We start from the raw sequence: 109,559 nt of genomic DNA, 5'->3' as shown, positions 1-109,559 counted from the left end.
GCAGGTCAACGTCAGCGGCGAGTCCAGCAAGTCCGGCTGCAGCCCGGACGAGCTCCCGGCCCTGGCACAGGCGGTTACACAACTGGCCAACCTGCGCCTGCGCGGATTGATGACAATCCCCGAGCCGACCGACGACATCGCCGCCCAACACCAAGCCTTCGCCCGCCTGCGCCAGTTGCGCGATGATCTGGCACTGAACCTCGACTGCCTGTCCATGGGCATGAGCCATGACCTGGAGGCCGCCATCGCCGAGGGCGCCACCTGGGTGCGCATCGGCACCGCGCTGTTCGGCGCCCGCGATTACGGCCAGTCCGCCGCCCACTGATATAAAGGAAGCCACCGCATGAGCAACCCGATCATCGCCTTCGTCGGCGCCGGCAACATGGCCGCCAGCCTGATCGGCGGCCTGCGCGCCCAGGGCACCCCGGCCAGCGCGCTCCGCGCCAGCGAACCTAACGCCGAGCAGCGCCAGCGCCTGCAGGACGAGCACGGCATCGCCCTGTTCGAAAGCAATGCCGCGGCCATCGCCGGCGCCGAGCTGATCGTCCTGGCGGTCAAGCCGCAGGTGATGAAGGCGGTGTGCCTGGACCTGGCGCCGCACCTGCAACCCGGCCAGCTGATCGTCTCCATCGCCGCCGGCATCGGCTGCGCCAGCCTGGAGCGCTGGCTGGGCCAGCGCCCCGTGGTGCGCTGCATGCCCAATACCCCGGCGCTGCTGCGCCAGGGCGTTTCCGGGCTGTACGCCAACGCCCGGGTCAGCAGCGCACAAAAGGCCCAGGCCGAACAGCTGCTGAGCGCCGTGGGCCTGGCCCTGTGGCTGAACGACGAGGCGCAGCTCGACGCGGTGACCGCGGTGTCCGGCAGCGGCCCGGCCTATTTCTTCCTGCTGATCGAGGCCATGACCGCCGCCGGCGAGCGACTCGGCCTGCCGCGTGAGACCGCCGCCCGCCTGAGCATCCACACCGCGCTGGGCGCTGCGCGCATGGCCAGCGAGAGCGATGTCGACGCCGCCGAGCTGCGCCGCCGGGTCACCTCGCCGAACGGCACCACCGAGGCGGCGATAAAGACGTTCCAGGCCGGCGGCTTCGAAGCGCTGGTGCAACAGGCGCTGAATGCCGCCGCCAACCGTTCGGCCGAACTGGCCGAGCAACTGGGTCAATAAGGAGTTTGCATGTCCGGATTCATCGAAGCCCTCATCTACATCATCCAGACCCTCGGCAGCCTGTACCTGCTGATCGTGCTGCTGCGCTTCATCCTGCAACTGGTGCGCGCCGACTTCTACAACCCGCTCAGCCAGTTCATCGTCAAGGCCACCCAGCCGCTGCTGACCCCGCTGCGCCGGGTGATCCCCGGCATCGCCGGACTGGACCTGGCCTCGCTGGTGCTGGCCATCCTGGTGCAGCTGCTGCTGATGCTGGTGACCCTGACGCTGATGGGCTACAACGCCGGCGGCTTCCTCCTGCAACTGCTGGTGTGGTCGGTGATCGGCGTCACCTCGCTGTTCCTCAAGGTGTTCTTCTTCGCCCTGATCGTCAGTGTGATCCTCTCCTGGGTCGCCCCGGGCAGCTACAACCCCGGCGCGCAACTGGTCAACCAGATCTGCGAGCCGGTGCTGGCGCCGTTTCGCAAGCTGCTGCCGAACCTCGGCGGCCTGGACATCTCGCCGATCTTCGCCTTTATCGCGATCAACCTGGTGGACCGCTTCGTCATCGGCAACCTGGCCGCCATGACCGGCCTGCCGCCGATGCTCAGCCCCTTCCTGTGAGATGAGCTGGTACCGCTGGGACGGCGAGGACCTGATCCTCGACTGCCACCTGCAGCCCAAGGCGAGCAGCGATGCGTTCGCCGGGCTGCACGGCGACCGCCTGAAGATCCGCCTCACCGCGCCGCCGGTCGAGGGCCAGGCCAACGCCCAGTTGCAGACCTTCCTGGCCAAGGCCTTCGGCGTGGCGAAAAGCCAGGTGAGCCTGGAGAGCGGCCAGCTGAACCGCCACAAGCGCCTGCGCATCCAGGCCCCGCGCTGCCTGCCGGCGTTGCCGGGACTGGCGCGGCCCGGCAGCGCATGACCGTCCGGCGCCCGCAACGACCGCTCGGCGCTCGCCACCGGCCGTAAGGCGGGACTGGGCAGACGGGCGATTGACGGCCGCCGCGGCCACCGCATAATGCGGGGTATTCAGGCGAACGCCGTGCGTTCTGGCGGCAAACCGACGCGAACCGTCGCCCAAGCGGTGCCGGTCGCCAGCGCCCCGACCACCAGCCGCCGCACGCGTTGCCCAGAGGAGAGCCAGGATGAGCATGGAACGTCTCAGCCAGCAGGTCGATGCCTACGTCGCCTGGAAGCGCGAGTTGATGCGCGAGATCACCCGCTACCGCAGCTGGCTGGAGCACAATCGGCTCAATTCCGAGGCGGTGCAGGCCAAGCTCGAACGCGCGCTCAAGCTGCTGCGCACCGACCACATCACCCTGGCCTTCGTCGGCGAGTTCTCCCGCGGCAAGACCGAACTGATCAACAGCCTGTTCTTCTCCGAGTACGGCCAGCGCATGCTGCCCTCGCATGCCGGGCGCACCACCATGTGCCCCACCGAGCTGTTTTTCGACCCGCGCTCGGAGCGCTCCTACATCCGCCTGCTGCCGATCGAGACGCGCACCGCCTCGGCCAGCGTGGCCCAGTTCAAGCGCATCCCGCGGCACTGGGTGAACATCCCCCTGGACACCAGCGACCCGGCCAACATGGCCCTGGCCTTCAGCCAGGTGGCCAAGACCAAACCGATGCCGGTGGAGCAGGCGATCCAGCTCGGCTTTCACCCGGACATGCTCGAAGGCACCGGCAAGCGCGGCCAGGTTCTGGTGCCGGCCTGGCGCCACGCCATGGTCAACTTCGACCACCCGCTGCTGCGCCAGGGCCTGCGCATCCTCGACACCCCGGGCCTCAACGCGCTCGGCAGCGAGCCGGAACTGACCCTGTCGATGCTGCCCAGCGCCCAAGCGATCATCTTCCTGCTGGCCGCCGACACCGGCGTCACCGCCAGCGACATGAGCATCTGGCAGCAACACATCCGCCAGCTCGACGAAGACACCCAGACCTGCCTGTTCGCCGTGCTGAACAAGATCGACGTGCTGTGGGACGACCTGGCCGGCGAGGCCTTCGTGCAGAACGCCATCGGCCAGATCCAGGCCGCCACCGCGCGCCAGCTGGGCATCGGCAAGGACGAGGTGCTGCCGCTGTCGGCCAAGCAGGCGCTGCTGGCCAAGGTGCGCAAGGACGAGGAGCTGCTGGCCCGCAGCCAGATGGCCAACCTCGAGACCCTGCTCTGCGAACGCATCGTCGCGCAGAAGGAACGCCTGATCGAAGACCGCGTGGTGCGCCAGGTGCTGGCCCTGCTCAACAACAGCCAGCACGTGCTGGGCCTGCGCCTGGAGAAGGTCGGCGAACAGCTCGCCCTGCTCGGCAACCACCAGCAGGACAACGGCCAGCTGCTGTTCGAGCTGACCGCCAAGACCAAGGAAGACCACAGCCTGCACCACAAGCGCCTGCTCGGGCTGAAGACCAATCAGCGCCTGGTCCAGCGCCAGGGCGAGCTGCTGCGCCACGCCGCGCGCGCCGAACGCCTGGAAGAACACCTGGACCAGGTCCGCCGCAACCTCACCGGCAGCTGGACCACGCTGGGCATCAACCAGGCCATCCTGCACTTCTTCCGCGCCGTGGAGCACGACCTGCATGGCCTGGAGCAGGAAGCCGAGATGGCCAACAAGATGGTCGCCGCCCTCTACCGCCGGCACAATGAGGACAACCCGCTGCACGGCGTCGACGCACCGCAGTTCCAGGCCCAGCGCTACCTGCGCGAGCTGAAGAAACTGCAGGCCAAGGGCGACCAGTTCCGCCTGCACGTCAAGACCCTGCTCACCGAGCAGCGCAGCCTGACCCGACGCTTCTTCGCCACCCTCGCCCAGGAGGTGATCGGCCTGCACCAGCGCCTGCGCCAGGACGCCGAACAGTGGGCCGGCGACGCCCTGATGCCGCTGATGCAGCACACCCTGGAACACAAGCAGATGCTGGAAACCCATATGCTGCGGCTCAAATCCCTGGCCCAGGAAACCCAGCAGACGCGCAAGCGCAGCCAGCAACTGGCGCACTACCAGCAGGAGCTGGAACAGCAACTGGCCCAGGCCGCCGACATGCTGCGCATCCTCCGTCGCCCGGCGCCGGTGCAGCGCCAGGGCAAGGTGGTCAGCCTGCCCTCGGCGATAGGCGCGCAGGCCGGCGGCGAATAGCCGCGCACTGTGGCCGGAGCGGGCGCCAGCTCGCTTGCCGCTGCCGGCGGCGCTCTTTAGACTGGCGCCCTCCTCCGATTCGATAGCAGCGCCTCAATGCCCACTGCCTTTCCCGAAGATTCCGTAGGCCTGGTCAGCCCCCAGGTGCAGCGCTTCAGCGAGCCGCTGGCGCTGGCCTGCGGACGCAGCCTGGCCGAGTACGAACTGGTCGTCGAAACCTACGGCGAACTGAATGCCGCACGCAGCAACGCGGTGCTGATCTGCCACGCCCTGTCCGGCCATCATCATGCCGCCGGCTACCACAGCCCGGACGACCGCAAGCCCGGCTGGTGGGACAGCTGCATCGGTCCCGGCAAGCCGATCGACACGCGCAAGTTCTTCGTCGTCAGCCTCAACAACCTCGGCGGCTGCAACGGCTCGACCGGCCCGAGCAGCGCCAACCCGGCCACCGGCAAGCCCTACGGCGCCGACTTCCCGGTGATGACCGTGGAAGACTGGGTGCACAGCCAGGCGCGCCTGGCCGACCGCCTGGGCATCGCGCAGTGGGCCGCGGTGATCGGCGGCAGCCTCGGCGGCATGCAGGCCCTGCAGTGGACCATCAGCTACCCCGAGCGCGTGCGCCACTGCCTGGCGATCGCCTCGGCGCCCAAGCTGTCGGCGCAGAACATCGCCTTCAACGAAGTCGCGCGCCAGGCCATCCTCACCGATCCGGAGTTCCACGGCGGGCATTTCCAGGAGCGCGGGGTGATCCCCAAGCGCGGCCTGATGCTGGCGCGCATGGTCGGCCATATCACCTACCTGTCCGACGACGCCATGGGCGAGAAATTCGGCCGCGGCCTGAAGAGCGAGAAGCTCAACTACGACTTCCACAGCGTCGAGTTCCAGGTCGAGAGCTACCTGCGTTACCAGGGCGAGGAGTTTTCCGGGCGTTTCGACGCCAACACCTACCTGCTGATGACCAAGGCGCTGGACTACTTCGACCCGGCCGCCGCCCACGACGGTGACCTGGCCAAGACCCTGGCCGCGGCCCAGGCGGACTTCTGCGTGATGTCCTTCACCACCGACTGGCGCTTCTCTCCGGCCCGCTCGCGGGAGATAGTCGATGCGCTATTGGCGGCGAAGAAGAACGTCTGCTACCTGGAGATCGACGCGCCGCAGGGCCACGACGCCTTCCTCATGCCGATCCCGCGCTACCTGCAGGCGTTTGGCAGCTACATGAAGCGGATCGAGGTATGAGCATGCGAGCGGATCTGGACATCATCCAGGAATGGATCGCCCCGGGCAGCCGCGTGCTCGACCTGGGCTGCGGCGACGGCGAACTGCTGGCCTGGCTGCGCGAGCACAAGCAGGTGGCCGGCTACGGCCTGGAGATCGACCCGGAGAAGATCGCCACCTGCATCGAGCGCGGGGTCAACGTGATCGAGCAGAACCTCGACGAGGGCCTGGGCAACTTCGCCAGCGACAGCTTCGACGTGGTGGTCATGACCCAGTCGCTGCAGGCGCTGCACTACCCGGACAAGGTGCTGGCGGAGATGCTGCGGGTCGGCAAGACCTGCATCATCACCTTCCCCAACTTCGGCCACTGGCGCTGTCGCTGGTACCTGACCACCAAGGGCCGCATGCCGGTGTCGGACTTTCTGCCCTACACCTGGTACAACACGCCGAACATCCACTTCTGCACCTTCGAGGACTTCGAACGCCTGTGCCACGCCCAGGGCGCACGGGTCGAGGAGCGCCTGGCGGTGGATCGCGACCATCGCCACGGCTGGGCCAGCCGAGTCTGGCCTAATCTATTGGGTGAGATCGGCATCTATCGCATCAGCGGAGCGGATCTCGCCGCCCACCGCGTCGCGGTCTGAACCTGCCCGAGGAGAACCATCATGCGTCGCATCATCCCCTTCCTGATCGCCCTGTGCCTGGCCCTGCCGGCCGTCGCCGAACGCAAGCAGAGCTTCGGCGATCTCGACGTGCACTACAGCGTGTTCAACTCCAGCTTCCTGCAGCCGGACATCGCCGCGGCCGCCGGCCTGACCCGCAGCAAGACCCAGGGCGTGGTCAACGTCGCCGTGCTCAAGGCCGGCAAGGCCAGCACCGCGCAGGTCGGCGGCCAGGTGAAGAACCTGCTCGGGCAGATCACGCCCCTGACCTTCAAGCAGGTCACGGAAAGCGGCGCCATCTACTACCTGGCGCAGTTCCCCTTCTCCAGCCGCGAGGTGCTGAGCTTCACCCTCGAGGTGCAGCAGGGCGGCAACCCGCACAGTTTCAGCTTCAACCAGGAAATGTTCCCCGACGAATGACAGCCTTCAACGAACTGGTGCTGGCCAGCCACAACGCCGGCAAACTCAAGGAACTGCAGGCCATGCTCGGCGACGCCGTGCGCCTGCGCTCGATCGGCGAATTCTCCAGCGTCGAGCCGGAGGAAACCGGCCTGTCGTTCGTCGAGAACGCCATCCTCAAGGCACGCAACGCCGCACGCATCTCCGGCCTGCCGGCGCTGGCCGACGATTCCGGCCTGGCGGTGGATCATCTCGGCGGCGCCCCCGGCATCTACTCGGCGCGCTATGCGGACGGCCGGGGCGATGTGGCGAACAACGCCAAGCTGCTCGATGCCCTGAAAGATGTGCCGGACGCCCAGCGCGGCGCCCAGTTCGTCTGCGCCCTGGCCCTGGTGCGGCACGCCGACGACCCGCTGCCGATTCTCTGCGAGGGCCTGTGGCACGGCCGCATCCTGCACCAGGCGCGCGGCGAGCAAGGTTTCGGCTACGACCCGCTGTTCTGGGTGGAAGACTGTCAGCGCTCGGCCGCCGAACTGCCGGCGGCGGAAAAGAACCGCCTGAGCCACCGCGCCCGCGCCATGGCCCTGCTCAAGCAGCGGCTGGGGCTGGCGTGAGCCAGCACCCTGCGCCCCACTCCCCCGGCGCTGGGGAACGAGGCTTCGAGCTGCCGCCGCTGGCGCTCTATGTCCATATCCCCTGGTGCGTGAAGAAGTGCCCCTACTGCGACTTCAACTCCCACGCGGCCGGGCCGACGCTGCCGGAAGAGGAGTACGTCGACGCCCTGCTGGCCGACCTCGACGCCGACCTGGGCCAGGTGCATGGCCGGCCGCTGAGCTCGATCTTCTTCGGCGGCGGCACCCCCAGCCTGTTCTCCGACCGCGCCCTGGGCCGCCTGCTGGAAGGCGTCGAGCGCCGCGTGGCGTTCGCCGGCGACATCGAGATCACCCTGGAAGCCAACCCCGGCACCTTCGAACAGGCCAAGTTCAAGGGCTACCGGGCGCTGGGCATCAATCGCCTGTCGATCGGCGTGCAGAGTTTCCAGGAGGCCAAGCTCAAGGCGCTGGGGCGCATCCACGACGGCCGTGAAGCGATCCGCGCCGCCGATATGGCGCGCGCCGCCGGCTTCGACAACTTCAACCTCGACCTGATGCACGGCCTGCCCGAACAGAGCCTCGAGGACGCCCTGTTCGACCTGCGCACCGCCATCGCCCAGGCGCCGACGCACCTGTCCTGGTACCAGCTGACCATGGAGCCGAACACGCTGTTCTGGAGCCAGCCACCGGTGCTGCCCGAGGACGATCTGCTGTGGGACATCCAGGAAGCTGGCCAGGCGCTGCTGGCGGCCGAGGGCTACGCCCAGTACGAGGTGTCCGCCTACGCCCAGCCCGGCAAGCAGGCGCGGCACAACCTCAACTACTGGACCTTCGGCGATTTCCTCGGCATCGGCGCCGGCGCCCACGCCAAGCTCAGCGACCCGCACGGGCGCATCCTGCGCACCTGGAAGACCCGCCTGCCCAAGGACTACCTGGACGCGGCCAAGGCCTTCCAGGCCGGCGAGCGTCTGCTCGGCGCCGACGAGCTGCCCTTCGAATTTATCATGAACGTGCTGCGCCTCACCGACGGCGTGCCGGCGAGCCTGTTCACTGAGCGCACCGGCCTGCCCCTGGCCAGCCTGGACGCCGCTCGCGCCGAGGCGCAGGCGCGCAAGCTGCTGCGCACCGAGCCCGAGCGGCTGTGCGCCACCGCCGAGGGCCAGCTGTTTCTCAATGATTTGCTGCAACACTTCTTGCCCTGATGGCTAAGGACACCGGATGGATCTCGTACTGGACCTGATCGTCACCCTCTCGCGCTGGAGCCGCAGCCACCTCGGCGACATTTCCCTGGCCATCATGGCCACCCTGCTGGTGCTGTTCGGCCCGGCCATCAACGCCTGGGTCCAGCGCACCATCGGCAACCTCAACTTCGTCCTGCGCACCCTGCTGTTTGTGGTGTTCTGCGCGGTCGGCTACGGCCTGGCCATCGTCTTCCTCACCCCCTGGCTGGCCAAGGGCCTGGCGCATTTCAACAACTTCACCCTGGCGCCGGTGCTGATCCTGATCTTCGTGGTGATCGGCATACTGGCCGACCGCAACTAAGGCCGGCCGCAGCGCATACCGAGTAACGGCGCCAACCAGGCCCAACACCGCCATAAAAACGCCGCGACCCGGTAAAGGCGTCGCGGCGTTTCGCTCGAACATGCGGCCTGCGGCCGCGCGCCTCAGTTGCCTTCGCGGCGCAGCGCCTGCGGGGTGAAGTCGCGCGGGGTCAGCTTGGCGTCGAAGTCGTACATCTTCTCGTTGTTGTCCAGGCCGTCGGCGAAGTAGCGGCTGCCCTTGAAGTCGTAGATGGTCTCCAGGGTCGAGCCGAACATCGGCACCTCGTAGTAGCTGATCGGGTGGGCCTCCTGCAGGCCGATCAGTTCGCCGTGCCTGTCGTACAGGTCGACGGCGAGGATCTGCCAGCTGTCCTCGTCCAGGTAGAAGCGGCGCTTGGCATAGGGATGGCTGAAACCGGTGCGCAGGTCCGCTTCGACCACCCAGACGCGGTGCAGCTCGTAGCGCAGCAGCTCGGGATTGACGTGCTTGGCCTGGAGGATATCGCCGTAGGCGATGCCCTTCTGGTGCACGGCGTAACTGTTGTAGGGCACCAGCATCTCGCGCTTGCCCAGCAGCTGCCACTCGTAGCGATCCGGCGCGCCGTTGTAGGCGTCGACCTGGTCGGCGGTGGCCATGCCGTTGGTGTCCGGCTGCAGGGTGTCGTAGGCCAGCATCGGCAGGCGCCGCACGCGGCGCTCGCCGCGGTTGAAGCGCCAGGCCTTGCGGATGGCGAGGATCTGGTCGAGGGTCTCCTGCACCACCAGGGCCGAACCGGCCAGCTTGGCCGGCGCCACCACCTTGTACTTGTAGTAGAACAGGGTGTTGTCCAGGTCCTGCGGCGCGACGCCGTCGCGACCGTAGAGGAAATAGATGTCGCGCTCGAGCTTGAGCAGGTTGTAGCTGCCGTTGCTGAGCACCGCGGCCTGGTTGGTGGCCATGCTGATCTGGTCGCCACGGTAGCGCATGATGTGGTTCCAGATCGCTTCCTGGCCGTTCTGCGGCAACGGGAAGGGCACGCCGGAGGCGGCGCCCTGCACGCCGTTGCCGCCGGAGATCAGCTCGGCGTTGAGCGCGTTGAAGCGGGTGGCATCGTAGATGCGCTGCGGCGCCGCGGCGCTGCGCCGGGTGGGGAACACCCGCAGATAGTAGCCGGGGTTCTGTTGCAGCAGGGCCTTGAGCCCCAGCGGCAGCTGTTGTTCATGCTGCGCCAGGTTGCCGGCGTCGACCCGATACTGCACGGCGTCGGCGACATAGGGATCGGGGTGGTGCATGCCCGGCTGGTAATTGGCCGGCGGCGTAGCCAGGCCGCCGCTCCAGGCGGGAATGGTGCCGGCGGCATTGCCGGCGCGTTCGCCGCCCAGCGGTGTCAGCTCCTGGCCCAGGCGCGCGGCCTGGCTGGCATCGACCTTGGCCTGGGCCTGCAGGGCCAGGGCGCTCAGCAGCAGAATGGAAACCGATCTCAACACAATGCTCTCCTCACGGCGCCGCGGCAGCGGCGTCGCTGTTATCCGCGCAGCCCGCGGCCACGCTTATCGTTTTGTTGTGTCTGCGGTGAGGTGCCGTCCTGGCCGTCGGGTTATCCCGATCTGCTTAGGCGTCCTGCCATTTTTGGCGAAGCGGTGGGGATGTGCAGCGGTGATCACTCCTGGCGCTGGAACTTGAGGTCCCATACGCCATGACCGAGGCGTTCGCCGCGGCGCTCGAACTTGGTTACCGGGCGCTCCTCGGGGCGCGGCACGTAGCTGCCGTCGGTGGCCAGGTTGCGGTAGCCCGGCGCGGCGTTCATCACCTCGAGCATATGCTCGGCGTAGTTCTGCCAGTCGGTGGCCATGTGCAGCACGCCGCCGATCTTCAGCTTGCTGCGCACCAGCTCGGCGAAGGCCGGCTGAACGATGCGCCGCTTGTGGTGCCGGGCCTTGTGCCAGGGATCGGGGAAGAACAGCAGCACGCGATCCAGGCTGGCATCGGCCACGCACTGGCGCAGCACTTCCAGGGCATCGCAGCTGTACACCCGGACGTTGCTCAGGTTCTGCGCCATCACCCCGTTGAGCAGGGCGCCGACGCCGGGCTTGTGCACCTCGACGCCGATGAAGTCCTGCTCCGGCGCGGCGGCGGCCATCTCCAGGGTGGAATGGCCCATGCCGAAGCCGATCTCGAAGGTGCGCGGCGCGCGGCGCCCGAACAGCTGGTCGAAATCGCGCAGGCCGTCTTCCAGCTCCAGGCCGAACAGCGGCCAGCCCTTGTCCAGGCCGCGCTGCTGGCCCTCGGTCATGCGCCCGGCGCGCATCACGAAGCTCTTGATGGTGCGGAGCCGGCGACCGTCTTCGGTTGTTTCGGGCTGTTGCGTGTCAGTCATGCGGAACTCGTTATTTGATCAGGCCATCCAGCGGCGACGACGCGCTGGCATAGAGTTTCTTCGGCATGCGCCCGGCCAGATAGGCCAGGCGCCCGGCTTCCACCGCGTACTTCATGGCCTGGGCCATGAGCACGGGGTTGTCGGCATGGGCGATGGCGCTGTTCATCAGCACCGCCTCGCAGCCCAGCTCCATGGCGATGGTGGCGTCGGAGGCGGTGCCCACGCCGGCGTCGACCAGCACCGGCACCTTGGCCTCTTCGAGGATGATGCGCAGGTTGTAGGGGTTGCAGATGCCCAGGCCCGAGCCGATCAGGCCGGCCAGCGGCATCACCGCGACGCAGCCCATGTCCGCCAGCTGACGGGCGATGATCGGGTCGTCGCTGGTGTAGACCATCACGTCGAAACCGTCCTTGACCAGAATCTCGGCGGCCTTGAGGGTCTCGATCACGTTGGGGAACAGGGTCTTCTGGTCGGCCAGCACTTCCAGCTTGACCAGCTTGTGGCCGTCGAGCAGCTCGCGCGCCAGGCGGCAGGTGCGCACGGCGTCGGCGGCATCAAAGCAGCCGGCGGTGTTGGGCAGGATGGTGTACTGGTCGGGGCTGATCACGTCGAGCAGATTCGGCTCGCCCGGATTCTGGCCGATATTGGTGCGGCGCACCGCCACGGTGACGATCTCGGCGCCGGAGGCGGCGATGGCGTCGCGGGTCTCGTCCATATCCTTGTACTTGCCGGTGCCGACCAGCAGACGCGACTGGTAGGTGCGGCCGGCCAGGGTGAAGGGCTTGTCGCTGCGAACTTGGCTCATGGAGAAACTCCTCAAGGGGATCAACCGCCGCCGATGGCGTGCACCACTTCCACCTGGTCGCCCTCGGCGAGCCGGGTGCTGTCGTGCTGGCTGCGTGGAACTATGTCCAGATTGAGCTCGACCGCCACGCGGCGCCCGGCCAGGTCGAGACGGGCCAGCAGGTCCGCGACGCTCTGGTTGTCGGGCAGCTCGAAGGGTTCACCATTCAACTGAATGCGCATGACGGCTCGGTCACAACTAGGAAGAGGGCCGGCATTCTAGCCCGATAGCCAGCCGCGACCAAGGCTAAAAGGCGCCATTCGTCCTCAAATCTGACGCCCGAGTCAGGTCAATTTCCAGGCCGCCAGGCCCAGGCACAGCCAGCCCAGCAGAAAGGCGACACCGCCGAAGGGGGTGACGATGCCCAGCTTACCGATGCCGCTCAGGGTCAGCAGATAGAGGCTGCCGGAGAACAGCAGGATACCCAGGGCAAAGGCGCCGCCGGCCAGGTTGACCAGGCGCCCCGGTGCCTGCAGCGCCAGCAGGCCGACGCCGAACAGGGCCAGGGCATGGATCAGCTGGTAGTGGCTGCCGGTCTGGAATACCGCCAGATGCTCCGGACTCAGGCGCGCCTTGAGGCCGTGGGCGGCGAAGGCGCCGAGGGCGACGCCGGTAAAGCCGGCGAAGGCCGATAGCAACAACCAGAGACGAGCCATATACCCTCCAGGGCGCAGTGGAAAATCAACGCAGTTTAACCGTTGAACCGACCTGCCCAGGGATTGTCAGTGTCGCACCCACCGCCGCCGGGGCTTCAACTGCTGAAGACTCTGCGAGAATCGCGTCGTTCTTGTTGCCTGCCATCCCTGGCCGCAACCCTGCGGGCCGCCGCAGGCAACGTCAAAAATTGCTCCCGGCATTTTTTTGTTTTAATAGCGCCTTTCTCGCTCACCCCGGACTCCGATGCTCCGCACCCTGACCCGCCGCCTGCTGAAACTCGTGCTCTGGCTGATGCTGGCCAGCGCGCTGCTGGTGCTCGCCCTGCGCTGGCTGCCGCCGCCCGGTACGGCGCTGATGCTCGAGCGCAAGCTCGCGTCCTGGGGCACGCAACAACCGCTGGAGCTCAAGCGCCAGTGGCGGCCCTGGAACCAGCTGCCGGATCACCTGAAGATGGCGGTGATCGCCGCCGAAGACCAGAAATTCGCCGAACACTGGGGCTTCGACCTCGGCGCCATCCAGGCCGCGCTGGCGCACAACCAGAGCGGCGGCTCGCTGCGCGGCGCCAGCACCCTCAGCCAGCAGGTGGCCAAGAACCTGTTCCTCTGGTCCGGCCGCAGCTGGCTGCGCAAGGGCCTGGAGGCCTGGTTCACCGCGCTGATCGAGCTGCTCTGGTCGAAGGAGCGCATCCTCGAGGTCTACCTCAACAGCGTCGAATGGGGCGACGGCATCTTCGGCGCCGAGGCGGCCGCGCAGCATCACTTCGGCATCGGCGCGCCCTATCTGGATCGCCAGCAGGCCAGCCAGCTGGCGGCGGTGCTGCCCAACCCGCTGCGCTGGAGCGCCGGCCGCCCGGATCGCTATGTCGCCCGCCGCGCCGCCTGGATTCGCCAGCAGATGACGCAACTGGGTGGCGGGCACTACCTCAACCAGCTCAAGCCGGTCAGGCCCAGCTGGTGGCCGAAATGGCTGTAGCATGCGCCGGGTGACGCCGCTTTAATCGGTGCGCGACAGCCTAGGGGCGAGGCGCGAACGCGCGCTTGGGCACGGCATGCAGCAGTTCGACCTCATCGCCCTGCAGATGCACCGTCAGCCCCCATTGTGGATAGACCCAGGCCTGCCCCGCGGCCAGTTCCAGACTCAGCCGCGGCTGACCCAGCGTCGCCGCCACGCGCTCGGCGGCCAGAGCGGCCGGCGGTTCGAGACTCACCGCGCGTACGGCAAACCCCGCCATCTGCTCGGCCAGCGCCGCGCCCAGCAACTGCTCGGCATCGCCGGCGCGCAAGCCCTGGGCGGCCAGCAGGCTGTCGCCCTGGGCCTCGCTCAGGGCCAGCTCGGCCTCCAGCGCCCAGCCGCCCTCGGCACCCGCCAGCTCCGCCCGGTGCAGTACCCGCGCGCCATCCAGACGCGGCTGCAGCCAGAGCTCGCCAGGCGCCAGCGCCTGCACCTCGCGCAGCGCCAGGCGCTCTTCTGCCAACGGCTGCAGCAGCGCGTCGCGCCACCGCGGCAGATCGGCCACCGGCGTCACCTCGCCGCTGCGCATCAGCCAGGCGCCCCAGGCGAAGAACAGCGCGGCGACGAGGCCGAACAGCAGCCAGTGCTGCGCTTTCAACGGCGGTCTGTTCACAGGCATTTTCTCCGGACAGAAAAAAGCCGCACCCGGGTGCGGCTTGATTCGCGCGCATGACTCAAGCGGCGATGGAGCCCTTGAGCTTGTTCATGGCGTTCTTCTCGAGCTGACGGATACGCTCGGCCGAGACGTTGTACTTGGCGGCCAGGTCGTGCAGGGTCGCCTTCTCCTCGGCCAGCCAGCGCTGGTAGAGGATGTCGCGGCTGCGCTCGTCGAGGCTTTCCAGGGCCTCATGCAGGTTGCTGCTGGAGCTGTCGCTCCAGTCGGCGTCCTCCAGCTGGCGGGCCGGGTCGTAGCGGTGGTCTTCCAGATAATGCGCAGGCGACTGGAAGGCGCTGTCGTCGTCGGCGTCGGCGGCCGGGTCGAAGGCCATGTCCTGGCCGGTCAGGCGACTTTCCATCTCGCGCACTTCGTGCGGCTCGACGCCCAGGCTCTTGGCCACGGCGGTGACTTCGTCGTTGTTCAGCCAGGCCAGACGCTTCTTCTGGCTGCGCAGGTTGAAGAACAGCTTGCGCTGCGCCTTGGTGGTGGCGACCTTGACGATGCGCCAGTTCTTCAGGATGAACTCGTGGATCTCGGCGCGGATCCAGTGCACGGCGAAGGACACCAGGCGCACGCCCATTTCCGGGTTGAAGCGCTTGACCGCCTTCATCAGGCCGACGTTGCCTTCCTGGATCAGGTCGGCCTGGGCCAGGCCGTAGCCGGCGTAGCTGCGGGCGATATGTACGACGAAACGCAGGTGGGCCAGCACCATCTGCCGGGCGGCCTCGAGATCCTGCTGGTAGTAGAGACTCTCGGCCAGCTCGCGCTCCTGCTCCGGCGTCAGCAGCGGGATGCTGTTGACCGCATGCACGTAAGCCTCCAGGTTGGCGCCTGGAACCAGAGCATGAACAGGTTGCAAGGAAGTGGACATTCGAATCCTCCGATTCACGAAACTCGTGCAGTTTAGCACTGCGCCATCTGACGCGGATCCTGTGGATAAGTTCCGTTACAGATAGTCAATATCAATTAAAACAATGACTTATCACCGTGGCGCCAATTCGTTGAGATGACGCGCCACGGCCAGCCAGGCGCCAATATAGCCCAATAGCACGGCGCCGAGCAGCAGGGACAGACCATCGGACGAGGGCACCCCGCCGAGGGCGAAATCGCTGCCGTACAAGCCGGCCAACCGTACCACCGCATCGTTCAGCCAATCCAGGCCGAAAGCCAGCAGCAGCCAGGCGAATACGCCGGCGCCGATGCCGTACAGCGCGCCCATATAAAGGAAGGGCCGGCGCACGTAGCCGTCGGTGCCGCCGACCAGCTTGATCACCTCGATCTCGGCGCGGCGGTTCTCGATATGCAAGCGGATGGTGTTGCCGATCACCAACAGCAGGGCGAGGATCAGCAGCAGGCTGAGGCCGAAGACGAAACGGTCGCCGAGCTTGAGGATGGCCGTCAGGCGCTCGACCCAGACCAGGTCGAGCTGCGCCTGCTGCACCCGCGGCAACTCGGCCAGGCGCAGGCGCAGGGCCTCCAGCTTGGCCTTGTCGACCTCCACCGGGGTCACCAGGATCACTCCCGGCAGCGGGTTCTGCGGCAGCTCCTTGAGCGCCTCGCCCAGCCCGGACAGCTGCTGGAACTCCTCCAGCGCCTGCTCGCGGCTGATCCACTCGACCTCGGCGACGTCGTCCATCGCCGCGATCTGCTCGCGCAGGGCCTGGCCCTCGCGCTCGCCGGCCTCCAGTTCGAGGAACAGGGAAATCTGCGCCGCGCGCTGCCAGGAGCCGCCGAGCTTCTCGACGTTGTCCAGCAGCAGCGCCAGGCCCATGGGCAGGCTCAGCGCCACGGCCATCACCAGGCAGGTGAAGAAGCTGCCGATGGGCTGGCGGGCCAGCCGGCGCAGGCTGTCGACCAGGCTGGCGCGGTGGCTTTCCAGCCAGGCATGCAGCAGGGTGCGAAAATCCGGGCCGTCTTCCGGCAGCTGGTCGCTGACCTTGTTGCGTGGTGCCGCGCCGACCCGTTCGGCCGGCTGCGGTGGCGGCATCTTCGACGCGCTCATCAGGCAGCCTCCCCGTCGCCGATCAGGCGACCGCGTTGCAGGGTGAGCATGCGGTTGCGCATGCGCGCGATCAGCGCCAGGTCGTGACTGGCGATCAATACGGTGGTGCCAAGCCGGTTGATGTCCTCGAACACCCCCATGATCTCCGCGGCCAGGCGCGGGTCGAGGTTGCCGGTGGGTTCGTCCGCCAACAGCAGGGCCGGGCGGTGGACGATGGCGCGGGCGATGCCGACGCGCTGCTGCTGGCCGGTGGACAGATCCCCGGGCGCCTGCGCGGCCTTGTCGCTGAGGCTGACCCGCTCCAGCGCGGCGCCGACCCGTTTGGCGATCTCCGGCTTGGCCAGGCCGAGGATCTGCAGCGGCAGGGCGACGTTGTCGTACACCGTGCGGTCGAACAGCAGCTGGTGATTCTGGAACACCACGCCGATCTGCCGACGCAGGAAGGGAATCTGCGCATTGGTGATGGTGGAGAGGTCATGCCCGGCCAGCATCAGCTTGCCGCTGGTCGGCCGCTCCATCGCCAGCAGCAGGCGCAGCAAGGTGCTCTTGCCGGCGCCGGAGTGGCCGGTGACGAAGAGAAATTCGCCGGGGCGAACGCGAAAACTCAGCTCGTGCAGCCCGACATGGCCATTGGCATAACGCTTGGCGACCTGCTCGAATCGGATCATCCCTGCTCGCGCTCCTCGAAAAGTGCCTGGACGAAGGCCTGCGCCTGGAACGGCCGCAGGTCGTCGATGCCCTCGCCGACGCCGATATAGCGGATCGGCAGGCCGAACTGCTTGGCCAGGGCGAAGATCACCCCGCCCTTGGCGGTGCCGTCCAGCTTGGTCAGCGCCAGGCCGCTGAGGCTCACCGTCTGATCGAACTGCTTGGCCTGGTTGATGGCGTTCTGCCCGGTGCCGGCGTCGAGCACCAGCAGCACTTCGTGCGGCGCCGTGTCGTCCAGCTTGCCGATCACCCGACGGACCTTCTTCAGCTCTTCCATCAGGTTGTCCTTGGTGTGCAGGCGCCCGGCGGTGTCGGCGATCAGCACGTCGATGCCGCGCGACTTGGCCGCCTGCACCGCATCGAAGATCACCGAGGCCGAGTCGGCGCCGGTGTGCTGGGCGATCACCGCGATCTGGTTGCGCTCGCCCCAGACCTGCAGCTGCTCCACCGCGGCGGCGCGGAAGGTGTCGCCGGCGGCGAGCATGACCTTCTTGCCTTCCAGTTGCAGCTTCTTGGCCAGCTTGCCGATGGTGGTGGTCTTGCCCACACCGTTCACCCCGACCACCAGGATCACGTAGGGCTGCTTGCCGGCGTCGATCACCAGCGGCTGTTCGACCGGCTTGAGCAGGCCGACCAGCTCCTCCTGCAGCGCCTTATACAGCGCGCCGCTGTCCGCCAGCTCCTTGCGCGCCACGCGGCGGGTCAGGTTGCCGATGATCGCGGTGGTGGCCTCGACGCCGACGTCGGCGGTGAGCAGGCGGGTTTCCAGCTCGTCGAGCAGCTCGTCGTCGATGGCCTTCTTGCCGAGGAACAGGCTGGCCATGCCCTCGCCGAGGCTGGCGCTGGTCTTGCTCAGGCCCTGCTTGAGGCGGGCGAAGAAGCTGGGTTTGTCCTGAGTCGCCGGCAGCGGGGCGGCGACCGCCGTCTCGCTGGGCGGAACGACGGGCGCGGCCACGGGCTCAGGGGCGACGGGTGCCTCGGCAGCCGGCGGCACGGGGGCGTTGTCGCCGCCGAGCAGGCGCGAGAAGAAGCCGGGCTTGTCGTCGGCGCGCGGCGCAGGGGCTGCGCCGGCCGCCGCTTCGTCGATGGCGGCGGGCTGCGCAGGCAGGCTGGGCGCAGTTTCGACAGGCACCGGTTCGGCCGGCGCTTGCGGCTGCGCTTCGGCGACCGGCAGTGGCGCGGGCTCGGCCGCCGGCTGGGCGGGGGCCTGCGGTTCGATGGCGAGCGACTCGATGCTCGGCGCCGGCACCGCGTCCGGCGCGCTCGAGGGCGCCTCGGCAGCGGGCGCGGCGGACTCGGCCGGCTTCTTGCGCAGCCAGCCGAACAGGGATTTCTTTTCTTCGGTCACAGGCGGGGTCTGCGCGCCGACCGCGGCCGGCGACTTCTTGTCGTCATTGGAACCAAACATGGGTCGCTTGCATCTCAAGGGGGCGGTCGCTTACAGCCTGATACGCCCGGCTGCGCCGCCCCGGAAAAGGATGGGGTATCCTAGCACCTCTTCGCCCGCCGGCGGTACGACCGCCCAGGCCATCCGACAGGTCAGACTCTCGATGAATGCCATTGCCCGCCGCTCCCTCGGCCTGCTGTTCGGCGCCCTCTGCGTGCCCCTGACGGCGCTGGCCGCCGCCCCGCAACCGACCCACGAATTCAGCCTGGACAACGGCCTCAAGGTCATAGTCCGCGAGGATCACCGCGCCCCGGTGGTGGTCAGCCAGCTCTGGTACAAGGTCGGCTCCAGCTACGAGACGGCCGGCTCCACCGGTCTGTCCCACGCCCTCGAGCACATGATGTTCAAGGGCAGCCGCAAGCTCGGCCCCGGCGAAGCCTCGCGCATCCTGCGCGAACTGGGCGCCGAGGAGAACGCCTTCACCAGCGACGACTACACCGCCTACTACCAGGTGCTGGCGCGCGACCGCCTGGGCGTCGCCCTGGAGCTGGAGGCCGACCGCCTGGCCAGCCTGCAGCTTCCGGCCGCGGAGTTCGCCAAGGAGATCGAGGTGATCAAGGAGGAGCGCCGCCTGCGCACCGACGACCGTCCCTCCTCGCTGGCTTTTGAGCGCTTCAAGGCCATGGCCTATCCGGCCAGCGGCTACAGCATCCCCACCATCGGCTGGATGGCCGACCTCGAGCGCATGCACATCGACGAGCTGCGCGCCTGGTATCGACAGTGGTACGCGCCGAACAACGCCACCCTGGTGGTGGTCGGCGACGTCAGCGCCGCCGAGGTGAAGATTCTCGCCGAACGCTATTTCGGCGCCATCGAGCGCCGCGCGGTGCCCAGCGCCAAGCTGCCGCTGGAACTGCCGGCTGCCGGCGAGCGGCGCACCACGCTGCATCTGAAGACTCAGCTGCCGAGCCTGCTGATGGGTTTCAACGTGCCCGGCCTGGCCACCGCCGAGACGCCCCGTCAGGCCTACGCCCTGCGCCTGGCCGCGGCCCTGCTCGACGGCGGCTACAGCGCGCGGCTGTCCAGCCGCCTGGAGCGTGGCGAGGAACTGGTTTCCGGCGCCAGCGCCTGGTACAACGCCTTCGCCCGCGGCGACAGCCTGTTCGTCCTCAGTGCCACGCCCAATGTGCAGAAACAGCGCAGCCTGGCCGAGACCGAGGCCGGGCTGTGGCGCGAGCTGGAGGAGCTGAAGAACAGCCCGCCATCCGCCGAGGAGCTGGCCCGCGTGCGCGCCCAGGTGATCGCCGGGCTGGTCTACGAGCGCGACTCCATCACCAGCCAGGCCACCAGCATCGGCCAGCTGGAGACCGTCGGCCTGTCCTGGCAGCTGATCGACCAGGAGTTGGCCGAGCTGGAAGCCGTCACCCCCGAGGACATCCAGCAGGCCGCCCGCACCTTCTTCGTCCGCGACCGCCTGAGCGTCGCCCATGTATTGCCCGAGGACGCTCGTCATGAGGAGTCTCGCCATGAAGACTGAGCACCTGCGTATCGCCCTGCTCGGCCTGGTCCTGAGCACCACCCTGGCCCTGAGCGGCTGCGACCGCCAACCCGATGAGGCCAAGGCGACCGCCAACAACACCGAGGCGCCGGCCAAGCTGGAATCGCTCGCCGAGCTGAACGGCCAGGCGCCGACCCGACGCAGCCTGGATATCCAGACCTGGCACACCGAACAGGGCGCCAAGGTGCTGTTCGTCGAAGCGCGCGAGCTGCCGATGTTCGACCTGCGCCTGACCTTCGCCGCCGGCAGCAGCCAAGACGACGGCGTGCCCGGCCTGGCCACCCTGACCAACGCCATGCTCAACGAGGGCGTGCCGGGCAAGGACGTCGGCGCCATCGCCGCCGGCTTCGAGGGCCTCGGCGCCGAGTTCGGCAACGGCGCCTACCGCGACATGGCGGTGGCCAGCCTGCGCAGCCTGAGCGCGAAAGAGCAGCGCGAACCGGCGCTGGCGCTGTTCGCCGAGGTGCTCGGCCAGCCGACCTTCCCCGAAGAGGCCCTGGCGCGGATCAAGAACCAGCTGCTGGCCGGCTTCGAGTTCCAGAAGCAGAACCCCGGCAAGCTGGCCAGCCTGGAGCTGTTCCAGCGCCTGTACGGCGACCACCCCTATGCCCACCCGAGCGACGGCAACGCCGAGTCCATCCCGGCGATCGAGCGCGAGCAGCTCGCCGCCTTCCACGCCCGCGCCTATGCCGCCGGCAACGCGGTGATCGCCCTGGTCGGCGACCTGTCGCGCGAGCAGGCCGAGGCCATCGCCGCGCAGGTCTCCGCCGCCCTGCCGCAGGGCCCGGCGCTGCCGCGCATCGCCCAGCCGCAGCCGCCGGCGCCCGGCCCCAGCCATATCGAGTTCCCCTCCAACCAGACCCACCTGATGATCGCCCAGCTCGGCATCGACCGCCGCGATCCGGACTACGCCGCGCTCTACCTGGGCAACCAGATCTTCGGCGGCGGCGGCTTCGGCACCCGCCTGATGAGCGAGGTGCGCGAGAAGCGCGGGCTGACCTACGGCGTCTACTCCGGCTTCAGCGCCATGCAGGCGCGCGGCCCGTTCATGATCAACCTGCAGACTCGCGCCGAGCTGAGCGAGGGCACCCTCAAGCTGGTCAAGCAGCTGCTCGCCGACTACCTGCAGAGCGGCCCGACCCAGGAAGAACTGGATAACGCCAAGCGCGAGCTGGCCGGCAGCTTCCCGCTGTCGACCGCGAGCAACGCCGATATCGTCGGCCAGTTGGCCAGCATGGGCTTCTACGACCTGCCGTTGAGCTACCTGGACGACTTTATGCGCGACGTCCAGGCGCTGAGCGTCGAACAGGTGAAAGCGGCCATGGCCAAGCACCTCGACCCCGAGGCGCTGTTGGTGGTCACAGCCGGCCCGACCGTGACCCAGCAGGAACTGCCGCCGCCCAGCGACAAGCCGGCCGAGCTGCCCAGCGCGGTGCCGCACTGATGCGCGGCCGCACTCCGCCCAAGCCGGCCGCCAAGCCCCACGGCGGCCAGGGCCAGCTGCGCATCATCGGCGGCCAGTGGCGCTCGCGGCGCTTCGCCTTCCCCGACGGCCCGGGCCTGCGCCCGACGCCGGACCGGGTGCGCGAAACCCTGTTCAACTGGCTGGCGCCCTATGTCGAGGGCGCCCATGTGCTCGATCCCTTCGCCGGCAGCGGCGCACTGCTGCTTGAGGCGCTGTCGCGCGGCGCCGCCAGCGGCCTGGCCTGCGACCTCAACCCGGCCTCGGTGGCGGCGTTGCGCGGCCATCTGGCGACGCTGCAGTGCAGGGATGGCGAGATCCAGCAGGGCGACGCCCTGCAACTGCTGGCCCGCCCGGCGCCGCGGCGTTTCGATATCGTCCTGCTCGACCCGCCGTTCCACCAGGACCTGCTGCAGAATGCCTGCAAGCTGCTGGAAACCCAGGGCTGGCTGGCCGACGACGCCTGGGTCTACACCGAAAGCGAAACGGCACCCTCGACCCTCGGCCTGCCCGGCAACTGGCGCCTGCACCGCGAGAAGCACACCGGCCAGGTGCATTACGCGCTGTGGCAGCGCAGCACTGCGCCCGCGTAGGGTAGACATCGATGTGGTGGACAAGCCCTTGGCATGCCTACCCTACAAAGCTGGAACCTGCGTAGCCTGGATGCAGCCCTTGGATGGCCCGCCGAGGCTTCTGTTTTACCGGCAAAGCCTCTAGCCTGAAGCCCTGCTCACCTTTCGTCCTCGCCATGACCAACAGCTTTCAACCCGCCTGGTGGCTCCCCGGCCCGCATCTGCAGACCCTGTGGAACCCGCTGTGCCGCAAGCCGCCACACCTGGAGCGCAGGCGCGAGCGGCTGTGGCTGGACGACGGCGATTTTCTCGATCTCGACTGGCACGGCCCACACGAGGCCCGCACGCCGTTGGTGCTGGTGCTGCACGGGCTGACCGGCAGCTCCAGTTCGCTCTACGTGCTCGGCCTGCAGCAGGCGCTGGCCGCGCGCGGCTGGGCCAGCGTGGCGCTGAACTGGCGCGGCTGCTCCGGCGAGCCCAACCTGCTGCCGCGCGGCTACCATTCCGGCGCCAGCGAGGACCTGGCCGCTGCCGTGGCCCATCTGCGCGCGCAGCGGCCGATGGCGCCGCTCTATGCGGTGGGCTATTCGCTGGGCGGCAACGTGCTGCTCAAGTACCTCGGCGAGAGCGGCGCGCAGAGCCAGGTGCTGGGCGCGGTGGCGGTGTCGGTGCCGTTTCGCCTGGATCAGTGCGCCGACCGCATCGGTCTGGGCTTCTCGCGGGTCTACCAGGCGCACTTCATGCGCGAGATGGTCGCCTACGTCAGCAACAAGCAGCGTCTGTTCGCCGCCCAGGGCCAGGGCGAACGCCTGTCGGTGCTGGAACGCCTCGGGCCGCTGCACGGCATGCGCACCTTCTGGGACTTCGACGGGCGCGTCACCGCCCCGCTGCACGGCTATGCCGACGCCCAGGACTACTACCGGCGCGCCTCCAGCCGTTTCTACCTCGGCGCGATCCGCACGCGGACGCTGATCATCCAGGCCGAGGACGATCCCTTCATCTTCCGCCACAGCCTGCCGGAGGCCGGCGAACTGGCGCCCGGCACCGAGTTCGAACTGCACGCCCGCGGCGGCCATGTCGGCTTCGTCGACGGCAGCCCGCGCCGGCCCGGGTATTACCTGGAACGGCGGATTCCCGAGTGGTTGGCAGCACTGGGCGCCTGACCTGCCGTAGCCCGGATGCAGTCCGGGCTAAGGGGGGCGTCACGGCGCCAGCCGATCACCCCAACACCTGCTCCAGCGGCACATGCAGGCGGCCGTACAGGGCTTCGACCGCCTCGCGCGCGGCGGGAGCGATATAGCCGCCCTCCAGCGCCAGCACCTGGTAGATACCGCGGCGCAGCATGTCCTGGCTGAGGTTGTCCGGGCTGGCGCCGGCGGTGCAGAGAAAGCGCACCCAGGAGGTCATGATGATCCAGCTGTTGAGCGTCAGCGCCTCGATCTGCGCCGGGCTCATCAGCAGGATGCCCGCCTCGACGAAACCCTGGTAGATCGCCTGGGCGCCCACCAGGCAGCGGCGAGCGAAGGCGCGGTAGCGCGCGGCCAGCTCGGCGTCGGCCTCCAGCAGGTGTTCGAGGTCGCGGTGCAGGAAGCGGTAGTGCCACATCGCCGCCAGCAGCGCCTCCAGGTAGAAGGTCTTGTCTTCCACCGTCAGCGCGCGGCCCTCGGGCCGGCGCAGGAAGCCGTCGACCTGCGCCTCGTACTGGGCGAACAGCTCGGCGATGATCGCCTGCTTGTTGCGGAAGTGGTAGTACAGGTTGCCCGGCGAAATCCCCAGGTGCGCGGCGATATGGTTGGTGGTGACGCTGCGTTCGCCCTGGCTGTTGAACAGCTCCAGGCTGGCTTGAACGATGCGCTCGCGGGTCTTGGGTGGCGCCATGGCGCGGCTCGGTCTCGTGGTGGGAAAGCGGCAAAGGTACAGGCAGAAACGCCCTGGGTGTTACCCCCAGCCCTCGATCGGCGCACCGCTGACCTTTGGTTAGGCTGCGGCAACGCCCTTGGCGCGCCATGCTATTTGACACATTAGAGCAATTGCTCTAAAAATCCAGCAAGCCCACGCGCCCCGTCGCGCATCGCCCAGCTGGACCGTCGAGGAGAAACCCCATGGTCGCCGACATCGCCTACCTGCAGCACAGCCAACAGCAGATCAACCAGCTGGAACGCACCTTCGCCCTGCAACGCGCCGCCTTCGCCGCCAACTCCATGCCATCGGCCGAGCAACGCATGCAGTGGCTGAAATCCCTGCGCGAGCTGCTGACCCAGCAGCAGGACGCACTGGTGGCGGCGATCTCCGAGGACTTCAGCAACCGTTCGGCCGACGAAACCCTGCTCGCCGAGCTGATGCCCAGCCTGCATGGCATCCACTACGCGAGCAAACGCATCAAGCAGTGGATGAAGCCGTCGCGGCGCAGCGTCGGCCTGCAGTTCATGCCCGCCGCGGCCAAGGTCGTCTACCAGCCGCTGGGCGTGGTCGGCGTCATAGTGCCGTGGAACTACCCGCTGTTTCTCGCCATCGGCCCGCTGGTTGGCGCGCTGGCGGCCGGCAACCGGGTGATGATCAAGATGAGCGAATCCACCCCGGCCACCTCGCAGCTGGTCAAGGACCTGCTGGCGCGCATCTTCCCCGAGGATCTGGTCAGCGTCGCCCTGGGCGAGGCGGAAGTTGGCATGGCCTTCTCCAAGCTGTCGTTCGACCACCTGCTGTTCACCGGCGCCACCAGCATCGGCCGGCACGTGATGCGCGCCGCCGCCGAGAACCTCACCCCGGTGACCCTGGAGTTGGGCGGCAAGTCGCCGGCCATCGTTTCGGCCGACGTGCCGCTGGCGGACGCCGCCGAGCGCATCGCCTTCGGCAAGACCCTCAACGCCGGGCAGACCTGCGTGGCACCGGACTATGTGCTGGTGCCGAGGGATCGGGTGGAGGGCTTTGTCGCCGCCTACCGCGAGGTGGTGCAGCGTTTCTACCCGGCGCTCAAGGACAACCCCGACTACACCGCGATCATCAACGAGCGCCAGCTGGCCCGCCTCAACGGCTACCTGCAGGACGCCGAGGCCAAGGGCGCGCGCATCGTTGCGCTCTACCACGAAGCGCAGGGCCGGCGCCTGCCGCAGAGCCTGGTGCTGGACGTCAACGACGAGATGAAGTTGATGCAGGACGAGATCTTCGGCCCGCTGCTGCCGGTGGTGCCCTACGACCGCCTGGAAGACGCCTTCGCCTACGTCAACGCAAGGCCACGGCCGCTGGCGCTGTACTACTTCGGCTACGACAGGCGCGAGCAGCAGCGCGTGCTGCACGAGACCCACTCAGGCGGCGTGTGCCTGAACGACACCCTGCTGCACGTGGCCCAGGACGACATGCCGTTCGGCGGCATCGGCCCCTCCGGCATGGGCCATTACCACGGCCACGAGGGTTTCCTGACCTTCAGCAAGGCCAAGGGCGTATTTATCAAGCAGCGCTTCAATGCCGCGCGGCTGATCTACCCGCCCTACGGCAAGGCGATCCAGAAGCTGGTCTACAAGCTGTTCCTACGCTGATCCACGCGGGCAACGCCCGTTCCAAGCCTGGTGACAACAACAATGAACGACACCACCCTGAACGCGCCGCAACTGTCGCGGCGCAGCCTGCTCAAGATCGGCCTGCTGGGCACGGCGCTGCTCGGCACCGTCGGGCTGACCGCCAGCCTGAGCGGCTGCTCGGCCAGCACGCCGGCCAGCGGCTACCTGATCCTGCGCAGCAGCGATATGCCCTTTCTGCGCGCGCTGATCCCGGTGATGCTCGATGGCGCCGTCAATACCGGGCAGATGCCGCAGGCCGTCGACGGCACGCTCAAGAGCCTCGACAACAGCCTGGCGCACCTGTCGCCGGAAATGCTCAAACTCACGGTGCAGCTGTTCGACGTGCTGGCCCTGCCCGTCACCCGCGGCCCGCTGACCGGGGTCTGGGGCAGCTGGGACAACGCCAGTGGCGATGACGTGCGGCAGTTCCTCATCCGCTGGCAGAACAGCAGCCTGAGCCTGCTGCGCATGGGCCACGCCTCGCTGCTGCAGCTGGTGATGATGGCCTGGTACAGCCGGCCGGAGTCCTGGGCCCATTGCGGCTACCCGGGGCCGCCTAAGGTCTAACGACCTGTCGCGGATGTCGTAGGGTGCGCCGCGCGCACCATGAAAGCGACGCGGGTACCTCGGTGCGCACAGCCTAGGCGGCCTCGCGACACGCTACGGCCTGTGTGAATTACAAGAAGAGAGCCTGAAATGCCTGTACCCGATTTGTTCAAGCAAGGCCTGGCCAAGGGCTGGAAGACATACGACGGCTCGCGCCTGGAAAACGACCTGAGCCTGGAAGCCGAAGTCGCCATCGTCGGCAGCGGCGCCGGTGGCGGCACCACCGCGGAGATCCTCAGCGCCGCCGGCTACAAGGTGCTGCTGATCGAGGAAGGCCCGCTGAAGACCAGCGACGACTTCAGGATGCAGGAGGCCGAGGCCTACCCGTCGCTGTACCAGGAAGGCATCGGCCGCATGAGCAAGGACGGCGCCATCACCATCCTCCAGGGTCGCGCCGTCGGCGGCACCACCCTGGTCAACTGGACCAGCAGCTTTCGCACCCCGCCGCAGACCTTGGCCCACTGGGCCGAGGTGCACGGCGTGCAGGGCCACGACGCAGCATCCATGGCGCCCTGGTTCGAGCAGATGGAACGGCGCCTGGGCGTAGCCCCCTGGGCGGTACCGCCGAACGCCAACAACGAGGTGATCCGCGCCGGCTGCGACAAGCTCGGTTACCACTGGGCGGCGATCCCGCGCAACGTGCGCGGCTGCTGGAACCTCGGCTACTGCGGCATGGGCTGTCCGACCAACGCCAAGCAGTCGATGCTGGTCACCACCATCCCCGCCACCCTCGAGGCCGGTGGCGAGTTGCTCTACCTGGCGCGCGCCGACAAGCTGCTGATCGAAGGCGACCAGGTGGTCGGCCTCGACTGCCTGGGCATGGACCCGCGCTGCGTGGCGCCCAACGGCAAGCGCATCCGGGTCAGGGCGCGGCACTACGTGCTGGCCGGCGGCGGCATCAACACACCGGGCATCCTGCTGCGCTCGGCGGCGCCCGACCCGCACCAGCGCGTCGGCCGACGCACCTACCTGCACCTGGTCAATTTCTCCGCCGCGCAGTTCGAGCAGGTCATCAATCCCTTCTACGGCGCGCCGCAGTCGCTCTACTCCGACCACTTCCAGTGGGACGACGGCACCGCCGGACGCCTCTCCTACAAGCTGGAGGTGCCGCCGCTGCAGCCGGCGCTGACCGCCACATTGCTCGGCGACTTCGGCCGCGAGAACGCCCTGCGCATGGAGCAGTTGCCGCACACCAACGTGATGCTCGCCCTGCTGCGCGACGGCTTCCACGAAGACAGCGCCGAGGGCCGGGTGGAGCTGCGCGGCGACGGCAGCCCGGTGCTCGACTACCGGATGACCGACTACAGCTGGGACGGCGTGCGCCGCGCCTTCCTGAGCATGGCCGAAATCCAGTTCGCCGCCGGCGCCCGCGCGGTGATGCCGATGCACGCCGACGCCAGTTACGTGAAGACGTGGAAGCAAGCCAAGGACCTGATCGAGCACCTCGACCTGGCGCTGTACCGCACCCGCCTGGGCAGCGCCCACGTGATGGGAGGCTGCGCCATGGGCGAAGACCCGCGGCAGGCGGTGGTCGACAGCCTGGGCCGGCATCACCAGCTGGCCAACCTGTCGATTCACGACGGCTCGCTGTTCCCCACCAGCATCGGCGCCAACCCGCAGCTGTCGATCTACGGCCTCACCGCCAAGCTCGCCACCCTGCTGGGCGAACGCCTGAAGACCTGAGATGAGCAAGCTGATCGGCTTTCTGCTGCTGGTGGCGGGGGTCATCCACCTGCTGCCGCTGGGCGGCGTGCTGGGCGGCGAACGCCTCAACGCGCTGTACGGCATCGCCCTGGACGAGCCCAACCTGCAGATCCTCATGCGCCACCGCGCCGTGCTGTTCGGTCTGCTCGGCGCCCTGCTGGTCGCCGCGGCGTTCGTCCCGGCGTTACGCGGCTTGGCCCTGATCGGCGGGCTGGTCAGCGTGCTCGCCTTCCTCCTGCTGGCATGGAGCGCTCCCGTCTACAACGAGGCTTTGCGCCGAGTGGTGATCGCCGACTGGATCGCCCTGGCCTGCCTGGTGCCCGCACTCGTCCTGCACCTGCGCAGCAGCTGAGCTGTCGTCACGCTTGGCCCTGAGGGAAGCGCTGCGCTACCATCCGACTCCTTTTCGACCCGCCAGGACGTCCCGATGAATCGAGTGTTATACCCCGGCACCTTCGACCCCATCACCAAGGGCCATGGCGATCTGGTCGAACGCGCCTCTCGGCTGTTCGATCACGTCATCATCGCCGTCGCCGCCAGCCCGAAGAAGAACCCGCTGTTCCCCCTGGAACAACGGGTGGAGCTGGCCCGCGAGGTCACCAAGCACCTGCCCAACGTCGAAGTGGTGGGGTTCTCCACCCTGCTCGCACACTTCGCCAAGGAACAGGGCGCCAACGTGTTCCTGCGCGGCCTGCGCGCGGTGTCGGACTTCGAGTACGAATTCCAGCTGGCCAATATGAACCGCCAGCTGGCGCCGGACGTGGAAAGCCTGTTCCTCACCCCGTCGGAGAAATACTCCTTTATCTCCTCGACCCTGGTGCGCGAGATCGCGGCCCTCGGCGGCGACATCTCCAAGTTCGTCCATCCGGCCGTGGCCGCTGCGCTGAACGAGCGCTTTCGCCAGCGCTGACCAGCCCCTGTGGGAGCGGCTTCAGCCGCGAATGACTCGGCCGCTCGCGGCTGAAGCCGCTCCCACAAAGGCCGCGCCCACCGACTCCGCCTCTCGCTCAGCACATGGCGCGCCACCGCCCAATCCGGCACAATTCGCCTACCGTTGTCCGATAGTGTCGCGGCGTCCCGCCTCGACAGGAGTTGTTCCATGTCCCTGATCATCACCGACGACTGCATCAACTGCGACGTCTGCGAACCCGAGTGCCCCAACGGCGCGATTTCCCAGGGCGAGGAGATCTACGTGATCGACCCCAACCTGTGCACCGAATGCGTCGGCCACTACGACGAGCCGCAGTGCCAGCAGGTGTGCCCGGTGGACTGCATCCCGCTCGACGAGAACAACGTCGAGAGCAAGGACGAGCTGATGCAGAAGTACCGGATCATCACCGGCAAGGCCTGACCGCCCCCGGGGCGAACCGCCGCACGAGCGGTTCGCCGCCTGCCACACCCGCACGACAAACCAAGGCTGCTAAGCTTCGCCCTTTACCCAGCCGCCTTCGGTAGATCGCATGTTGCGCCACCTCCTGCTCTCGACCCTGCTGCTCGCCGCCAGCCTGCTGGCCCAGGCCGCGCCGCAGCAGGCCGCCATCGCCACCGCCCACCCCGCCGCCACGGCCGCCGCGCAGCAGATGCTGGACGCCGGCGGCAACGCTTTCGACGCCGCTGTGGCGGCTAGCGCCGCCCTGGCGGTGGTCGAGCCCTATGGCTCGGGGCTCGGCGGCGGCGGCTTCTTCCTCCTGCGCACGGCCGGCGACCGGCCGAGCTACGACTTTCTCGATGCCCGCGAGCGCGCGCCGCTGCAGGCCAAGGCCGATATGTACCAGCGCCAAGGCAAGGCGCAGCGCGAGCTGTCGCTCAACGGCGCCCTGGCCGCCGCCATCCCGGGGCTGCCGGCGGCGCTGGTGGAGCTGGCCGAACGCCACGGCCGCCTGCCGCTGAAAACCAGCCTGGCCCCGGCCATTGCCCTGGCCAACGAGGGCTTCGCCGTCGACCGCGTCTACCGCGAGCGCGCCGCCTGGCGCCTGGCGGCGCTGCGCGACGATAGCGAAAGCGCGCGGCTGTTCCTCGACCGCGGCGAAGTGCCGGCCGAGGGCTATCGGCTGCGCCAACCGGAGCTGGCCGCCACCCTGCAGACGATCGCCGCCCAGGGCCACGCCGGGTTCTACGCCGGCCACCTGGCCGAGCGCCTGGTCGCCGGCGTGCGCAAGGCCGGCGGCATCTGGAGCCTGGACGACCTGAGGGAGTACCGCAGCGTGCGCCGCGCGCCGCTGCGTTTCCCCCTGGCGGACGGTCGCGAGCTGATCAGCGCGCCGCCGCCCTCGGCCGGCGGCGTGGCCCTGGCGCAGAGCCTGGCGATTCTCGGCCAGCTGCCCTGGCGCGAGGCCGAGCCGCTGCAGCGCGTGCACTATGTGGTCGAGGCGCTGCGCCGCGCCTACCGCGACCGCGGCCTGCTCGGCGACCCGGATTTCGTCGCCAACCCGCTCGAACGACTGCTCTCGCCCGGCCACCTGGCGGTGCTGGCCGGCAGCATCGACCCCGAACGCGCCACCCCCAGCGCCAGCCTGCCACCGGCCGGCACCTGGCACGAAGGCGACCACACCACCCACTTCGCCGTGCTCGACGCCGAGGGCAACGCGGTGGCCGCCACCCTGTCGATCAACCTGCCCTTCGGCGCCGCCTTCACCGTGCCCGGCACCGGCGTGCTGCTCAACGACGAGATGGACGACTTCGCCGCCGATATCCAGGGCGCCAACGCCTACGGCCTGGCCGGCAGCCAGGCCAACGCCATCGCCGCCGGCAAGCGGCCGCTGTCGTCCATGAGCCCGAGCTTTATCGAGAGCGACGCGGCCTTCGCCGCCTTCGGCACGCCGGGCGGCAGCCGCATCCCCAGCATGGTGCTGCTGGCCATGCTCGAATACCTGGACGGCCAGCCCATCGCGCGCTGGCCGGCGGTGGCGCGCTACCACCACCAGTTCCTGCCGGATGTGATCGAGCACGAACCGGATACCTTCAGCACCGCGCAGATCGCCGAGCTGCAGGCCCGCGGCCACCAGCTCAAGGCACTGGAGCGGCAGTACGGCAACCAGCAGGTGCTGCTGTGGGACAAGGTCAGCGGCGAGGTGCAGGCGGCCAGCGACCCGCGCGGTATCGGCGAGGCCATGCCCTAGGGTGCGCCGTGCGCACCGCAAGCCCCCATTCTCGCCGACAGCCGGTGTAGCCCGGACGCCATCCGGGGAGCTGCCGACAGACGCCCCCTGAATTGCCTCCGGGCCAGGGCCTGTCGGTCAAGGCGATAGGATCAGCGGCCCACTGCTTTCATCGCCCAGCCGCCGCAATTCGCGAAACAACGCCTGCTCGTCGCCGAGCATCAGCACGTTGCGCAGGCTCTGGAAGATGCGGCTGACATAACCCAGGTCGTTCATCAGCGAGCTGGTCTGCAGGCCGTCCAGGCGACCGCTGCGCACCTCGGCGAACAGACGCTGGCGAAACTTCGCGTCGAACTCCGCCGCCTGCTCGTCGAGCCAGCGCAAACGCGCCTGCCAGGCCTCCTCGGGCAGCTCCGAGCGGGCCAGCTCGCGCACCTCATGCAGGGTGACGAGCAGGTGGCGGCGCAGTTCCACATAGGCCTCGCGCACCGCCGAGGGCGGCGCGTCGAGGTAGTGGCCGAGGTTCTTCTGCAGGTGCTTGGCGTCCTTGACCGCATCCACCAGTTGCAGCGCGGCCAGCTGGCAGCTGACCCAGAACCGCTGGTGCGCCTCGTCCATCGGCAGCTCCATGCGCCCCATGAAGCTCAGCAGATCGCCGTACACCCCCTTGATATGGAACTGGTAGAGGTGCTCGGCATCGAAACCGCCGTGCGCCGGCCCGGCCTGCAGCAGCTGGTCGTCGACCCGGCTGCGCGCCAGCTGATCCACCGGCAGGTAGAGCGCGTGACAGATCACCTCCAGGCTCAGCCGGCCGAGGTGGCCGAGCTCCTGCACCACCGCGCCGGAGGCGGCGTCCACCGAATCCAGGGCGCGCTCGCTGAGGTAGCGGGCGCGGGTGCGCTCGGGCTCGGCGACCGGCTCGGCCGCCAGTTCGGTGATCAGCACCTGCGGCTCGGCCCGCTCCGGCAGCCAGCGGATCAGCCGCTGCGCCAGGCGTCCCTGCAGCGGCCAGAACAGAGCCACGCCCATGGCGTTGAACAGGGTGTGGAACATCGCCAGCTGGATCAGGCTGTTGTCGCCAAGGCCCAAGGGCTCGGCCAGGGCCCGCACCAGCCAGGTCAGCGGGCCGAGCAGACAGAAGGCCAGCACCCCGGTGGTGATGTTGAACAGCACATGGGCCAGGGCCAGGCGCTGACCGCTGCGGTTGCCGCCCAGCGAACCGACGAAGGCGGTGGTGACGCTGCTGCCGATATTGGAGCCGATGGCGATCGCCAGGCTCTGGCCCAGCTCCAGCTGGCCGCCGGCCAGCGCCGCCAGGGTCAGCATCAGGGCGGCGTGGCTCGATTGCAGCACCACGGTGATCGCCAGGCCGATGGCGGTGAACAGCAGCGCGCCGCGCAGACCGCTCGCCTGATAGCCGCTCATGTCCAGGCCGTCGCCGAAGCTGGCGAAGCCGTCCTTGATCTGGTCGATGCCGATAAAGATGAAGGCGACGCCCAGCACGATGCGCCCGGCCGCCTTGCTCTTCGGCCCGGCGAAACCGGCCAGCACGCCGAATACCAGCAGCGGCAGGGCGAAGGGACTGAGGCTGAGGTTCTGCCCGGCCAGCGCCAGCAACCAGATGCCGCTGGTGGCGCCGAGGTTGGCGCCGAACAGGATGGCGATGCCGCCGGCCAGCTGGATCAGCCCGGTGCTGATAAAGGCGATGGTCAGCAGCGAGACCAGAGTGCTGGATTGCAGCAGCAGGGTGCCGCCGACGCCGAACAGCAGGCTCTTGAAGGGCGTCGCGGTGCTGCGCCCGAGGATCTGCTCCAGCTTGCTGCCGGCCAGCTGACGCAGCCCCTCCTCCAGGCACTGCATGCCGAACAGGAACACTGCCAGCCCGGCGCACAGCTGCAGCCAGCCCTCGCTGAACCAGAACGAGGCGGCCAAGCCCAGCACCACCAGCAGCAGGATCACCCAGCGCAGATAACGCATCGCCCGCCCTCCCTAACGCAAACGGCCCCTCGCCCCGTTAGGGAGCGAGAGGCCGCGGTCATGCAACCGAACGAATCAGTCGTGCTTGTAGCCGCTGCTGGTGCAGCCCAGGCAGCGCACGAAGGCTTCCTTGCCCGGCTCGACCACCAGTGCCTCGGCCGCCTCACCGACGTTGCCGCCCAGGGCGGTGAACGGCAGGCTGACGACGAAGGCCACGACGCCGATGGCGGTGGCGCCGATCAGCAGCGGACGGGCGATCACCAGGTCGCCGATCATGGAGAAGGCCTTGGGCGCCTCGACGGTATACAGGGGGTCGCCACTGACGTTCTGCTGCACCACTTCCGCCTGCGCCGGCAGTGCCAGCAGGCCAGAGGTCAGCGCCAGGACAGCAGCGGTCGTGCGAAACGGTTTCATGGGGCGATCCTTCAGGTTATTCGGGAAAGTGCCAGTAACTATAACAGCGCATTGGTAATTGTCAGCGTGACGGGCGTCAATCGCCATGAAAGGCGTATTGCGGCTTTTTCGGCACGTAGGGGCGGAAAAACGCCAGCATCGCCGCCAGATCGGCCTGCTCGTCGCCGGTGGGCTGGAAGGTCGGACCGATCACCACACGGCGGTTCTGGTAGTCCAGCGCGCCCAGCACTATGGGCACGCCCGCGCCCAGGGCGATATGGTAGAAGCCCATCTTCCAGCGCTCGACCTTCTTGCGCGTGCCCTCGGGCGACAGCACCAGGATGAATTCGCGGTTGTCGCGAAACGCCTGCACCGCTTGCTCCACGGTGTTGCGCTGCCGTTCGCGGCGGATCGGGATGCCGCCCCAGGCGCGCATCAGGCCGCCGAACGGCCAGCGGAAGATGCTGTGCTTGCCGAACCAGCGGGCGTTCAGGCGCAGGACGAACTTCAGCGCGATAAAGATCACGAAGTCCCAGTTGGAGGTGTGGTGGGCGCCGATGGCGACGAACTTGTCGAGCCGGGGCAACTGCCCCTCGATGCGCCACCCCATGAGTTTCAGCACGCTGCGCCCCAGCCATTCGGCGGCCGGATTGCGCGGCAAATAGTTACCGGACATCGATCAACCTCGGTATTTCTTGTTGTTCTCGCGATCTGTCTGTTTCAGCGCTGGCACTTGGGACAGTAGACACTGGCGCGCTGGCCCAGCTTGACCTCGCGCAGGGTGCTGCCACACAGCTTGCAGAATTCGCCGCCGCGACCGTAGACGAACAGCTCCTGCTGGAAGTAGCCGGGCTGGCCATCGCCGCCGACGAAGTCGCGCAAGGTGGTGCCGCCGCGCTCGATGGCATGGGCGAGGATGCGCTTGATCGCCTCCGCCAGTTTCAGGTAGCGCGCCCGCGAGATCGAGCCGGCCGCGCGGCGCGGGTCGATGCCGGCGGCGAACAGCGCCTCGCTGGCGTAGATATTGCCGACCCCGACCACCACGGCGTTGTCCATGATGAACGGCTTGACCGCCATGCTGCGCCCGCGCGACAGCTGGAACAGGCGCTCGCCGTCGAAGTCCGCGCCCAGCGGTTCCGGGCCGAGCTTGCTGAGCAACTCGTGATGCAGCGGGTCCTCGCTCCACAGCAGGGCGCCGAAACGCCGCGGATCGGTGTAGCGCAGGGCCAGGCCGGACTCCAGCTCGATGTCGACGTGCTCGTGCTTGGCCGCCGGCAGGCCGCACTCGACCAGGCGCAAGCTGCCGGACATGCCCAGGTGGCCGATCAGGCTGCCGCTTTCGGCCTTGATCAGCAGGTACTTGGCGCGGCGCTCGACGCATTCGATGCGCTGGCCGGACAGGCGCACGTCCAGATCCTCGGGGATAGGCCAACGCAAGCGGCGCTCGCGCACTATCACGCGGCTGACGCGCTCACCGATCAGGTAGGGGGCGATACCGCGGCAGGTGGTTTCGACTTCGGGCAATTCGGGCATGGCAGTACGGCTGGGAAAACGGCGGAGCGCCACCTTAGCAGGAGCGGCGCGTACAACGGTAGGCCGCTACAGCACCGCCAGGTCGCGAATGCTTTCGCGCAGGTTCTCGAAGTCGTAGGCGGACAGTCCCATGTACTCCAGGATCGGCTGCTCGATATGCCGCCACTCCAGGTCCTCCGGCTGGGCGCCGAGCACCCGGTGGCTCTCGCAGATGTGCTCGGCCATCTTGAGGATCGCCAGCAGGGTCTTCAGCGGCGCGTCGCGGCCGGTTTCGTCGGCGAAGATCGACAGCGCGTTGTGGTGGTTGGCGATCACCTCGCACAGCGCTTCGGGCAGGCGCCAGGAGCGTGCGGTGAAGTAGCCGACCACCGCATGGTTGGTGTTGAGCAGGCGGTTCTCGGTGTCGACCACGCGGCGCTCGTCGCTGGCGCTGGCGTAGGCCTCCTCCAGCACCGTCATGTAGCTGGGGAAGCGCTTGATCATCAGCGGGATGCCGCAGTTGTGGAACAGCCCCAGGGTGTAGGCCTCGTCCGGCGAGTGGTAGCCGAGGCGCTTGGCCAGGGTCAGGCAGGTCATGGCCACGTCCTGGGCGGTGTCCCAGAAACGGTTGAGCACCAGGATCGCCTCGTCGGTCAGCTCGCCCTTGATCGACTGCGCGTTGATCAGGTTGATCACCGTGTGGCAGCCGAGCAGGTTGACCGCCTGCTGGATCGAGGCGATGCGGTTGGCCAGGCCGAAGTGCGGCGAGTTGACGATCTTCAGCAGCGCGCCGGACAGCCCGGGGTCCTGGCTGATCAGCTTGGCGATGCTCTTCAGATCCGGGTTGGGCATGACCTGCTCCATCTGCAGGTCCACCATGATCTGCGGCTGCGGCGGCACGCTAATGCCCTGGAGGGCTTGCTGGATCTGTTCGGCGGTAAGTTCGTAGGCCATGGGACGCAGGTGCCAGGTGAGAAATGCGCCACAGTTTAGCCAAAGCACCGGGTCCCCCGCAGCCGACTTTTGCAACTGCCGGGCGCCCGCGCGAGCCGCTATAATCCCGCTCTTTTTCCCCGGAGCCCGCCCATGTCCCTGCCCAGCCTGCGCCTGAAAGCCAACGCCGATCGACGCCTGCGCGCCGGCCACCTGTGGGTCTACAGCAACGAGATCGACGTCGCCGCCACCCCGCTGCACGGCTTTGCCGCCGGCGACCAGGCCGTGCTCGAAGCCGCCGGCGGCAAACCGCTAGGCGTGGTCGCCATGAGCCCGAACAACCTGATCTGCGCCCGCCTGCTGTCGCGCGACGTCAAGCACCGGCTGGACAAGTCCCTGCTGGTGCACCGGCTCAACGTCGCCCTGAGCCTGCGCGAGTGCCTGTTCGACCAGCCCTGCTACCGCCTGGTGTATGGCGACTCCGACCTGCTGCCGGGGCTGGTGGTCGACCGCTTCTTCGACATCCTCGTCGTGCAGCTGGCCTCGGCCACCATGGAAGCGCACAAGGACGAGGTGCTCGCCGCGCTGATCCAGGTGTGCAAGCCCAGCGGCGTGCTGTTCAAGAACGACTCCAGCGCGCGCGACGCCGAGGGCCTGCAGCGCTACGTGGAAACCGCCCATGGCCAGGTGCCGGAATGGGTCGCCCTGGAAGAGAACGGGGTGAAATTCGAGGCACCGGTGATCGCAGGGCAGAAGACCGGCTGGTTCTACGACCACCGCATGAACCGCGCGCGCCTGGCGCCCTACGTCAAGGGCAAGCGGGTGCTCGACCTGTTCAGCTATATCGGCGGCTGGGGCGTGCAGGCCGCGGCCTTCGGCGCCAGCGAGGTGTTCTGCGTCGACGCCTCGGCCTTCGCCCTCGACGGCGTCGAGCGCAACGCCGCGCTCAATGGCGTCGGTGAGAAGGTAACGTGCGTGGAGGGCGACGCCTTCGCCGCCCTGCGCGAGCTGAAGAGCGCCGAGGAGCGCTTCGATGTGGTGATCGCCGACCCGCCCGCCTTCATCAAGCGCAAGAAGGACCTGAAAAACGGCGAGGCCGCCTACCGCCGCCTCAACGAAACCGCCATGCGCCTGCTCTCCAAGGACGGCATCCTGGTCAGCGCCAGCTGCTCCATGCACCTGCCCGAGGACGACCTGCAGAACATCCTGCTGACCAGCGCCCGCCACCTGGACCGCAATATCCAGCTGCTCGAACGCGGCGCCCAGGGCCCGGATCACCCGGTGCACCCGGCGATCGCCGAGACCCGCTATATCAAGAGCCTGACCGTGCGCCTGCTGCCCAATAGCTGAGAAAGGCGTAGCCCGGATGCAATCCGGGGCTGTCCGGCACCGCGCGCCCCGGATTGCATCCGGGCTACGCGCTCAGCGCCAACCTACCGGGCCACACAGGCGGCGCGGCGGGCCAAGCGGGTGCGCCGCATCGCCCATCACGCGATCACGCGTCGTACCGATCAGCGCCCCGCCGCCCAACGCTCGAGCGACGTGCACCTGCCGAGTGCGTGTCGGCAGGTGCCGCCCGCCCCGCTCGCTGTTACCTCCCCCCACACCGTCCTCGCATCCCGCCCAGGCTGGACTAGGCTTTAACCTGCGGAGCAGAGCGCCGCCGGCCAACCGTTCGTCGGCTGGCGTGCTTATTGCTTTTGGTTATTTACATAACGATCGGACCACACGACAGGGACGAATCGACTCAAGCAGTACGGGCGAGGCCACAAGCCGAGCCTGTCTTGATGGGCAATGGGGAGGACTATGGCTGCGCAGGCTGGGAACGACGCGTTCCTGCGATTCACCAATGTGAAGAAGACCTACGACCACAAGACGCTGGTGGTCAAGGACTTCAACCTCAACGTGGCCAAGGGCGAGTTCATCACCCTGCTCGGCCCCTCCGGTTCGGGCAAGACCACCTGCCTGATGATGCTCGCCGGCTTCGAGGACGTGACCAGCGGCGAGATCCTGATCAACGGCCGCAATGTCACCAGCATCGCCCCCTACGACCGCAACATCGGCATGGTCTTTCAGCAGTACGCGCTGTTCCCGCACATGACCATCCGCGAGAACCTCGCCTACCCGCTGAAGATCCGCAAGCTGGCCAAGGACGAGATCCGCGCCAAGGTCGAGGACTACCTCGCCCTGGTCGAGCTGCAGGCCTTCGGCGGCCGCTACCCCGGCCAGCTCTCCGGCGGCCAGCGCCAGCGCGTGGCCCTGGCCCGCGCGCTGATCTTCGCCCCGGACATCGTGCTGATGGACGAGCCGCTCGGCGCCCTGGACAAGAAGCTGCGCGAGCAGATGCAGTTCGAGATCAAGCGCCTGCACGAGCAGCTCGGCTTCACCGTGATCTACGTCACCCACGACCAGACCGAAGCGCTGACCATGAGCGACCGCATCGCCGTGTTCAACAACGGCGTGGTGCAGCAGTGCGCGCCGCCCCACGTGCTCTACGAGCGCCCGGCCAACCTGTTCGTCGCCGACTTCATCGGCGAGAGCAACAAGCTGGCCGGGGTGATCGAAAGCGTCGGCGAGGAACGCGTCGAGGTGCGCCTGGCCGACGGCGGCCTGGTCAGCACGCTCAAGGCCAACTGCACCGAGGTCGGCCAGCCGACCACGGTGTCGGTACGCCCGGAGAAGCTCAACTTCACCGACCGCCTGGGCGGCGCCGGCAACCAGGTCAAGGCGCGCTTCGTCACCCGCCACTACGTCGGCGAGTACATCCGCTACCACTTCGAGACCGCCAGCGGCAGCGAGCTGGTGGTGAAGAACCTGAACGACAGTTCAGCCCCCAGGCTCAGCGCCCAGGAAGAGGTCGACCTGGCCTGGCTGCCGGAAGACAGCCAGGCCCTGGATCGCCCCGCAGTGCCGACGACGTCCTGACCCCACAACTAGTAGAAGCAAATGGAGCACAGCAATGGCTAGATCACTGACTACCAGCTTTTCCACCTTCGCCCTGTTGGCGGCCCTGGGGCTCGCGGCGGGCGGCGCCAGCGCCCAGGACAGCCTCACCGTGGTCTCCTGGGGCGGCGCCTACGGCGCAGCGCAGCAGAAACACGTGATCGATCCCTACCAGAAGGACAGCGGGGTCAAGGTGCTGTTCGAGGACTATTCCGGCGGCGTGGCCGAGATCAAGGCCCAGGTCGAGTCCGGCAATATCCAGTGGGACGTGGTCGACTTCGAGGTGATCGACCTCGAGCGCGCCTGTTCCGAAGGCCTGCTGGAAAGCCTCGACCACAGCACCCTGCCGCCGGGCATCGACGGCACCGCGGCCGCCCAGGACTTCATCCCCGAGGCCCTGGCCAGCGAGTGCGCGGTGGGCAATATCGTCTGGTCGGTGGTGTTCGCCTACAACCAGAACACCATAGGCGCGACCAAGGCGGCGAGCATCGAGGACTTCTTCGACACCGCCAAGATTCCCGGCAAGCGCGCCATGCGCAAGCGCCCGCAGGTGAACATGGAGTGGGCGCTGCTGGCCGACGGCGTGGCCCCGGAAGAGGTCTACGAAGTGCTGGCCACCCCGGAAGGCCAGCAACGCGCCTTCGACAAGCTGGCCAGCATCAAGAACGACATCGTCTGGTTCGACTCCTGGTCGCAGGCGCCGCAGCTGCTCAACGACGGCGGCGCGGTGCTGGTGCAGTCGGCCAACGGGCGGTTTTACGACTCCATCGTGCGCGAGAACAAGCCGTTCGAGATCGTCTGGGACGGCCACGTCTACGACCTCGACGCCTGGGCCATCGTCAAGGGCTCGCCGAAGAAGGACCTGGCGATGGAGTTCATCAAGTACGCCACCGGTTCCAAGCCGCTGGCCGGCATGCCGGACGTGGCCTACGGCCCGACCCGCAAGTCGTCCATGCCGCTGGCCGACCAGAGCGCCACGCCGCACCTGCCCACCGCCCACCTGGACAAGGGCATCCAGGCCGGCTCGGAGTTCTGGGCCGACTACGGCGAGTCGCTCGGCGAGAAGTTCAACGAGTGGCTGTTGAAGTAACCCGCACCGACCCCTCTTCCTGTGGAAGAGGGGTCCGCTTTACGGAGTAGCGCCTTGTCATCCCTGACCACCAGCGAAGCCGGCCAAGCCGCCAGCGCCCGTCGCAAGAAACGCCTCGCCGCCTTTCTCTTCGTGGTGCCGCTGCTGGCCTTTATCCTGCTGACCTTCGTCGCTCCGATCGGCAGCATGCTGTGGCGCAGCGTGCACCACCCGACCGTGGCCGAACTGATTCCGCTGACCCTGGCCGAACTCGAGCGCTGGGAAGATCAAAGGCAACTGCCGGACGAGCAGACCCTGCGGGTGTTCGCCGGCGAGCTGCACAGCCTCGACGAGCAGCGCCTGTCCGGCAAGCTGGCCGAGGAGTTCAACCGCGCCTTCGCCGGCATGTCCAGCGTGGTCAAGTCCAGCGCCCGGCGCATCGGCCGACTGGACGCCGAGGCCCTGCCGGAGCGCGGCGTCGAGACCCTGCTGGCGGCCCACGGCAACTGGAGCAAGCCCGAGCTGTGGTACGCCATCGCCCGCGCCGGCCAGCGCTACACCTACGACTACTACCTCACCGCGCTGGACCTGGAACTGCACCCGGAACAGGGCATCCAGGTGCGCGAGGACACGCAGATCTACCTGCAGCTGTATTCCAAGACCCTGAACATGGCGCTGGTGATCACCCTGCTCTGCGCCCTGCTCGGCTACCCGCTGGCCTACTACCTGGCGCAGCTGCCGGAAAACCGCGCCAACCTGCTGCTGGTGCTGGTGCTGCTGCCGTTCTGGACCTCGCTCCTGGTACGCACCACGGCCTGGATCGCCCTGCTGCAGACCAACGGCGTGATCAACTCCTTCCTCATCGGCATCGGTGCCATCGGCCAGCCCTTCGAGATGCTCTACACCTCGTTCGCCACAGTCGTGGCGATGACCCACATCCTCCTGCCGTTCATGATCCTGCCGCTGTACAGCGTGATGCGCGGCATCGACCCCAGCTACCTGCGCGCCGCCCTGAGCCTGGGCGACAAGCCGATCCCGGCGTTCGCCCGCATCTACTTTCCGATGACCCTGCCGGGCCTCAGCGCCGGCGCGCTCTTGGTGTTCATCATCTCGGTTGGCTACTACATCACCCCGGCGCTGGTCGGCGGCACCGACGGCCAGATGATCAGCAACATCATCGCCTTCCACATGCAGCGCTCGAACAACTGGGAGCTGGCCGCCGCGCTCGGCTCGCTGCTGCTGGGGCTGATCCTGCTGCTGTACTGGGTCTACGACCGCTTCGTCGGCGCCAGCAATATCAAGTTGGGATGAATACAGGATGAAGACCCCCGCCTACTACGGCTTCTGGCATCACCTCGGCAGCTGGCTGCTCAAGGCCAGCTCCTGGCTGGTGCTGCTGTTTCTGATCCTGCCGATCCTGGTCATAGTGCCGCTGTCGTTCAACGCCGAGCCCTTCTTCAGCTTCACCGAGGGCATGCTCACCCTGCAGCCGGAGGCCTACTCGCTGCGCTGGTACGAGCAGATCCTCAACGACCCGAAATGGATACTGGCGATCCAGAACAGCTTCTTCATCGGCATTCTCGCCACCGTCATCGCCACCGCCCTGGGCACCTGCGCCGCGGTGGGCCTGGCCCGCGACGACATGCCCTACCGCCGCTTCATCACCGCGCTGCTGCTGTCGCCGATGATAGTGCCGCTGATCATCACCGCCGCCGGCATGTTCTTCTTCTACTCCAACCTCGGCCTGGCCGGCAGCTACCTGGGGGTGATCCTGGCCCACGCGGCGCTCGGCACGCCCTTCGTCATCATCACCGTCACCGCCACCCTCACCGGCTTCGACTACAGCCTGGCGCGCGCCGCGCTGAACCTCGGCGCCACGCCGCTGCGGGTATTCTTCGACATCATCATGCCGCTGATCCGCCCCGGAGTGATTTCCGGCGCGCTGTTCGCCTTCATCACCTCCTTCGACGAGGTGGTGGTGATCCTGTTCATGGCAGGTCCCCAGCAACGCACCATCCCGCGGCAGATGTTCTCGGGCCTGCGCGAGCAGATCAACCCGAGCATCCTGGCCATCGCCACCCTGCTGATCCTAGTGTCCATCGCCCTGCTGGTGACCATCGAACTGCTGCGCCGCCGCGCCGAGCGCCTGCGCGGCATCGAAATCCCCAACTGAGCGGCGCGCGGCTGCGCCGGCAATCGCCCGCGCCTTGGCTCGGCGGCGACAGCGGGCGTAGAATCCATGCATTCCTCGCCACCCATCCCCTGGCGGGCCCTGAGCACGGGTCAGACGCGCGGCCACCCCGCGACGTCCGGTGACCCCCGCCGAACGCACGGCCATCTCCCGTTTGCATCCGGTCCAGTCGACGCTCACCATACGAACATCACCTGATCAGCCGCAGGAACCGTGTCATGCCCGATTACCGCTCGAAAACCTCCACCCAAGGTCGCAACATGGCCGGCGCCCGCGCCCTGTGGCGCGCCACCGGGATGAAGGACGAAGACTTCAAGAAGCCGATCATCGCCGTCGCCAACTCCTTCACCCAGTTCGTGCCCGGCCACGTGCACCTGAAGGACATGGGCCAGCTGGTCGCCCGCGAGATCGAGAAGGCCGGCGGCGTGGCGAAGGAATTCAACACCATCGCCGTCGACGACGGCATCGCCATGGGCCACGACGGCATGCTCTATTCGCTGCCGAGCCGCGAGATCATCGCCGACTCCGTGGAATACATGGTCAACGCCCACTGCGCCGACGCCATCGTCTGCATCAGCAACTGCGACAAGATCACCCCTGGCATGCTGATGGCCGCCCTGCGCCTGAACATCCCGGTGGTGTTCGTCTCCGGCGGGCCGATGGAGGCCGGCAAGACCAAGCTGGCCAACCACGGCCTGGACCTGGTCGACGCCATGGTCATCGCCGCCGACGACAGCGCCAGCGACGAGAAGGTCGCCGAGTACGAGCGCAGCGCCTGCCCGACCTGCGGCAGCTGCTCCGGCATGTTCACCGCCAACTCGATGAACTGCCTGACCGAGGCCCTCGGCCTGTCGCTGCCGGGCAACGGCTCGACCCTGGCCACCCACAGCGACCGCGAGCAGCTGTTCCTGCGCGCCGGGCGCCTGGCGGTGGAGCTGTGCCAGCGCTACTACGGCGAGAACGACGACTCCGTGCTGCCGCGCAATATCGCCAACTTCAAGGCGTTCGAGAACGCCATGATGCTGGACATCGCCATGGGCGGCTCGACCAACACCATCCTCCACCTGCTGGCCGCCGCCCAGGAAGCCGAGATCGATTTCGACCTGCGCGATATCGACCGCCTGTCCCGCATCGTGCCGCAGCTGTGCAAAGTGGCGCCGAACATCCAGAAGTACCACATGGAAGACGTGCACCGCGCCGGCGGCGTCTTCAGCATCCTCGGCGAGCTGGCACGCGGCGGCCTGCTGCACACCGACGTGGCCACCGTGCACAGCCCGAGCATGGCCGACGCCATCGCCCAGTGGGACATCACCCAGACCCGCGACGAGCAGGTGCACACCTTCTTCAAGGCCGGCCCGGCCGGTATCCCGACCCAGACCGCGTTCAGCCAGAGCACCCGCTGGCCGAGCCTGGACGATGACCGCGAGAACGGCTGCATCCGCAGCGTCAAGCACGCCTACTCCCAGGAAGGCGGCCTGGCGGTGCTGTACGGCAACATCGCCCTCGACGGCTGCGTGGTGAAGACCGCCGGCGTGGATGAATCGATCCACGTGTTCGAAGGCACCGCGAAGATTTTCGAGAGCCAGGACGCCGCCGTGAAAGGCATTCTCGCCGACGAGGTCAAGGCCGGTGATGTGGTGATCATTCGCTACGAAGGCCCGAAAGGTGGCCCGGGCATGCAGGAAATGCTCTACCCGACCAGCTACCTGAAATCCAAGGGCCTGGGCAAGGCCTGCGCCCTGCTCACCGATGGCCGTTTCTCCGGCGGCACCTCCGGCCTGTCCATCGGCCACGCCTCGCCGGAAGCCGCTGCCGGCGGCGCCATCGGGCTGGTGGAAGACGGCGACAAGATCCATATCGACATCCACAATCGCACCATCCAACTGCTGGTCAGCGATGAAGAGCTGTCGCACCGCCGTCACGTCCAGGACAAGAAGGGCTGGAAGCCGGTGGAACAGCGTCCGCGCAAGGTCACCACGGCGCTCAAGGCCTACGCCCTGCTCGCCACCAGCGCCGACAAGGGCGCGGTGCGCAACAAGGCACTGCTGGACGGCTAAGCGCAAGCACCAGCGAACCCGAGAGCCCGGCCCCGTGCCGGGCTTTTGCTTTGTCCCCGCTGCCGCTTGCGCAGGAGGGACGGGGGAAGAGGGAAGACATGAAAATCGGCCTGATCAGCGACACCCACGGCCTGCTGCGCCCCAAGGCGCTGGATGCCCTGCAGGGCTGCGATCACATCCTGCATGCCGGCGATATCGGCAAGCCGGAGATTCTCGACGCATTGGGCGAAATCGCGCCGCTCAGCGCGGTGCGCGGCAATAACGACGAGGGCCTGGACTGGGCGACGGAACTGCCGGAATCGCTCGAGCTGGGCCTGGCCGGAGTGCGCCTGTTCATGGTTCATGACGCGGCCCACCTGCCCGGCGACCTGGCCGCCCGCGGCATCCACATCGCCGTCTGCGGCCATAGCCACAAGCCGCTGGCGGAACCGCGCGACGGCCTGTTGCTGGTCAACCCCGGCAGCGCCGGGCCGCGGCGCTTCAAGCTGCCGATCTGCCTGGCGCTGCTGTATCTGCAGGATGGACAGATCCGCGTGGAGCACATCGATCTGATCTAGGCGGCGCCGCGCGCACCTATGTCATTGCGCCGAACGCCGTTCCCACACCTCGAAATCGTAGGCCGGCGACTCTGCCGTGGCCGGATGTTCCTCATGGGCCTCGCGCGTCCACTCGGCTTCACTAAATTCGGGAAACCAGGCATCGCCGATCGGGCGCAGGCCAACCCGTGTCAGGTAGAGGCGCTCAGCCAGAACCAAGCCCTGCTCGTAGAGTTGGGCACCACCAATCAGCATCAGCTCGTCCATGCCCTGCTCGCGGGCCCATTGGTCGGCGCGTGTGATCGCCGCGTCCAGAGTCGGGAAGACTTCAGCGCCGTCGAGCCGAAGATCTGCCTGGCGGCTGACCACCAGATTGAGCCGCCCTGGCAGCGGCCGCCCGAGCGAATCCCAGGTCTTGCGCCCCATGATGATCGGCTTGCCCAGGGTCAGGGCCTTGAAGTGCTTGAGGTCCGCCGGCAGGTGCCAGGGCAGCTGGTTATCGCGACCGATCACGCGGTTGTCGGCGAGGGCGGCGATCAGGCAGAGGGGAAGAGTCGTTTTCATGGCTGGGAGCATAGCAGAGCGCTCGGCACGGACGCAGCCCGGCTGCAGCGGTGCCGACCAACGCACAGAACCGTCTAGGCTTGGACCTCTGTAGCAGAATCGTCACCCTTGCCGGTGCAGGCTCGGGTTTCCATCCCTGTGCAAGGAGGTACCACCATGTTGACCAAACCGCTTCGCAGCTGGCTGCTCTGCGCCGGTCTGTTATTACCGAGCCTCGGCCTCGCCGCGCCCGCCACGCCCGATAGCGTGCAGGCCGCCATCGACTGGGCCCAGCAGCAGCCCGGCGCCCACCCGGGCAAACCCCGCGGCGAGGCCAGGCCGCTGGTCATCGCCCACCGCGGCGCCAGCGGCTACGTGCCCGAGCACACCCTGGCGGCCTACGCCCTGGCCGTGCTGCAGGGCGCCGACTATATCGAGCCGGACCTGGTGATGACCCGCGACGGCCAGCTGGTGGCGCGCCACGACAACGAGCTGGGGCTGACCACCGACGTCTCCCAGCGCCCCGAGTTCGCCAATCGCAAGCGCACCCAGACGGTCGACGGCGTCAGCCTGGAGGGCTGGTTCAGCGAGGACTTCAGCCTGGCCGAACTCAAGACCCTGCGCACCATCGAGCGCATCCCGCAGCTGCGCCCGGGCAACACGCGCTTCGACGGCCAATTCGAGATCCCCAGCCTGCAGGAGATCATCGACCTGGTGAAGAGCCTGCAGCTCAGCCAGCAACGGGTGATCGGCCTGTACCCGGAGACCAAGCACCCGACCCACTTCCAGCAGATCGGCCTGGCCATGGAGCAGCCGCTGGTCAAGGTGCTCAAGCGCAACGGCTACCACAGCGCCAAGGCGCCGGTGTACATCCAGTCCTTCGAGGTGGAGAACCTCAAGACCCTGAGCCGCCTGACCCAGGTACGCCTAGTGCAGCTGCTGTGGACCGAGGGCCAGCCCTATGACCAGCAGGTACTCGGCAGCGGCCTTACCTACGCGCAGATGGCCACCCCGGCCGGGCTCAGGGCCATCGCCCGCTACGCCGCAGGCATCGGCCCGGAGAAGAGCCAGATCATCCCGCGCGACGCCGCCGGCAAGCTCACCGCTCCCACCAATCTGGTGCGCGACGCCCATGCCGCCAAGCTCAAGGTCCACCCCTACACCTTCCGTGCCGAGAACGCCTTCCTGCCGACCGACCTGCGTAGCGGCGGCGAACCGGCCGAACACGGCGATATCGAGGCCGAGCTGCGCGCCTTCCTCGCCACCGGCATCGACGGCCTGTTCATCGACCAGCCGGACATCGCCGTGCGCCTGCGCCAACGCGACTGATCCATGGCTCTCTCCGCCGCGGGAGAGCACCACGGCTGCTGCCATTCGCACCCGACCGGATCAGGGGTTATCCTCAGCCCCTGATCTGGCCGACGAGACGCCGCGTGACTGACGCCGCCCCGCAACCCGACACCCTGCACCGCCTCTGGCTCAGCGAGGCGATCCGCCTGCGCGAGGAACACGCCGGCGCGCTGGACGACGCCGAGGCCAATCGCCTGGCCCGCGCCAGCGGTGGCGACCTGAGCGCGCGTATCCAGCAACGCGCCCTGCTGCTGGCGCGCCGCGACGGCCAGTGGCAGGCCCTGCTGCACTGGCTGCAGGGCGCCCGCCTGGCCCTCTTCGCCCTCGCCGCCCTGGCCCTGCTCAGCGGTATCGGCCTGGCCCTGGCCGGCCTCGGCGACGGCAGCCGGCCGGTCAACGTGTTCTGGGCCCTGGGCAGCCTGCTCGGCCTCAACCTGCTGCTGCTACTCGGCTGGCTGCTCGGCCTGCTGCTGGCCCGCGACAGCGCCGGTGCCCTCGGTCGCCTGTGGCTGTGGCTCAGCGAAAAGCTCGCCCGCGACGCCGCCGCCGTGCAGCTGGCCCCCGCCCTGCTGCTGCTCCTGCAGCGCCAGCGCCTGAGCCGCTGGGGCCTCGGGGTGTTGGTGCACGGCCTGTGGGCCCTGGCCATGCTCGCCGCACTGGCCAGCCTGCTGCTGCTGCTCGCCACCCGCCGCTACGGTTTCGTCTGGGAAACCACCATCCTCGGCGGCGACAGCTTCATCGCCCTGACCCGGGCGCTCGGCGCCCTGCCCGCCCTGCTCGGCTTCAGCCTGCCGGACGCCGAGCTGATCCGCGCCAGCGGCGAGGCCGCCCTGCTCGACGAGACCGCGCGGCAGAGCTGGGCCGGCTGGCTGATCGGCGTGGTGCTGGTCTACGGCCTGCTGCCGCGCCTGCTGCTGATGCTGCTGTGCCTGTGGCGCTGGCAATCGGGCAAGGCGGCGCTGCGCCTGGACCTCGACCTGCCCGGCTACGGCCTGCTGCGCCAGCGCCTGCAGCCGGACAGCGAGCGCCTCGGCGTCTGCGACCTGGCGCCGGCGGCCCTGTACCAGCCGGCAGGCGGCGCCCAGTCGGACGGCGGTAGCGGCGCCCTGCTGCTCGGCCTGGAGCTGGACGAGCGCCGCCCCTGGCCACCGGCTCAGCTGCCCAGGGGCGTGCTCGACGCCGGGGTGATCGACAGCCGCGAGCAGCGCCGCCAGCTGCTCGACCAACTGACCCGCTACCCACCCGAGCGCCTGGCCATCGCCTGCGACCCGCGCCGCTCGCCGGACCGCGGCAGCCTGGCGCTGCTCGGCGAGCTGGCGCGCTCGGCCTCCGCCACGCGCATCTGGCTGCTGCCGCCCGCGCCCGGCGAAACCCTGGACAGCGCACGCCTGGCCGACTGGCACCAGGCGCTGGACAAATTGCAACTGGCGCACGGCGACACGGCGCCGTTGAACTGGCTGGAGAGCGGCCATGATTGAAGCCCGATATACCCGTAGGGTGGATGACGCTTCACCCATCCACCATTGGCGACGGTGGATGAAAAAAGCGTCATCCACCCTACGAAGTCTCACGACGCCGAGATCCGCACCATGAGCCAGCCGCTACGACTCGCCCTGGTCGGCCACACCAACGTCGGCAAGACCTCGCTGCTGCGCACCCTGACCCGCGACGTCGGGTTCGGCGAGGTGTCGCCACGCGCCAGCACCACCCGCCATGTCGAGGGCGCGCGCCTGTCGGTCGACGGCACCGCGCTGTTGGAGCTGTACGACACCCCCGGCCTGGAAGACGCCATCGCCCTACTCGACCATCTGGAGCGCCTCGACCGCCCCGGCGAACGCCTGGACGGCCCGGCGCGCCTGGCCCGCTTTCTCGAGGGCAGCGAGGCGCGCCAGCGCTACGAGCAGGAGGCCAAGGTGCTGCGCCAGCTGCTGGCTTCCGACGCCGGGCTGTACGTGATCGACGTGCGCGAGCCGGTGCTGGCCAAGTACCGTGACGAGCTGGCAGTGCTGGCCATGTGCGGCCGGCCGCTGCTGCCGGTACTGAATTTCGTCGCCAGCGGCGAACACCGCACCGCCGACTGGCGCGAGGCCCTGGCGCGTCTCGGCCTGCACGCCCTGGTGGCCTTCGACAGCGTGGCCCCGCCCGAGGACGGCGAACGCCGCCTGTACGAGAGCCTGGCCCTGCTGCTGGAACGCTCGCGCCCACAATTGCAGCGCCTGATCGAGGATCACCAGGCGCAGCGCCGGGCGCGGCACCAGGCCGGCGCGCGACTGGTCGCCGAACTGCTGCTCGACTGCGCCGCCTGCCGGCGCAGCGTGGCCGCTCAGCCAGTGCTGGAGCAGGCCGCCATCGCCGCGCTGCGCGAGACCATCCGCCAGCGCGAGCAGCGCTGCGTCGAGGCCCTGCTGCGCCTCTACGCCTTCCGCCCGAGCGATGCCCAGGCCGGCGACCTGCCGCTGCTGGACGGCCGCTGGGGCGACGACCTGTTCAATCCGGAAACCCTCAAGCAGCTCGGCATCAAGGTCGGCGGCGGCATGGCCGCCGGCGCGGCCACCGGCGTCGGCGTCGACCTGCTGGTCGGCGGCCTCACCCTGGGGGCGGCCGCCGCGCTGGGCGCGGTGATCGGCGGCAGCGCGCAGACCCTGCGCAATTACGGGGAAAGGCTTAAAGGCAAATTGAAGGGCCAACGCGAGCTGACCGTGGACGATGCCGTGCTGCGCCTGCTCGCCCTGCGCCAGCAGCAACTGCTGCGCGCCCTGGACGCCCGCGGCCACGCGGCGATGGAGGCCATTGCCCTCAATGCCCCGCAGGAAACCCTGTGGCGCCAAGGCAAGCTACCCGCGCCACTGAACCTGGCCCGCGCCCATCCCGAATGGTCGTCGCTCAACCCCGGTGCTCGCCTGGAAGAGGCCGAGCGCGCCGAACAGGTGGAGCGGCTGCGCAGTGAAATCGCCGTGCAGCCGGTGGGCTAAAGCCCACACTACGCCCACCTGCGCCGCCACAAGCTCCGTCTGCGTCAGACCGCCACCGGCGCCTTGATATGCGGGTGCGCCTCGTAGCCGACCAGCTCGAAGTCCTCGAACTTGAAGGCCAGCAGATCCTTCACTTCGGGGTTGAGCTTCATGGTCGGCAGCGGCAGCGGCTGGCGAGTCAGCTGCAGGTCGGTCTGCTCGATATGGTTGGCGTACAGGTGGCAGTCGCCGCCGGTCCAGATGAACTCGCCCGGCTCGAGGTCGCAGACCTGCGCCACCATCAGGGTCAGCAGGGCGTAGCTGGCGATATTGAAGGGCACGCCCAGAAAGATATCGGCCGAGCGCTGGTACAGCTGGCAACTGAGCTTGCCGTTCGCCACGTAGAACTGGAACAGCGCATGGCACGGCGGCAGGGCCATCTGCTCGACCAGCGCCGGGTTCCAGGCCGAGACGATCAGCCGGCGCGAGTCCGGGTTGCTCTTGATCATCGCGATCAGCTTGGCGATCTGGTCGATCGACTCGCCGTTGGGCGCCGGCCAGCTGCGCCACTGGTAGCCGTACACCGGGCCGAGGTCGCCGTTCTCGTCGGCCCATTCGTCCCAGATGGACACGCCGTTTTCCTTCAGGTAACGGATGTTGGTGTCGCCCTGCAGGAACCACAGCAGCTCGTGGATGATCGAGCGCAGGTGGCACTTCTTGGTGGTGACCAGGGGGAAGCCTTCGGCCAGGTCGAAGCGCATCTGGTAGCCGAACACGCTGTAGGTGCCGGTGCCGGTGCGGTCCTCCTTGAAGGTGCCGTGCTCGCGCACGTGGCGCATCAGGTCGAGGTACTGTTTCATCGGGCGGCTCCTTGAACAGGCTGGCGCTTGTAGGCGTAAAGAATCAGGCCGATACCGCCGAGGATCATCGGCAGGCACAGCACCTGGCCCATGGTCAGCCAGTTCCAGGCCAGGTAGCCGAGCTGGGCGTCCGGCACGCGGACGAACTCGACGATAAAGCGGAACAGCCCGTAGCAGGCGGCGAACAGGCCGGACACCGCCATGGTCGGGCGCGGCTTGCGCGAGTAGAACCAGAGGATGGCGAACAGCGCCACGCCCTCCAGGGCGAACTGGTACAGCTGCGAGGGATGCCGCGCCAGTTGCTGCGGGTCGGTGGGAAACACCATGGCCCAGGGCAGGTCGGTGGCCTTGCCCCACAGCTCGGCGTTGATGAAGTTGCCGATGCGCCCGGCGCCCAGGCCGATCGGCACCAGCGGGGCGATAAAGTCCATCAGTTCGAAGAAGCTCTTGCCGTTGCGCTTGCCGAACCACCAGGTGGCCAGCATCACCCCGAGCAGCCCGCCGTGGAACGACATACCGCCTTCCCAGACCCGCAGGATCTTCGCCGGTTCGGCGATATAGGCCGCGAAGTCGTAGAAGAACACGTAGCCCAGACGGCCGCCGAGTATCACCCCCATGGCCACCCAGAACACCAGGTCGGAGAGCTTCTCCTTGTTCCAGCCGGCGTCGAAGCGGGCCAGCCGGCGCGAGGCCAGCCACCAGGCGCCACCGATGCCGACCAGGTACATCAGGCCGTACCAGTGGATTTTCAGCGGGCCCAGGGCGATGGCCACCGGGTCGATCTGCGGGTAAGGCAGCATCAATCACTCCTTAGATCAAAAAACTCAGGCCCACGCTGAACAGCAGCAGGGCGAACAGACGCTTGAGCAGACGCGGCGACAGGCGATGGGCCAGGCGCGCGCCGAAGCGGGCGAAAAACATGCTGGTGACGGCGATCCCGACCAGCGCCGGCAGGTAAACGAAACCGACGCTCCACGGCGGCAGTTGCGGGTTGCCCCAGCCGGTGGCGACGAAACTCAGCGCGCCAGCGAGGGCAATCGGCAGACCGCAGGCCGCCGAGGTGGCCACCGCCTGCTGCATCGGCACGCTGCGCCAGACCAGGAAGGGCACGGTCAGCGAGCCGCCGCCGATACCGAAGATCGCCGAGGCCCAGCCGATCACCCCGCCGGCCGCCGCCAACCCCGGCTTGCCTGGGACAGCGCGGCTGGCCCTGGGTTTCAGGTCCAGGGCCATCTGCGCGGCGATGACCAGGGCGAACACGCCGATGATCTTCTGCAACCAGCCGCCCTCGATGGCCGCCGCGGTCAGCGCGCCCAGCGCCGCGCCGAACAGGATGCCCAGGCTCAGCCAGCGAAACAGCGGCCAGCGCACCGCGCCCTGACGCTGATGCTCGAGCGCGGAATTGATCGAGGTGAAGACGATGGTGGCCAGCGAGGTGCCCACCGCCAGGTGGGTGAGAATCTCCGCCGGCATGCCCTGCGCGGCGAAGCTGAAGACCAGCACCGGCACTATGATCAACCCGCCGCCCACGCCGAACAGGCCGGCCAGCACGCCGGCGGCCGCGCCCAGCAGCAGGTAGAGCAGCAGTTCCATCGACACCCCCGAAAACAAAGCGGCATGGTAGCGGAATTGCCCCGGCAGCGGCAGGCTCCGGGCGTCGGCCACCGGGGCGCCGGGGCGGATCCACTCCGCCGTTTCGGCTTCGTGCTAGCCTGCTAGGCACACTCCGTACAAGGATCGTCCCATGTGCCTGATCGTTTTCGCCTGGCGTCCAGATCACCCGCAGCCGCTGCTGCTGGCGGCCAACCGCGACGAGTTCTACGCCCGCCCCAGCTGGCCGCTGCGCGAGTGGGACGACGCGCCGGGGCTGTTCGCCGGACGCGACCTGCAGGCCGGCGGCACCTGGCTGGGGATGAGCGCGGACGGCCGCTTCGCCGCGCTGACCAATATCCGCGACCCCAGCCAGGAGCCCGGCCAGCGCTCGCGCGGCGAGCTGCCGGTGGCCTTCCTGCGCGGCACGCTGACGCCGCAGGCCTACCTCGCGCAGATCGCGGCCAGGGCCAGCGACTACGCCGGCTTCAACCTGTTGCTCGGCGATGCGCGCCAGCTCTGGTACTACAACAGCCGCGAGGACGACCCGCGCCCCCTGGCGGAAGGGCTCTACGGCCTGTCCAACGCCAGCCTCGACAGCCCCTGGCCCAAGCTGCAGCGGGCCAAGGCGACGCTGGAGAACTGTCTCGACGCGCCCGACAGCCAGCGTCTGCTGGCCCTGCTGGCCGACACCACGCAACCACCCGAACACCTGCTGCCCGACACCGGCGTCGGCCCGGCGGTCGAGCGCCTGCTGGCCACCGCCTTTATCGCCAGCGCCAACTACGGCACCCGCGCCAGCACCGCGCTGCTGCTCAACGCCGACGACAGCTGGGAGCTGGTCGAGCGCAGCTTCGGTCCGCAAGGCAGGCCGCTGGGCGAGGTGGCTGTACGCAGGTAAGGGGCGCCACGCGCGGCCTAAGGGGTAGCCCGGATGCCCTCCGGGCTACGAGGCAGGCACGCCGGCTCAGGCCTGGATATTCGACGCGGGGTTGATCACCCGGCCCAGGCCGAGGTTGCGCAGGGCCAGGTGCAGGGTGCTGTAGATCAGGTGCGGGTTGTCCATGGTCATCACCTGGCCGAGCAGCTCCCTGGCCTTGCTCAGGGTGATCTGGCGCAGCAGCCACTTGACCTTGGGCAGGTTGGTGGCGTTCATCGACAAGGAGTCGAAGCCCATCGCCAGCAGCAGCACAGCGGCGGCCGGGTCGCCGGCCATCTCGCCGCAGATGCTCACCGGCTTGCCTTCGGCATGGGCATCGTGGATCACCTTCTGCAGCGCCTGCAGCACCGCCGGGTGGAGGAAGTCGTAGAGGTCGGCGACCCGCGGGTTGTTGCGGTCCACCGCCAGCAGATACTGGGTCAGGTCGTTGGAGCCGACCGAGAGGAAGTCCACCTGGCGCGCCAGCTCGCGGGTCTGGTAGACCGCGGCGGGAATCTCGATCATCACGCCGATGGGCGGCAGCGGCACGTCGGTGCCTTCGTCGCGCACCTCGCCCCAGGCGCGGTGGATCAGGTGCAGCGCCTCCTCCAGCTCCTGGGTGCCGGAGATCATCGGCAGCAGGATGCGCAGGTTGTTCAGCCCCTCGCTGGCCTTGAGCATGGCGCGGGTCTGCACCAGGAAGATTTCCGGGTGGTCGAGGGTGACGCGGATGCCGCGCCAGCCGAGGAAGGGATTCTCTTCCTTGATCGGGAAGTAGGACAGCGCCTTGTCGCCGCCGATATCCAGGGTGCGCATGGTCACCGGCAGCGGGTGGAAGGCCTGCAGCTGCTCGCGGTAGGTGGCCAGCTGCTCCTTCTCGCTGGGGAAGCGCTCGTTGACCATGAACGGCACTTCGGTGCGGTACAGGCCGACGCCCTCGGCGCCGCGCTGCTGGGCGCGGGCGACGTCGGCGAGCAGGCCGGTGTTGACCCACAGCGGCATGCGCTGACCGTCGAGGGTCTCGCAGGGCAGCGCGCGCAGGGCGTCGAGGCCCTCGGTGAGCTGGCGCTCCTCCTCGACCACCTCGGCGTACTGCTTGCTCAGCAGCTCGCTGGGGTTGGTGAACACCTCGCCGTGGTAGCCGTCGACGATCAGCTTGATGCCGTCGATCTTCGAATAGGGCAGGTCGACCACCCCCATCACCGTGGGGATGCCCATGGCGCGGGCGAAGATCGCCACGTGCGAGTTGCCCGAGCCGGTCACCGAGATCAGGCCGGCCAACTTGCCCTCCGGCACCTCGCCGAGCATCGCCGGCGACAGCTCCTCGCTGACCAGGATGGTGTTGTCCGGGTAGACCAGGGCGCTCTTGCGCTCCTCCTGCAGGTAGGCGAGCAGGCGCCGGCCGAGGTCGCGCACGTCGCTGGCGCGCTCGCGCAGGTAGGCGTCGTCCATCAGCTCGAAGCGCTGCACGTGGTCGAGCACCACCTGGCGCAGGGCGCCCTGCGCCCACTGGCCGGTCTTGATGACCTTGCGCACCTCGTTACCCAGGGCGGCGTCGTCGAGCATCATCAGGTAGACGTCGAACAGCGCGCGTTCTTCCTTGCGCAGCTGGGTGGCGAGCTTGGCGGACAGCTCGTGCATGTCCTCGCGCACCCAGCCCAGGGCCTTGTCGAACAGCTCCAGCTCGGCGGCGATGTCGTCCACCGCACGATCCGGCACCACGTTGAGGTCGGCCGGCGGCAGCACCACCACCGCGGTGCCGACGCCGGCGCCGGGGGCGCCGGGCACGCCGACGAACTTGGCCTCCTGCACGCCCTTGCCCTGACGACCGAGGCCGCGGATCGAGCCGGTGGCCTCGGCATGGGCGATGACCCCGGCGAGCTGGGCGCTCATGGTGACCAGGAAGGCTTCCTCGCCTTCGTCGAACTGGCGGCGCTCCTTCTGCTGCACCACCAGCACGCCCATCACCCGCCGGTGGTGGATGATCGGTGCACCGAGGAAGGAGGCGTAGCGCTCCTCGCCGGTCTCGGCGAAGTAGCGGTAGCGCGGGTGGTCGGCGGCGTTTTCCAGGTTCAGCGGCTCCTCGCGGGTGCCGACCAGGCCGACCAGACCTTCGTTGGGGGCCATGCTGACCTTGCCGATGGAGCGCTTGTTGAGGCCCTCGGTGGCCATCAGCACGAAGCGGTTGGTTTCCGGGTCGAGCAGGTAGACCGAGCAGACCTGGCTGCCCATGGCCTCCTTGACCCGCTGCACGATGATCGATAACGCCGCCTTGAGATCCTTGGCGGCGTTAACTTCCTGGACGATCTTGCGCAGCGTATTGAGCATGGCTCGGTTCTAGTCCGTATCAGTCGCGCACCAGCAGGCGCGGGGCGAGTTCCTTGAGGGCGCGGCGGTACACCTCGCGCTTGAATGTGACCACCTGACCCAGCGGATACCAGTAACTGACCCAGCGCCAGCCGTCGAACTCGGGCTTGCCGGTCAGGTCCATGCGCACCCGCTCTTCGGCGCCGGTCAGGCGCAGCAGGAACCACTTCTGCTTCTGGCCGATGCACAGCGGCTGGCTGTGGGTACGCACCAGACGCTGCGGCAGACGATAACGCAACCAGCCGCGGGTGCAGGCGAGGATCTTCACATCCTGCTCCTCGAGGCCGACTTCTTCGTTGAGTTCGCGGTACAGCGCCTCTTCCGGCGATTCGCGGTCGTTGATCCCGCCCTGGGGAAACTGCCAGGCATCCTGGTTGATGCGCCGCGCCCAGAGCACCTGGCCGACATCATTGGTCAGGATGATGCCGACATTCGGGCGGAAACCATCAGAATCGATCACGGCAAGCAACCTCGTACGCGCAAGTTCCGGCATTGTTCCACAAAGCCGGCGACAGCGGCAACGCGGCCTGCGGCGCGGTAGGAAAGGTCGTCTAAAGCGGCTATTCTGGCGCGCCCAACCGGTTTCCCACGAAGGTACTCAAGGTGCGCCTGGCCCTATTCGATCTCGACAACACCCTGCTCGCCGGCGACAGCGATCACAGCTGGGGCGACTTCATCTGCCAGCGCGGCCTGGTCGACGCCGACGAATACCAGGCGCGCAACGATGCCTTCTATGCCGACTACTGCGCCGGCAAGCTGGACGTGGTGGCCTACCAGAACTTCAGCCAGGCGATTCTCGGTCGTACCGGCATGGAGCAGCTGGCGCAGTGGCACCGCGAGTTCATGGCCGAAGTGATCGAGCCGATCATCCTGGCCAAGGGCGAGGCGCTGCTGGAAGAACACCGCAAAGCCGGCGACAAGCTGGTGATCATCACCGCCACCAACCGTTTCGTCACCGCGCCCATCGCCGCGCGCCTCGGCGTCGAGACGCTGATCGCCACCGAATGCGGCATGGAAGGCGGCCGTTACACCGGGCAGATCGCCGGCGTGCCCTGCTACCAGCAGGGCAAGGTGACGCGGCTGCACGAGTGGCTGGCGCAGACCGGCCACAGCCTGGACGGCAGCTACTTCTACAGCGACTCGCGCAACGACCTGCCGCTGCTGGAAGTCGCCAGCCAGCCGGTGGCGGTGGACCCGGACGAGGTGCTGCGCGCCACCGCCGTCGAGCGCGGCTGGCCGGTGATTTCGCTGCGTTGAATCCAGCGCTTCGCGGCTGCAGCCGCTCCTACGCGCCGCGCGTAAGGCCCTGTAGCCGGATGCGATCCGGGAAGCCGATGCCCCGGATTGCCCCGGGCTACGCCCATGCGCACCGGGCGCATGAGAGGCGGCGCCCGCGACGCCGCCTACGCCGGCTTGGCGCCCATCAAGGCCATGATGGCAATCAACAGCACCAGGATCAGCGCCGCGTAGATCAGGCACAGGCGCCCCAGCGCGGTCGGCGCCGGGGCGTCGCCCAGCGCGCGCCAGGCGGCCAGACGCCCGGCCAGCAGCAGGCCGAGCAGCATCAGCACGGCGTAGAGGCTGCTGCCCAGCAGCAGCCAGGTCTGTCCCAGCGGCCAGCCAACGTTGTCCACCAGCCACCAGCCGGTCAGCGGCAGGCTCAGCGCCAGCACGGCGAAGGCCGGCAGGCTGTACAGCAGGGTCACGCGCAGCTTGCGTGCCAGCAGCGCGGCATCGCCTGCGCGCTGCGCCTTGAACAGCATCACGCCGTGGGCGATCAGGCCGAGCAGCAGCAGGATGCCCGGGGCGCCGTGGAGAATGCGGACCAGCAGGTAGTGTTCCATCAGACTTTCCTTATCAACCCAGAAACAGGGAATAGGCGGGGTTGTCGCTCTCGTCCCAATAGGGGTAGCCGATGGCGTCCAGCGCCTCGGCCACCAGGTGGCGCTCGCTGTCCGGCACCTGCAGGCCGGCCACCACGCGGCCGTCGGCGGCGCCGTGGTTGCGGTAGTGGAACATCGAGATGTTCCAGCGCCCGCCGAGTTTCTGCAGGAAGTTGAACAGCGCGCCCGGCCGCTCGGGGAACTCGAAGCGGAACACCATCTCGTCGCTGACCCGCGCCGCGTGGCCGCCGACCATATGGCGGATATGCAGCTTGGCCAGCTCGTTGTCGGTCAGGTCCAGCACCGGGAAGCCCTGGGCGCGCAAGCCTTCGACCAGCGCCGCGCGCGGGTCGCTGTCGGGGTGGGTCTGCACGCCGACGAAGATGTGCGCCTCGCGGTCGGTGTGGTAGCGGTAGTTGAACTCGGTGATCTGGCGCTTGCCGATGGCCTCGCAGAAGGCCTTGAAGCTGCCCGGCTGCTCGGGGATGGTCACGGCGATGATCGCCTCGCGCTTCTCGCCCAGCTCGGCGCGCTCGGCGACGTGGCGCAGGCGGTCGAAGTTGACGTTGGCGCCCGAATCGATGCCCACCAGCACCTTGCCCTGGGCGCGCTCGCGCTCGACGTACTTCTTGATCCCGGCCACGGCCAGGGCGCCGGCCGGCTCGGTGATCGAACGGGTGTCGTCGTAGATGTCCTTGATCGCCGCGCAGATCTCGTCGCTGCTGACGGTGATCACCTCGTCGACGTATTGCTTGCAGATATCGAAGGTGTGCGCGCCGATCTGCGCCACCGCCACGCCGTCGGCGAACAGCCCGACGCTCGGCAGCACCACGCGTTCGCCGGCGGCCATGGCGGCCTGCAGGCAGTTGGAGTCGTCCGGCTCGACGCCAATCACCTTGATCTCCGGGCGCAGGTACTTGACGTAGGCGGCGATGCCGGCGATCAGGCCGCCGCCGCCCACCGGCACGAAGATGGCGTCCAGCTGGCCCGGGTGCTGGCGCAGCACCTCCATGGCCACGGTGCCCTGGCCGGCGATCACCAGCGGGTCGTCGTAGGGGTGGATATAGGTGTAGCCCTTCTCCTCCACCAGCTTCAGCGAATGTGCCAGCGCCTCGGGGAAGGCGTCGCCGTGCAGCACCACCTTGCCGCCGCGCGAGCGCACGCCCTGCACCTTCAATTCCGGCGTGGTGCGCGGCATGACGATGGTCGCCTTCACCCCCAGGTGCTTGGCCGCCAGGGCCAGGCCCTGGGCGTGGTTGCCGGCCGAGGCGGTGACCACGCCGCGTTCCAGTTCCTCGGCCGACAGCTGGGCCAGCTTGTTGTAGGCGCCACGAATCTTGAACGAGTACACCGGCTGCAGATCCTCGCGCTTGAGCAGAATCTGGTTACCGAGCCGCTCGGACAGCTGGCGGGCCGGTTGCAGCGGGGTTTCCACCGCGACGTCGTAGACGCGCGAGGTGAGGATCTTCTTCACGTACTGTTCGAGCATGGCGAGTTCGCAGGCGGTCGGGCTTGGAGGGGACTGCCGAGTCTACCCCAGCGCTTCGCCGTGCGACCACAGAGAGTGCGGGGTTTTTGCCCGCCATGCGGCTATAATTCGCGCCTCTTTTCCCTCCCTTGCCAGGCGCACCCCCGCGATGAACCAGGATCAGCTGAAACAGGCCGTGGCCCAGGCCGCCGTCGACCACATTCTTCCCCGCCTCGACAGCAAGAGCGTCATCGGCGTGGGCACCGGCTCCACCGCCAACTTCTTCATCGACGCCCTGGCCAAGCACCGGATGGAATTCGACGGCGCGGTGGCCAGCTCCGAAGCCACCGCCGCGCGGCTCAAGGGCCACGGCATCCCGGTGTACGACCTGAACACGGTGAGCGAACTGGAGTTCTACGTCGACGGCGCCGACGAGAGCGACGAGCACCTCCACCTGATCAAGGGCGGCGGCGCCGCGCTGACCCGCGAGAAGATAGTCGCCGCGGTGGCGCGCACCTTCATCTGCATCGCCGACGCCAGCAAGCTGGTGCCGGTGCTCGGCGCCTTCCCGCTGCCGGTCGAGGTGATCCCCATGGCACGCAGCCACGTGGCGCGCGAGCTGGTCAAGCTGGGCGGCGACCCGGTGTACCGCGAGGGCGTGCTGACCGACAACGGCAACATCATCCTCGACGTGCACAACATGAGCATCGTCGACCCGGTGAAGCTGGAAGCGGACATCAACGCCATAGTCGGGGTGGTCACCAACGGCCTGTTCGCCGCCCGCCCGGCCGACCTGCTGTTGCTGGGGACTGCCGAGGGCGTCAAGCGCATCAGCCGCTGAAACTGGCCGGATAGGCAGGAGGGGCTAGGCTAAAGCCGAATCCCCCACACCAGGAGTGCCTCATGTCCGGCAAGTTCGAGCTGAAGAAGGCCAAAGACGGCCAGTTCCATTTCAACCTGCTGGCCGGCAACGGCCAGGTCATCCTCACCAGCGAGCTGTACAAGGCCAGGGATTCGGCGCTGAACGGCATCGACTCGGTACGCAAGAACTCGCAGCGCGCCGGCGCCTTCGAGACCAAGGCCGCGAGCAACGACAAGCACTACTTCGTGCTCAAGGCCACCAACGGCCAGGTGGTCGGCCAAAGCCAGATGTACGCCAGTGCCGCCAGCTGCCAGAACGGCATCGAATCGGTGCAGAAGAATGCGCCGGACGCCACCCTGGACGATCAGACGGCCTAATCGGCCGCCTTCCTGAACAGATAGAACAGGTTCGGCTCGCTGATCAGGTAGAGGTTGCCGGCGTCGTCGGTGGCCACCCCCTCGGCCTGCGGCACACCGCGCCGCAGGCCGTGCTGGCCGGCCAGCAGCGACAGGGTGCTGACCGGCTTGCCCGCCGCGTTCAGTTCGATCACCAGGCGCGACTCGTCCGACAGCGCCAGCAGGTGGCCGGTGGCGCTGTCGAAATCCAGGCTCGACAGGTCGCGCACGAACAGCCGTGCATCGCGCTTGGGGTCGGTGTTGACCTGCAGCGCTAGCGGCTTGCCCGCATCGACATGGGGGAAGCCGAGCACCTCGAAGATGCGCACCGGGTCGCGCTCCTTGGCCACCAGCAGGCGCTGGTTCTTGGCGTCGTAGGCCAGCCCCTCGAAGCCCTTGTTGCCACCCGCGCCAATGCCCAGCGACAGCTGCTGAAAATCGGCGGCGTCTAGCACCCGGGTGGCGTCGTCGATGCGTACCTTGACCAGGCGCTGCTCGCGCTCGTCGGCGATCACGTAGGTGCCCGGCGCCACGTATTCGATGGCCTCGGGGTCGCCGAAGCCTTGCAGGTCGATGCTGCGCTTGAGCTGCCCGTCCAGGCTCAGCTCGATCACCCGCGCCGGTTTGTTGGTGACGCTGAACAGGCTGGTGCGATCCGGGTCGTAGGTCAGCGCCGAGACGTCGCTGATGTCGCCGATCGGCTTGGCGTCGATCACCACCCGGTAGTCGCCCAGCCACAGCGAGCGCTCGCGCCACTCTCCGCCGTGCCGCCACTCCTGCACCACGAACCAGGCGCGCTCGAACAGACGGTATTGCTGGCCCAGCACGGCGCCGACCAGCAGCAGGAACAACAGGATGTAGAGCCAGGGGTTGAAACTCAGCAGACGGCGCATGACGACTCTCTCTGACGACAACGAAAAAGCCCGCCACGGAACGGGCCGTGGCGGGTTAGCAGAAAACCTTCGATCAGTTGATCAGCTCGACGCGGTCGACATCGATCTCGCGGCTGTTGAAATCCTTGTCCACTTCGCCGGTCAGGCGCACCTTGGCGGTTTCCGAGACGGTCTGGTTCGGCCAGTCTTCGTCGTCGATCTCCACCTGGATGGTGCCGCTGGCGTCCTTGAATTCGTAGAGTTCGTCCTGCAGACGTTTGACGATCTGACCTTCGAGCACCACCTGGGTGTCGTCGGCCGCCTGCAGCGCGGCGGAAACGCTGGTGACCTGCGGCGTGGCGCCCGGGCCGGTGTAGCCGGTGGCGAAGGCGGCGGAGCTGAGCAGCGGCAGAACCAGCAGAGCGAGAGCGGTAGGTTTCATGGTGTTGACCTCGTTGTTCGTAAGTGACGGGGTCAGATTAGGGCGGCAAGCTGAAGCCAGACTGAATCGGCGCTTAAGCCAAGCTGAACGGCTCAGCCGGCGTCCGGCGCCGACTTGCTGAACACGTAGAACAGATTAGGCTCGGCGACGATATAGATGTTGCCCTGCTCGTCCATGGTCACCCCTTCGGCCTGCTCGATGGCCCGCTCCAGGCCGTTGCGGCCGCCGCTGAGGCTGAGGAAGCTGACCGGCTGGCCGGCGCGGTCGAGCTCCAGCAGCATGCGCGATTCGTCGGACAGCACCAGGGTATGGCCGGTGCGCGCATCGATGCTCAGCGAGGAGATATCGCGCATGCCCAGGTGCTTGTAGCTCAGCGGCTGCAGCACACCGGCGGCGCCGTCCTCGCCGGGGAACGGCAGGCTGAACAGGCCCAGCGGGCTGCGCTCCTTGCCCAGCAGCAGGCTGCGGCTGCGCGCATCCCAGGCAATGCCCTCGAAGCCCTTGTTGCCGGCATCGACGAAGCCCAGGTCGAAACCGGGGAAGTCGGCGGCATCCAGACTCAGTTCGTCCTCGCCGAGGGTGAAGGCGGTGAGCTGGCGGCGGCGCTCGTCGATGATCGCCATGCGCCCGCCGTCTAGCATCTCCACCCCTTCCGGGTCGGCGAAGCCGGTCAGCTCGATGCGCCGCAGCACCTCGCCCTCGCGCGACAGTTCGACCAGTAGCGGATGCTTGCCGGTGACGGTGAACAGGGTGCCAGTGGCGGGGTTGTAGGTCAGCCCGGAGGTTTCGTCCTCCTCCAGGCCGGCCAACGTCTTGGCCTGGATCACCGCGCGGTAGCCGGGCAGCCAGACGCTGGCCAGGCGATCCACCAGGGGCGTGCGGCCCTCCTGCCACCAGAGCAGCGCGCGGTCGTCCCAGTGCAGGGCATGCACCGCCAGCGCCAGCGTTGCTGCGGCAGCGCCGGCGAGCCAGTAGCGAGGACGGAACACGGGGGAACGGCGAGAGGACATGGGCGACGGCTCGGCTGCTTGATGGCAATCCGACATCCGCTGTCGAATGGAGTTCCGCCGCCCGTCGGGCGGCGGAGCGCGTCTTATAGCACGCGGCTGGTGAAACTACTGTGACCGACCAACTCCAGCACCAGCTCGTCGCCCTTGTGCAGCGCGCCGACGCCCACCGGGGTGCCGGTGAGGATGACGTCGCCCGGCTGCAGGGCGAAGTGCCCGGCCATGTGCTGGATCATCGCGACTATGGGGTTGAGCATGTCGCGGCTGTTGCCGTCCTGGCGGATGTCGCCGTTGATCGACAGGCGGATGCCGATATCGGCCAGGTCCTCGATGGCATCGCCGGGCACGAAGGGCGCCAGCACGCAGGCGCCGTCGAAACTCTTGGCGATTTCCCAGGGGTAGCCCTTCTCCTTGAGCTTGCTCTGCAGGTCGCGCAGGGTCAGGTCGAGCGCCGGGGCGAAACCGCTGATGGCGTCGCGCACTTCCTCGGCGTCCGGCTTCTTCGACAGCGGCTTGCCGATCAGCACGGCGATTTCCGCCTCGTAGTGCACCGCGCCGCGGTCGTCGGGAATGGCGAAGCCTTCGTCCAGCGGCACCACGCAGGAGCCCGGCTTGATGAACAGCAGCGGCTCGCTGGGCACCGGGTTGTTCAGTTCCTTGGCGTGTTCGGCGTAGTTGCGCCCGATGCACACGACCTTGCCGAGGGGAAAGTGGACGGTGGTTCCGTCGACGTACTGGTGCTGATAGCTCATCACCGACTCCTGTGTTGTTCGTATTGTGGACATCTCGGCTTGTGGCCGGTCAGGTACCTTAACCGACGCGAGGGCGGATACGAAAACGCCCGCTGTAAAGCGGGCGTCTGCGTCGTTCAGGCGAAGATCTTGCCGGGGTTCATGATGCCGTTGGGGTCGAACACCGCCTTGACCGCCTTCATGCAGGCGATTTCCGCCGGCGAACGGCTGTAGTGCAGGTAATCGCGCTTGGTCATGCCCACGCCGTGTTCGGCGCTGATCGAGCCGTTGTACTTCTGCACGGTCTCGAACACCCACTGGTTGACCACCGCGCACTTGGCGAAGAACTCGTCCTTGGACAGGTTCTCGGGCTTCAAGATATTCAGGTGCAGGTTGCCGTCGCCGATATGACCGAACCACACCACCTCGAAGTCCGGGTAGTTGGCTTCGACTATGGCGTCGATGTCCTTGAGGAAGGCCGGCACCTGGCTGACGGTGACCGAGATGTCGTTCTTGTACGGCGTCCAGTGGCTGATGGTCTCGGAGATGTACTCGCGCAGCTTCCACAGGTTGTGCAGCTGCTGCTCGCTCTGGCTCATCACGCCGTCGACCACCCAGCCCTGCTCGACGCAGTGCTCGAAGGTTTCCAGGGCCTGGTTGGCCACCTCCTCGGTGGTCGCCTCGAACTCCAGCAGGGCGTAGAAGGGGCACTCGCTGTCGAAGGGCGCCGGCACGTCGCCGCGGGCGAGGATCTTGGCCAGGGCCTTGTCGGAGAAGAACTCGAAGGCGGTCAGGTCCAGCTTGCCCTGGAAGGCGTGCAGCACCGGCATGATCGAGTCGAAATCCGGGGTGCCGAGCACCATCGCGGTGAGGTTCTTCGGCGCCCGGTCCAGACGCATGGTGGCCTCGACCACGAAGCCCAAAGTCCCTTCGGCGCCGATAAACAGCTGGCGCAGGTCGTAGCCGGTGGCGTTCTTGATCAGGTCGCGGTTCAGCTCCAGCAGCTCGCCGGTGCCGGTGACCACCTTCAGGCCGGCCACCCAGTTGCGGGTCATGCCGTAGCGAATCACCTTGATCCCGCCGGCATTGGTGCCGATATTGCCGCCAATCTGGCTGGAACCCGAGGAGGCGAAGTCCACCGGGTAGTACAGGCCCTTGTCCTCGGCGAACAGCTGCAGCTGCTTGGTCACCACGCCCGGCTGGCACACCGCGGTGCGGTCGTACTCATTGAAGGCGAGAATCTGGTTCATGTAGTCGAACGCCACCACCACCTCGCCATTGGCCGCCACCGCCGCCGCCGACAGCCCGGTGCGACCACCCGAGGGCACCAGGGCGATTCTGTGCGCATTGGCCCAACGCACGATGGCCTGCACCTGCTCGATGCTCTTGGGGAAGACGATGGCCGAAGGCGCCGGGGCGAAATGCTTGGTCCAGTCCTTGCCGTAGGCCTCGAGGGAATCGGCGTCGGTCAGCACCTTGCCGGGTTCAACCAGGGTCTTCAGCTCTTCGATCTGGGCAGAGGTGGTCATCTACAGAACTCTCAAAGGATTCATGGTCGCCCTGAGAACCATTCAGGTCGCGACCGAGCATTGAAAAAGGCGAACATGCTAGCATACGCACCCCGTGAATCGAGCCATGCAGCGATCTACGGGCGCTGGCTGAGTTTCTCGGCCCTTCCCTGAAAACATCCCTGGGACAACAGGTACTCCGATGAGCAAGACCTCTCTCGACAAGAGCAAGATCAAGTTCCTTCTTCTCGAAGGCGTCCACCAGAATGCCGTGGACACCCTGAAGGCCGCCGGCTACACCAACATCGAGTACCTCAAGGGCGCGCTGTCGGGCGAAGAGCTCAAGGAAAAGATCGCCGAAGCCCATTTCATCGGTATCCGCTCGCGCACCCAGCTGACCGCCGAGGTCTTCGACTGCGCCAAGAAGCTGGTCGCTGTCGGCTGCTTCTGCATCGGCACCAACCAGGTCGACCTGGACGCCGCCCGCGAGCGCGGCATCGCCGTGTTCAACGCGCCCTACTCCAACACCCGTTCGGTGGCCGAGCTGGTGCTGGCCGAGGCCATCCTGCTGCTGCGCGGCATCCCCGAGAAGAACGCCTCCTGCCATCGCGGCGGCTGGATCAAGTCGGCGGCCAACTCCTTCGAGATCCGCGGCAAGAAGCTGGGCATCATCGGCTACGGCTCCATCGGCACCCAGCTCTCGGTACTGGCCGAGGCCCTGGGCATGCAGGTGTACTTCTACGACACCGTAACCAAGCTGCCGCTGGGCAACGCCACGCAGATCGGCGACCTGTACGAGCTGCTGGGCCTGTGCGACATCGTGTCCCTGCACGTGCCGGAGCTGCCGTCCACCCAGTGGATGATCGGCGAGAAGGAAATCCGCGCCATGAAGAAGGGCGGCATCCTGATCAACGCCGCGCGCGGCACCGTGGTCGAGCTGGATCACCTGGCCCAGGCGATCAAGGACGAGCACCTGATCGGCGCGGCCATCGACGTGTTCCCGGTCGAACCCAAGTCCAACGACGAGGAGTTCGAGAGCCCGCTGCGCGGCCTGGATCGGGTGATCCTCACCCCGCACATCGGCGGCTCCACCGCCGAGGCGCAGGCCAACATCGGCCTGGAAGTGGCCGAGAAGCTGGTCAAGTACAGCGACAACGGTACCTCGGTGTCCTCGGTCAACTTCCCCGAAGTGGCCCTGCCGGCGCACCCGGGCAAGCACCGCCTGCTGCACATCCACGCCAACGTGCCGGGCGTGATGAGCGAGATCAACAAGGTGTTCGCCGACAACGGCATCAACATCTCCGGCCAGTTCCTGCAGACCAACGACAAGGTCGGCTACGTGGTGATCGACGTCGACGCCGAGTACTCCGACCTGGCCCTGGAAAAACTCCAGCACGTCAACGGCACCATCCGCAGCCGCGTCCTGTTCTAAGCCCGCGGCAGCAAGCGAAAAGGGGAGGCTTCGGCCTCCCCTTTTTCGTTCGTCGCCCGGATGCCATCCGGGCTACTGGCCAGCATCCAGCCGTGCCAGCTCGGCGGCGGCCTCATCCAGTTGCGCCTCGTTGAACACCTTGACCCCGGCGCGGCGCAACAAGGCGGCGGTCACGCCTTCGCCCGGCACGCGCACGCCGCTGAAGCTGCCATCGTAGTTCTCCAGATTGCCGCAGGACGGGCTGCGCGCCTTGAGCAGGGCCAGGCGGATGCCGTGCTCGCGCACCAGCGCCAGCGCCTGTTCGGCACCACTGACGAAAGCGGCGGTGACGTCCGCGCCCTCCACCGTCAGCACCGGCAGTTGTCCGTCCAGCACCAGGGCGCCCTGGCCGCCGCGGATTTCCGCCGGCGGCCGCGGCGTCGGCAGGCCGCCGGCCACCTCCGGGCACAGCGCCACCACCCGCCCTTCGTCCAGCCACTGCTGCAGCTGGTCGAAGGGGCCATGGGCGCCGCCGTCGTAACGCACCCGATGGCCGAGCAGGCAGCGACTGACCAATATCTTCTGCATCGACTCTCTCCATTACCGCCACCAGAGTAACCGCCGGTAACAGCGCCGTCAGCCCTCGCTCCGGCACGCGGAAATGCGCCCGCACGCCGCCGTTTTCGGGGCCTGGCGGCCTATCCTTCGGCGGGAAGCGGCATTGCCCCGTGGCCAAGCGGGCAGCGCCCCAGCAGACTGGCGCGGCCAACCAGGGAGGTTACCGCTCATGTCCCAGCCGTTTCGCCCGCTCGCCCTGTCACTGCTGTGCGGCCTGGCGCTGCTCGCCCCGTCCGCGCAGGCCGCCCTGCTCGCCCTCGAAGACGCCAGCCTGAGCCAGATCAGCGGCCAGGCCGGCATCAGCATCCGCCTCGACCTGATGGCGCGCATCGACGAGATCCGCTGGCAGGACGACGGCGGCAGCCTGTCGCTGCGCAACGTCAAGATCGACAACGGCTGCCTCAAACCCAGCGACTGCGACGGCTATGCCCTGGGCCCGGCCCAGCTGGGCGCCAGCGTGCCGATCCTCGGCATCGAGGTGCCGACCCTGGAGGTGGACGTGGTCAAGGGCGGCAACGGCCAGAGCCAGCTGCAGCTCAAGCTGCCCAACCTCACCGCGATCAACCAGCAGCTCGGCCCGCTGGGCAAGCTGGTGATCCGCGCCCGCGTGGCCAGCGACCTGTATATCGGCGACACCAGCATCGGCAACGTCGCCCTGCGCGATATCCGCGACATCAATGGCACCATCAAGGTCTGGGGCCACTGAGCGGAGCAAACGCTCAGATCGGGTCACTACCGCGGCGCCTGAACCAGCCGGTCAGCGACAGCCGCTCGCGAGTGGCCGGCAGCACCTCGTGGGGCATCTCGGCGGAGAGGAACAGCGCCAGGGTGCCGGCCTGCGGCAGCACGTCATGCTCGCGGCCGTCGGCCAGGTACAGGCGCAACGCGCCGCCCTGCTCGGCCTGCCAATCCTCGTTGAGGTAGAACACCGCCGACACGCTGCGCCGGTCGTCGTCGCGAAAGCGGTCCAGGTGCTTCTGGTAGTAGGCGCCCGGCGCATAGAACGCGAAGTGGCTCTCGTAGTCCTCGAGGCCCAGATACAGCGCCTGATTCAGCGCCCGGCGCAAGCCGTCCATCAGCTGCAGATACTGGTCGCAGGCATGGCTCTGGCCAGACTCCAGCCATTGGATGCGATCCCCACGAATCCCCTCCTGCACCTGCTGGGCGCTGCCGCGGCCGACGCCGGCGGCACTGAGTTCGCCGCTTTGTGCACGTCTGCGGCACTCGGCGGCCAGTTCGCGGGTCAGAAGCTCGGGGGCGAAAAGCGCCCGTTGCGACCAGCCCTGGCTGGCGAGGTCGTCGATAAGGCTGGCGAAGAGGTGGTGCTGGCTGGATTCGGTCATGGCGGCGATTGTATCAGCGCCAGTCAGTCCGCTCGACAAGCCCCGGCCGGCCGCCGAAAATAGCCGCCCGCTGCCCCCAGCGGACGGCCAGGCCCGTTTGCCAAGGAGTTCTCGATGCGCCTTCTGTTTGCCCTGTTGCTGTTCGGCCTGGCCCTGCCGAGCCTGGCCGACGACCACCTGCGCCTGTACCAGGCGGCCGGCTGGCCACAACAACGCGAGCACTTCAACCAGGCCCTCGACGCCGCTCAGCAGCGCTACCGCAGCACCCTGCCGCCGGCGGTGTATCAGGCGCTGGTGGACAACAGCAACCGCCGCTTCGCCGCCGCCGCCATCGACCGCCGCGCGCAGCACAGCCTGCGCATGCAGCTGGCCGACCCGCAGCCGGCGCTGGCCTTCTTCCAGTCCGAACTGGGGCGCAAGATAGTCGCCGCCGAGCAGCTGGCCACCCGCAGCGACCAGCTGGCGCGCTACGCCGACGGCCTGCCGCGCAGCGAGGCCGATGCCACCCGGCGCCTGCTGATCCGGCACCTGGCCCAGGCCCTGCCGGCCAAGGAGGCCGGCGCCGAGGTCAGCCTGGCGCTGGCCGGCGTCGCCGCCGACAGCCTCAGCCAGATGCTCCCCGGCCTGCTCGGCGGTGCCCAGGCGCAGAGCCTGCTCAACGGCCAGCGCCAGCGCCTGATGGCGCAGATCGAACAGGACCTCGACAACACCCTGCTGCATGTCTACCGCGAGCTGAGCGACCCGGAGCTGGAGCAGTTCGTCGAATTCGCCCAGTCGGCGGACGGCCAGGCCTACTACCAGGCCGCCCTGCAAGCGCTGCGCGCCGGGCTGGCGGTGGGCATGAGCACGGCCGAGCTGGAGCCGGCGCCGCAGGGAATCTAAAGCGGCGAGGCAGACGGCAGCCCGGCTGGGTTAGGCGCCTGCTGCTGCCGTCCATGCACCGAAGCCATTCGTTGCGCCTTAACCCAGCGATGGTGCCCGCCGGTATATCGCTGGGCGGGCGGACGCCGGGCGGAGCGCTGCGCACTCCCCGTTGGGCTTCGCTGCGCTCAGCGCCAACCTACGCCAAATACTCGCGCAGGAAATCGAAATAGCGCTGGCGCAGCGCCTCGCTTTCGTTGGCCAGGTGATGACGCGCTTCGGGCAGGCGCAGGATGCTCGGCCGGCCGAACTTGTCCTGCAGCACCTCGAGGTTGTGCCGCCAGTCCACCGTCATGTCCGCCTCGCCCTGCACGATCAGGGGGCTGTGCGCGCTGCGCGGCGCCGCCTCGATGCGCGGCACCCACTGCGCCAGGGCGCCGACCCAGGCGGTGGGCAGGTTGCGCGGCTGCAGCGGGTCGAGGTTATGGACGAAGTCGATGAACGCGGCGTCGCTGGAGTTCTCGCTGAAGCGCCGCGGAATCTCGCGCACGAAGGGGCGCAGCAGGCGGTAGCTGAGCTTCGACCAGGCCCAGGCGCGCGGCCGCACCAGCGGCGCCAGCAGGATGCTCTGGCCCAGCTCGGAGCGTTTGCCGTCGGTCAGCAGGTAGTCCAGCAGGATCGCCCCTCCGGTGCTCTGTCCACATAGATGCCAGGGCTGCGGCAGCTGCAGTTCGGCGGCCTGCTCGAACAGCCCGGCGAGCACCAGCTGGTACTCGGCGAAGTCGCCGATGCTGGCGCGCGCGCCGCTGGACAGGCCGTGGCCGGGCAGGTCGCAGGCCAGCACGGCCAGATTCAGCGCCAACGCCCAGTCGATCACATGACGGTACAGACCCATATGGTCGTAGTAGCCGTGCAGCAGCAGCAGGGTGCCGCGCGGCTCGGCCGGCGCCCACAGCTGCACGGCGATCTGGTAACCGGCGGCGGCGAAGCTGCCGAGGCGATGATCCAGCCCGGCGTGGCGGCCGCCCAGGTCGAGACCGTAGAAGCTGCGGTAGGCCTGCACCGCCGGCAGCTCCAGGCGCGCTGCGGCCAAGGGTCGCAGCAGGGGGCGCAGTTGTTCGGGGTGAAACGGCTCTGGCATGGGGCCTTCCCTAGAGCGCGGCGCGAACCGCGGGGCATTCCTCAAAACCTCGATCTTCAGCTGCCGCACGCGGCGTGGCAAGCTACACGCCCTTTTCGCCCGCCGCCGTCCATGCCTCGTCCCTCGCCCAAGACCCTGCTCGCCACCCTGCTCGCCCTCGTCTGGCTGGGCGGCATGCTGCTGGCCTTCTGGTGGTTCGAGGCGCGCTACCTGCGCCCCTTCGACGAGCGCGCCGCGCTGTTCTCCGGCGCCGAGCTGCGCCTGCCGGCCGAACTGGCCGGCCCCGGGGCGATCCGCCTGGTGCACTTCTGGGACCCGGCCTGCCCGTGCAACGTCGGCAACCAGCAGCACCTGGCCGAGCTGGTCGCGCGCTACGCGCCGCGCGGCGTCGAGTTCCATGCCGTGCAGAAGCCCGGCAGCCAGGGCCGCCTGCCAGCCGAACTGGCCGCGCTCAAGCCGATCGCGGCCCTGCCCGGCAGCACCGCACTGCCCGCCAGCCCGGCGGTGGCGATCTGGGACGCCCAGGGCCAGCTGGCCTACTTCGGCCCCTACAGCGAAGGCCTGACCTGCAACTCGAGCAACAGCTTTATCGAGCCGATTCTCGAAGCCCTGGCCGCAGGACGCACAGTCGACGCCAGCAATACCCTGGCGGTAGGCTGCTTCTGCGACTGGGCCGACCAGCGACTGACGAGGCCCGAGCAACCGTAGGGTGGGTTAGCCGCCTGTCGCGCTTACCGGTCGATTAGCCCTGTTTGACGCGGCGTAACCCACCATCGGCGCAACACGATCTACCGCCTGGTGGGTTACGCGACGCACCACCTCCGCGGCGTTTGTCGATCCACCTCCAGCGTCGCTAACCCACCCTACGAGCTACGAGCGCCCTTCACCCGCCAGTTGCTCCGTGGCGCGATACAGGCCGCGCGGCGTGCCGCCCTGCCAGCGGCGAAAGGCACGGTAGAAGGGCGACAGTTCGGCGAACCCGCAGGCCCGCGCCACCTCGTGCACACCCAGGCCCTGCTCCAGCAGACGCAGGGCGCGCAGCCGGCGCACCTCGTCGTGCAGCGCGCGGAAGCTGCTGCCCTGCTCGCTCAACGCCCGCTGCAAGGCGCCGCGGCTGCTGTCCAGGGCGCCGGCGCAGGCCGCCAGGCTGCAGGCGGCGCCGCCCAGGTTGAGCTCCAGCCAGTAGCGCACGCGGGCCAGCAAGCGGTTTTCCACCAGCTCGGCCAGCTGCCGCTCGGCTTCCGCGCCGAGCACCTCGAACAGCCGCGGGCTGGCGCTGCGCGACGGCCGGGCGAGCAGCGCGCGCGGCAGGATCAGCACGTCGTGAGGCTGGGCGAAGCGCGGCTCGACGCCGAGCAGGCGGCGGTGCTCGTGCAGACGCCGGGGCGCGGCATGGCGGAAGTCGACGCCGAGCAGCGGCAACTCGCCGCCGGCCGCCGCCAGCATCTTCGGCAGCAACACCGCCAGGCACTCCATCTGCTGACGCAGCGAGCCGACGCCGCGGTAGTTGAGGTCGATCACCAGGCGCGCCTCGTCGCCCTCCTCCAGGCGCGCGGCGAAGCCGCCGGAGAGGATGTGCTGGAAGCGCACGAAGGCCTGCAGCCCCTGACGCAGGTCGCGCGCCGCCAGCAGCAGGTAGCCGACCACGTCCATCGGCCGCGGGCGCATCACTTCGCCCAGGTGCAGGCCGATATCGGCGTCGCCGCTGATGCCGGCCAGCGCCTGCCAGAAGCGCGGCGCGCTGTCGTGGTCCTCGCGCGCCTCCAGCAGCGGCACCGTCAGCGGCATGCCGGCGTAAGCGCGGCGGTAGGTGTCGGTAGGGTCCAGGCCCAGCTCGGCCAGCGCCTCGTAGAGCAGGCGGCGCAGGGTCGAGGAATGGGTCAGGGCGACCTGGGGGGCTTCGCTCATGGCGTCTCCACGCGGTGATTGACCATAGACTTTCAGCGCCGCGGCATTTGGTCAATGCCGCGACGGCCGCGCCTGCGCAGAATGCGGGCCGACCATAACAACAAGGATCGCCCGCGATGAAACGCACCCTGACTGCCCTCGCCCTGCTGGTCGCCGCCGCGGCCGGCGGCCTGACCTGGTACCTGCACGGCAAGCAGCCGCTGCGCGACGGCGAACTGCGCCTGAGTGCGCTGCAGGCGCCGGTCACGGTGCGCTTTGATGAGCGCGGCGTGCCGCATATCCGCGCCGAGCACGAGGCCGATATGTACCGCGCGCTGGGCTACGTGCACGCCCAGGACCGCCTGTTCCAGATGGAAATGCTGCGCCGCCTGGCCCGCGGCGAACTGGCCGAGGTGCTCGGCGCGCAGCTGCTGGACACCGACCGCCTGTTCCGCACCCTGGGCATTCGCGCCCATGCCGACGAATACGCCAGCCGCCTCGACCGCGACAGCCCGGCCGGGCGCGCCCTGCTGGCCTACCTCGACGGCATCAACCAGTACCAGGCCAGCCGCCCGCGGCCGCTGGAATTCGACCTGCTGGGCATTTCGCCGCGCCCCTTCACGGTCGCCGACACCCTGAGCGTCGCCGGCTACATGGCCTACAGCTTCGCCGCCGCCTTCCGCACCGAGCCGGTGCTGAGCCATGTGCGCGAGCGCCTTGGCGCCGACTACCTCAAGGTCTTCGACCTCGACTGGCGCCCGCAAGGCGTGGTCGGCACGTCGCTGGCCGCCGGCGACTGGCAGGACCTGGCCGCCATCGCCCGGCTCAGCCACGCGGCGCTGGAGGGCAGCGGCCTGCCGCAGTTCGAGGGCAGCAACGCCTGGGCCGTGGCCGGCAGCCGCACCGCCAGCGGCAAGCCGTTGCTGGCCGGCGACCCGCATATCCGCTTCGCCGTGCCGGCGGTGTGGTACGAGGCGCACCTGCAGGCGCCCGGCTTCGAGCTGTACGGCTACCACCAGGCGCTCAACCCGGTCGCCTCGCTGGGCCACAACCGCGACTTCGCCTGGAGCCTGACCATGTTCCAGAACGACGACGTCGACCTGATCGCCGAGCGGGTCAACCCGGACAACCCCGAACAGGTCTGGTACCAGGGGCGCTGGGTGGAGCTCGAGCGCCGCACGGAAAGCATCGCGGTCAAGGGCGCCGCGCCGGTCGAACTGAGCCTGCGCCGCTCGCCGCACGGGCCGATCGTCAACGACGCCCTCGGCCAGGCCGCCGGCAGCACGCCGATCGCCCTGTGGTGGGCCTTTCTCGAGACCACCAACCCGATTCTCGACGCCTTCTACCAGCTCAATCGCGCCGACAGCCTGGACAAGGCCCGCGCCGCCGCCGAGCTGATCGAGGCGCCCGGGCTCAACGTGGTCTGGGCCAATGCCGCCGGTGACATCGGCTGGTGGGCGGCGGCCAAGCTGCCGCTGCGTCCGGCCGGGGTCAACCCGAGCTTTATTCTCGACGGCGCCGGCGGCGAGGCGGACAAGCCCGGCTGGCAGCCCTTCGCCGCCAACCCGCAGGAAGAGAACCCGGCGCGCGGCTATATCCTCTCGGCCAACTACCAGCCGCTGGCGGCCAGCGGCATCGAGGTGCCCGGCTACTACAACCTGGCCGACCGCGGCCAGCGCCTGGACCTGCATTTGAGCGACGCCGCGGTGAAATGGGATAGCGCCAACAGCCAGGCGCTGCAACTCGATAGCGGCAGCGGCTACGGCCCGCGCCTGCTGGCACCTATCCTTGACGAGCTGCGCGCCGCCGCGGCCGACGAGCGCGAACGCGCGCTGGTGGAACAACTGGCGGCCTGGGACGGCGATCACCGGCTCGACTCGCTGGCCGCCACCCTGTTCAATCAGTTGACCTACCAGCTGGCCCGCGAGGCCATGGCCGACGAGCTGGGCGAGACCTTCTTCGACAGCCTGCTGTATACCCGCGTGCTGGACAGTGCCCTGCCGCGCCTGACCGCCGATGCCGACTCGCCCTGGTGGAACCGCCAGGGCAGCGAAACGCGCGAGAGCCGCGCGCAGATAGTCGCCGACGCCTGGCGCGCCAGCCTCGAGCATCTGCGCGGCCAGTTCGGCGATGCCCCCGGCGACTGGGCCTGGGGCCGCGCCCATACCCTGACCCACGGCCACCCGCTGGGCCAGCAGCCGCTGCTGGCCAGGCTGCTCAACGTCGGCCCGTTCGCCGCGCCGGGCGGTCACGAGATGCCGAACAACCTGTCGCACAAGGTCGGTCCGGCACCCTGGCCGGTGGTCTACGGGCCTTCGACCCGGCGCCTGGTCGATCTGGCCGATGCCGAGCGCGCCCTGGGCGGCATTCCGGTGGGGCAGAGCGGCGTGCCCTTCGACGCCCACTACGACGACCAGGCCGCCGCCCACGTGGCCGACCAGTACCAGCCGCAGCACCTGAGCGAGACCGACGTGGCGGCGCACAGCCGCGGCACGCTGCGCCTGCTGCCGCGCTGAGGGCGACCGATAGCGGCTAGCGGAGGCAGGGCGGACAGCGTGACGCTTGTCCGCCCTGCCCGCCGGCATACGCGCGCGATGCGACGCCGCGTGCACCATTCGGGGCGCAGGGCGCACCCTACTGAGGCAGGCCGGGCACCGGGCCGAACGTCGCAAAAGCCTGGCCGACCCAGCAAAGCCGCGGCTTTCGGCCTTGGTAATAAAATTGGCACACAGCCTGCATAAGCTAAGGCAAGCCCAGTTTCGGGGACCTTGGTACAGGCAGGCCGGGGAATCCCCTCTTTTATTCGCGGCGCAGGGTCAGACGCACCCGCCAGCGCCTATCCACCTCCGCACCGCGCCACTCCCCGCCCAACGGGCGGGCCGCCACCAGCATCAGGCGCAGATCCCGTCCTTCCCGCTGAATCCGCCAGTTGACCGGAGTGCCATCCAGGTCGAGGCGACCCTGGCGTTCGCGGCCGTAGGCATCGACGAAGCGATAGCTCAGCGCGCCCTGGACGTGCTCGGCGAGCGCCTCCGGTTCACGGTTGAACCAGACCTGCAGGCCCGCGGCCCAGGGCTCGGCGTCCTCAATGCGCAGCGGCGCCGGCTCGAACAGGCGGCCGAGCATGCTGCCGAGGAGGAAGGCCAGCAGCGCCAGCGACGCCATGAAGCGCCAGCGAATTCGCGGCCTGGGGTCCTCGACCGGCGTAGAATGGCCGTCGTCCCTGCGCTCGGAGCCCTGCATGTTCCACGTCATCCTCTTTCAACCGGAAATCCCGCCCAATACCGGCAACATTATCAGGCTGTGTGCCAACAGCGGCTGCCAACTGCACCTGATCGAACCCTTGGGTTTCGAGCTGGACGACAAGCGCCTGCGTCGCGCCGGCCTGGACTACCACGAATACGCCACCCTCAAGCGCCATCCCGACCTCGCCAGCTGCCTGGCAAGCCTCGGCCAGCCGCGCCTGTTCGCCTTCACCACCAAGGGCTCGCACGCCTTTCACGAGGTCGCCTACCAGCCCGGCGACGCCTTCCTGTTCGGCCCGGAGAGCCGCGGCCTGCCGGAGGAGGTGCGCAACGCCCTGCCGCCCGAGCAACGCCTGCGCCTGCCGATGCGCGCCGGCTGCCGCAGCCTGAATCTGTCCAATACCGTGGCGGTGACCGTCTACGAGGCCTGGCGGCAGAACGGCTTCGCCGAGGCTGGGATGTAGCCCGGATGCAATCCAGGTTTAGTGCAAGCCGTCGCCCGCACAAACAAAAACGCCGCGCCCCTAACGGGAGTCGCGGCGCTGTTGCGAACCGGGCGTCGCTTAGTGCGCGGTGGCTTCGCCCTGCGCCGCCTGCTGCTGACGCTGCAGCTCCTGGGCGTACAGCGCGTCGAAGTTCACCGGAGCGAGCATCAGCGCCGGGAAGGAGCCGCGGATGACCAGGCTGTCCAGCGCCTCGCGGGCGTAGGGGAAGAGGATGTTCGGGCAGAAGGCGCCGAGGGTGTGGCTCATCGAGGCGGCGTCCAGGCCCTTGATCAGGAAGATGCCGGCCTGCTGCACTTCGGCGATGAAGGCCACTTCTTCGCCGTTCTTCACCGTGACCGAGAGGGTCAGCACCACTTCGTGGAAGTCGCCGTCCAGGGTCTTCTGCCGGGTGTTGAGGTCCAGGCCGACGCTCGGCGTCCACTCCTGACGGAAAATTTCCGGGCTCTTCGGCGCCTCGAAGGACAGGTCCTTGACGTAGATGCGCTGCAGGGAGAATTGCGGATTCTGCTGTTCGCCGGCGGCGGCGCCGTTGTTTGCTGGTTCGGTCATGGCCTTTGCCTTCTGGTCTTGAGGTTTATGCGGGGCTCTGCAGCAGCGCATCGAGCTTGCCGGCGCGCTCCAGGGCGTAGAGGTCGTCGCAGCCACCGACATGGGTGCTGCCGATCCAGATCTGCGGTACCGAGGTGCGGCCGGCCTTGCGGGTCATCTCGGCGCGCAGCGCGGGCTGGCCGTCGACGCGCACTTCGTCGAAGTCCACGCCCTTGCGCGTCAGCAGCTGCTTGGCGCGGATGCAGTAGGGGCACCAGTCGCTGGAATAGATGAGCACCTCGCTCATGTCACTTCACCAGCGGCAGGTTGTCGCCACGCCAGCTGGAGATGCCGCCGGACAGCTTGGCCGCGGTGTAGCCGGCCTTCTTCAGCTCGCGGGCGATGCTGCCGGCGTGCTGGCCCATGGCGTCGACCACCACTATGGTCTTGGCCTTGTGCTTCTCCAGTTCGGCGATACGCGCGGCAACCTTGTCGTAGGGGATGTGCAGGGAATCGACGATATGCCCGGCGGAGAAGTCCTTCTGCGCACGCACGTCGAGCACCACGCCCTGCTCGCTGTTGACCAGCGCGGTGAGTTCGCGGCTGGACAGGTTCTGTCCGCCCTTGCGCATTTCGGTGACGATCAGCGCCACCAGCAGGACGACGAACAATCCGCTCAGTACATAGTGGTTAATGACGAATTCAATCAGGTTGGCGAGCATCTATATGACCCAGGACGGTAAAATGCCGGCCAGTATACACAGCCCCACAGGTCGGCCAAACCCCGTCCGGCAGTGACGCGCCAGGCGCTTGACCGTAAAATGCCCGGCCTTGTTTCCCGCCCATCGACCCAGAGCGAGTCTGCTGCATGAGCGCCACGCCCAAACCCTTGGTTCTGATCATCCTCGACGGCTTCGGTCACAGCGACAACCCCGAGCACAACGCCATCCACGCCGCCAACACGCCGGTCTACGACCGCCTGCGCGCCAGCTATCCGCACGGCCTGATCTCGGGCAGCGGCATGGACGTCGGCCTGCCGGACGGACAGATGGGCAACTCCGAGGTCGGCCATATGAACCTCGGCGCCGGCCGCGTGGTGTACCAGGACTTCACCCGGGTGACCAAGGCCATCCGCGACGGCGAGTTCTTCGACAACGCCGCGATCAACCAGGCGGTGGACAAGGCCGTGGGCGCCGGCAAGGCCGTGCATATCCTCGGCCTGCTCTCCGACGGCGGCGTGCACAGCCACCAGGACCACCTGGTGGCCATGGCCGAACTGGCCGTGCGCCGCGGCGCCGAGAAGATCTACCTGCACGCCTTTCTCGACGGCCGCGACACCCCGCCGAAGAGCGCGCAGGGCTCCATCGAGCTGCTCGACGCCGCCTTCGCCCGCCTCGGCAAGGGCCGCATCGCCAGCCTGATCGGCCGCTACTTCGCCATGGACCGCGACAACCGCTGGGACCGCGTCGAGCAGGCCTACCAGCTGATCGTCGAGGGCAATGCCCAGTTCAGTGCCGCCAGCGCCGTGGAGGGGCTGAACGCCGCCTACGCGCGCGGCGAGAGCGACGAGTTCGTCAAGGCCACCGGCATCGGCGCGCCGGTCCGGGTGGAAGACGGCGATGCCGTGGTGTTTATGAACTTCCGCGCGGACAGGGCGAGAGAATTGACCCGCACCTTCGTCGAGCCCGGCTTCAAGGAATTCGAGCGCCAGCGCGTGCCGCAGGTCGGCTTCGTCATGCTCACCCAGTACGCCGCGAGCATCCCGGCGCCGGCCGCCTTCGCCCCCGAGGCGCTGACCAACGTGCTCGGCGAATACCTGGCGAAACACGGCAAGACCCAGCTGCGCATCGCCGAGACCGAGAAGTACGCCCACGTCACCTTCTTCTTCTCCGGCGGCCGCGAGGAGCCGTTCGAGGGCGAAGAGCGCATCCTCATCCCCTCGCCGAACGTCGCCACCTACGACCTCAAGCCGGAAATGAGCGCGCCGGAAGTCACCGACAAGATCGTCGATGCCATCGACAACCAACGCTATGACGTGATCATCGTCAACTACGCCAACGGCGACATGGTCGGCCACACCGGCGTGTTCGAGGCCGCGGTCAAGGCCGTGGAATGCCTGGACGCCTGCGTCGGCCGCATCGTCGATGCATTGGACAAGGTCGGCGGCGAAGCGCTGATCACCGCCGACCACGGCAACGTCGAGCAGATGGAGGACGAGTGCACCGGCCAGGCGCACACCGCGCACACCTGCGAGCCGGTGCCGTTCATCTACGTCGGCAAGCGCCCGGCGCGCATCCGCGCCGGCGGCGTGCTGGCCGACGTGGCGCCGACCCTGCTGAGCCTGATGGGCCTGGAAAAACCGGCGGAAATGACCGGTACCCCCATCGTCCTGCTCGACTGAACGTCGATAATCCGCCAAACGCCCCGCGCCTTGAGGCCCGGGGCGTTTTTTTTGCCGGGCGGCGCGGGCATACTAGGGCCCATTCCACCGCCAGGTGTCGCCCCGCCCATGCTCCGCATCCTCGCCCTGATCCTGCTCAGCAGCCTGATCGCCCCCGTCCTTGCCGACCAGCGCGCCGACACCCAGCGCCAGCTGGAAGCCGCACGTCAGGACGTGGCCGAACTGAAGAAGCTGCTGGAGAAACTGCAGCAGGAGAAATCCGGCGTGCAGCAACAGCTGAAGAAGACCGAAACCGAGATGGGCGCGCTGGAAGGCCAGGTCAAGGAGCTGCAGCGCGAACTCAAGGGCAGCGAACAGGAGATCCAGCGCCTGGATCAGGAGAAAAAAAAACTCCAGAGCGCACGCACTGAACAGCAGCGGCTGATCGCCATCCAGGCCCGCGCCGCCTACCAGAGCGGCCGCCAGGAGTACGTCAAGCTGCTGCTCAACCAGCAGAACCCGGAAAAGTTCTCGCGCACCCTGACCTACTACGACTATCTCAGCCAGGCGCGCCTGGAACAGCTCGCGGCGTTCAACGAGACCCTGCGCCAGCTGGCCAACGTCGAGCAGGAAATCGCCAACCACCAGGCCCAGCTGCAGGCGCAGAAGGCCGGCCTCGACGAGCGCCACGCCAAGCTCGCCGAGGCGCGCAAGGAGCGCCAGCAGGCGCTGGCCAAGCTCAACAGCGAATTCGCCAGCCGCGACCAGCGGCTCAAGGCGCGCCAGCAGGAGCAGGCCGAGCTGGGCCGCGTGCTGAAGACCATCGAAGAGACCCTGGCGCGTCAGGCGCGCGAGGCCGAGGAGGCGCGCAAACGCGCTCTGCTGGCGCAGCAGGCAGAGCAGGCACGGCCGGGCAACCCGCCGCCGAGCGGCCCGCAGGTCAGCTCCGGCGCCACCTATGGCGGGCCTTTCGCCAGTGCCCGCGGCAAGTTGCCCTGGCCGGTCGATGGCCGTTTGGTGGCACGCTACGGAACCCCGCGCGGCGGCGACGCTCGTACTAAATGGGACGGCGTGCTGATCGGCGCGCCGGCCGGCAGCCAGGTGCGCGCCGTACACGGCGGCCGCGTGGTATTCGCCGACTGGTTGCGCGGCGCCGGTCTACTGGTCATTCTCGACCATGGCAACGGCTACCTGAGCCTCTACGGTCACAACCAGAACCTGCTGAAGAACGCCGGCGACCTGGTCAAGGCCGGCGAAGCCATCGCCACCGTGGGTACCAGCGGCGGCCAGGATACGCCGGCACTGTATTTCGCCATTCGCCAGCAGGGTCGCCCCAGCGACCCGGCGCAATGGTGCCGCGCGCAGGGATAGGCGCCGTTTTTCGCTAATTAGGAGTTCGACATGTCGCATCGCTTCCGTCCCACCTGCCTGGCGCTGGCCCTCGGCCTGCTGCTCGGCGCGCCCGCCCTGCAGGCGGCCGAGCCCGCCCCCGCGGCGGCGAGCAGCAAGGCGCCGCTGCCGCTGGACGACCTGCGCACCTTCGCCGAGGTGATGGACCGGATCAAGGCCGCCTACGTGGAACCGGTCAGCGACAAGACCCTGCTGGAGAACGCCATCAAGGGCATGCTCAGCAACCTCGACCCGCACTCGGCCTACCTCGAGCCGGAGGCCTTCCTCGAACTGCAGGAGAGCACCAGCGGCGAGTTCGGCGGCCTGGGCATCGAGGTCGGCATGGAAGACGGCTTCGTCAAGGTGGTCTCGCCCATCGACGACACTCCGGCGTCCCAAGCCGGCATCCAGCCGGGCGATCTGATCGTCAAGATCGACGGCCAGCCGACCAAGGGCCTGTCGATGATGGAAGCGGTGGACAAGATGCGCGGCAAGGCCGGCAGCAAGATCGAGCTGACCCTGGTGCGCGACGGCGGCCGCCCCTTCGACCTGACCCTGACCCGCGCGGTGATCAAGGTGCGCAGCGTCAAGAGCCAGATGCTCGAGGACGGCTACGGCTACCTGCGTATCTCGCAGTTCCAGGTCAACACCGGCGAGGAAGTCGGCAAGGCGCTGACCAGACTGCGCAAGGACAACGGCGACAAGAAGCTGCGCGGCCTGGTCATGGACCTGCGCAACAACCCCGGCGGCGTGTTGCAGGCGGCGGTGGAGGTCACCGACCATTTCCTCAAGAAAGGCCTGATCGTCTACACCGAGGGCCGCCTGGCCAACTCCGAACTGCGTTTCAACGCCGACCCGGCCGACGCCAGCGAAGGGGTGCCGCTGGTGGTGCTGATCAACGGCGGCAGTGCCTCGGCCTCGGAGATCGTCGCCGGCGCCCTGCAGGACCACAAGCGCGCGGTGCTGATGGGCACCGACAGCTTCGGCAAGGGCTCGGTGCAGACCGTGCTGCCGCTGAACAACGACCGCGCGCTGAAACTGACCACGGCGCTGTACTTCACCCCCAACGGTCGCTCGATCCAGGCCCAGGGCATCGTTCCCGACATCGAGGTGGCGCGCGCCAAGCTGACCCGCGAACAGGACAACGAGGGCATCAAGGAAGCCGACCTGCAGGGCCACCTGGGCAACGGCAACGGCGGCGCCGACCGCCCGAGCAAGGCCAAAGCGGCCCAACCGCAGCGCCCGCAGGACGACGACTACCAGCTGAGCCAGGCGCTCAACCTGCTCAAGGGCCTGAGCGTGACCCGCGGCGGCTGAGGCGAAGCGGCGATACGAAAAAGCCCGGACATGCAGGCATGCCCGGGCTTTTTCTTGGCTTGGTCCCAGGGGGCGCCGTGCGCACCGAAAAAACGGCTGGTGCGCGCGGCGCCCCTAGGCTGCGGGCCCGGTTACAGGTAATTGGCGGTGATATCGTCGATATAACCCTCGGCGCGCAGCTCGTCCAGGGCCTTCTGCAGGCGCTCGACCACCTCGTCCGGGGTGTCCTTGTTCAGCGCCAGATAGAGCTCGGCATCGTTGAAGCGCAGCACGGTGGTCAGGCCGCTGACGTCCTCCTGCTTGGCCAGGTAGCGGCCCACCGGGTCGGTGGTGGCCCACAGGTCGATCTGCCCGCGCACCAGCTTCTTCACGTTCTCCTGATCGCGCAGGGCGTTGACCGGCTGCAGGCCCTGGCTCTCCAGATGCTGGCTGACCGCGTCGTTCTTGTAGGCGCCGATGCGGTACTGCGCGGCGTCCTTGAGGCTGGCCACGCTGAGGTTGTTGCCGGGCGCGGCGAGCAGCACCCAGCCGGTCTTGGCGATCGGCCCGACCCACTTGAACAGCGGCTGGCGCTCGGGCGTGAAGGTGGTGGAGAACAGGCCGTAGTTGGGCTTGTCCAGGGTCAGGCGGTAGAGGCGATCCCAGGGGAAGCGCAGGGTCAGGGTGTAGTCGATGCCGGCACGCTTGAACATCTCGCGCACGATATCGGCGCTGATGCCGTCGATGCCGTCGTCGCGGGCGAAGTTCTTGTCGTCCACCGCCATGTTGAAGGGCGGGAAGTTCTCGGTCAGCAGCACCACCTTGTAGTCCGGCGGCAGCTGCGCATGGGCGAAACCGCTGCCAAGCAGCAGGGCGACAAACAGGCTTTTCTTCAGAGTGTTCAGCATAAGACGTACCGCTCGCATGATTTGTGGTTATGGCTAGCGACATCCTTGCGTGGACCCGAGTCCGGTGATTGGCACTCGAAGGTTCTGCCGTCCATGGCAAGCGACCGGCTTTTGGCCGGTCGCAGGGTCTTACAGGTAGCTATTGAGGATATCGTCGACGAAGCCCTCGGCGCGCATCTGCTCCAGCGCGGCCTGCAGCTTGGCGACTAGCTCGTCGGGCATTTCCTTGTTCAGCGCCAGGTACAGCTCGGCGCTGTCGAAGCGCAGCACCGTTTTCAGCCCGGAGATGCCTTCCTGCTTGGCCAGGTAGCGCCCGGCCGGATCGCCGGTGGCCCACAGGTCGATCTGCCCGGCCATCAGCTTCTTGGCGTTCTCCTGATCGCGCAGCGCGGTCAGCGGCTGCAGGCCCTTCTCCACCAGGTGCTCGGCGATGGCGTCGCCCTTGTAGGCGCCGACCTTGTATTGCTTGGCTTCATCCAGGTTGTTCAGGCTTATCGGGCTGTCGCCCTTGGCCAGCATCACCCAGTCGTCCGGGCCGATCGGGCCGACCCACTTGAACAGCTGCTCGCGCTCGGGCAGACGAGCAGTGACGAACACGCCGTAGCCGGGTTTCTCCAGCGCCAGCTTGTAGATGCGATCCCAGGGGAAGCGCAGGGTCAGGCTGTACTTGACCCCGGCACGCTTGAACATCTCCCTGACGATATCCACGGCGATGCCGTCGATATTGTCTTCCTGGGCGAAGTTCTTGCCGTTGATGGCCATGTTGTAGGGCGGGAAATTCTCGGTCAGCAGCACCACGCTGTAGTCCGGGTCCACTTCGGCGCGCGCGGCAGCAGTCAGCACCACAAGGGTGCCGCCAAGCGCGAGGAGCAGGCGTTTGAACATAGATCTTCTCGTTCTTCTGAAAAGGCAGACCCCGCCAGAATAACCAGCACTTATGCCGCAGCACAGTGCCGGCGTGACAATCCTGGCAAATTGCCTCAATACCGGGCCTCGATGGCCTGCAGCACACCCTCGGCGCGCAGGGCGTCCAGAGCCGTCTGCAACTTCTGCACCAGCTCGTCGGGGGTCTGCCTGTTCAGTGCCAGGTAGAGCTCGGCGGTATGCAGGCGCTGCACCACCCTGAGGTTGTCGATGCCCTCCTGGCGGGCCATGTAGCGCCCCGCCTGGTCGGAGGTGACCCACAGGTCGATCTGCCCCTTGTCCAGTTTCCGGGCGTTCTCGTTGTCGCGCAGCGTGGTCTGCACGCTCAGGCCGCGGTCGAGGAGGAACTGGGTCTTGGCGTCGCCCTTGTAGCCGCCGATGCGGTAACGCGCGGCGTCCTGCAGGTTGGCCAGTTGGATCGGGCTGTCGCCCCTGGCCAGCAGCACCCAGTGATTGGTGGCGATGGGGCCGACCCACTTGAACAGCGCCTCGCGCTCCTGGGTGCGCGCGGTGGAGAACAGGCCGTAGCCGCCGTCCTCGAGGGTCTGCTGGTAGACCCGCTGCCAGGGGAAGCGCAGGATCTGCTGGCACTCGACCTCGGCGCGCTGGCACACCGCGCGCAGGATATCGGCACTGATGCCGCTGACCCCCTCGCCCTTGGCGAAGTTGCTGCCGTTGACCGACATGTTGAAGGGCGCCAGGTTCTCGGTGAGCAGCACCAGTGCCTCGGCGCGCGCCAGACTGGCGCCGCAGAACAGGAAAACAACGGCAAATAGCCGGAAAGCGGACATAGGGACTCCGTGTCGGGAAAGTTCGGGATGCAGGGCGCGCAGCCGCACCGGGCAGCGGCCGGAGGGCCTGGGCGCAGGGGCGCCATGCTAGCGCCATCGATGGCATTGTGCCGTCGACTCGCCCGCAGCTTTGGCCGGCAGAACGCCGGCCAGCAGAGGGTCAGCGCACGACGATGCCGCGGCTGGCCAGATAGGCCTTGGCTTCCGGCACTGTGTATTCGCCGAAGTGGAAGATGCTCGCCGCCAGCACGGCGTCGGCCTTGCCTTCGAGGATGCCGTCGGCCAGATGCTGCAGGTTGCCGACGCCGCCGGAGGCGATCACCGGCACGCGCACCGCCTCGCTGATGGCGCGGGTCACGCCGAGGTCGTAACCGCTCTTGACGCCGTCCTGGTCCATGCTGGTGAGCAGGATCTCGCCGGCGCCCAGGCCTTCCATCTTGCGCGCCCACTCCACCGCATCCAGGCCGGTGGGCTTGCGCCCGCCGTGGGTGAAGATTTCCCAGCGGCCCGGCTCGCCCGGCGCGGAGACGCGCTTGGCGTCGATGGCGACGACTATGCACTGCGAGCCGAAACGCGCCGCCGCTTCGCCGACGAACTCGGGGTTGAACACCGCGGCGGTGTTGATCGACACCTTGTCGGCGCCGGCATTGAGCAGGTTGCGAATGTCCTGCACGGTGCGCACGCCGCCACCGACGGTGAGCGGGATAAACACCTGGCTGGCCATGCGCTCGACCGTGTGCAGGGTGGTGTCGCGACCGTCGACGCTGGCGGTGATGTCGAGGAAGGTGATCTCGTCGGCGCCCTGCTCGTCGTAGCGGCGGGCGATTTCGACGGGGTCCCCCGCGTCGCGGATATTCTCGAACTTGACGCCCTTGACCACGCGGCCGTTGTCCACGTCGAGGCAAGGAATGATGCGTTTAGCCAGTGCCATACGGAGCTCCCGTAGGGTGGGTGCAACCCACCGATAAAGATTGCGTCAATTGCGGCGGGTTTCACCCGCCCTACGGTTCAACCCTTGAAGCTGTCGCAGAAGGCCTGGGCCTCGGCCACGTCCAAGGTGCCTTCGTAGATGGCGCGACCGGTGATGGCGCCGATGATGCCGGGCGAGCGCGCCAGCAGCAGCTTCTCGATATCGCCGAGGTTGTGGATGCCGCCCGACGCGATCACCGGAATCTTGCTGGCGGCGGCCAGCGCGGCGGTGGCTTCGACGTTGCAGCCCTGCATCATGCCGTCCTTGGCGATGTCGGTATAAACGATGGCGGAAACGCCGTCGGCCTCGAAGCGCTTGGCCAGGTCGGTGGCCTGCACGCTGGAGACCTCGGCCCAGCCGTCGGTGGCGACGAACCCGTCCTTGGCGTCCAGGCCGACTATGACCTTGCCGGGGAAGGCCCTGCACGCCTCGGCGACGAACTCCGGCTCTTTCACCGCCTTGGTGCCGATGATCACGTAGCTGACCCCGGCGCGCACGTAGTGCTCGATGGTCTCCAGGGTGCGGATGCCGCCGCCGATCTGGATCGGCAGGTTCGGGTAACGCTTGGCGATGGCGGTGACCACTTCACCGTTGACCGGCTGGCCCTCGAAGGCGCCGTTAAGATCGACCAGGTGCAGACGACGGCAACCGCCCTCGACCCACTTGGCGGCCATGCTCACCGGGTCATCGGAAAATACTGTGGAGTCTTCCATGCGGCCCTGACGCAGACGCACGCAGGCGCCGTCCTTCAGATCGATAGCGGGGATAATCAGCATCGGTTGAACCTGCTCAAGTTTGAATACGGTAAGGCGCTCAGCTCTTTTCGAGCGCCCAGAGGTCGCTCTCGATGCTGTCGAACCTGTCCTTCAGGTGCGCTTGCACGTCGAGAATCGCCTTGTTGTAGTAGTGCGGTGCCAGCTCGCGCGTGATCAGGTCGAGCACTTCCTGCACCTCGAAGGTGCCCAGCTGCAGCTCGAAACGCTGGTCGAGAAAGCGCTGCAACAGCAGCAGCGCGGCCTGCTCCTGGGCAGGCTCGAGCGCCAGGCTCGGCACCTTGGCGCGCGCCATTACCAGCGGCCATCCCAGGCGGCGAAGTTCTGCAGCAGCTGCTGGCCGTGGGTATGGCTCTTCTCCGGGTGGAACTGCACGGCGAAGCGCGAACCCTCGGCCAGCGCGGCGGCGAAGTCCTTGCCGTAGTGACCGCGACCTACCACCTGCTGCGGCTTGCCGGCCTCGATGTAATAGCTGTGCACGAAGTAGAAGCGCGCGTGATCCGGAATGTCGTGCCACAGCGGGTGCTTGACCGTCTGCGCCACCTCGTTCCAGCCCATGTGCGGCACCTTGAGGCGCTCGCCGTCCTCGCTCAGGTCCTTGCCGAAGAAGCGCACCTGGCCGGGGAACAGGCCGATGCAGTCGACGCCGTCGTTCTCCTCGCTGCGCTCGAGCAGCGCCTGCATGCCGACACAGATGCCGAGGAAGGGCCGGTCGGCGCTGACCTCGCGCACCAGCTCGTCGAAGCCCAGGCGCCTGATCTCGGCCATGCAGTCGCGGATGGCGCCGACCCCGGGGAACACCACGCGGTCGGCCTCGCGGATCACCTTGGCGTCCGAGGTCACCAGCACCCGGCCGGCGCCGACGTGCTCCAGCGCCTTGGCCACCGAGTGCAGGTTGCCCATGCCATAGTCGATTACGGCTACCGTCTGCATTTACAGGCAGCCCTTGGTCGACGGCATCTGCCCGGCCATGCGCGGATCCAGCTCGACGGCCATGCGCAGCGCGCGGCCGAAGGCCTTGAACACGGTCTCGATCTGGTGGTGGGTGTTGTGCCCGCGCAGGTTGTCGATGTGCAGGCTGACCAGGGCGTGGTTGACGAAGCCCTGGAAGAATTCCTGGAACAGGTCGACGTCGAAGTTGCCGACCACGGCGCGGGTGAAGGGCACGTGCATCTGCAGGCCGGGACGACCGGAGAAGTCGATCACCACACGCGACAGCGCTTCGTCCAGCGGCACGTAGGAATGGCCGTAGCGGGTCATGCCCTTCTTGTCGCCGACGGCCTTGGCGAAGGCCTGGCCGAGGGTGATACCGACGTCCTCGACGGTGTGGTGGTCGTCGATATGCAGATCGCCCTTGCACTCGATATCGAGGTCGATCAGACCATGGCGGGCGATCTGGTCGAGCATGTGCTCGAGAAAGGGCACGCCGATGTCGAAGCGCGCCTTGCCGCTGCCATCCAGGTTGATCGAGACCTTGACCTGGGTCTCCAGGGTGTTGCGCTCGACGAATGCCGTACGTTCGGCCATCACCAGCTCCACAAATTGCCAACGGAAAAAGGCCAGCATTATAGGCGGGCCAGGGGCCGTGCGGCTACCGGCGGCGGTCGGATCGCCAGGCTATGGGCGCGATAGCCGGCCGTGACGAGCCAGCCCGGCGCCGCCGCGGGCTCACCCGCCGGACACCGGCACTCGCATCGGCCGCGCCAGCAAGCGCCACAGCCAGCCCAGACTGGCCAGGCCAGCGAGCGCGACCGCCAGTGCCCAACCCCACTGTCCCGGCGCCAGCCACTGCGCCCAGGCCAGCGCCAGCGCGGCCATGGCCAGCTGGCGCGCCAGCTCCAGGCGCCAGAAGGCGCGCCCCTCGAACAGCAGGCCGAGGCTGACGCAGCCGGCGAGGATCAGCCCCGCCAGCAGCCAGGGCTCCCAGAACGCGGCACGCTCCAGGCTGAGCAGGAAACCCAGGGCCAGCGCGTTGATCAGCAGGAACTGCACCAGGGCGTAGGCCTTGAGTGCGGCCGGATAGGCGCAGTCGAACTTCTCCGCGCCCATCTTCGGCCAGGGCAGCTGGCGCACGTCGGCCGGGCGCCAGCCGGTGGGCATCCACCACAGACGCAGGCGATCCCACCAGGAGCGGGTGGCCCGCGCATCGGCCCAGAGCAGGCGCCACCAGGAGAACTGCAGACGGATCGGGTCGAAGGTGCGCACCGGCGTGGTCACCCCGTAGCGCACCGGCTCGCGCTCCTCGGCGAAGGTGCCGAACAGCTTGTCCCAGAGGATGAACACGCCGCCGTGGTTCTTGTCGATGTAGCAGTCGTTCTGCCCGTGGTGCACGCGATGCAGCGAGGGCGTGACCAGCACCCGCTCCAGCCAGCCGAGGCGGCCGACGTGCTGGCTGTGAATCCAGAACTGATAGGCCAGCTGCACGCCGAGCAGCAGCAGGAACAGCGGCAGGGGCAGGCCGAGCAGCGCCAGCGGCAGGTAGAAGGGCCAGTCGAAGGCGGTCTGGAAAGCACCCTTGCGCAGCGCGGTGGAGAGGTTGAAGTCCTCGCTGGAATGATGCGGCTGGTGCGCGCCCCACAGCAGGTTGTAGCGATGCAGGCTGCGGTGCGCCCAGTAGAAGCACAGGTCCACCGCGACGAAGCCGAGCAGCCAGGTCCAGGGCGAGGTCGCGTCCAGCGTCCACAGCCGCGCGTGCTCGTAGAGCCAGGCATAGGGCAGGATCAGCAGCAGGCGCAACGGCCCCTCCAGCAACAGGCGCAGCACCGCGGTGTTGACGCTGGTGGCGGCGTCGGCCAGGCGCCAGGTGTGGCGGCCGCTGTGCCGCTCGTAGGCCAGTTCCAGCAGGATCAGCAGGATATACAGGGGCAAGGCGAGTACCGCGACGTTCATGGCCACCTCGTGCTTCTTGTTATGCTGCCAGCCTAATCCGCGAACGCCACCCGCGCGGCAGCCAAACCCGCCAAACAGCAGCACCGAACACGCCATGCACAGCATCGACACCCTGATCATCGGCGCCGGCGCCCTCGGCCTGGCCTGCGCCGCGCGCCTGGCCGAAGCCGGCCGCGACACGCTGATCCTCGAAGCCGAGGGCCTGATCGGCAGCCACGCCTCCAGCCGCAATTCCGAGGTGATCCACGCCGGCCTCTACTATCCGCCCGGCTCGCTCAAGGCCGAGCTGTGCCTGGAGGGCCGCGAGCGCCTGTACGCCTGGTGCGCGCAGCACGGCGTGGCGCAGCGGCGCATCGGCAAGCTGCTGGTGGCGGTGGAAGAAGACGAGATCGCCAAGCTCGAGGCCCTCGCAGCCAACGCCGAGGCCTGCGGCGTGGGCGACCTGCAGGCCGTCGACCAGGCCCGCCTGCGCGAGCTGGAACCGGCGCTGCGCGGCGTGCGCGCGCTGCTCTCGCCGAGCACCGGGATCATCGACAGCCACGCCTATCTGCAGTCGCTGCTGGCGGTGGCCGAGAGTCGCGGCGCGCAGCTGATCCTGCACAGCCGCGTCGAGCGCCTGCGCCGCGACGGCGACGCCTGGCTCGCCAGCGGTCACAGCGCCGGCGAGCCGTTCGAGCTGCGCGCGCAACGGGTGGTCAACGCCGGCGGCCCATTCGCCCAGCGCCTCGCGGCCACGCTCGACGGCCTGCCGGTGCCGCCGCTGCATTTGTGCCAGGGCCGCTACTTCGGCTACAGCGGCCGCGCGCCGTTTTCCCGGCTGATCTACCCCATGCCGGAAGCCAACACCGCCGGCCTGGGCATCCACGCCACCCTCGACCTGGCCGGCCAGCTGCGCTTCGGCCCCGACGTGCACTGGCTGGACGCCCTCGACTACCGGGTCGACGAGCGCCTGCGCGCGCCCTTCGCCGCCGCCATCGGTCGCTACTTCCCGGCGCTCGACGCCGCGCGTCTGCAACCCGGCTACGCCGGCGTGCGCGCCAAGCTCAGCGGCCCGGGGGAACCGCCCGCCGACTTCCTGATCCAAACCCCTGCCGATCACCGCCTGCCCGGCCTGGTCAATCTGTTCGGCATCGAGTCGCCGGGGCTGACCGCCAGCCTGGCCATCGCCGAGCGGGTCGCCGCGGCCCTGTAACGCTATACTCGGCGCCCATATCGACGGCCGCCCGCGCCCGACGCGCAGGCCGCCCGCAATCCGTTATCGAAACAAGGACTCGTCCATGAAAGCGCTCGGCAAGATCCTGGGTCTTTTCCTCCTCGGGCTGCTGCTGCTCATAGTGGCGCTGCTGTTCGCCCTGACCCACCTGTTCGACCCCAACGACTACAAGGACGAGATCCGCCAGCTGGCCCGCGACAAGGCCAACCTGGAGCTGCAGCTCAAGGGCGATATCGGCTGGAGCCTGTTCCCCTGGCTGGGCCTGGAGCTGACCGACGCCACCCTGGCCAGCGCCGACACCCCGGAGCAGCCCTTCGCCGACCTGCGCCTGCTCGGCCTGTCGGTGCGGGTGCTGCCGCTGCTGCGCAAGGAAGTGCAGATGAGCGACATCCGCGTCGACGGCCTCAACCTCAACCTGCAGCGCGACGCCAAGGGCCGCGGCAACTGGGAAGGCATAGGCAAGCCGGCGCAGGCCAGCGCAGCAGCGCAAACGCCGAGCGAACAGCCGCCAGCCAGCGACGCCCCGAGCGAGACGAAGACCGACAAGCCCGCCGGCCAGCCGATCAAGCTGGATATCGACAGCCTGACCCTGAGCAACTCGCGCATCGACTACCACGACGCGCAGCAGGACCAGCAATTCACCCTGGAAAACATCGAGCTGAAGACCGGCGCCATCCGCGAGGGCGCGGCCATCCCGCTCAAGCTCGGCGCCTTCTTCGGCACCAACCAGCCGCTGCTGCGCGCGCGCAGCGAGCTGGAGGGCCAGCTGCGCTTCGATCGCGCGCTCAAGCGCTACCAGTTCGAAGACCTCAAGCTGGCAGGCGAAGCCTCGGGCGAGCCGCTCAAGGGCAAGACGCTGAACTTCGCCGCCCAGGGGCAGCTGCTGGTCGACCTGGCGGCCAACGTCGCCGAGTGGAACGGCCTCAAGCTATCGTCCAACCAATTGCGCGCCCTCGGCGAGATCAAGGCACGTGAGCTGGACAAGGACGCGAAGATTTCCGGCGGCCTGTCCATCGCCTCGCTCAACCTGCGTGAATTCCTCGAAGGTGTCGGCGTCGAACTGCCGGTCATGCAGGCCAGCGATAGCCTCAGCCAGTTCGAACTGGTCAGCCGCCTGAACGGTTCCAGCAAAGGCATGATGCTCGAAGAGCTCAACCTCAAGCTCGACGGCAGCACCTTCAGCGGCAACCTCGGCGTGAGCGACTTTGCCAAGCAGGCCCTGCGCGCTGACCTCAAGGGCGACAAGCTCGACCTGAACCGCTACCTGCCGCCCAAAACCCAGGACAGCGCCGCTGCAGCGCGCAAGGCGGAGGTCAAGGACCGCATCGCCGGCGCCGGCAAGGACGGCTCCACCCCACTGCCCAACAAACCCACCCAGCAGGCATGGAGCGACGAAAAAGTGCTGCCGGTGGATCAGTTGCGCAAACTCGATCTGCAACTGGCGCTCAGCCTCGCCCAGCTCACCTACGACAAGCATCAGCTCAGCGACGTCAATCTCAAGGCCAATGGCCGTGGCGGCCTGATCACCGTGGAAGAGGCCCGCGGCAAGCTGCAGGGCGGCAGCTTCGTCAGTACCGGCCGCATCGACGTGCGCCAGGCCGAGCCGATGCTCAGCCTGGAGCAGCGCCTCAGCCGTATGCCGCTGGAGCCGCTGCTGAAGAAGGACGGCCAGCCCTCGCCGATCAAGGGCCTGCTCGACCTCGACGCCAAGTTCAACAGCCGCGGCAACAGCCAGAAGGCCTGGATCGAAGCGCTCAACGGCAACGCCAGCTTCGTCCTCAACGACGGCGTGCTGGTCGATGCCAACCTCGAACAGCAGCTGTGCCGCGGCATCGCCACCCTCAACCGCAAGGTGCCGAGCAACCCGCCGACCGGCAAGGACACGCCGTTCCGCGAACTCAAGGGCAGTCTCAACGTGCGTGACGGCGTCGCCCACAACCCCGATCTCAAGGCGCTGGTGCCGGGCCTGGCGGTCAGCGGCAAGGGCGACCTCGACCTGCGCGTGCTCGGCCTCGACTACCAGGTCGGCATCACCCTCGAGGGCGACCAGCGCGAAATGCCCGACCCGGCCTGCCAGGTCAACGAACGCTACGTCGGCATCGAATGGCCGCTGCGCTGCCGCGGCCCGCTGGAACTGGGCGCCAAGGCCTGCCGCCTGGACCAGGATGGCCTCGGCAAGATCGCCGCGCGCCTGGCCGGCAACAAGCTGACCGAGAAGCTGGAAGAGAAGCTCGGCGACAAGGTCAGCCCGGACCTGAAAGACGCACTCAAGGGCCTGTTCAACCGATGAGCCCCGAGCAGTTCAACGGCGCCGTGCTGGCCTGGTACGACCAGCACGGGCGCAAGGATCTGCCCTGGCAGCAGAACATCACCCCGTATCGCGTCTGGGTGTCGGAAATCATGCTGCAGCAGACCCAGGTCAGCACCGTGCTCGGCTACTTCGACCGTTTTATGGCCGCGCTGCCCACGGTGCGCGATCTGGCCGAAGCGCCGGAAGACGAAGTGCTGCACCTGTGGACCGGCCTGGGCTACTACACCCGCGCGCGCAACCTGCAGAAGACCGCGCAGATCGTCATGCGCGAGCACGGCGGCGAGTTTCCCCGCAGCGTCGAGGCGCTGGCCGAGCTGCCCGGCATTGGCCGCTCCACCGCCGGCGCCATCGCCAGCCTGAGCATGGGCCTGCGCGCGCCGATCCTCGACGGTAACGTCAAGCGCGTGCTGGCGCGCTACGTCGCGCAGGAGGGCTATCCCGGCGAGCCGAAGGTGGCCAAACAGCTGTGGGACGTCGCCGAGCGCCTCACCCCGCACGAACGGGTCAACCACTACACCCAGGCGATGATGGACCTCGGCGCCACCCTCTGCACCCGCAGCAAGCCCAGCTGCCTGCTGTGCCCGGTGCGCAGCGGCTGCCAGGCCCATCTGCTCGGCCTGGAAATCCGCTACCCGGTCGCCAGGCCGCGCAAGGCACTGCCGCAGAAACGCACGCTGATGCCGCTGCTGGTCAACGCCGCCGGCGACATCCTGCTCTATCGCCGCCCCTCCACCGGCCTGTGGGGCGGGCTGTGGAGCCTGCCGGAACTGGACGACCTCGAACAGCTCGACCGCCTCGGCCAGCAACAGCAGCTCGAGCTCGGCCGGCGCCGCGAACTGGAAGGCCTGACCCACACCTTCAGCCATTTCCAGCTGGCCATCAAACCCTGGCTGGTGCAGGTGACCGAGCAGCCGAGTCGCGTGGCCGAGGCCGACTGGCTCTGGTATAACCTCGCCACCCCGCCGCGCCTGGGCCTCGCCGCCCCGGTGAAGAAGCTGCTGAAACGCGCGGCGCAAGCCATCAATGCTGGAGAACCGACATGACCCGCACCGTGCTGTGCCGCAAATACAAACAGGAACTGCCCGGCCTGGATCGCGCGCCCTACCCCGGCCCCAAGGGCGAAGACATCTTCGCCAACGTCTCCAAGCAGGCCTGGGACGAGTGGCAGAAACACCAGACCATGCTGATCAACGAACGCCGGCTGAACATGATGAACGCCGAGGACCGCAAGTTCCTGCAGACCGAGATGGACAAGTTCCTCTCCGGCGAGGAATACGCCCAGGCCGAAGGCTACGTACCGCCCAGCGAATGAGGATCCAGGGTGCGCACGGCGAACCCTACCCGCCACGCACCTAAGCGCCCGTAATAATTAAATATTTTTCAAACCCGCGCTTGACACTGATCCTTCAAATCCGTCTAATAGCGCCCCGTTGGCCCAGGTAGCTCAGTTGGTAGAGCAGGGGATTGAAAATCCCCGTGTCGGCGGTTCGATTCCGTCCCTGGGCACCATGAATAGCAAACGAAGAGCCTCAGCCCTGTGCTGGGGCTTTTTGCTTTCTGCCTCCGGCGATTTCCCCGCGCCATTGTTTCGCCTGCGCGACAAGCAGCTGCAGCCAGGCGACACCCCGCCCCTGGAGCAAGCCATAGGCCAGCAAACGGCTTGGCGGTCACGGAAACGCTATGCTAGCTTGGCCGCCAGCCAGGACGGCCCGCTGCACGCCGGAGCGCTTTCGAAGAAGAAGAGGATCACACCCCATGGCCGAGGCGACGCCCGCGCTGGAAATCCGCAACCTGCACAAACGCTACGGCGACCTCGAAGTGCTCAAGGGCATTTCCCTGACGGCCAAAGACGGCGACGTCATCTCCATTCTCGGCTCCTCCGGCTCCGGCAAGTCCACCTTCCTGCGCTGCATCAACCTGCTGGAAAACCCGCACCAGGGACAGATCTTCGTCGCCGGCGAGGAGCTCAAGCTCAAGACCGCGAAGAACGGCGACCTGGTCGCCGCCGACAACCGGCAGATCAATCGCCTGCGCAGCGAGATCGGTTTCGTCTTCCAGAATTTCAATCTGTGGCCGCACATGAGCGTGCTCGACAACATCATCGAGGCGCCGCGCCGCGTGCTCGGCCAGAGCAAGGCCGAGGCCATCGAGGTGGCCGAGGCGTTGCTGGCCAAGGTCGGCATCGCCGACAAGCGTCACGTCTACCCCAACCAGCTCTCCGGCGGCCAGCAGCAGCGCGCGGCCATCGCCCGCACCCTGGCCATGCAGCCGAAGGTGATCCTGTTCGACGAGCCCACCTCGGCGCTGGACCCGGAGATGGTACAAGAAGTGCTTAACGTGATCCGCGCGCTTGCAGAGGAGGGCCGCACCATGTTGCTGGTCACCCACGAAATGAGCTTCGCCCGCCAGGTGTCCAGCGAGGTGGTGTTCCTCCACCAGGGCCTGGTCGAAGAACAGGGGCCACCGGCCCAGGTATTTGACAACCCGCTATCGGCACGCTGTAAACAATTCATGTCCAGCAATCGCTAACACGGAGCAACATGCATGCAGAACTATAAGAAGATCCTGCTGGCCGCGGCCGCCACCCTGGCCTTCGGCACCAGCGCTGTCGCCGCCGACAAGCTGAAACTCGGCACCGAAGGCGCCTACCCGCCCTTCAACCTGATCGACGCCAGCGGCAAGGTCACCGGCTTCGACGTGGAAATCGGCCAGGCGCTGTGCGCCAAGATGCAGGCCGAGTGCGAGGTGGTCACCTCCGACTGGGACGGCATCATCCCGGCCCTCAACGCCAAGAAGTTCGACTTCCTGATCGCTTCGATGTCGATCACCGAGGAGCGCAAGGCGGCGGTGGACTTCACCGAGCCCTACTACACCAACAAGCTGCAGTTCATCGCGCCCAAGTCGGCCGACTTCAAGACCGACGAAGCCAGCCTCAAGGGCAAGGTGATCGGCGCGCAGCGCGCCACCATCGCCGGCACCTGGCTGGAGGACAACCTGGGCAAGGTGGTCGACATCAAGCTGTACGACACCCAGGAAAACGCCTACCTCGACCTGGCCTCCGGTCGCCTCGACGGCGTGCTGGCCGACACCTTCGTCAACTGGGAATGGCTCAAGAGCGACGCCGGCAAGGACTTCGAGTTCAAGGGCGACCCGGTATTCGACAACGACAAGATCGGCATCGCCGTGCGCAAGGGCGACCCGCTGCGCGAGAAGCTGAACACCGCGCTGCAGGCCATCATCGCAGACGGCACCTACAAGCGGATCAACGACAAGTACTTCCCGTTCAGCATCTACTGACCTGACGGCACCGCGTCGCCACCCGGCGGCGCGGCTACCCGAGCCCTCCGATGATTTTCGATCTCCACGGATTCGGCCCCGCCCTGGCCGCCGGCACCCTGATGACCATCCAACTGGCGCTCTCCGCGCTGGCGGTGGGCCTGGTGCTCGGCCTGCTCGGCGCGCTGGCCAAAACTTCGCCGTACAAGCCGCTGCAGTGGCTCGGCGGCAGCTACTCGACCATAGTCCGCGGCGTGCCCGAGCTGCTCTGGGTGCTGCTGATCTACTTCGGCACGGTCAACCTGATGCGCAGCCTGGCCGACCTGCTCGGCATCGAGAGCCTGGAGCTCTCCGCCTTCGCCGCCGGCACCATCGCCCTCGGCCTGTGCTTCGGCGCCTACGCCACCGAGGTGTTCCGCGGCGCCATCCTGGCCATCCCCAAGGGCCACCGCGAAGCCGGCCTGGCCCTCGGCATGTCCAAGGGACGCATCCTCTGGAAGCTGATCCTGCCGCAGATGTGGCGCATCGCCCTGCCCGGCCTGGGCAACCTGTTCATGATCCTGATGAAGGACACCGCACTGGTGTCGGTGATCGGCCTGGAAGAGATCATGCGCCGCTCGCAGATCGCCGTGACCGCCAGCAAGGAGCCCTTCACCTTCTATATGGTCGCCGCCTTCATCTACCTGGGCCTGACCGTTCTCGCCATGATCGGCCTGCATTTCCTCGAGAAGCGCGCCAGCCGCGGCTTCGTCCGGAGCGCCTCATGAACTGGGAAGTCATCATCAAATGGCTGCCGCGCCTGTCCGAAGGCGCGCTGCTGACCCTGGAGCTGGTGGCCATCGCCGTCATCGCCGGCCTGATCCTCGCCCTGCCCATGGGCATCGCCCGCGCCTCCAAGCACTGGTACGTGCGCGCCCTGCCCTACGGCTACATCTTCTTCTTCCGCGGCACGCCGCTGCTGGTGCAGCTGTTTCTGGTCTACTACGGCCTGGCCCAGTTCGACGCCGTGCGCCAGGGCCCGCTCTGGCCCTACCTGCGCGACCCTTACTGGTGCGCGATCATCACCATGACCCTGCACACCGCCGCCTATATCGCCGAGATCCTGCGCGGCGCCATCCAGGCGGTGCCGCCGGGCGAAGTGGAGGCGGCGCGCGCGCTGGGCATGTCGCGGGCCAAGACCATGCTCTACATCGTCCTGCCGCGCGCCGCGCGCATTGGCCTGCCGGCCTACAGCAACGAGGTGATCCTGATGCTCAAGGCCAGCGCCCTGGCCAGCACCGTGACCCTGCTGGAGCTGACCGGCATGGCGCGCACCATCATCGCCCGCACCTACCTGCCGGTGGAGATCTTCTTCGCCGCCGGCCTGTTCTACCTGGCCATCGCCTTCGTCCTGGTACGCGCCTTCCGCCTGCTGGAACGCTGGCTGCGCGTCGACGCCTGCCAGGGCCGCTGAGCAGCGCCGGGCCGTCGCCCCTCGACGGCCCGCCGCGCAAAACCTAGAATCCGCGGCTCCCGGTTCCGCCCGCCGCGTACCATGACCGAGCCCATCCTCTCCGCCGAGCAGCTGCTCGCCCGCTTCCAGGCGCTGGACGTCTTTCTCGTCCGCCACCAGGCGCTGTGGCGGCCCAAGCCCTTCGTCCAGCTGCAACTGCCCTGGGAGCGCGAACTGCCGCAGCTGGCCGCCTGGCTGCGCGCACGCACGCTGCAGCAGGCCGAGGCCAGCCACGGCAGGCCCTGGGAGCTGGACGCACCGGCGCCCTTCGCCGAACTCGCGACCCAGGCCAAGGCGCTCGCCGCATTGGGCGAACTGCCGCAGACGGCAATCGACGCGCGCCCGGCCCGCCTCGCCGTGGACGTCCCCGGACGCAAGCTGCAGCAGATCCAGGCCTTCGCCAGCCGCCTGCAGTTCGCCACACCGGCCGGCCACTGGCTCGACTGGTGCGCGGGCAAGGGCCACCTGGGCCGCTGGCTGGCGCATGAGGGGCAACGCCTGACCTGCCTGGAATACGATCCCGCACTGGTGGCTTCCGGCGCCGCCCTGAGCCACCGCCAGGGCCTGGACGCCCGCCATCTGCAGCAGGACGTGCTCGCCACCAGCGCCGCGGAGCACCTACTGGCCGAGCATACGCCGGTGGCCCTGCACGCCTGCGGCGACCTGCACGTGCGCCTGCTGCAGCTGGCCAGTGCGCGCGGCTGCCGGCAACTGGCGGTGGCGCCCTGCTGCTATAACCGCATCGCCACGCCGCACTACCAGCCGCTGTCCACGGCTGCCCAGGGCTCGTCCCTGCAGCTGTCGCGCGACGACCTCGGCCTGCCGCTGAACGAAACCGTCACCGCCGGCGCCCGCGTGCGCCGCCAGCGCGACCAGTCGATGGCCTGGCGCCTGGCCTTCGACCTGCTGCAGCGCCAGTTGCGCGGCGTCGATCAATACCTGCCCACCCCGCCGCTGGCCGCCGGCTGGCTGGCCAAGCCCTTCGCCCGCTTCTGCCACGACCTCGCCGCCCTGCGCGGCGTGCCGACTCCCGGCGCACAGGACTGGGCCGAACTGGAAGCCCGCGGCTGGCAGCGCCTGGCCGAGGTGCGCAACCTGGAACTGCTGCGCCACCTGTTCCGCCGCCCACTGGAACTCTGGCTGCTGCTCGACCGCGCGCTGTATCTGCAGGAGCAGGGCTATGCGGTTCGACTGGGCAGCTTCTGCGACTACCGGCTGAGCCCGCGCAACCTGCTGCTGCTGGCCGAGCGTGCCTGAGTTGCTCACAGAAGCTGTGGATAACTCTGTTGATGCTTTCTGGGCAAATGCCGCAAGCGCCCTGCTTAATGGCCTCGGAAACGACTGATCATTTTTTGATCAGCATTTTTAGACTAGTAAAAACAATAACTTGCATAAATCCGTGACGCACCGCACAGAGACCGTGCACGAGCGTATCAAGTGCATTGCCATTGTGCATAAGCAAAACCCTGCTGATAGCCGAGCCCGCAACCAAGCGCCCCGCACAAGCTTTACTCGCCCTTGCGAATGGATATAATGGCGGCCCTTCTGCGCCGGTATAGCTCAGCTGGTAGAGCAACTGACTTGTAATCAGTAGGTCCCGGGTTCGACTCCTGGTGCCGGCACCATAGGCTTCAGAGAAAAGGCCCACCGCAAGGTGGGCCTTTTTCGTTGTGGCCGGCCGTTAGGTCTCGGCGTCCGGTTTCAGGACCGCCAGCGGCCGGGCCGGACGTTCCTCGGCCTGGACGTAATGGCTGCTGCGCAGCAGGAAGCGCTTCTCCACCAGATGCCACATGAGGATGGCCGCCAGCAGGGTCAGGGCGACGCTGAGCAGCAGGCCGAGCAACGGCGAGAAGCTGTACAGCCCCAGGCTCACCAGAATCTGGATGATGGGAAAGTGGCAGATATAGGCGCCGTAGGAAAAGTCGCCGTACTTGCCGAAATTGCCCAGATAGCCGAACAGCGCGACGAACACCACCAGCACGCCCAGCGCCAGCGGTTCGACCAGGCGCAGCGGCAGCCAGACACTGGCGACGTAGAGCGTCAGCGCCAGCGGTACCAGCCACTTCACCTGCCGCTCGAAATGGGCCAGGTAGTAGTAGAGCAGTCCGCCGGCGAGAAAATAGCGCAGCTGCCCCGGCAGTTGCTTCTCCAGAAAGGCGAACACTTCATTCTGGCTCTGCCCATAGAGATGCCAGAGCAGCAGCGAATACAGGCTGGACAGCGCGAACAGGCCGAGCAGCACGGGCAGCCGGCCGAAGCGCCGGGCGAACCAGACGATCAAGGGCACGCTGCAGTAGAACATCACTTCGATCTTGATGGTCCACAGTGCCCCGTTCACCGCCGGCAGCAGGTTGCCCTCGAACACCCCCGGCAGCGCCGGTGCGAAGAAATTCAGGAACGTCAGGTTGGCCAGCAGGTACTTGACCCAGGCCGCGGAAAAGTAGCGCTCGGCCGGCAGTTCGCTGAGGACGAAAAGACCGAAGGCGCACAGCAGGATGATGCACAGGTAGGCTGGATAGATGCGTTTGGCCCGCTTGCTGGCGTAGCTGCGCAGCGAACTCGAGCGCTCGTAGCTCATGAAGATGAGAAAGCCGCTGATGACGAAGAAGGCATCCACCGCCAGCTTGGAGGACAACACCAGGCCGATCGGCTTGAGCAGGCTCTGCTGCGACAACTCGACGGCATGCACCAGGCAGACGATCATCGCCAGCAGCAAGCGGATCAGGTCGAAGTTGTTGTGGCGTAGACGCGGATTGCTGGGCATGCGCTCGATCCCGGGGCCGTCAACGGCGCAGTTGGCTGGACGAAGTCACGTAGTTGGCGGCGCGGTCGTAGACCGCCTTGACGTCGCAGACCGCGCCCGACGAAAAGGTCAGGGTGTTCTCCAGGCCATAGGGTTCGAAGCTGAGCAGGGCATCCTCCACATAGGCGTATTCGGCGCAGTGCCGCGTGCGGATATGAATCAGCTCGTCGGTCGTCTGGTAGTGATCCCGGTCGATGCGCTTGATGTTCATGGGAATCAGCTCCGCCGCCGGCAGCGGCAGGGACAGCGGCAACGCCAGAATCGGAACAAACAGGAAACGCGACATGCGTTCGGCCTCGTGAAAGTTGGCGAGTGAATCTTAACTAGTGCGCATCGGGCCATCTAGCAATTAAATCCGCGAGTTGTTTACGCCCTGCATCGCAGGCATGATTCGCAAGTTTGCGACATACCGCATACGGCACTGCGTCAAATAAATAAACATGTTTTTTTGACGCCACTTCCGCGCATATAAACATTGGTTGAGCGATGGCTAGGATCGACTCTCTGCAGGCATACCGCAGCTTGGCAGTGCTGGGGATCATTCTGTTTCACCTGACCTTCGTCGAAGCCAAGAACGCCGGCGGAGACCGTCTGCTACCGGCATTTCTCGACTGGGCGCAACTCTGCGTCGACCTGTTCTTCGTGATCAGCGGCTTCGTCATGGCCCTGGTTACCCGCGGCCGCTTCGGCCAAGTGCAGGAAATAAAACGCTTCGCCTTTAATCGCGCAGCCCGTGTATACCCGGTCTATTGGTTGTATTTCTTTCTGACCCTCTCGGTATTTCTACTGAAACCGCAATGGGTGAATTCTTCGCACGGCGAACCGGACTTGTGGGCCTCCTTCTTTCTTTTGCCAACTTCTCAAGTGTCGCTGGTCATGGTGTCCTGGACGCTGACTTTCGAACTCTGGTTCTACCTGGCCTTCACCCTGTTGATGTTCTTTCGCGAACGTCATCTGCCCTACTGTCTGGCCGCCTGGGGGCTGCTGCTGGTGGCGGTCAACCTGTTCTACGACGTGCGTGACTTCCCCCCCTATCTGCACCTGATGCTGCACCCCTATGCCCTGCAGTTCATCCTCGGTGCGGGCGCCGGCCTGCTGTTCAGTTCGGGACGGCTGTCGCGGCTCTCGCTCGGCGCCCTGCTGGTGCTGCTGGCACTGACGTTGCTGATCGCCATGCCGTTCGCCTACTGGCTGCGCCTGTTCGAGACGCCGAGCCTGCTGCGTATGCTGCTGATCGGCGCGACCTTCGCCGCCCTGGTGATCATCAGCGCCCTGCTGGAACAGCGCGGCCATCTGCGCATTCCGACCTTGCTGCGGCACCTGGGCGACAGCTCCTATTCCACCTACCTCTCCCACCTGCTGGTGCTCGGCGTGCTCGGCAAGCTCTGGGCGGCGGTCGGCCCCTGGCCGCACAGCTCGCTGGACAACTGGCTGGTCGTGCTCACGGCCGTGGTCGCCTGCCTGGCTTATGGCTGGCTGGCCTACCTGGTCAGCGAGAAACCGCTGATGCAGGCCACCGCACGCCTGAGCAACAACTACTTTCCCCTGGCCCCGCGCGGCGCCAGCCCGGCCTGAGCTCAGGCGTTACGCCAGGGCTTGAGCCACAGGGCCAGCAGCAGCATGGCCAGGGCACCGGCGACGCCGCTGAGGGCGAGCTGCAGCCACAGCCCGTCGATCGGGTGCAGGGCGAAGGCGCCTATGGTCAACACCGGCAACGCCATCAGCCACTGCCGCCCCCAGGGCAGTTGCTCCAGCAGCGCCTGGCGCCGCATCAGCAACACGCTGGTCAACGTCAGGCCCAGGGTCATGGCCATGGGAATGCCGTTCATGCCGAAGAACAGCGGCAGAATGCCCAGCAGCACCACGTTCAGTGCCGACCCCTTGAGCTCGCAGGCCAGCGGCAGGCGCGTATCGCCGTCGGCGTAGGCGTAGCGCGCCAGCAGCGAGTTCCAGGCACCGAACAGCAGCGGCACGGCGAACCAGGCCAGCAGTTCCGACAGCGGGCCAGCCTCCTGCCCGGGGAACATCAGCTGGACCAGCGCCGGCGTGGCGCCAATCAGCCCCAACGCCGCCGGCAGGGTCAGCAGGGTGGCGATGCCCAGGCCGCGCCGCAGCAGCTGCAGGCGCTGTTCGCCCGCCGCCTGGCTCATCAGGCCGAGCAACACCTGATTGAGGCTGAGCAGCGCGATCAGCGGCAGGTTGATCAGCTTGCGCGCCAGGTTGACCCAGGCCACCGCGCCCTCGCCGAGCAGCGAGGCGACCATCCGCTCCAGCAGCGCCAGGCCCTGGCTGGCCAGGTTGCTGGCCAGCAGCGGGCCGATGTTGTCCAGCAGCTCGCGACCGCAACCGCTGGCGCCCGCCACGCGCCAGGGTCGCCAGCCGCTGCGCCACAACGGTAGACACAGCGCCAGCGGCATCAGCAGACTGCCCAGCAGGCAGGCCTGGGCCACGCGCAGGGGCTCGGCCGCACTGCCGGCGGCGGCCAGGTAGAGCACCGGCGGCAAGTTGAACAGCAACGAGCCCAGGCCGGCGAGGACGAAACGCGAGCTCGCCTGCAGGGGCACGCTGAGCAGGGCGTGCAGCAGAAAGCCCGGCACGCACCAGGCCAGCACCAGCAGGCTGTCGCCGGCCAGCGCCAGGGCCTGATCGTTCAGCCCGGGGCCGACCACCCGCACCCACAGCGGCGCCGCCAGGGCCAGCAGGGCGGCGATCGCCAGCCCGACCAGGAGAAAGCGCGAGCTCATGGCGTTGAGCCAGGCAGTGCGCGCATCGGCGGCGCGCCCCTGGTACAGCGGCAGCGCCGCGGCGGCGACCAGCCCGGCGGCCAGCGCCATGCGCAGCGCCTCGGGCAGGAACAGGGCGATGAGGAAGGCGTCGCTCTGGTTGCTCGCCCCCCAGGCGTGGATCAACAGCCATTCCCTAGCAAAACCTGCGACCAGCCCGGTGAGCGTCGCAAGGGTCAACCACAGGGTGCTTCCCAGCATGGCGGCTTACTCAGTGAAGGAGATTGAACAGGCCCTTGCCGCCGACCTTGTAGGTCAGCCCGCGATTGCGTTCGCCCAGCGCCCTGGCCGGGTTGCCGCCGACTATGGTGTAGGGCGGCACCGGTCGATTGACCACCGAGCCGCCGGCCACCACCGCGCCCTCGCCGACTTCGGCGGTGATCAGGGCGCGGGTGGCGATCCAGGCGTAGTCGCCGACGCGGATCGGCGGGCTGGCCACCGCCCAGAACTCGGGGGCCTGGATGTCGTGGCCGCCGGCGATCAGCAGGCTGTACGAGGCAATGGTGACGTGGTCGCCGATGATGATTCCGGCACGCCCATCGAGCAGGCAGTCCCAGCCCACCACGCTGTCCTCGCCGATATGGATGCCGTCGATGCCCAGCACCTCGGTGCCGCGCCAGACGCTGGAGCCCTTGCCGATCTTGGCCCCGCCCAGGCGCAGCCAGGCCAGGCGAATGGTGTGGCTGGGAATCTTGTTGACGAAGATGTTGTACAGCTGCTCCCACAGACGCAGGCAGCGGTCGCGCAGGGTCGCCAGGTTGATGCCGTACATCGGTATCAACGGCCCGGGAATCTCGTCGCGCAGCAGGCAGAAGAAGCGCCGCGCCAGCGGGTGCTCGATGCTCTTCTCCAGGTTCACGTAGCTGATCAGGTACTGGGTGTCCTGGCGGTGCGGGTATTCGAACGCCACCTCGTGCTCGAGCATCCAGGCCCAGGCCTCGGCCAGTTCATCGACGCCGACCTGCAGGCGCGCCGCATAGTCGGCCAGGCGCTCCTTGAGGTCGAAGGAATGATGGATGCGGTGTTTCATGTGCGGGCCCTCCTGATTGGCAAAGCGGGGAGAATTTCGGGGTGCAGACGGACCTGCTGCAGGGTCAGGCCAACGAACAGCCAGAAGAAGGCGATCAGCACGTAGGTCAGGCTGAAGTAGTGGTCGAAGATGCCGGTCAGCAGGGCGCACAGCAGGCCGCTGCTGCAGCCGAGCCACAGCGAGTTTTCCCGGGTCACGCGCTGGGCGCCCAGGTGCGGGCGGGTCTCGCGCCACCAGAACCAGGTCACGGCGATGAACAGCAGCATGCCGGGAAGGCCGAGCTTGTAGACGAAGTTCAGCCACAGGTTGGAAATGCCCATCAGGCCGCTACCGGGCACCGGCGGATCGACCCTGAAGCCGATGCCCAGCGGATAGCGCGCCATCGCCTCGGGGAACATGGCGTACTCCTGCATGCGGATCCCGGTGGAGGCGTTGCTGCTGAGGAACATGGTGGCCAGGCGCTCCTGCAACGGCGGGTAGACCAGCACCAGCAGGCAGCCGAAGAAGATCCCCGCCACCAGGATGCGCGAGGTGTAGGGTACCCGGCGCCCGGCCATCCACATCACCACCAGCCCCAGGCTGAGCAGGGCCCCACGCGAACCGCTGAGCAGCAGCCCGGCCGAGCCCAGCATGGCCACGCCGAGGCCCAGCGCGCGGCCCCAGCCCGGCCGCGGCAGGGCGAAGAACAGCGCCACCGGGATGATCAGCGCCAGCGCACCGCCGGTGGAGTTGGGGTGCAGCCAGGGCGTCGACAGGCGGGTGGTGCCGGCGGTGAAGGCATCCTCCAGGTAGGCCTGGTGCGGGTACTTGAGGGCCGTGAGGATCGGCGTGAGGGCGTTGGCGTCGCGGGTCTTGGCGAACATGCCGAGCGACAGCAGGAGCATCGCCAGGGTCCCCAGCAGCATGGCCACGGTGATCTTCTCCGCCGCCTTGCTGTCCTGGATCAGGCGCACGGCGAGGAACATCGCCGACAGGTTGAGCATCCAGCGCACCCAGTTCATGGTGCCGCCGCCACCGGCATCGATGGTGAACTGGCCGACGATAAAGGGAATGGCGCTCCACAGCAGCAGCCAGGACAGCGCGCGTTCGGTGCCGCTGCGCGGCTGCAGGCGCTCGCGCTTGTGCAGGAAGCCCTGCCACAGGATGCCGACCCAGGTCAGCGCCAGCAGCGCCTCGCTGGCCGTGGTGCGCACGCCCACCTCGAGGGTCGAATAGGGCAGGAAGGCGCCGACGAAGGCGAACAGCAGCAAGCCGAGCAGCGGCTGGCGCATCACGCTCAGGGCGAAGGCGGCGCCGCCGAGCAGGATCACCAGCTTCGACAGCGGCAACACCCAGAGCAAGGCACCGAAGAACAGACCACAGAAAACGGCGATGCCGATACCCACGGGCATCATGGCGCGAGCTCCTCGAGCAGGGTGGAAAGATTGCGCTGAAAGTGCTGCGGGCTGAAGCGCTGCGCCCAGTCGATCAGGGCCTGGCGCTCGCCAGCCGGTTCGCGCGCCAGGCGCCGCATCAGCGCCAGCAGCTCTTCGCCATCGTGCGGAGCAAAGCGCGGGGCCTGCGGCGGCGCCACTTCGTCCAGCGCCGTTCCCCTGGCCACCGCCACCGGCGTGCCGACCGCCAGCGCCTCGATCACCGGCAGGCCGAACCCCTCGGCATAGGACGGCTGCCACAGACGCTCGGCGCGGCGATAGACCTCGATCAGCATGGCGCCGTCGATATCGCTGAGAAAGTGCAGCCCAGGCAGCCCTCGCAGGTCGCCGGGCAGATGCTCGGGATGACCGACCAGCAGCAGCTCGGGGATCAGCGGGTCCTCCCGCCGCGCGCGCAGCCAGGTACGCACCAGCAGGGCGATGTTCTTGCGCGGCTCGCGGGTTCCCACCGCCAGCCAATAGCGCGCCGGCAGCGCCACGGGTACCGGGGCCGACGTCGCGGGCGCCAGCGGGATCGCCGGCGGCAGCACGCGCAACTTGCCGGCGAAGCGCGGGAACAGACGCCGCACCTCGCCCGCGGTGAACTGCGAGGGCACCCAGACCTGATCTGCGCGCCACAGCGCATAGAGGATCGACAGGCGATCGGTGCAGCGGTAGATCAGGCGCTTGATCCAGGAGTCGTGCAGGTTGCGCTCGGTCAACTGGAACAGGTCGTGCAGCTGCTGGACGAAACGCGTGCCGCGCGCACGGCGACACAGCGGCAGGCCCATGTTGAAGTTGCAGATATGCAGATCGATGCGCTGACGGCGCAGGTAACCGGGCAGGAAGCCGGCCTCGAAGCGCAGGCGCTGCGGCAGGCGATGCACGCCGAGCAGACCGGCGGTTCCCCAGTCCGGACAGTCCAGGCGCTGACGCAGCGGATGGCCGAGCGGCGCCGTGCTGACCAGGCGCAGCTCGGCGACCTGCGGGCAGTGGCGCAAGCCCTCGGCCAGGGCGATGTTCTGCCGGCCGATGCCGCTATCCGGCAGGCTGGCGGCCGGGCGATAGTCGAGACTGACCCTCATGCCCGAGCCTCCAGGCGGGCGTAGATCGCCTCCAGGCTGCGCGCCGCCACCGACCAGTCGTGTGCGCCCTGCACGTAGCGCCGACCGGCCTCGCCGAGGGCCGCGGCCCGCCGCGGATCGTCGAGCAGGGCGAGGATGTTGGCGACGAACGCCTGCGCCGTTTCGGCGCGGGCGTAGTGCACGCCGTCCGCCACCTGCAGGCCGGAAGCGCCCTGGCCGGTGGTCACCACCGGCAGGCCCGCCGCCATGGCCTCGAGTACCTTGAGTTTGGAACCGCCGCCCTGGCGCAGCGGCGCGACGAACAGCGAGGCGCGCCGCTGCTGCCCGCGCAGGTCGGCGACGAAACCGTGCCACTCGATCCGCGGGTCGGGCCAGCGCTGGCGCCAGGCCGGCGGCACGGCATGGCCGCAGATGGCGAAACGCAGCTGCGGTCGGTGGCGCCACAGCTCGGGCAGGAGCTCGTCCAGCGCCCAGCCGACCGCGTCGACGTTGGGCGCGTACTCGAAGTTGCCGACGAACAGCAGGCGCTGCGCCTGTGCATCGGCCTGCACCTCGGCGTAGTGGCGACAGTCCACGCCGTTGACCACCACGTCGGTCGGCCGGCCGCAGAGCGGAGCGAGCACGGCGGCGTCGTCCGCGGTCACCGCGATGACCCGCTCGGCCTGACGCAGCACACGCCGCTCCCAGCGCCGATAGCGCCACTGGTCGTAGTAGGCGAAAGGCGCCAGCCAGGTGGGTAGACGGTCGTAGGTGGCCGCGCCGAGGCTGGACTCGACGTTGTGCTCGGTGAGCACGAAAGGCACCCGCCGTCGCCCCAGTTCGGCCTCGTAGGGCTGAAAGCTGTAGCTGTGTTCGATCTGGACGACGTCCCAGGATTCGTCCAGCAGTTCGCGGAACTGGCGCTGCAGGCGCGGGGCCAGGCCATTGACGCTGGCCAGCAACGGATAGGGTGCCAGCAGCGCGGCGCCCAGCGTCGCGGCGCTGCGCAGCGGGCGGCGCGGCAGCACCAGCAGGCGCTCGAGCAGCGGTTCCAGATGAGCCCGCGCCTCGTCGTCCAGCGGCGTCTTCGACTGCGCCAGCAGGGTGATGCGATGACCGGCCTCGGCCAGGCTGCGCAGCAGATGGTACTGGCGCGTCTTGCCGCCGCTGCTGGTCGGCCAGGGCAGGTACGGCAGAATCCACAGGATGCGCATGCTCACCACACCAGCAACTGCAGGCTGCTCTTGAGCGGCACGGTCAGGCGCTTGCCGTCGCCGCGCAGTTCGCGCTGCTCGCCGCTCAGCGGGTCGTGCAGGCTGGCGCTGGCCACCCCGGGCAGGGTCAGCTGGCGACCGCTGGCGCTCCAGAACATCCACAGCTGCTTACCGTCGGCACGGGTCCAGGCGATGCTGTAGAGATCCTTGGGCATCTCCTCGACCTTGGGCGGATCGCGCGGTTCGAGCCTGGGCCCGGTCACGGCGAAGAAGTTCTTCAGCGCCTGGAACACCGGCTTGGGCTGCCCCTCGAGATCGAGCAGTCCGTACTTCTGGTCGCGCGGCCCGGCCATGGCCGGCAGGTCGGCGAGGTTGAACAGGAAGCTGCGATCGAAATCCAGCGCGCTCATCAGTGCCAGCCGGCGCAAGGTGTAGTCGGCCTGGCCGGCGGTGCCGATGATCGCCTGCATTTCCTTCGGCCCGGAATAGCTCGACCAGCCCCACTCGGTGGCCCAGATCTGCTTGATGCTGTGCATGCGCAGGGCCTTGTTGATGAAGCGCACGCGGGCGAGAAAATCGCGCGCGGCGACGTCGTCGCCTTCCGGCTCCTCGGTGTAGGGGTGGTAGGCGACGATCAGATCGCGCTTGGCCAGGCCCTCGTCGAGCAGCAGCTTGAGCATCAGCTCGTTGTTGGTGTAGGGCATCTGGCTGAAATAGGCCATGCCGGCGGTGGCCACCGGCATGTCGGGGTAGCGCGCCTTGATCGCCTCGGCACTGGCGAACAGCAGCTGCGCATAGGCCTTGGCATCTTCCTTCGGGCGCCAGTAGGGGTAGATGTTCGGCTCGTTCCAGATCTGCCAGACGCGGAAGTCGGGGTAGCGCTGGATGAACTTGAGCAGGCTGTCGATATACAGCTGCGGATTCTTGGGCGGGTACTGGTCGACGTGCTCGGCACCGGGCGGCGCGCTGCTGGCGAAGGGCGCCGAGCCGGCGAGGAACCCCACGGGTTTCAGGCCATGGCGACGCATCGACGCGGCGGCGGCGTCGAAGGCGACCAGGTTGAACTGGTCCTTCTGCGGCTCCAGCAGGGCCCAGTGCATGGCGATGCGCACCCACTCCAGGCCCAGGTCCCTGACCGCCTGCATCTGCCGCTCCTGCACCTCCACCGGGTAGAAGTGGAACTGGGCATTGACCCCCAGGTGCTCGCTCCACACCAGCGTATGCGGTCCACGCAATTCGGTGACCTCGGCCTCGGCGTTGCGGCTGAGCAGGACGGCGCCGGCCAGCAGCAGCGCCAACAGCAACGACGGCAGCCAGACTATGGGTTTACGCCACATCGGAAGTACCTCGCTGCAGGGCGGTGAACAGGTGCAGAAAACGCGCGGCGGTGTGCGGCCACTGGCGTGCCTGGCCGATACGCTGCGCATGCTCGGCCCAGCTCTGGGCGAGCTGCGGCCGTTCGCACAGCTCGCGCAGACGCTGCGCCAGGGCGGCGCTATCGCCCTGCGGGAAGATCGCGCCATTGCCGGCGGCCACCTCCTCGGCGAAGGCGCGCGCATCCGAGGTGATCGCGCCACGCCCGCAGGCGGCGGCCCAGGACAGCGCACCGCTGGTGCCGCGCATGGCGCCGAGCAGGGCGAGCTTCTTCGACTCGCGATAGGGCAGCAGCATCACATGATGGGCCTGGATCAGCCCCGGAATCTGCTCGGCCGGCACGTCCAGCGCCCAGTCGACGGCGTCGCCCAGGCCCAGCTCGGCGATCCGCCCGCGCAGTTCGTCGAGGTAGCTGCCGCCGGGGCCGAAGGCCATCTCCGGGGCGCTGCCGCCGGCCAGGGTCAGGCGCCAGGCCCCGGCCAGGGCGGGCGCAGCGCGCAGCATGGCGGCGAGCGCCTCGAGCAGGTCCTCGATGCCCTTGCCGCGATAGATGAAGCCGAAGTACAGCAACTTGAGCGGTTGCAGCGGCGGCAGTGGTGCCGCCGGGATGACCGGGTTGCCGTGGGCGATCACCCGCACCTTACCCGCGCCCAGGCGCATGCGCCGGCGCAGGTGCGCGCCGCCGGTTTCGGTGAGGGTCACCAGTGCATCCAGTTGCGCCGCCAGCTGCCGCTCTTCGCGCAGGCACAGCGGATCGGCCAGCACGGTCGCGGCCTGCGGCGCCGGTGCCGGCAGCCGCTCGGCCAGCGACAGCGGCCAGGGCAGTCGGGCGCGGCGCCAGACCAGGCGCTCGGGGTCATGCACCGTGGCGCTCAGCGGCAGGCGCGGAAAACGCCGGCGCAGCTCGCGCAGCGCGGCGAACTCGGCCAGGCGGCCGCCGCCGAGCTCGCCGTGGACCAGGTCGATGCCGCTCCAGTCGAAGGCGGCGATACGCGCCAGCGCCTGGGCCGGATCGTTGCCGACGCCGGCCAGCGGCGTCGCTACCTCGACGCCGAGGTCCTGCAACGCCGTGCGGAAGTTCGCCGCATAGTCGGCGATGCCGGTCTGTTCCGGCGGCATCGGCGCCAGCAGGGCAATGCGCATCAGGCCAGGCTCCGCAGGCGCGAGACCAGGCTGAGCACCGAGTAGGGCACCTCGAAACGGCGGCGATTGACGATCACGCCGTCGACCTTCTTGAACGCCGAAGTGAGGATGGTGAGCGCGTTCGACACCACCGGAATGGTGCTCTGCCGCGCCTCGATCACCATCACGATCATGTCGGCATGGCGCAGGGCGACGAAGGCGTCCTGATTGCTCAGCAGCGCGCTGGCTTCCAGCAGCACCACCTCGCCCGGCTTGGCCGGTGCCTCGCCGCCCAGGCGTACCTGATGGCCGCGCTCGCCGATCAGCCGGGCGAGGTGCTGGATGACGAAGCTCACGCCCTCACCCTTGCGTGCCGAGGTCAGGGC

At 67.9% G+C, this 109,559-nt stretch carries 112 protein-coding genes and 2 tRNA genes (2 of these 114 running past the window's edge); 58 read left to right on the top strand and 56 right to left on the bottom strand.

Features of this window, described 5'->3' with window-relative positions; translation table 11 throughout:
- The 11 genes from AC1G9C_RS02175 to AC1G9C_RS02125 all read left to right on the top strand — a co-directional run.
- Positions 1–325 carry the final stretch of a YggS family pyridoxal phosphate-dependent enzyme gene (locus AC1G9C_RS02175; RefSeq protein ID WP_480409326.1) on the top strand. 371 nt of this gene lie to the left of the window's left edge, so the window shows 325 of its 696 coding nt (coding positions 372–696); the start codon falls outside the window, past its left edge; the stop codon is at positions 323–325.
- 18 nt (positions 326–343) lie between these two features.
- Positions 344–1,162: a pyrroline-5-carboxylate reductase gene (proC, locus tag AC1G9C_RS02170; protein WP_480409325.1), complete on the top strand. Its 819-nt coding sequence runs from the start codon at positions 344–346 to the stop codon at positions 1,160–1,162.
- A gap of 9 nt (positions 1,163–1,171) precedes the next feature.
- Complete coding sequence (locus AC1G9C_RS02165) at positions 1,172–1,765, top strand: YggT family protein (RefSeq protein WP_021443772.1); 594 nt, start codon at positions 1,172–1,174, stop codon at positions 1,763–1,765.
- Between the two features lies 1 nt (position 1,766).
- A complete protein-coding gene (locus tag AC1G9C_RS02160) occupies positions 1,767–2,066 on the top strand; it encodes a DUF167 domain-containing protein (RefSeq protein ID WP_480409324.1) in 300 nt (99 codons plus the stop codon).
- 223 nt (positions 2,067–2,289) lie between these two features.
- The gene (locus AC1G9C_RS02155) at positions 2,290–4,272 is read left to right on the top strand and encodes a dynamin-like GTPase family protein (RefSeq protein WP_021442012.1); all 1,983 of its coding nucleotides are present in this window, start codon (positions 2,290–2,292) and stop codon (positions 4,270–4,272) included.
- Positions 4,273–4,368: 96 nt separating this feature from the next.
- On the top strand, positions 4,369–5,508 hold the full coding sequence (metX, locus tag AC1G9C_RS02150) for a homoserine O-succinyltransferase MetX (RefSeq protein ID WP_021442011.1): 1,140 nt from the start codon (positions 4,369–4,371) through the stop codon (positions 5,506–5,508).
- A 2-nt stretch (positions 5,509–5,510) separates the two neighbouring features.
- The gene (gene metW, locus AC1G9C_RS02145; RefSeq protein WP_480410380.1) at positions 5,511–6,131 is read left to right on the top strand and encodes a methionine biosynthesis protein MetW; all 621 of its coding nucleotides are present in this window, start codon (positions 5,511–5,513) and stop codon (positions 6,129–6,131) included.
- A gap of 21 nt (positions 6,132–6,152) precedes the next feature.
- Positions 6,153–6,569, top strand: coding sequence for a DUF4426 domain-containing protein (locus tag AC1G9C_RS02140; RefSeq protein WP_021442009.1), 417 nt, complete (start codon positions 6,153–6,155; stop codon positions 6,567–6,569).
- Positions 6,566–7,162: an RdgB/HAM1 family non-canonical purine NTP pyrophosphatase gene (rdgB, locus tag AC1G9C_RS02135; protein ID WP_480409323.1), complete on the top strand. Its 597-nt coding sequence runs from the start codon at positions 6,566–6,568 to the stop codon at positions 7,160–7,162. Before AC1G9C_RS02140 ends, rdgB begins: the two co-directional genes overlap by 4 nt.
- On the top strand, positions 7,159–8,343 hold the full coding sequence (gene hemW / locus AC1G9C_RS02130; RefSeq protein WP_480409322.1) for a radical SAM family heme chaperone HemW: 1,185 nt from the start codon (positions 7,159–7,161) through the stop codon (positions 8,341–8,343). The genes rdgB and hemW overlap by 4 nt, the downstream gene beginning before the upstream one ends.
- Positions 8,344–8,359: 16 nt before the next feature.
- A complete protein-coding gene (locus tag AC1G9C_RS02125) occupies positions 8,360–8,683 on the top strand; it encodes a DUF3392 domain-containing protein (protein WP_021442006.1) in 324 nt (107 codons plus the stop codon).
- 122 nt (positions 8,684–8,805) lie between these two features.
- Here the strand turns inward: AC1G9C_RS02125 and AC1G9C_RS02120 are convergent, their stop codons facing one another.
- The 5 genes from AC1G9C_RS02120 to AC1G9C_RS02100 all read right to left on the bottom strand — a co-directional run bounded on the left by AC1G9C_RS02120 (position 8,806) and on the right by AC1G9C_RS02100 (position 12,539).
- Positions 8,806–10,149 carry a DUF1329 domain-containing protein gene (locus AC1G9C_RS02120; RefSeq protein ID WP_480409321.1) on the bottom strand — a complete coding sequence of 448 codons (1,344 nt, stop codon included), beginning with the start codon at positions 10,147–10,149 and terminating at the stop codon, positions 8,806–8,808.
- Between the two features lie 173 nt (positions 10,150–10,322).
- Complete coding sequence (gene trmB / locus AC1G9C_RS02115) at positions 10,323–11,039, bottom strand: tRNA (guanosine(46)-N7)-methyltransferase TrmB (RefSeq protein ID WP_480409320.1); 717 nt, start codon at positions 11,037–11,039, stop codon at positions 10,323–10,325.
- Between the two features lie 10 nt (positions 11,040–11,049).
- Entirely contained in the window at positions 11,050–11,844 is a 795-nt protein-coding gene (locus AC1G9C_RS02110; protein ID WP_021442003.1) for a thiazole synthase, read from the bottom strand.
- Between the two features lie 20 nt (positions 11,845–11,864).
- Positions 11,865–12,065 carry a sulfur carrier protein ThiS gene (thiS, locus tag AC1G9C_RS02105; protein WP_021442002.1) on the bottom strand — a complete coding sequence of 67 codons (201 nt, stop codon included), beginning with the start codon at positions 12,063–12,065 and terminating at the stop codon, positions 11,865–11,867.
- Positions 12,066–12,167: 102 nt separating this feature from the next.
- A complete protein-coding gene (locus AC1G9C_RS02100; RefSeq protein ID WP_021442001.1) occupies positions 12,168–12,539 on the bottom strand; it encodes a DUF423 domain-containing protein in 372 nt (123 codons plus the stop codon).
- Positions 12,540–12,783: 244 nt separating this feature from the next.
- On the opposite strand from AC1G9C_RS02100, the gene mtgA reads away from it, so the two are divergent.
- Positions 12,784–13,512, top strand: a complete 729-nt coding sequence (gene mtgA / locus AC1G9C_RS02095) for a monofunctional biosynthetic peptidoglycan transglycosylase (RefSeq protein WP_480409319.1) — start codon at positions 12,784–12,786, stop codon at positions 13,510–13,512.
- A 40-nt stretch (positions 13,513–13,552) separates the two neighbouring features.
- Here mtgA and AC1G9C_RS02090 read toward each other — a convergent pair whose 3' ends face one another.
- The 5 genes from AC1G9C_RS02090 to ftsY all read right to left on the bottom strand — a co-directional run bounded on the left by AC1G9C_RS02090 (position 13,553) and on the right by ftsY (position 18,327).
- Positions 13,553–14,164 (bottom strand): hypothetical protein, encoded by a 612-nt coding sequence (locus AC1G9C_RS02090; protein WP_480409318.1) that lies wholly within the window; start codon positions 14,162–14,164, stop codon positions 13,553–13,555.
- Between the two features lie 61 nt (positions 14,165–14,225).
- Positions 14,226–15,080, bottom strand: coding sequence for an RNA polymerase sigma factor RpoH (rpoH, locus tag AC1G9C_RS02085; protein ID WP_031303194.1), 855 nt, complete (start codon positions 15,078–15,080; stop codon positions 14,226–14,228).
- 111 nt (positions 15,081–15,191) lie between these two features.
- Positions 15,192–16,211, bottom strand: coding sequence for a permease-like cell division protein FtsX (gene ftsX, locus AC1G9C_RS02080; RefSeq protein WP_021444352.1), 1,020 nt, complete (start codon positions 16,209–16,211; stop codon positions 15,192–15,194).
- Complete coding sequence (gene ftsE / locus AC1G9C_RS02075) at positions 16,211–16,879, bottom strand: cell division ATP-binding protein FtsE (RefSeq protein ID WP_480409317.1); 669 nt, start codon at positions 16,877–16,879, stop codon at positions 16,211–16,213. The genes ftsX and ftsE overlap by 1 nt, the downstream gene beginning before the upstream one ends.
- The gene (gene ftsY, locus AC1G9C_RS02070; protein WP_480409316.1) at positions 16,876–18,327 is read right to left on the bottom strand and encodes a signal recognition particle-docking protein FtsY; all 1,452 of its coding nucleotides are present in this window, start codon (positions 18,325–18,327) and stop codon (positions 16,876–16,878) included. The genes ftsE and ftsY overlap by 4 nt, the downstream gene beginning before the upstream one ends.
- A gap of 142 nt (positions 18,328–18,469) precedes the next feature.
- Between ftsY and AC1G9C_RS02065 the strand changes: the two genes are divergently transcribed.
- From AC1G9C_RS02065 to AC1G9C_RS02050, 4 genes are all read left to right on the top strand, one after another.
- Positions 18,470–19,843: a M16 family metallopeptidase gene (locus tag AC1G9C_RS02065; protein ID WP_480409315.1), complete on the top strand. Its 1,374-nt coding sequence runs from the start codon at positions 18,470–18,472 to the stop codon at positions 19,841–19,843.
- A complete protein-coding gene (locus AC1G9C_RS02060) occupies positions 19,833–21,308 on the top strand; it encodes a M16 family metallopeptidase (RefSeq protein WP_480409314.1) in 1,476 nt (491 codons plus the stop codon). Before AC1G9C_RS02065 ends, AC1G9C_RS02060 begins: the two co-directional genes overlap by 11 nt.
- Positions 21,308–21,919, top strand: a complete 612-nt coding sequence (gene rsmD / locus AC1G9C_RS02055) for a 16S rRNA (guanine(966)-N(2))-methyltransferase RsmD (RefSeq protein ID WP_480409313.1) — start codon at positions 21,308–21,310, stop codon at positions 21,917–21,919. The genes AC1G9C_RS02060 and rsmD overlap by 1 nt, the downstream gene beginning before the upstream one ends.
- Positions 21,920–22,074: 155 nt before the next feature.
- The gene (locus AC1G9C_RS02050) at positions 22,075–23,061 is read left to right on the top strand and encodes a hydrolase (RefSeq protein ID WP_122109645.1); all 987 of its coding nucleotides are present in this window, start codon (positions 22,075–22,077) and stop codon (positions 23,059–23,061) included.
- 55 nt (positions 23,062–23,116) lie between these two features.
- Here the strand turns inward: AC1G9C_RS02050 and AC1G9C_RS02045 are convergent, their stop codons facing one another.
- Positions 23,117–23,776 carry a TetR/AcrR family transcriptional regulator gene (locus AC1G9C_RS02045; protein ID WP_122109646.1) on the bottom strand — a complete coding sequence of 220 codons (660 nt, stop codon included), beginning with the start codon at positions 23,774–23,776 and terminating at the stop codon, positions 23,117–23,119.
- A gap of 224 nt (positions 23,777–24,000) precedes the next feature.
- Between AC1G9C_RS02045 and AC1G9C_RS02040 the strand changes: the two genes are divergently transcribed.
- From AC1G9C_RS02040 to ggt, 7 genes are all read left to right on the top strand, one after another.
- Complete coding sequence (locus AC1G9C_RS02040; RefSeq protein WP_480409312.1) at positions 24,001–25,431, top strand: coniferyl aldehyde dehydrogenase; 1,431 nt, start codon at positions 24,001–24,003, stop codon at positions 25,429–25,431.
- A gap of 42 nt (positions 25,432–25,473) precedes the next feature.
- On the top strand, positions 25,474–26,019 hold the full coding sequence (locus AC1G9C_RS02035) for a twin-arginine translocation pathway signal protein (RefSeq protein ID WP_480409311.1): 546 nt from the start codon (positions 25,474–25,476) through the stop codon (positions 26,017–26,019).
- A 129-nt stretch (positions 26,020–26,148) separates the two neighbouring features.
- Positions 26,149–27,741, top strand: a complete 1,593-nt coding sequence (locus tag AC1G9C_RS02030; RefSeq protein WP_480409310.1) for a GMC family oxidoreductase — start codon at positions 26,149–26,151, stop codon at positions 27,739–27,741.
- A 1-nt stretch (position 27,742) separates the two neighbouring features.
- Positions 27,743–28,114: a phosphopantetheine adenylyltransferase gene (locus tag AC1G9C_RS02025; protein WP_480409309.1), complete on the top strand. Its 372-nt coding sequence runs from the start codon at positions 27,743–27,745 to the stop codon at positions 28,112–28,114.
- Between the two features lie 75 nt (positions 28,115–28,189).
- Positions 28,190–28,672, top strand: coding sequence for a pantetheine-phosphate adenylyltransferase (coaD, locus tag AC1G9C_RS02020; RefSeq protein ID WP_122109651.1), 483 nt, complete (start codon positions 28,190–28,192; stop codon positions 28,670–28,672).
- Positions 28,673–28,861: 189 nt separating this feature from the next.
- On the top strand, positions 28,862–29,113 hold the full coding sequence (locus tag AC1G9C_RS02015) for a YfhL family 4Fe-4S dicluster ferredoxin (protein WP_004373873.1): 252 nt from the start codon (positions 28,862–28,864) through the stop codon (positions 29,111–29,113).
- Between the two features lie 109 nt (positions 29,114–29,222).
- Positions 29,223–30,881 (top strand): gamma-glutamyltransferase, encoded by a 1,659-nt coding sequence (ggt, locus tag AC1G9C_RS02010; RefSeq protein WP_397497695.1) that lies wholly within the window; start codon positions 29,223–29,225, stop codon positions 30,879–30,881.
- A 117-nt stretch (positions 30,882–30,998) separates the two neighbouring features.
- Here the strand turns inward: ggt and AC1G9C_RS02005 are convergent, their stop codons facing one another.
- The 5 genes from AC1G9C_RS02005 to AC1G9C_RS01985 form a co-directional block, all read right to left on the bottom strand.
- Complete coding sequence (locus AC1G9C_RS02005; protein WP_480409308.1) at positions 30,999–32,837, bottom strand: Na/Pi cotransporter family protein; 1,839 nt, start codon at positions 32,835–32,837, stop codon at positions 30,999–31,001.
- Between the two features lie 75 nt (positions 32,838–32,912).
- Positions 32,913–33,251 carry a multidrug transporter gene (locus AC1G9C_RS02000; RefSeq protein ID WP_480409307.1) on the bottom strand — a complete coding sequence of 113 codons (339 nt, stop codon included), beginning with the start codon at positions 33,249–33,251 and terminating at the stop codon, positions 32,913–32,915.
- 76 nt (positions 33,252–33,327) lie between these two features.
- Positions 33,328–33,906 carry a lysophospholipid acyltransferase family protein gene (locus AC1G9C_RS01995; RefSeq protein ID WP_021445664.1) on the bottom strand — a complete coding sequence of 193 codons (579 nt, stop codon included), beginning with the start codon at positions 33,904–33,906 and terminating at the stop codon, positions 33,328–33,330.
- 44 nt (positions 33,907–33,950) lie between these two features.
- Positions 33,951–34,763: a bifunctional DNA-formamidopyrimidine glycosylase/DNA-(apurinic or apyrimidinic site) lyase gene (gene mutM, locus AC1G9C_RS01990; RefSeq protein ID WP_397497691.1), complete on the bottom strand. Its 813-nt coding sequence runs from the start codon at positions 34,761–34,763 to the stop codon at positions 33,951–33,953.
- A 66-nt stretch (positions 34,764–34,829) separates the two neighbouring features.
- Positions 34,830–35,642 (bottom strand): HDOD domain-containing protein, encoded by an 813-nt coding sequence (locus AC1G9C_RS01985; RefSeq protein ID WP_397497814.1) that lies wholly within the window; start codon positions 35,640–35,642, stop codon positions 34,830–34,832.
- Between the two features lie 186 nt (positions 35,643–35,828).
- On the opposite strand from AC1G9C_RS01985, the gene AC1G9C_RS01980 reads away from it, so the two are divergent.
- The 7 genes from AC1G9C_RS01980 to AC1G9C_RS01950 all read left to right on the top strand — a co-directional run bounded on the left by AC1G9C_RS01980 (position 35,829) and on the right by AC1G9C_RS01950 (position 44,492).
- The gene (locus tag AC1G9C_RS01980) at positions 35,829–37,025 is read left to right on the top strand and encodes a class I SAM-dependent rRNA methyltransferase (RefSeq protein WP_480409306.1); all 1,197 of its coding nucleotides are present in this window, start codon (positions 35,829–35,831) and stop codon (positions 37,023–37,025) included.
- 456 nt (positions 37,026–37,481) lie between these two features.
- The gene (locus AC1G9C_RS01975; protein ID WP_480409305.1) at positions 37,482–38,600 is read left to right on the top strand and encodes an ABC transporter ATP-binding protein; all 1,119 of its coding nucleotides are present in this window, start codon (positions 37,482–37,484) and stop codon (positions 38,598–38,600) included.
- A 34-nt stretch (positions 38,601–38,634) separates the two neighbouring features.
- Positions 38,635–39,708 carry an ABC transporter substrate-binding protein gene (locus AC1G9C_RS01970; RefSeq protein ID WP_397497688.1) on the top strand — a complete coding sequence of 358 codons (1,074 nt, stop codon included), beginning with the start codon at positions 38,635–38,637 and terminating at the stop codon, positions 39,706–39,708.
- A gap of 54 nt (positions 39,709–39,762) precedes the next feature.
- A complete protein-coding gene (locus AC1G9C_RS01965; protein ID WP_021445658.1) occupies positions 39,763–40,998 on the top strand; it encodes an ABC transporter permease in 1,236 nt (411 codons plus the stop codon).
- Positions 40,999–41,005: 7 nt separating this feature from the next.
- Positions 41,006–41,860, top strand: a complete 855-nt coding sequence (locus AC1G9C_RS01960; RefSeq protein WP_021445657.1) for an ABC transporter permease — start codon at positions 41,006–41,008, stop codon at positions 41,858–41,860.
- Between the two features lie 236 nt (positions 41,861–42,096).
- Complete coding sequence (gene ilvD, locus AC1G9C_RS01955) at positions 42,097–43,935, top strand: dihydroxy-acid dehydratase (RefSeq protein ID WP_397497687.1); 1,839 nt, start codon at positions 42,097–42,099, stop codon at positions 43,933–43,935.
- Between the two features lie 98 nt (positions 43,936–44,033).
- Positions 44,034–44,492 carry a metallophosphoesterase family protein gene (locus AC1G9C_RS01950; protein WP_480409304.1) on the top strand — a complete coding sequence of 153 codons (459 nt, stop codon included), beginning with the start codon at positions 44,034–44,036 and terminating at the stop codon, positions 44,490–44,492.
- Between the two features lie 21 nt (positions 44,493–44,513).
- Here AC1G9C_RS01950 and AC1G9C_RS01945 read toward each other — a convergent pair whose 3' ends face one another.
- Positions 44,514–45,047, bottom strand: coding sequence for a dihydrofolate reductase (locus AC1G9C_RS01945; protein ID WP_397486982.1), 534 nt, complete (start codon positions 45,045–45,047; stop codon positions 44,514–44,516).
- A gap of 144 nt (positions 45,048–45,191) precedes the next feature.
- On the opposite strand from AC1G9C_RS01945, the gene AC1G9C_RS01940 reads away from it, so the two are divergent.
- The 3 genes from AC1G9C_RS01940 (at position 45,192) to AC1G9C_RS01930 (ending at position 49,336) form a co-directional block, all read left to right on the top strand.
- The gene (locus tag AC1G9C_RS01940; RefSeq protein WP_480409303.1) at positions 45,192–46,343 is read left to right on the top strand and encodes a glycerophosphodiester phosphodiesterase; all 1,152 of its coding nucleotides are present in this window, start codon (positions 45,192–45,194) and stop codon (positions 46,341–46,343) included.
- A 104-nt stretch (positions 46,344–46,447) separates the two neighbouring features.
- Positions 46,448–47,842, top strand: a complete 1,395-nt coding sequence (locus AC1G9C_RS01935) for a DUF2868 domain-containing protein (RefSeq protein ID WP_480409302.1) — start codon at positions 46,448–46,450, stop codon at positions 47,840–47,842.
- A 111-nt stretch (positions 47,843–47,953) separates the two neighbouring features.
- Positions 47,954–49,336, top strand: a complete 1,383-nt coding sequence (locus AC1G9C_RS01930) for a GTPase/DUF3482 domain-containing protein (RefSeq protein WP_480409301.1) — start codon at positions 47,954–47,956, stop codon at positions 49,334–49,336.
- A gap of 44 nt (positions 49,337–49,380) precedes the next feature.
- Here the strand turns inward: AC1G9C_RS01930 and AC1G9C_RS01925 are convergent, their stop codons facing one another.
- From AC1G9C_RS01925 to AC1G9C_RS01915, 3 genes are read right to left on the bottom strand one after another with little or no spacing between them, the layout of a single operon-like run.
- Entirely contained in the window at positions 49,381–50,175 is a 795-nt protein-coding gene (locus AC1G9C_RS01925; RefSeq protein ID WP_480409300.1) for a thymidylate synthase, read from the bottom strand.
- A complete protein-coding gene (gene lgt, locus AC1G9C_RS01920) occupies positions 50,172–50,975 on the bottom strand; it encodes a prolipoprotein diacylglyceryl transferase (RefSeq protein ID WP_122109667.1) in 804 nt (267 codons plus the stop codon). The genes AC1G9C_RS01925 and lgt overlap by 4 nt, the downstream gene beginning before the upstream one ends.
- Before the next feature lie 10 nt (positions 50,976–50,985).
- Entirely contained in the window at positions 50,986–51,768 is a 783-nt protein-coding gene (locus tag AC1G9C_RS01915) for a sulfite exporter TauE/SafE family protein (RefSeq protein WP_031303056.1), read from the bottom strand.
- A gap of 151 nt (positions 51,769–51,919) precedes the next feature.
- On the opposite strand from AC1G9C_RS01915, the gene AC1G9C_RS01910 reads away from it, so the two are divergent.
- Positions 51,920–52,666 (top strand): NRDE family protein, encoded by a 747-nt coding sequence (locus tag AC1G9C_RS01910; protein ID WP_021443807.1) that lies wholly within the window; start codon positions 51,920–51,922, stop codon positions 52,664–52,666.
- 66 nt (positions 52,667–52,732) lie between these two features.
- Here the strand turns inward: AC1G9C_RS01910 and ptsP are convergent, their stop codons facing one another.
- Both ptsP and AC1G9C_RS01900 read right to left on the bottom strand, forming a co-directional pair.
- Positions 52,733–55,012, bottom strand: coding sequence for a phosphoenolpyruvate--protein phosphotransferase (ptsP, locus tag AC1G9C_RS01905; RefSeq protein WP_122109669.1), 2,280 nt, complete (start codon positions 55,010–55,012; stop codon positions 52,733–52,735).
- Between the two features lie 19 nt (positions 55,013–55,031).
- Positions 55,032–55,511, bottom strand: a complete 480-nt coding sequence (locus AC1G9C_RS01900) for an RNA pyrophosphohydrolase (protein WP_122109670.1) — start codon at positions 55,509–55,511, stop codon at positions 55,032–55,034.
- 143 nt (positions 55,512–55,654) lie between these two features.
- Between AC1G9C_RS01900 and AC1G9C_RS01895 the strand changes: the two genes are divergently transcribed.
- Positions 55,655–56,308: a histidinol-phosphatase gene (locus tag AC1G9C_RS01895; RefSeq protein WP_122109671.1), complete on the top strand. Its 654-nt coding sequence runs from the start codon at positions 55,655–55,657 to the stop codon at positions 56,306–56,308.
- Between the two features lie 146 nt (positions 56,309–56,454).
- Here AC1G9C_RS01895 and AC1G9C_RS01890 read toward each other — a convergent pair whose 3' ends face one another.
- Together AC1G9C_RS01890 and ilvA are read right to left on the bottom strand one after the other, a co-directional pair.
- The gene (locus tag AC1G9C_RS01890; RefSeq protein WP_480409299.1) at positions 56,455–56,895 is read right to left on the bottom strand and encodes a DUF2269 family protein; all 441 of its coding nucleotides are present in this window, start codon (positions 56,893–56,895) and stop codon (positions 56,455–56,457) included.
- Between the two features lie 13 nt (positions 56,896–56,908).
- Entirely contained in the window at positions 56,909–58,423 is a 1,515-nt protein-coding gene (gene ilvA, locus AC1G9C_RS01885; protein ID WP_021442585.1) for a threonine ammonia-lyase, biosynthetic, read from the bottom strand.
- Between the two features lie 148 nt (positions 58,424–58,571).
- Here ilvA and rpiA point away from each other — a divergent pair, with 148 nt between their 5' ends.
- Together rpiA and AC1G9C_RS01875 are read left to right on the top strand one after the other, a co-directional pair.
- The gene (gene rpiA, locus AC1G9C_RS01880; protein ID WP_021442584.1) at positions 58,572–59,243 is read left to right on the top strand and encodes a ribose-5-phosphate isomerase RpiA; all 672 of its coding nucleotides are present in this window, start codon (positions 58,572–58,574) and stop codon (positions 59,241–59,243) included.
- Between the two features lie 62 nt (positions 59,244–59,305).
- A complete protein-coding gene (locus tag AC1G9C_RS01875; protein ID WP_480409298.1) occupies positions 59,306–59,641 on the top strand; it encodes a YegP family protein in 336 nt (111 codons plus the stop codon).
- Here the strand turns inward: AC1G9C_RS01875 and AC1G9C_RS01870 are convergent.
- The 5 genes from AC1G9C_RS01870 to AC1G9C_RS01850 form a co-directional block, all read right to left on the bottom strand.
- Positions 59,638–60,552 (bottom strand): SdiA-regulated domain-containing protein, encoded by a 915-nt coding sequence (locus tag AC1G9C_RS01870; protein ID WP_397497679.1) that lies wholly within the window; start codon positions 60,550–60,552, stop codon positions 59,638–59,640. The genes AC1G9C_RS01875 and AC1G9C_RS01870 overlap by 4 nt on opposite strands.
- Before the next feature lie 73 nt (positions 60,553–60,625).
- The gene (locus AC1G9C_RS01865) at positions 60,626–60,973 is read right to left on the bottom strand and encodes a NirD/YgiW/YdeI family stress tolerance protein (protein ID WP_397487002.1); all 348 of its coding nucleotides are present in this window, start codon (positions 60,971–60,973) and stop codon (positions 60,626–60,628) included.
- A gap of 92 nt (positions 60,974–61,065) precedes the next feature.
- Entirely contained in the window at positions 61,066–61,983 is a 918-nt protein-coding gene (locus AC1G9C_RS01860) for an SdiA-regulated domain-containing protein (protein WP_021442580.1), read from the bottom strand.
- A gap of 83 nt (positions 61,984–62,066) precedes the next feature.
- Positions 62,067–62,732, bottom strand: a complete 666-nt coding sequence (locus AC1G9C_RS01855) for a fumarylacetoacetate hydrolase family protein (protein ID WP_480409297.1) — start codon at positions 62,730–62,732, stop codon at positions 62,067–62,069.
- Positions 62,733–62,848: 116 nt separating this feature from the next.
- Positions 62,849–64,240, bottom strand: coding sequence for an FAD-binding oxidoreductase (locus tag AC1G9C_RS01850; protein WP_480409296.1), 1,392 nt, complete (start codon positions 64,238–64,240; stop codon positions 62,849–62,851).
- Between the two features lie 181 nt (positions 64,241–64,421).
- On the opposite strand from AC1G9C_RS01850, the gene serA reads away from it, so the two are divergent.
- Complete coding sequence (gene serA, locus AC1G9C_RS01845; protein ID WP_122109680.1) at positions 64,422–65,651, top strand: phosphoglycerate dehydrogenase; 1,230 nt, start codon at positions 64,422–64,424, stop codon at positions 65,649–65,651.
- A 72-nt stretch (positions 65,652–65,723) separates the two neighbouring features.
- Here the strand turns inward: serA and AC1G9C_RS01840 are convergent, their stop codons facing one another.
- Entirely contained in the window at positions 65,724–66,218 is a 495-nt protein-coding gene (locus AC1G9C_RS01840) for a 2-thiouracil desulfurase family protein (RefSeq protein ID WP_397497675.1), read from the bottom strand.
- A gap of 199 nt (positions 66,219–66,417) precedes the next feature.
- Here AC1G9C_RS01840 and AC1G9C_RS01835 point away from each other — a divergent pair, with 199 nt between their 5' ends.
- Positions 66,418–66,954 (top strand): DUF6160 family protein, encoded by a 537-nt coding sequence (locus AC1G9C_RS01835; RefSeq protein ID WP_397497674.1) that lies wholly within the window; start codon positions 66,418–66,420, stop codon positions 66,952–66,954.
- A gap of 13 nt (positions 66,955–66,967) precedes the next feature.
- Here AC1G9C_RS01835 and AC1G9C_RS01830 read toward each other — a convergent pair whose 3' ends face one another.
- Positions 66,968–67,591, bottom strand: a complete 624-nt coding sequence (locus AC1G9C_RS01830; protein ID WP_021445207.1) for a 2OG-Fe(II) oxygenase — start codon at positions 67,589–67,591, stop codon at positions 66,968–66,970.
- 114 nt (positions 67,592–67,705) lie between these two features.
- On the opposite strand from AC1G9C_RS01830, the gene AC1G9C_RS01825 reads away from it, so the two are divergent.
- Positions 67,706–68,473, top strand: coding sequence for a hypothetical protein (locus AC1G9C_RS01825; RefSeq protein ID WP_457788218.1), 768 nt, complete (start codon positions 67,706–67,708; stop codon positions 68,471–68,473).
- 178 nt (positions 68,474–68,651) lie between these two features.
- Here the strand turns inward: AC1G9C_RS01825 and bipL are convergent, their stop codons facing one another.
- Positions 68,652–69,593, bottom strand: a complete 942-nt coding sequence (gene bipL / locus AC1G9C_RS01820) for a phospholipase BipL (protein WP_480409295.1) — start codon at positions 69,591–69,593, stop codon at positions 68,652–68,654.
- Positions 69,594–69,704: 111 nt separating this feature from the next.
- Here bipL and AC1G9C_RS01815 point away from each other — a divergent pair, with 111 nt between their 5' ends.
- Positions 69,705–70,301: a DUF6436 domain-containing protein gene (locus AC1G9C_RS01815; protein ID WP_480409294.1), complete on the top strand. Its 597-nt coding sequence runs from the start codon at positions 69,705–69,707 to the stop codon at positions 70,299–70,301.
- Between the two features lie 162 nt (positions 70,302–70,463).
- On the opposite strand, the gene AC1G9C_RS01810 is transcribed toward AC1G9C_RS01815, so the two are convergent.
- Positions 70,464–71,501 (bottom strand): AraC family transcriptional regulator ligand-binding domain-containing protein, encoded by a 1,038-nt coding sequence (locus tag AC1G9C_RS01810; protein WP_480409293.1) that lies wholly within the window; start codon positions 71,499–71,501, stop codon positions 70,464–70,466.
- Positions 71,502–71,617: 116 nt separating this feature from the next.
- Between AC1G9C_RS01810 and AC1G9C_RS01805 the strand changes: the two genes are divergently transcribed.
- Positions 71,618–73,996, top strand: coding sequence for a penicillin acylase family protein (locus AC1G9C_RS01805; protein WP_480409292.1), 2,379 nt, complete (start codon positions 71,618–71,620; stop codon positions 73,994–73,996).
- A gap of 283 nt (positions 73,997–74,279) precedes the next feature.
- Here AC1G9C_RS01805 and AC1G9C_RS01800 read toward each other — a convergent pair whose 3' ends face one another.
- Positions 74,280–74,723, bottom strand: a complete 444-nt coding sequence (locus tag AC1G9C_RS01800) for a hypothetical protein (protein WP_480409291.1) — start codon at positions 74,721–74,723, stop codon at positions 74,280–74,282.
- Between AC1G9C_RS01800 and trmL the strand changes: the two genes are divergently transcribed.
- Positions 74,722–75,189 carry a tRNA (uridine(34)/cytosine(34)/5-carboxymethylaminomethyluridine(34)-2'-O)-methyltransferase TrmL gene (trmL, locus tag AC1G9C_RS01795; RefSeq protein ID WP_021442801.1) on the top strand — a complete coding sequence of 156 codons (468 nt, stop codon included), beginning with the start codon at positions 74,722–74,724 and terminating at the stop codon, positions 75,187–75,189. The two genes, AC1G9C_RS01800 and trmL, sit on opposite strands and share 2 nt — an antisense overlap.
- A gap of 99 nt (positions 75,190–75,288) precedes the next feature.
- Here the strand turns inward: trmL and secB are convergent, their stop codons facing one another.
- Genes secB through AC1G9C_RS01780 form a run of 3 tightly spaced genes read right to left on the bottom strand, consistent with a single transcriptional unit; the run spans position 75,289 to position 76,481 of the window.
- Entirely contained in the window at positions 75,289–75,780 is a 492-nt protein-coding gene (gene secB, locus AC1G9C_RS01790; RefSeq protein WP_122109689.1) for a protein-export chaperone SecB, read from the bottom strand.
- A 25-nt stretch (positions 75,781–75,805) separates the two neighbouring features.
- On the bottom strand, positions 75,806–76,066 hold the full coding sequence (gene grxC, locus AC1G9C_RS01785; RefSeq protein ID WP_021442799.1) for a glutaredoxin 3: 261 nt from the start codon (positions 76,064–76,066) through the stop codon (positions 75,806–75,808).
- 1 nt (position 76,067) lies between these two features.
- Positions 76,068–76,481, bottom strand: coding sequence for a rhodanese-like domain-containing protein (locus tag AC1G9C_RS01780; protein ID WP_480409290.1), 414 nt, complete (start codon positions 76,479–76,481; stop codon positions 76,068–76,070).
- 146 nt (positions 76,482–76,627) lie between these two features.
- Between AC1G9C_RS01780 and gpmI the strand changes: the two genes are divergently transcribed.
- From gpmI to AC1G9C_RS01765, 3 genes are all read left to right on the top strand, one after another.
- Complete coding sequence (gene gpmI, locus AC1G9C_RS01775; RefSeq protein WP_480409289.1) at positions 76,628–78,160, top strand: 2,3-bisphosphoglycerate-independent phosphoglycerate mutase; 1,533 nt, start codon at positions 76,628–76,630, stop codon at positions 78,158–78,160.
- Positions 78,161–78,268: 108 nt separating this feature from the next.
- Positions 78,269–79,510: a murein hydrolase activator EnvC family protein gene (locus AC1G9C_RS01770; protein WP_457788229.1), complete on the top strand. Its 1,242-nt coding sequence runs from the start codon at positions 78,269–78,271 to the stop codon at positions 79,508–79,510.
- 30 nt (positions 79,511–79,540) lie between these two features.
- Positions 79,541–80,845, top strand: a complete 1,305-nt coding sequence (locus AC1G9C_RS01765) for a S41 family peptidase (RefSeq protein ID WP_122109692.1) — start codon at positions 79,541–79,543, stop codon at positions 80,843–80,845.
- A gap of 131 nt (positions 80,846–80,976) precedes the next feature.
- Here AC1G9C_RS01765 and AC1G9C_RS01760 read toward each other — a convergent pair whose 3' ends face one another.
- From AC1G9C_RS01760 to AC1G9C_RS01720, 9 genes are all read right to left on the bottom strand, one after another.
- Positions 80,977–81,732 carry a substrate-binding periplasmic protein gene (locus tag AC1G9C_RS01760; protein WP_021443395.1) on the bottom strand — a complete coding sequence of 252 codons (756 nt, stop codon included), beginning with the start codon at positions 81,730–81,732 and terminating at the stop codon, positions 80,977–80,979.
- A 129-nt stretch (positions 81,733–81,861) separates the two neighbouring features.
- Entirely contained in the window at positions 81,862–82,617 is a 756-nt protein-coding gene (locus AC1G9C_RS01755) for a substrate-binding periplasmic protein (protein WP_122109693.1), read from the bottom strand.
- Positions 82,618–82,712: 95 nt separating this feature from the next.
- Positions 82,713–83,447, bottom strand: coding sequence for a substrate-binding periplasmic protein (locus tag AC1G9C_RS01750; protein ID WP_021443393.1), 735 nt, complete (start codon positions 83,445–83,447; stop codon positions 82,713–82,715).
- A gap of 160 nt (positions 83,448–83,607) precedes the next feature.
- Entirely contained in the window at positions 83,608–84,378 is a 771-nt protein-coding gene (hisF, locus tag AC1G9C_RS01745; RefSeq protein ID WP_004374000.1) for an imidazole glycerol phosphate synthase subunit HisF, read from the bottom strand.
- A gap of 77 nt (positions 84,379–84,455) precedes the next feature.
- A complete protein-coding gene (gene hisA, locus AC1G9C_RS01740; RefSeq protein WP_480409288.1) occupies positions 84,456–85,193 on the bottom strand; it encodes a 1-(5-phosphoribosyl)-5-[(5-phosphoribosylamino)methylideneamino]imidazole-4-carboxamide isomerase in 738 nt (245 codons plus the stop codon).
- Between the two features lie 37 nt (positions 85,194–85,230).
- Positions 85,231–85,485, bottom strand: coding sequence for a DUF2164 domain-containing protein (locus AC1G9C_RS01735; protein WP_021443391.1), 255 nt, complete (start codon positions 85,483–85,485; stop codon positions 85,231–85,233).
- Positions 85,485–86,123, bottom strand: a complete 639-nt coding sequence (hisH, locus tag AC1G9C_RS01730) for an imidazole glycerol phosphate synthase subunit HisH (RefSeq protein ID WP_480409287.1) — start codon at positions 86,121–86,123, stop codon at positions 85,485–85,487. The genes AC1G9C_RS01735 and hisH overlap by 1 nt, the downstream gene beginning before the upstream one ends.
- A complete protein-coding gene (gene hisB / locus AC1G9C_RS01725) occupies positions 86,124–86,717 on the bottom strand; it encodes an imidazoleglycerol-phosphate dehydratase HisB (protein WP_021443389.1) in 594 nt (197 codons plus the stop codon). It abuts the gene before it with no gap.
- A gap of 141 nt (positions 86,718–86,858) precedes the next feature.
- Positions 86,859–88,079 (bottom strand): sterol desaturase family protein, encoded by a 1,221-nt coding sequence (locus AC1G9C_RS01720; protein ID WP_480409286.1) that lies wholly within the window; start codon positions 88,077–88,079, stop codon positions 86,859–86,861.
- 94 nt (positions 88,080–88,173) lie between these two features.
- Here AC1G9C_RS01720 and AC1G9C_RS01715 point away from each other — a divergent pair, with 94 nt between their 5' ends.
- The 11 genes from AC1G9C_RS01715 to AC1G9C_RS01665 all read left to right on the top strand — a co-directional run bounded on the left by AC1G9C_RS01715 (position 88,174) and on the right by AC1G9C_RS01665 (position 97,996).
- Positions 88,174–89,271, top strand: coding sequence for an NAD(P)/FAD-dependent oxidoreductase (locus AC1G9C_RS01715; protein WP_457788233.1), 1,098 nt, complete (start codon positions 88,174–88,176; stop codon positions 89,269–89,271).
- A gap of 85 nt (positions 89,272–89,356) precedes the next feature.
- Positions 89,357–91,582: an AsmA family protein gene (locus AC1G9C_RS01710; protein ID WP_457788234.1), complete on the top strand. Its 2,226-nt coding sequence runs from the start codon at positions 89,357–89,359 to the stop codon at positions 91,580–91,582.
- On the top strand, positions 91,579–92,646 hold the full coding sequence (mutY, locus tag AC1G9C_RS01705) for an A/G-specific adenine glycosylase (RefSeq protein WP_480409285.1): 1,068 nt from the start codon (positions 91,579–91,581) through the stop codon (positions 92,644–92,646). Before AC1G9C_RS01710 ends, mutY begins: the two co-directional genes overlap by 4 nt.
- Positions 92,643–92,915: an oxidative damage protection protein gene (locus AC1G9C_RS01700; protein WP_004374015.1), complete on the top strand. Its 273-nt coding sequence runs from the start codon at positions 92,643–92,645 to the stop codon at positions 92,913–92,915. Before mutY ends, AC1G9C_RS01700 begins: the two co-directional genes overlap by 4 nt.
- A 121-nt stretch (positions 92,916–93,036) precedes the next feature.
- Positions 93,037–93,112, top strand: a tRNA-Phe gene (locus tag AC1G9C_RS01695).
- Positions 93,113–93,358: 246 nt separating this feature from the next.
- Complete coding sequence (locus tag AC1G9C_RS01690; protein WP_021444198.1) at positions 93,359–94,132, top strand: ABC transporter ATP-binding protein; 774 nt, start codon at positions 93,359–93,361, stop codon at positions 94,130–94,132.
- A 15-nt stretch (positions 94,133–94,147) separates the two neighbouring features.
- A complete protein-coding gene (locus AC1G9C_RS01685; RefSeq protein ID WP_021444199.1) occupies positions 94,148–94,900 on the top strand; it encodes an ABC transporter substrate-binding protein in 753 nt (250 codons plus the stop codon).
- Between the two features lie 50 nt (positions 94,901–94,950).
- Positions 94,951–95,646 carry an ABC transporter permease gene (locus AC1G9C_RS01680; RefSeq protein WP_021444200.1) on the top strand — a complete coding sequence of 232 codons (696 nt, stop codon included), beginning with the start codon at positions 94,951–94,953 and terminating at the stop codon, positions 95,644–95,646.
- A complete protein-coding gene (locus tag AC1G9C_RS01675) occupies positions 95,643–96,332 on the top strand; it encodes an ABC transporter permease (RefSeq protein ID WP_021444201.1) in 690 nt (229 codons plus the stop codon). The genes AC1G9C_RS01680 and AC1G9C_RS01675 overlap by 4 nt, the downstream gene beginning before the upstream one ends.
- Before the next feature lie 81 nt (positions 96,333–96,413).
- Positions 96,414–97,628, top strand: a complete 1,215-nt coding sequence (locus AC1G9C_RS01670; protein WP_480409284.1) for a methyltransferase — start codon at positions 96,414–96,416, stop codon at positions 97,626–97,628.
- Between the two features lie 292 nt (positions 97,629–97,920).
- A tRNA-Thr gene (locus AC1G9C_RS01665) sits at positions 97,921–97,996 on the top strand.
- 56 nt (positions 97,997–98,052) lie between these two features.
- Here AC1G9C_RS01665 and AC1G9C_RS01660 read toward each other — a convergent pair.
- Both AC1G9C_RS01660 and AC1G9C_RS01655 read right to left on the bottom strand, forming a co-directional pair.
- Positions 98,053–99,135, bottom strand: coding sequence for an acyltransferase family protein (locus tag AC1G9C_RS01660; RefSeq protein WP_480409283.1), 1,083 nt, complete (start codon positions 99,133–99,135; stop codon positions 98,053–98,055).
- Between the two features lie 19 nt (positions 99,136–99,154).
- On the bottom strand, positions 99,155–99,460 hold the full coding sequence (locus tag AC1G9C_RS01655) for a hypothetical protein (RefSeq protein ID WP_457788238.1): 306 nt from the start codon (positions 99,458–99,460) through the stop codon (positions 99,155–99,157).
- 200 nt (positions 99,461–99,660) lie between these two features.
- Here AC1G9C_RS01655 and AC1G9C_RS01650 point away from each other — a divergent pair, with 200 nt between their 5' ends.
- Complete coding sequence (locus AC1G9C_RS01650; RefSeq protein WP_457788239.1) at positions 99,661–100,749, top strand: acyltransferase family protein; 1,089 nt, start codon at positions 99,661–99,663, stop codon at positions 100,747–100,749.
- Positions 100,750–100,751: 2 nt separating this feature from the next.
- Here AC1G9C_RS01650 and AC1G9C_RS01645 read toward each other — a convergent pair whose 3' ends face one another.
- The 8 genes in view from AC1G9C_RS01645 to AC1G9C_RS01610 are tightly spaced (at most 10 nt apart) and all read right to left on the bottom strand, a layout consistent with a single transcriptional unit that may run on beyond the window.
- Positions 100,752–102,158: a lipid II flippase MurJ gene (locus tag AC1G9C_RS01645; RefSeq protein WP_457788240.1), complete on the bottom strand. Its 1,407-nt coding sequence runs from the start codon at positions 102,156–102,158 to the stop codon at positions 100,752–100,754.
- Positions 102,159–102,168: 10 nt separating this feature from the next.
- Positions 102,169–102,987: an acyltransferase gene (locus AC1G9C_RS01640; RefSeq protein ID WP_480409282.1), complete on the bottom strand. Its 819-nt coding sequence runs from the start codon at positions 102,985–102,987 to the stop codon at positions 102,169–102,171.
- Entirely contained in the window at positions 102,984–104,381 is a 1,398-nt protein-coding gene (locus AC1G9C_RS01635; protein WP_480409281.1) for an O-antigen ligase family protein, read from the bottom strand. Before AC1G9C_RS01635 ends, AC1G9C_RS01640 begins: the two co-directional genes overlap by 4 nt.
- Positions 104,378–105,484 carry a glycosyltransferase family 4 protein gene (locus AC1G9C_RS01630; RefSeq protein WP_457788243.1) on the bottom strand — a complete coding sequence of 369 codons (1,107 nt, stop codon included), beginning with the start codon at positions 105,482–105,484 and terminating at the stop codon, positions 104,378–104,380. Before AC1G9C_RS01630 ends, AC1G9C_RS01635 begins: the two co-directional genes overlap by 4 nt.
- Positions 105,481–106,677 carry a glycosyltransferase family 4 protein gene (locus AC1G9C_RS01625; protein WP_480409280.1) on the bottom strand — a complete coding sequence of 399 codons (1,197 nt, stop codon included), beginning with the start codon at positions 106,675–106,677 and terminating at the stop codon, positions 105,481–105,483. The genes AC1G9C_RS01630 and AC1G9C_RS01625 overlap by 4 nt, the downstream gene beginning before the upstream one ends.
- Positions 106,678–106,679: 2 nt before the next feature.
- On the bottom strand, positions 106,680–108,014 hold the full coding sequence (locus AC1G9C_RS01620; protein ID WP_457788245.1) for a beta-xylosidase: 1,335 nt from the start codon (positions 108,012–108,014) through the stop codon (positions 106,680–106,682).
- Positions 108,004–109,194 carry a glycosyltransferase gene (locus tag AC1G9C_RS01615; protein ID WP_480409279.1) on the bottom strand — a complete coding sequence of 397 codons (1,191 nt, stop codon included), beginning with the start codon at positions 109,192–109,194 and terminating at the stop codon, positions 108,004–108,006. Before AC1G9C_RS01615 ends, AC1G9C_RS01620 begins: the two co-directional genes overlap by 11 nt.
- A protein-coding gene (locus AC1G9C_RS01610) for an exopolysaccharide transport family protein (RefSeq protein ID WP_480409278.1) crosses the window boundary here: on the bottom strand, positions 109,194–109,559 show its end. 1,626 nt of this gene lie beyond the right edge of the window; 366 of the gene's 1,992 nt are visible here — the last part of the coding sequence; its start codon lies beyond the right edge, outside the window; the stop codon is at positions 109,194–109,196. The genes AC1G9C_RS01615 and AC1G9C_RS01610 overlap by 1 nt, the downstream gene beginning before the upstream one ends.

It is taken from the genome of Pseudomonas sp. ABa2 (genome assembly GCF_056676075.1).
Note: the sequence above shows the minus strand (reverse complement) of the source record. Positions and strands in the feature narration are given on the sequence as shown.

Coding starts and splice junctions, on each gene's coding strand:
- hisA (WP_480409288.1), bottom strand. CDS start 85,193: ATGCTGATTATCCCCGCTATCGATCTGAAGGACGGCGCCTGCGTGCGT.
- AC1G9C_RS01925 (WP_480409300.1), bottom strand. CDS start 50,175: ATGAAACAGTACCTCGACCTGATGCGCCACGTGCGCGAGCACGGCACC.
- AC1G9C_RS01915 (WP_031303056.1), bottom strand. CDS start 51,768: ATGGAACTGCTGCTCTACCTGCTGCTGGGCGCGGCCGCCGGCGTGCTG.
- hisH (WP_480409287.1), bottom strand. CDS start 86,123: ATGCAGACGGTAGCCGTAATCGACTATGGCATGGGCAACCTGCACTCG.
- ftsY (WP_480409316.1), bottom strand. CDS start 18,327: ATGTTTGGTTCCAATGACGACAAGAAGTCGCCGGCCGCGGTCGGCGCG.
- AC1G9C_RS01960 (WP_021445657.1), top strand. CDS start 41,006: ATGAAGACCCCCGCCTACTACGGCTTCTGGCATCACCTCGGCAGCTGG.
- AC1G9C_RS02025 (WP_480409309.1), top strand. CDS start 27,743: ATGAGCAAGCTGATCGGCTTTCTGCTGCTGGTGGCGGGGGTCATCCAC.
- secB (WP_122109689.1), bottom strand. CDS start 75,780: ATGACCGAACCAGCAAACAACGGCGCCGCCGCCGGCGAACAGCAGAAT.
- AC1G9C_RS02050 (WP_122109645.1), top strand. CDS start 22,075: ATGACCAACAGCTTTCAACCCGCCTGGTGGCTCCCCGGCCCGCATCTG.
- bipL (WP_480409295.1), bottom strand. CDS start 69,593: ATGCCAGAGCCGTTTCACCCCGAACAACTGCGCCCCCTGCTGCGACCC.
- AC1G9C_RS01670 (WP_480409284.1), top strand. CDS start 96,414: ATGACCGAGCCCATCCTCTCCGCCGAGCAGCTGCTCGCCCGCTTCCAG.
- AC1G9C_RS01770 (WP_457788229.1), top strand. CDS start 78,269: ATGCTCCGCATCCTCGCCCTGATCCTGCTCAGCAGCCTGATCGCCCCC.
- AC1G9C_RS01855 (WP_480409297.1), bottom strand. CDS start 62,732: ATGAGCTATCAGCACCAGTACGTCGACGGAACCACCGTCCACTTTCCC.
- AC1G9C_RS01710 (WP_457788234.1), top strand. CDS start 89,357: ATGAAAGCGCTCGGCAAGATCCTGGGTCTTTTCCTCCTCGGGCTGCTG.
- AC1G9C_RS01780 (WP_480409290.1), bottom strand. CDS start 76,481: ATGCTCGCCAACCTGATTGAATTCGTCATTAACCACTATGTACTGAGC.
- AC1G9C_RS01910 (WP_021443807.1), top strand. CDS start 51,920: ATGTGCCTGATCGTTTTCGCCTGGCGTCCAGATCACCCGCAGCCGCTG.
- hisB (WP_021443389.1), bottom strand. CDS start 86,717: ATGGCCGAACGTACGGCATTCGTCGAGCGCAACACCCTGGAGACCCAG.
- serA (WP_122109680.1), top strand. CDS start 64,422: ATGAGCAAGACCTCTCTCGACAAGAGCAAGATCAAGTTCCTTCTTCTC.
- ftsX (WP_021444352.1), bottom strand. CDS start 16,211: ATGAGCGCGTCGAAGATGCCGCCACCGCAGCCGGCCGAACGGGTCGGC.
- AC1G9C_RS02040 (WP_480409312.1), top strand. CDS start 24,001: ATGGTCGCCGACATCGCCTACCTGCAGCACAGCCAACAGCAGATCAAC.
- AC1G9C_RS01680 (WP_021444200.1), top strand. CDS start 94,951: ATGATTTTCGATCTCCACGGATTCGGCCCCGCCCTGGCCGCCGGCACC.
- gpmI (WP_480409289.1), top strand. CDS start 76,628: ATGAGCGCCACGCCCAAACCCTTGGTTCTGATCATCCTCGACGGCTTC.
- AC1G9C_RS01750 (WP_021443393.1), bottom strand. CDS start 83,447: ATGTCCGCTTTCCGGCTATTTGCCGTTGTTTTCCTGTTCTGCGGCGCC.
- AC1G9C_RS01620 (WP_457788245.1), bottom strand. CDS start 108,014: ATGTGGCGTAAACCCATAGTCTGGCTGCCGTCGTTGCTGTTGGCGCTG.
- AC1G9C_RS01830 (WP_021445207.1), bottom strand. CDS start 67,591: ATGACCGAATCCAGCCAGCACCACCTCTTCGCCAGCCTTATCGACGAC.
- AC1G9C_RS01630 (WP_457788243.1), bottom strand. CDS start 105,484: ATGAGGGTCAGTCTCGACTATCGCCCGGCCGCCAGCCTGCCGGATAGC.
- AC1G9C_RS01715 (WP_457788233.1), top strand. CDS start 88,174: ATGCACAGCATCGACACCCTGATCATCGGCGCCGGCGCCCTCGGCCTG.
- AC1G9C_RS01675 (WP_021444201.1), top strand. CDS start 95,643: ATGAACTGGGAAGTCATCATCAAATGGCTGCCGCGCCTGTCCGAAGGC.
- AC1G9C_RS02015 (WP_004373873.1), top strand. CDS start 28,862: ATGTCCCTGATCATCACCGACGACTGCATCAACTGCGACGTCTGCGAA.
- AC1G9C_RS01645 (WP_457788240.1), bottom strand. CDS start 102,158: ATGCTGGGAAGCACCCTGTGGTTGACCCTTGCGACGCTCACCGGGCTG.
- AC1G9C_RS01825 (WP_457788218.1), top strand. CDS start 67,706: ATGCGCCTTCTGTTTGCCCTGTTGCTGTTCGGCCTGGCCCTGCCGAGC.
- AC1G9C_RS01835 (WP_397497674.1), top strand. CDS start 66,418: ATGTCCCAGCCGTTTCGCCCGCTCGCCCTGTCACTGCTGTGCGGCCTG.
- AC1G9C_RS02065 (WP_480409315.1), top strand. CDS start 18,470: ATGAATGCCATTGCCCGCCGCTCCCTCGGCCTGCTGTTCGGCGCCCTC.
- AC1G9C_RS01755 (WP_122109693.1), bottom strand. CDS start 82,617: ATGTTCAAACGCCTGCTCCTCGCGCTTGGCGGCACCCTTGTGGTGCTG.
- AC1G9C_RS02110 (WP_021442003.1), bottom strand. CDS start 11,844: ATGAGCCAAGTTCGCAGCGACAAGCCCTTCACCCTGGCCGGCCGCACC.
- ptsP (WP_122109669.1), bottom strand. CDS start 55,012: ATGCTCAATACGCTGCGCAAGATCGTCCAGGAAGTTAACGCCGCCAAG.
- AC1G9C_RS02100 (WP_021442001.1), bottom strand. CDS start 12,539: ATGGCTCGTCTCTGGTTGTTGCTATCGGCCTTCGCCGGCTTTACCGGC.
- AC1G9C_RS01865 (WP_397487002.1), bottom strand. CDS start 60,973: ATGAAACCTACCGCTCTCGCTCTGCTGGTTCTGCCGCTGCTCAGCTCC.
- rsmD (WP_480409313.1), top strand. CDS start 21,308: ATGCGCGGCCGCACTCCGCCCAAGCCGGCCGCCAAGCCCCACGGCGGC.
- AC1G9C_RS02155 (WP_021442012.1), top strand. CDS start 2,290: ATGAGCATGGAACGTCTCAGCCAGCAGGTCGATGCCTACGTCGCCTGG.
- AC1G9C_RS01930 (WP_480409301.1), top strand. CDS start 47,954: ATGAGCCAGCCGCTACGACTCGCCCTGGTCGGCCACACCAACGTCGGC.
- AC1G9C_RS01945 (WP_397486982.1), bottom strand. CDS start 45,047: ATGCTCCCAGCCATGAAAACGACTCTTCCCCTCTGCCTGATCGCCGCC.
- AC1G9C_RS01720 (WP_480409286.1), bottom strand. CDS start 88,079: ATGAACGTCGCGGTACTCGCCTTGCCCCTGTATATCCTGCTGATCCTG.
- AC1G9C_RS01650 (WP_457788239.1), top strand. CDS start 99,661: ATGGCTAGGATCGACTCTCTGCAGGCATACCGCAGCTTGGCAGTGCTG.
- AC1G9C_RS01800 (WP_480409291.1), bottom strand. CDS start 74,723: ATGCAGGGCTCCGAGCGCAGGGACGACGGCCATTCTACGCCGGTCGAG.
- ilvD (WP_397497687.1), top strand. CDS start 42,097: ATGCCCGATTACCGCTCGAAAACCTCCACCCAAGGTCGCAACATGGCC.
- AC1G9C_RS01760 (WP_021443395.1), bottom strand. CDS start 81,732: ATGCTGAACACTCTGAAGAAAAGCCTGTTTGTCGCCCTGCTGCTTGGC.
- AC1G9C_RS01970 (WP_397497688.1), top strand. CDS start 38,635: ATGGCTAGATCACTGACTACCAGCTTTTCCACCTTCGCCCTGTTGGCG.
- AC1G9C_RS01840 (WP_397497675.1), bottom strand. CDS start 66,218: ATGCAGAAGATATTGGTCAGTCGCTGCCTGCTCGGCCATCGGGTGCGT.
- AC1G9C_RS01890 (WP_480409299.1), bottom strand. CDS start 56,895: ATGGAACACTACCTGCTGGTCCGCATTCTCCACGGCGCCCCGGGCATC.
- AC1G9C_RS01950 (WP_480409304.1), top strand. CDS start 44,034: ATGAAAATCGGCCTGATCAGCGACACCCACGGCCTGCTGCGCCCCAAG.
- AC1G9C_RS02060 (WP_480409314.1), top strand. CDS start 19,833: ATGAAGACTGAGCACCTGCGTATCGCCCTGCTCGGCCTGGTCCTGAGC.
- mutM (WP_397497691.1), bottom strand. CDS start 34,763: ATGCCCGAATTGCCCGAAGTCGAAACCACCTGCCGCGGTATCGCCCCC.
- AC1G9C_RS01660 (WP_480409283.1), bottom strand. CDS start 99,135: ATGCCCAGCAATCCGCGTCTACGCCACAACAACTTCGACCTGATCCGC.
- AC1G9C_RS01975 (WP_480409305.1), top strand. CDS start 37,482: ATGGCTGCGCAGGCTGGGAACGACGCGTTCCTGCGATTCACCAATGTG.
- AC1G9C_RS02160 (WP_480409324.1), top strand. CDS start 1,767: ATGAGCTGGTACCGCTGGGACGGCGAGGACCTGATCCTCGACTGCCAC.
- AC1G9C_RS02005 (WP_480409308.1), bottom strand. CDS start 32,837: ATGCGTTATCTGCGCTGGGTGATCCTGCTGCTGGTGGTGCTGGGCTTG.
- AC1G9C_RS02140 (WP_021442009.1), top strand. CDS start 6,153: ATGCGTCGCATCATCCCCTTCCTGATCGCCCTGTGCCTGGCCCTGCCG.
- AC1G9C_RS02035 (WP_480409311.1), top strand. CDS start 25,474: ATGAACGACACCACCCTGAACGCGCCGCAACTGTCGCGGCGCAGCCTG.
- AC1G9C_RS01625 (WP_480409280.1), bottom strand. CDS start 106,677: ATGCGCATCCTGTGGATTCTGCCGTACCTGCCCTGGCCGACCAGCAGC.
- ggt (WP_397497695.1), top strand. CDS start 29,223: ATGTTGCGCCACCTCCTGCTCTCGACCCTGCTGCTCGCCGCCAGCCTG.
- metW (WP_480410380.1), top strand. CDS start 5,511: ATGCGAGCGGATCTGGACATCATCCAGGAATGGATCGCCCCGGGCAGC.
- coaD (WP_122109651.1), top strand. CDS start 28,190: ATGAATCGAGTGTTATACCCCGGCACCTTCGACCCCATCACCAAGGGC.
- AC1G9C_RS01860 (WP_021442580.1), bottom strand. CDS start 61,983: ATGTCCTCTCGCCGTTCCCCCGTGTTCCGTCCTCGCTACTGGCTCGCC.
- rdgB (WP_480409323.1), top strand. CDS start 6,566: ATGACAGCCTTCAACGAACTGGTGCTGGCCAGCCACAACGCCGGCAAA.
- AC1G9C_RS01635 (WP_480409281.1), bottom strand. CDS start 104,381: ATGATGCCCGTGGGTATCGGCATCGCCGTTTTCTGTGGTCTGTTCTTC.
- AC1G9C_RS02045 (WP_122109646.1), bottom strand. CDS start 23,776: ATGGCGCCACCCAAGACCCGCGAGCGCATCGTTCAAGCCAGCCTGGAG.
- AC1G9C_RS01615 (WP_480409279.1), bottom strand. CDS start 109,194: ATGCGCATTGCCCTGCTGGCGCCGATGCCGCCGGAACAGACCGGCATC.
- rpoH (WP_031303194.1), bottom strand. CDS start 15,080: ATGTCCACTTCCTTGCAACCTGTTCATGCTCTGGTTCCAGGCGCCAAC.
- AC1G9C_RS01875 (WP_480409298.1), top strand. CDS start 59,306: ATGTCCGGCAAGTTCGAGCTGAAGAAGGCCAAAGACGGCCAGTTCCAT.
- AC1G9C_RS01980 (WP_480409306.1), top strand. CDS start 35,829: ATGTCCCTGCCCAGCCTGCGCCTGAAAGCCAACGCCGATCGACGCCTG.
- trmB (WP_480409320.1), bottom strand. CDS start 11,039: ATGACTGACACGCAACAGCCCGAAACAACCGAAGACGGTCGCCGGCTC.
- AC1G9C_RS01690 (WP_021444198.1), top strand. CDS start 93,359: ATGGCCGAGGCGACGCCCGCGCTGGAAATCCGCAACCTGCACAAACGC.
- rpiA (WP_021442584.1), top strand. CDS start 58,572: ATGAACCAGGATCAGCTGAAACAGGCCGTGGCCCAGGCCGCCGTCGAC.
- metX (WP_021442011.1), top strand. CDS start 4,369: ATGCCCACTGCCTTTCCCGAAGATTCCGTAGGCCTGGTCAGCCCCCAG.
- AC1G9C_RS01640 (WP_480409282.1), bottom strand. CDS start 102,987: ATGAAACACCGCATCCATCATTCCTTCGACCTCAAGGAGCGCCTGGCC.
- trmL (WP_021442801.1), top strand. CDS start 74,722: ATGTTCCACGTCATCCTCTTTCAACCGGAAATCCCGCCCAATACCGGC.
- AC1G9C_RS02125 (WP_021442006.1), top strand. CDS start 8,360: ATGGATCTCGTACTGGACCTGATCGTCACCCTCTCGCGCTGGAGCCGC.
- AC1G9C_RS01995 (WP_021445664.1), bottom strand. CDS start 33,906: ATGTCCGGTAACTATTTGCCGCGCAATCCGGCCGCCGAATGGCTGGGG.
- AC1G9C_RS01870 (WP_397497679.1), bottom strand. CDS start 60,552: ATGCGCCGTCTGCTGAGTTTCAACCCCTGGCTCTACATCCTGTTGTTC.
- AC1G9C_RS02000 (WP_480409307.1), bottom strand. CDS start 33,251: ATGAAACCGTTTCGCACGACCGCTGCTGTCCTGGCGCTGACCTCTGGC.
- ftsE (WP_480409317.1), bottom strand. CDS start 16,879: ATGATCCGATTCGAGCAGGTCGCCAAGCGTTATGCCAATGGCCATGTC.
- AC1G9C_RS01850 (WP_480409296.1), bottom strand. CDS start 64,240: ATGACCACCTCTGCCCAGATCGAAGAGCTGAAGACCCTGGTTGAACCC.
- hisF (WP_004374000.1), bottom strand. CDS start 84,378: ATGGCACTGGCTAAACGCATCATTCCTTGCCTCGACGTGGACAACGGC.
- AC1G9C_RS02165 (WP_021443772.1), top strand. CDS start 1,172: ATGTCCGGATTCATCGAAGCCCTCATCTACATCATCCAGACCCTCGGC.
- mtgA (WP_480409319.1), top strand. CDS start 12,784: ATGCTCCGCACCCTGACCCGCCGCCTGCTGAAACTCGTGCTCTGGCTG.
- AC1G9C_RS01805 (WP_480409292.1), top strand. CDS start 71,618: ATGAAACGCACCCTGACTGCCCTCGCCCTGCTGGTCGCCGCCGCGGCC.
- mutY (WP_480409285.1), top strand. CDS start 91,579: ATGAGCCCCGAGCAGTTCAACGGCGCCGTGCTGGCCTGGTACGACCAG.
- ilvA (WP_021442585.1), bottom strand. CDS start 58,423: ATGCTCGAACAGTACGTGAAGAAGATCCTCACCTCGCGCGTCTACGAC.
- AC1G9C_RS01685 (WP_021444199.1), top strand. CDS start 94,148: ATGCAGAACTATAAGAAGATCCTGCTGGCCGCGGCCGCCACCCTGGCC.
- thiS (WP_021442002.1), bottom strand. CDS start 12,065: ATGCGCATTCAGTTGAATGGTGAACCCTTCGAGCTGCCCGACAACCAG.
- AC1G9C_RS01940 (WP_480409303.1), top strand. CDS start 45,192: ATGTTGACCAAACCGCTTCGCAGCTGGCTGCTCTGCGCCGGTCTGTTA.
- grxC (WP_021442799.1), bottom strand. CDS start 76,066: ATGAGCGAGGTGCTCATCTATTCCAGCGACTGGTGCCCCTACTGCATC.
- AC1G9C_RS01655 (WP_457788238.1), bottom strand. CDS start 99,460: ATGTCGCGTTTCCTGTTTGTTCCGATTCTGGCGTTGCCGCTGTCCCTG.
- AC1G9C_RS01700 (WP_004374015.1), top strand. CDS start 92,643: ATGACCCGCACCGTGCTGTGCCGCAAATACAAACAGGAACTGCCCGGC.
- lgt (WP_122109667.1), bottom strand. CDS start 50,975: ATGCTGCCTTACCCGCAGATCGACCCGGTGGCCATCGCCCTGGGCCCG.
- AC1G9C_RS01765 (WP_122109692.1), top strand. CDS start 79,541: ATGTCGCATCGCTTCCGTCCCACCTGCCTGGCGCTGGCCCTCGGCCTG.
- AC1G9C_RS01815 (WP_480409294.1), top strand. CDS start 69,705: ATGCCTCGTCCCTCGCCCAAGACCCTGCTCGCCACCCTGCTCGCCCTC.
- AC1G9C_RS02030 (WP_480409310.1), top strand. CDS start 26,149: ATGCCTGTACCCGATTTGTTCAAGCAAGGCCTGGCCAAGGGCTGGAAG.
- AC1G9C_RS01735 (WP_021443391.1), bottom strand. CDS start 85,485: ATGGCGCGCGCCAAGGTGCCGAGCCTGGCGCTCGAGCCTGCCCAGGAG.
- proC (WP_480409325.1), top strand. CDS start 344: ATGAGCAACCCGATCATCGCCTTCGTCGGCGCCGGCAACATGGCCGCC.
- AC1G9C_RS01810 (WP_480409293.1), bottom strand. CDS start 71,501: ATGAGCGAAGCCCCCCAGGTCGCCCTGACCCATTCCTCGACCCTGCGC.